This is a genomic window from Mesorhizobium australicum, assembly GCF_900177325.1.
Classification (GTDB): domain Bacteria; phylum Pseudomonadota; class Alphaproteobacteria; order Rhizobiales; family Rhizobiaceae; genus Mesorhizobium_A; species Mesorhizobium_A australicum_A.
Genome location: NZ_FXBL01000004.1, coordinates 4510733 through 4624375 on the forward strand (window position 1 = coordinate 4510733; position 113643 = coordinate 4624375).

The 113643-nt window shown below is 64.6% G+C and carries 110 protein-coding genes (2 of these 110 only partly in view); 38 read left to right on the forward strand and 72 right to left on the reverse strand.

Going from position 1 to position 113643, the window contains the following annotated elements; translation table 11 throughout:
* From B9Z03_RS24635 to B9Z03_RS24660, 6 genes are all read left to right on the forward strand, one after another.
* Window positions 1-991, forward strand: partial view of a long-chain-fatty-acid--CoA ligase gene (locus B9Z03_RS24635; RefSeq protein ID WP_085466646.1) — the 3' portion only. It extends 674 nt beyond the left edge of the window; only the last 991 of its 1665 coding nucleotides appear in the window; its start codon lies off the left edge, out of view; the stop codon is at window positions 989-991.
* Window positions 988-1455: a MaoC family dehydratase gene (locus tag B9Z03_RS24640; RefSeq protein ID WP_176247621.1), complete on the forward strand. Its 468-nt coding sequence runs from the start codon at window positions 988-990 to the stop codon at window positions 1453-1455. The genes B9Z03_RS24635 and B9Z03_RS24640 overlap by 4 nt, the downstream gene beginning before the upstream one ends.
* A 162-nt stretch (window positions 1456-1617) precedes the next feature.
* Window positions 1618-2373 carry an IclR family transcriptional regulator gene (locus B9Z03_RS24645; RefSeq protein WP_176247622.1) on the forward strand — a complete coding sequence of 252 codons (756 nt, stop codon included), beginning with the start codon at window positions 1618-1620 and terminating at the stop codon, window positions 2371-2373.
* Between the two features lie 108 nt (window positions 2374-2481).
* Window positions 2482-3819, forward strand: coding sequence for an enoyl-CoA hydratase-related protein (locus B9Z03_RS24650; protein ID WP_085466649.1), 1338 nt, complete (start codon window positions 2482-2484; stop codon window positions 3817-3819).
* Complete coding sequence (locus B9Z03_RS24655; RefSeq protein ID WP_085466650.1) at window positions 3816-5108, forward strand: class-III pyridoxal-phosphate-dependent aminotransferase; 1293 nt, start codon at window positions 3816-3818, stop codon at window positions 5106-5108. Before B9Z03_RS24650 ends, B9Z03_RS24655 begins: the two co-directional genes overlap by 4 nt.
* A 32-nt stretch (window positions 5109-5140) precedes the next feature.
* Entirely contained in the window at window positions 5141-5506 is a 366-nt protein-coding gene (locus B9Z03_RS24660; RefSeq protein ID WP_085466651.1) for a nuclear transport factor 2 family protein, read from the forward strand.
* Between the two features lie 134 nt (window positions 5507-5640).
* Here the strand turns inward: B9Z03_RS24660 and B9Z03_RS24665 are convergent, their stop codons facing one another.
* Window positions 5641-6042 carry a carboxymuconolactone decarboxylase family protein gene (locus tag B9Z03_RS24665; protein ID WP_085466652.1) on the reverse strand — a complete coding sequence of 134 codons (402 nt, stop codon included), beginning with the start codon at window positions 6040-6042 and terminating at the stop codon, window positions 5641-5643.
* A 129-nt stretch (window positions 6043-6171) separates the two neighbouring features.
* On the opposite strand from B9Z03_RS24665, the gene B9Z03_RS24670 reads away from it, so the two are divergent.
* Window positions 6172-6867 (forward strand): GntR family transcriptional regulator, encoded by a 696-nt coding sequence (locus B9Z03_RS24670; protein WP_085466653.1) that lies wholly within the window; start codon window positions 6172-6174, stop codon window positions 6865-6867.
* Window positions 6868-6906: 39 nt separating this feature from the next.
* Here B9Z03_RS24670 and B9Z03_RS24675 read toward each other — a convergent pair whose 3' ends face one another.
* The 4 genes from B9Z03_RS24675 to B9Z03_RS24690 form a co-directional block, all read right to left on the reverse strand.
* Entirely contained in the window at window positions 6907-7662 is a 756-nt protein-coding gene (locus B9Z03_RS24675) for an SDR family NAD(P)-dependent oxidoreductase (RefSeq protein WP_176247623.1), read from the reverse strand.
* Between the two features lie 19 nt (window positions 7663-7681).
* Complete coding sequence (locus tag B9Z03_RS24680; protein ID WP_176247624.1) at window positions 7682-8470, reverse strand: SDR family NAD(P)-dependent oxidoreductase; 789 nt, start codon at window positions 8468-8470, stop codon at window positions 7682-7684.
* A gap of 2 nt (window positions 8471-8472) precedes the next feature.
* Entirely contained in the window at window positions 8473-9657 is a 1185-nt protein-coding gene (locus B9Z03_RS24685; RefSeq protein ID WP_176247625.1) for a serine hydrolase domain-containing protein, read from the reverse strand.
* Window positions 9658-9721: 64 nt separating this feature from the next.
* The gene (locus B9Z03_RS24690; RefSeq protein WP_085466657.1) at window positions 9722-10543 is read right to left on the reverse strand and encodes an N-acyl homoserine lactonase family protein; all 822 of its coding nucleotides are present in this window, start codon (window positions 10541-10543) and stop codon (window positions 9722-9724) included.
* A 123-nt stretch (window positions 10544-10666) separates the two neighbouring features.
* Between B9Z03_RS24690 and B9Z03_RS24695 the strand changes: the two genes are divergently transcribed.
* The 5 genes from B9Z03_RS24695 to B9Z03_RS24715 all read left to right on the forward strand — a co-directional run bounded on the left by B9Z03_RS24695 (window position 10667) and on the right by B9Z03_RS24715 (window position 15219).
* Window positions 10667-11683: a TRAP transporter substrate-binding protein gene (locus B9Z03_RS24695; protein ID WP_085466658.1), complete on the forward strand. Its 1017-nt coding sequence runs from the start codon at window positions 10667-10669 to the stop codon at window positions 11681-11683.
* Between the two features lie 63 nt (window positions 11684-11746).
* A complete protein-coding gene (locus B9Z03_RS24700; RefSeq protein WP_176247626.1) occupies window positions 11747-12271 on the forward strand; it encodes a TRAP transporter small permease subunit in 525 nt (174 codons plus the stop codon).
* Window positions 12264-13577, forward strand: coding sequence for a TRAP transporter large permease (locus B9Z03_RS24705; protein WP_085466660.1), 1314 nt, complete (start codon window positions 12264-12266; stop codon window positions 13575-13577). Before B9Z03_RS24700 ends, B9Z03_RS24705 begins: the two co-directional genes overlap by 8 nt.
* 20 nt (window positions 13578-13597) lie before the next feature.
* Window positions 13598-14509 (forward strand): NAD(P)-dependent oxidoreductase, encoded by a 912-nt coding sequence (locus B9Z03_RS24710; protein ID WP_085466661.1) that lies wholly within the window; start codon window positions 13598-13600, stop codon window positions 14507-14509.
* Window positions 14506-15219 carry an SDR family oxidoreductase gene (locus tag B9Z03_RS24715; protein ID WP_085466662.1) on the forward strand — a complete coding sequence of 238 codons (714 nt, stop codon included), beginning with the start codon at window positions 14506-14508 and terminating at the stop codon, window positions 15217-15219. Before B9Z03_RS24710 ends, B9Z03_RS24715 begins: the two co-directional genes overlap by 4 nt.
* 56 nt (window positions 15220-15275) lie before the next feature.
* On the opposite strand, the gene B9Z03_RS24720 is transcribed toward B9Z03_RS24715, so the two are convergent.
* The 9 genes from B9Z03_RS24720 to B9Z03_RS24760 all read right to left on the reverse strand — a co-directional run bounded on the left by B9Z03_RS24720 (window position 15276) and on the right by B9Z03_RS24760 (window position 22876).
* Window positions 15276-16076: an enoyl-CoA hydratase-related protein gene (locus B9Z03_RS24720; protein WP_085466663.1), complete on the reverse strand. Its 801-nt coding sequence runs from the start codon at window positions 16074-16076 to the stop codon at window positions 15276-15278.
* A 1-nt stretch (window position 16077) separates the two neighbouring features.
* Complete coding sequence (gene hpaR / locus B9Z03_RS24725; RefSeq protein WP_085466664.1) at window positions 16078-16644, reverse strand: homoprotocatechuate degradation operon regulator HpaR; 567 nt, start codon at window positions 16642-16644, stop codon at window positions 16078-16080.
* A gap of 128 nt (window positions 16645-16772) precedes the next feature.
* Window positions 16773-17549, reverse strand: a complete 777-nt coding sequence (locus tag B9Z03_RS24730; RefSeq protein WP_139832384.1) for an ABC transporter permease — start codon at window positions 17547-17549, stop codon at window positions 16773-16775.
* Window positions 17539-18378 (reverse strand): ABC transporter ATP-binding protein, encoded by an 840-nt coding sequence (locus B9Z03_RS24735; RefSeq protein ID WP_085467858.1) that lies wholly within the window; start codon window positions 18376-18378, stop codon window positions 17539-17541. The genes B9Z03_RS24730 and B9Z03_RS24735 overlap by 11 nt, the downstream gene beginning before the upstream one ends.
* 13 nt (window positions 18379-18391) lie before the next feature.
* Entirely contained in the window at window positions 18392-19189 is a 798-nt protein-coding gene (locus tag B9Z03_RS24740) for an ABC transporter permease (RefSeq protein ID WP_085466666.1), read from the reverse strand.
* Window positions 19186-20223 (reverse strand): ABC transporter substrate-binding protein, encoded by a 1038-nt coding sequence (locus B9Z03_RS24745; protein ID WP_085466667.1) that lies wholly within the window; start codon window positions 20221-20223, stop codon window positions 19186-19188. Before B9Z03_RS24745 ends, B9Z03_RS24740 begins: the two co-directional genes overlap by 4 nt.
* Window positions 20224-20316: 93 nt before the next feature.
* Window positions 20317-21213 carry an NAD(P)-dependent oxidoreductase gene (locus B9Z03_RS24750; protein WP_085466668.1) on the reverse strand — a complete coding sequence of 299 codons (897 nt, stop codon included), beginning with the start codon at window positions 21211-21213 and terminating at the stop codon, window positions 20317-20319.
* A gap of 26 nt (window positions 21214-21239) precedes the next feature.
* Window positions 21240-21947, reverse strand: coding sequence for an arylmalonate decarboxylase (locus B9Z03_RS24755; protein WP_085466669.1), 708 nt, complete (start codon window positions 21945-21947; stop codon window positions 21240-21242).
* Window positions 21948-21961: 14 nt separating this feature from the next.
* Window positions 21962-22876 (reverse strand): LysR family transcriptional regulator, encoded by a 915-nt coding sequence (locus tag B9Z03_RS24760; protein ID WP_176247627.1) that lies wholly within the window; start codon window positions 22874-22876, stop codon window positions 21962-21964.
* A 96-nt stretch (window positions 22877-22972) separates the two neighbouring features.
* Here B9Z03_RS24760 and B9Z03_RS24765 point away from each other — a divergent pair, with 96 nt between their 5' ends.
* From B9Z03_RS24765 to B9Z03_RS24790, 6 genes are all read left to right on the forward strand, one after another.
* The gene (locus B9Z03_RS24765) at window positions 22973-24151 is read left to right on the forward strand and encodes a cytochrome P450 (protein ID WP_085466671.1); all 1179 of its coding nucleotides are present in this window, start codon (window positions 22973-22975) and stop codon (window positions 24149-24151) included.
* 8 nt (window positions 24152-24159) lie between these two features.
* Window positions 24160-24483, forward strand: a complete 324-nt coding sequence (locus tag B9Z03_RS24770) for a 2Fe-2S iron-sulfur cluster-binding protein (protein WP_085466672.1) — start codon at window positions 24160-24162, stop codon at window positions 24481-24483.
* 95 nt (window positions 24484-24578) lie between these two features.
* Window positions 24579-25025, forward strand: a complete 447-nt coding sequence (locus B9Z03_RS24775; protein ID WP_085466673.1) for a nuclear transport factor 2 family protein — start codon at window positions 24579-24581, stop codon at window positions 25023-25025.
* Window positions 25026-25115: 90 nt separating this feature from the next.
* Complete coding sequence (locus B9Z03_RS24780; RefSeq protein WP_085466674.1) at window positions 25116-26588, forward strand: aldehyde dehydrogenase; 1473 nt, start codon at window positions 25116-25118, stop codon at window positions 26586-26588.
* Between the two features lie 39 nt (window positions 26589-26627).
* The gene (locus B9Z03_RS24785; protein WP_085466675.1) at window positions 26628-27407 is read left to right on the forward strand and encodes an enoyl-CoA hydratase/isomerase family protein; all 780 of its coding nucleotides are present in this window, start codon (window positions 26628-26630) and stop codon (window positions 27405-27407) included.
* A gap of 48 nt (window positions 27408-27455) precedes the next feature.
* Window positions 27456-29084 (forward strand): GMC family oxidoreductase, encoded by a 1629-nt coding sequence (locus tag B9Z03_RS24790; protein WP_085466676.1) that lies wholly within the window; start codon window positions 27456-27458, stop codon window positions 29082-29084.
* Between the two features lie 27 nt (window positions 29085-29111).
* Here the strand turns inward: B9Z03_RS24790 and hpaI are convergent, their stop codons facing one another.
* The 12 genes from hpaI to B9Z03_RS24850 all read right to left on the reverse strand — a co-directional run bounded on the left by hpaI (window position 29112) and on the right by B9Z03_RS24850 (window position 42570).
* Complete coding sequence (gene hpaI, locus B9Z03_RS24795; protein WP_085466677.1) at window positions 29112-29918, reverse strand: 4-hydroxy-2-oxoheptanedioate aldolase; 807 nt, start codon at window positions 29916-29918, stop codon at window positions 29112-29114.
* Between the two features lie 7 nt (window positions 29919-29925).
* Window positions 29926-30729 (reverse strand): 2-oxo-hept-4-ene-1,7-dioate hydratase, encoded by an 804-nt coding sequence (gene hpaH / locus B9Z03_RS24800; RefSeq protein ID WP_085466678.1) that lies wholly within the window; start codon window positions 30727-30729, stop codon window positions 29926-29928.
* The gene (locus B9Z03_RS24805) at window positions 30726-31598 is read right to left on the reverse strand and encodes a fumarylacetoacetate hydrolase family protein (protein ID WP_085466679.1); all 873 of its coding nucleotides are present in this window, start codon (window positions 31596-31598) and stop codon (window positions 30726-30728) included. Before B9Z03_RS24805 ends, hpaH begins: the two co-directional genes overlap by 4 nt.
* 14 nt (window positions 31599-31612) lie before the next feature.
* Complete coding sequence (gene hpaD, locus B9Z03_RS24810; protein WP_085466680.1) at window positions 31613-32593, reverse strand: 3,4-dihydroxyphenylacetate 2,3-dioxygenase; 981 nt, start codon at window positions 32591-32593, stop codon at window positions 31613-31615.
* Between the two features lie 48 nt (window positions 32594-32641).
* The gene (gene hpaE, locus B9Z03_RS24815) at window positions 32642-34162 is read right to left on the reverse strand and encodes a 5-carboxymethyl-2-hydroxymuconate semialdehyde dehydrogenase (protein WP_085466681.1); all 1521 of its coding nucleotides are present in this window, start codon (window positions 34160-34162) and stop codon (window positions 32642-32644) included.
* Window positions 34159-34557 (reverse strand): 5-carboxymethyl-2-hydroxymuconate Delta-isomerase, encoded by a 399-nt coding sequence (locus B9Z03_RS24820; protein ID WP_085466682.1) that lies wholly within the window; start codon window positions 34555-34557, stop codon window positions 34159-34161. Before B9Z03_RS24820 ends, hpaE begins: the two co-directional genes overlap by 4 nt.
* A gap of 145 nt (window positions 34558-34702) precedes the next feature.
* Window positions 34703-36280 carry an ABC transporter substrate-binding protein gene (locus B9Z03_RS24825; RefSeq protein WP_085466683.1) on the reverse strand — a complete coding sequence of 526 codons (1578 nt, stop codon included), beginning with the start codon at window positions 36278-36280 and terminating at the stop codon, window positions 34703-34705.
* A 78-nt stretch (window positions 36281-36358) separates the two neighbouring features.
* Window positions 36359-37252: an ABC transporter permease gene (locus tag B9Z03_RS24830; protein WP_085466684.1), complete on the reverse strand. Its 894-nt coding sequence runs from the start codon at window positions 37250-37252 to the stop codon at window positions 36359-36361.
* A gap of 5 nt (window positions 37253-37257) precedes the next feature.
* Window positions 37258-38211, reverse strand: coding sequence for an ABC transporter permease (locus tag B9Z03_RS24835; protein ID WP_085466685.1), 954 nt, complete (start codon window positions 38209-38211; stop codon window positions 37258-37260).
* Between the two features lie 5 nt (window positions 38212-38216).
* Window positions 38217-40274: an ABC transporter ATP-binding protein gene (locus tag B9Z03_RS24840; protein WP_085466686.1), complete on the reverse strand. Its 2058-nt coding sequence runs from the start codon at window positions 40272-40274 to the stop codon at window positions 38217-38219.
* Between the two features lie 207 nt (window positions 40275-40481).
* Entirely contained in the window at window positions 40482-40994 is a 513-nt protein-coding gene (locus B9Z03_RS24845) for a flavin reductase (protein WP_085466687.1), read from the reverse strand.
* Window positions 40995-41004: 10 nt separating this feature from the next.
* Window positions 41005-42570: a 4-hydroxyphenylacetate 3-hydroxylase N-terminal domain-containing protein gene (locus tag B9Z03_RS24850; protein ID WP_085466688.1), complete on the reverse strand. Its 1566-nt coding sequence runs from the start codon at window positions 42568-42570 to the stop codon at window positions 41005-41007.
* 114 nt (window positions 42571-42684) lie between these two features.
* On the opposite strand from B9Z03_RS24850, the gene B9Z03_RS24855 reads away from it, so the two are divergent.
* The gene (locus tag B9Z03_RS24855) at window positions 42685-43593 is read left to right on the forward strand and encodes a helix-turn-helix domain-containing protein (RefSeq protein ID WP_085466689.1); all 909 of its coding nucleotides are present in this window, start codon (window positions 42685-42687) and stop codon (window positions 43591-43593) included.
* A gap of 15 nt (window positions 43594-43608) precedes the next feature.
* Here B9Z03_RS24855 and B9Z03_RS24860 read toward each other — a convergent pair whose 3' ends face one another.
* The 4 genes from B9Z03_RS24860 to B9Z03_RS24875 are packed head-to-tail and all read right to left on the reverse strand — an operon-like array spanning window position 43609 to window position 48432.
* The gene (locus B9Z03_RS24860) at window positions 43609-44070 is read right to left on the reverse strand and encodes a PaaI family thioesterase (protein WP_085466690.1); all 462 of its coding nucleotides are present in this window, start codon (window positions 44068-44070) and stop codon (window positions 43609-43611) included.
* The gene (locus B9Z03_RS24865; RefSeq protein WP_085466691.1) at window positions 44067-45083 is read right to left on the reverse strand and encodes a zinc-dependent alcohol dehydrogenase family protein; all 1017 of its coding nucleotides are present in this window, start codon (window positions 45081-45083) and stop codon (window positions 44067-44069) included. The genes B9Z03_RS24860 and B9Z03_RS24865 overlap by 4 nt, the downstream gene beginning before the upstream one ends.
* 29 nt (window positions 45084-45112) lie before the next feature.
* A complete protein-coding gene (locus tag B9Z03_RS24870) occupies window positions 45113-47215 on the reverse strand; it encodes a 3-hydroxyacyl-CoA dehydrogenase NAD-binding domain-containing protein (protein WP_176247628.1) in 2103 nt (700 codons plus the stop codon).
* Between the two features lie 2 nt (window positions 47216-47217).
* Window positions 47218-48432: an acetyl-CoA C-acetyltransferase gene (locus B9Z03_RS24875; protein WP_085466693.1), complete on the reverse strand. Its 1215-nt coding sequence runs from the start codon at window positions 48430-48432 to the stop codon at window positions 47218-47220.
* A 239-nt stretch (window positions 48433-48671) separates the two neighbouring features.
* On the opposite strand from B9Z03_RS24875, the gene B9Z03_RS24880 reads away from it, so the two are divergent.
* Window positions 48672-49172, forward strand: a complete 501-nt coding sequence (locus B9Z03_RS24880; RefSeq protein WP_085466694.1) for a DUF3237 family protein — start codon at window positions 48672-48674, stop codon at window positions 49170-49172.
* A 48-nt stretch (window positions 49173-49220) separates the two neighbouring features.
* Here the strand turns inward: B9Z03_RS24880 and B9Z03_RS24885 are convergent, their stop codons facing one another.
* Both B9Z03_RS24885 and B9Z03_RS24890 read right to left on the reverse strand, forming a co-directional pair.
* Window positions 49221-49694: a DUF3237 domain-containing protein gene (locus tag B9Z03_RS24885; RefSeq protein ID WP_085466695.1), complete on the reverse strand. Its 474-nt coding sequence runs from the start codon at window positions 49692-49694 to the stop codon at window positions 49221-49223.
* 45 nt (window positions 49695-49739) lie between these two features.
* Entirely contained in the window at window positions 49740-50177 is a 438-nt protein-coding gene (locus tag B9Z03_RS24890) for a DUF3237 domain-containing protein (RefSeq protein WP_176247629.1), read from the reverse strand.
* Window positions 50178-50325: 148 nt separating this feature from the next.
* Between B9Z03_RS24890 and B9Z03_RS24895 the strand changes: the two genes are divergently transcribed.
* The gene (locus tag B9Z03_RS24895) at window positions 50326-52188 is read left to right on the forward strand and encodes a feruloyl-CoA synthase (RefSeq protein WP_139832385.1); all 1863 of its coding nucleotides are present in this window, start codon (window positions 50326-50328) and stop codon (window positions 52186-52188) included.
* A 55-nt stretch (window positions 52189-52243) separates the two neighbouring features.
* On the opposite strand, the gene B9Z03_RS24900 is transcribed toward B9Z03_RS24895, so the two are convergent.
* The 20 genes from B9Z03_RS24900 to B9Z03_RS24995 all read right to left on the reverse strand — a co-directional run bounded on the left by B9Z03_RS24900 (window position 52244) and on the right by B9Z03_RS24995 (window position 74242).
* A complete protein-coding gene (locus B9Z03_RS24900; RefSeq protein WP_176247630.1) occupies window positions 52244-53785 on the reverse strand; it encodes a class I adenylate-forming enzyme family protein in 1542 nt (513 codons plus the stop codon).
* Window positions 53786-53828: 43 nt separating this feature from the next.
* The gene (locus B9Z03_RS24905) at window positions 53829-54596 is read right to left on the reverse strand and encodes an SDR family NAD(P)-dependent oxidoreductase (protein ID WP_085467859.1); all 768 of its coding nucleotides are present in this window, start codon (window positions 54594-54596) and stop codon (window positions 53829-53831) included.
* 16 nt (window positions 54597-54612) lie between these two features.
* Window positions 54613-55251 carry a nuclear transport factor 2 family protein gene (locus B9Z03_RS24910; protein WP_085466698.1) on the reverse strand — a complete coding sequence of 213 codons (639 nt, stop codon included), beginning with the start codon at window positions 55249-55251 and terminating at the stop codon, window positions 54613-54615.
* Between the two features lie 51 nt (window positions 55252-55302).
* Window positions 55303-56307, reverse strand: coding sequence for a TRAP transporter substrate-binding protein (locus B9Z03_RS24915; protein ID WP_085466699.1), 1005 nt, complete (start codon window positions 56305-56307; stop codon window positions 55303-55305).
* A 28-nt stretch (window positions 56308-56335) separates the two neighbouring features.
* The gene (locus B9Z03_RS24920; RefSeq protein ID WP_085466700.1) at window positions 56336-57940 is read right to left on the reverse strand and encodes a GMC family oxidoreductase; all 1605 of its coding nucleotides are present in this window, start codon (window positions 57938-57940) and stop codon (window positions 56336-56338) included.
* Window positions 57940-59430: an aldehyde dehydrogenase family protein gene (locus B9Z03_RS24925; protein WP_085466701.1), complete on the reverse strand. Its 1491-nt coding sequence runs from the start codon at window positions 59428-59430 to the stop codon at window positions 57940-57942. Before B9Z03_RS24925 ends, B9Z03_RS24920 begins: the two co-directional genes overlap by 1 nt.
* A complete protein-coding gene (locus B9Z03_RS24930) occupies window positions 59427-60368 on the reverse strand; it encodes an NAD(P)-dependent oxidoreductase (protein ID WP_085466702.1) in 942 nt (313 codons plus the stop codon). Before B9Z03_RS24930 ends, B9Z03_RS24925 begins: the two co-directional genes overlap by 4 nt.
* 8 nt (window positions 60369-60376) lie before the next feature.
* Window positions 60377-61678: a TRAP transporter large permease gene (locus B9Z03_RS24935; protein WP_085466703.1), complete on the reverse strand. Its 1302-nt coding sequence runs from the start codon at window positions 61676-61678 to the stop codon at window positions 60377-60379.
* Between the two features lie 11 nt (window positions 61679-61689).
* The gene (locus tag B9Z03_RS24940) at window positions 61690-62160 is read right to left on the reverse strand and encodes a TRAP transporter small permease (RefSeq protein WP_085466704.1); all 471 of its coding nucleotides are present in this window, start codon (window positions 62158-62160) and stop codon (window positions 61690-61692) included.
* A gap of 25 nt (window positions 62161-62185) precedes the next feature.
* The gene (locus tag B9Z03_RS24945) at window positions 62186-63193 is read right to left on the reverse strand and encodes a TRAP transporter substrate-binding protein (protein WP_176247631.1); all 1008 of its coding nucleotides are present in this window, start codon (window positions 63191-63193) and stop codon (window positions 62186-62188) included.
* Between the two features lie 498 nt (window positions 63194-63691).
* A complete protein-coding gene (locus tag B9Z03_RS24950) occupies window positions 63692-64387 on the reverse strand; it encodes an ABC transporter ATP-binding protein (RefSeq protein WP_085466706.1) in 696 nt (231 codons plus the stop codon).
* A complete protein-coding gene (locus B9Z03_RS24955) occupies window positions 64387-65145 on the reverse strand; it encodes an ABC transporter ATP-binding protein (RefSeq protein WP_085466707.1) in 759 nt (252 codons plus the stop codon). Before B9Z03_RS24955 ends, B9Z03_RS24950 begins: the two co-directional genes overlap by 1 nt.
* Window positions 65142-66434: a branched-chain amino acid ABC transporter permease gene (locus B9Z03_RS24960; RefSeq protein ID WP_139832386.1), complete on the reverse strand. Its 1293-nt coding sequence runs from the start codon at window positions 66432-66434 to the stop codon at window positions 65142-65144. The genes B9Z03_RS24955 and B9Z03_RS24960 overlap by 4 nt, the downstream gene beginning before the upstream one ends.
* Window positions 66431-67381 (reverse strand): branched-chain amino acid ABC transporter permease, encoded by a 951-nt coding sequence (locus tag B9Z03_RS24965; RefSeq protein ID WP_085466709.1) that lies wholly within the window; start codon window positions 67379-67381, stop codon window positions 66431-66433. The genes B9Z03_RS24960 and B9Z03_RS24965 overlap by 4 nt, the downstream gene beginning before the upstream one ends.
* 99 nt (window positions 67382-67480) lie before the next feature.
* On the reverse strand, window positions 67481-68728 hold the full coding sequence (locus B9Z03_RS24970; RefSeq protein WP_085466710.1) for a branched-chain amino acid ABC transporter substrate-binding protein: 1248 nt from the start codon (window positions 68726-68728) through the stop codon (window positions 67481-67483).
* Between the two features lie 434 nt (window positions 68729-69162).
* Window positions 69163-70089, reverse strand: a complete 927-nt coding sequence (locus B9Z03_RS24975; protein WP_244561839.1) for an SDR family NAD(P)-dependent oxidoreductase — start codon at window positions 70087-70089, stop codon at window positions 69163-69165.
* 60 nt (window positions 70090-70149) lie between these two features.
* Window positions 70150-70839, reverse strand: coding sequence for a TetR/AcrR family transcriptional regulator (locus tag B9Z03_RS24980; protein ID WP_244561840.1), 690 nt, complete (start codon window positions 70837-70839; stop codon window positions 70150-70152).
* Window positions 70840-70996: 157 nt separating this feature from the next.
* The gene (locus B9Z03_RS24985) at window positions 70997-72580 is read right to left on the reverse strand and encodes a carboxylesterase/lipase family protein (RefSeq protein WP_085466711.1); all 1584 of its coding nucleotides are present in this window, start codon (window positions 72578-72580) and stop codon (window positions 70997-70999) included.
* A 320-nt stretch (window positions 72581-72900) separates the two neighbouring features.
* On the reverse strand, window positions 72901-73446 hold the full coding sequence (locus B9Z03_RS24990; protein ID WP_085466712.1) for a VOC family protein: 546 nt from the start codon (window positions 73444-73446) through the stop codon (window positions 72901-72903).
* Window positions 73447-73453: 7 nt separating this feature from the next.
* The gene (locus tag B9Z03_RS24995; RefSeq protein WP_085466713.1) at window positions 73454-74242 is read right to left on the reverse strand and encodes an SDR family NAD(P)-dependent oxidoreductase; all 789 of its coding nucleotides are present in this window, start codon (window positions 74240-74242) and stop codon (window positions 73454-73456) included.
* A 229-nt stretch (window positions 74243-74471) separates the two neighbouring features.
* On the opposite strand from B9Z03_RS24995, the gene B9Z03_RS25000 reads away from it, so the two are divergent.
* On the forward strand, window positions 74472-75248 hold the full coding sequence (locus B9Z03_RS25000) for an alpha/beta fold hydrolase (protein ID WP_085466714.1): 777 nt from the start codon (window positions 74472-74474) through the stop codon (window positions 75246-75248).
* Window positions 75248-76417, forward strand: coding sequence for an LLM class flavin-dependent oxidoreductase (locus B9Z03_RS25005; protein ID WP_085466715.1), 1170 nt, complete (start codon window positions 75248-75250; stop codon window positions 76415-76417). The genes B9Z03_RS25000 and B9Z03_RS25005 overlap by 1 nt, the downstream gene beginning before the upstream one ends.
* Window positions 76418-76437: 20 nt before the next feature.
* Here the strand turns inward: B9Z03_RS25005 and B9Z03_RS25010 are convergent, their stop codons facing one another.
* The gene (locus B9Z03_RS25010; RefSeq protein ID WP_244561841.1) at window positions 76438-77157 is read right to left on the reverse strand and encodes a GntR family transcriptional regulator; all 720 of its coding nucleotides are present in this window, start codon (window positions 77155-77157) and stop codon (window positions 76438-76440) included.
* 172 nt (window positions 77158-77329) lie between these two features.
* Between B9Z03_RS25010 and B9Z03_RS25015 the strand changes: the two genes are divergently transcribed.
* From B9Z03_RS25015 to B9Z03_RS25040, 6 genes are all read left to right on the forward strand, one after another.
* Window positions 77330-78184: an SDR family NAD(P)-dependent oxidoreductase gene (locus B9Z03_RS25015; RefSeq protein ID WP_085466717.1), complete on the forward strand. Its 855-nt coding sequence runs from the start codon at window positions 77330-77332 to the stop codon at window positions 78182-78184.
* A gap of 13 nt (window positions 78185-78197) precedes the next feature.
* Window positions 78198-78851 carry an NADPH-dependent FMN reductase gene (locus tag B9Z03_RS25020; protein ID WP_085466718.1) on the forward strand — a complete coding sequence of 218 codons (654 nt, stop codon included), beginning with the start codon at window positions 78198-78200 and terminating at the stop codon, window positions 78849-78851.
* A gap of 84 nt (window positions 78852-78935) precedes the next feature.
* Window positions 78936-79904 carry a TAXI family TRAP transporter solute-binding subunit gene (locus B9Z03_RS25025; protein ID WP_085466719.1) on the forward strand — a complete coding sequence of 323 codons (969 nt, stop codon included), beginning with the start codon at window positions 78936-78938 and terminating at the stop codon, window positions 79902-79904.
* 51 nt (window positions 79905-79955) lie between these two features.
* Entirely contained in the window at window positions 79956-81911 is a 1956-nt protein-coding gene (locus tag B9Z03_RS25030; protein WP_085466720.1) for a TRAP transporter permease, read from the forward strand.
* 27 nt (window positions 81912-81938) lie between these two features.
* On the forward strand, window positions 81939-82979 hold the full coding sequence (gene gtdA, locus B9Z03_RS25035; protein ID WP_085466721.1) for a gentisate 1,2-dioxygenase: 1041 nt from the start codon (window positions 81939-81941) through the stop codon (window positions 82977-82979).
* A gap of 29 nt (window positions 82980-83008) precedes the next feature.
* Window positions 83009-83863, forward strand: coding sequence for a fumarylacetoacetate hydrolase family protein (locus B9Z03_RS25040; protein WP_085466722.1), 855 nt, complete (start codon window positions 83009-83011; stop codon window positions 83861-83863).
* A 48-nt stretch (window positions 83864-83911) separates the two neighbouring features.
* Here the strand turns inward: B9Z03_RS25040 and B9Z03_RS25045 are convergent, their stop codons facing one another.
* Entirely contained in the window at window positions 83912-84865 is a 954-nt protein-coding gene (locus B9Z03_RS25045; RefSeq protein ID WP_176247632.1) for a LysR family transcriptional regulator, read from the reverse strand.
* Between the two features lie 142 nt (window positions 84866-85007).
* Between B9Z03_RS25045 and B9Z03_RS25050 the strand changes: the two genes are divergently transcribed.
* The 5 genes from B9Z03_RS25050 (at window position 85008) to B9Z03_RS25070 (ending at window position 89811) form a co-directional block, all read left to right on the forward strand.
* Window positions 85008-85985: an ABC transporter permease gene (locus B9Z03_RS25050; RefSeq protein WP_176247633.1), complete on the forward strand. Its 978-nt coding sequence runs from the start codon at window positions 85008-85010 to the stop codon at window positions 85983-85985.
* Window positions 85982-86776 (forward strand): ABC transporter permease, encoded by a 795-nt coding sequence (locus B9Z03_RS25055; RefSeq protein ID WP_085466724.1) that lies wholly within the window; start codon window positions 85982-85984, stop codon window positions 86774-86776. Before B9Z03_RS25050 ends, B9Z03_RS25055 begins: the two co-directional genes overlap by 4 nt.
* 58 nt (window positions 86777-86834) lie before the next feature.
* Window positions 86835-87905 carry an extracellular solute-binding protein gene (locus B9Z03_RS25060; protein WP_085466725.1) on the forward strand — a complete coding sequence of 357 codons (1071 nt, stop codon included), beginning with the start codon at window positions 86835-86837 and terminating at the stop codon, window positions 87903-87905.
* 62 nt (window positions 87906-87967) lie between these two features.
* A complete protein-coding gene (locus B9Z03_RS25065; RefSeq protein WP_139832389.1) occupies window positions 87968-89086 on the forward strand; it encodes an ABC transporter ATP-binding protein in 1119 nt (372 codons plus the stop codon).
* On the forward strand, window positions 89083-89811 hold the full coding sequence (locus B9Z03_RS25070; RefSeq protein WP_085466726.1) for a maleate cis-trans isomerase family protein: 729 nt from the start codon (window positions 89083-89085) through the stop codon (window positions 89809-89811). The genes B9Z03_RS25065 and B9Z03_RS25070 overlap by 4 nt, the downstream gene beginning before the upstream one ends.
* A 162-nt stretch (window positions 89812-89973) precedes the next feature.
* On the opposite strand, the gene B9Z03_RS25075 is transcribed toward B9Z03_RS25070, so the two are convergent.
* The 7 genes from B9Z03_RS25075 to B9Z03_RS25105 are packed head-to-tail and all read right to left on the reverse strand — an operon-like array spanning window position 89974 to window position 99405.
* Window positions 89974-90756 carry an enoyl-CoA hydratase/isomerase family protein gene (locus B9Z03_RS25075; RefSeq protein ID WP_085466727.1) on the reverse strand — a complete coding sequence of 261 codons (783 nt, stop codon included), beginning with the start codon at window positions 90754-90756 and terminating at the stop codon, window positions 89974-89976.
* 1 nt (window position 90757) lies between these two features.
* Window positions 90758-92644: an AMP-binding protein gene (locus tag B9Z03_RS25080; protein WP_085466728.1), complete on the reverse strand. Its 1887-nt coding sequence runs from the start codon at window positions 92642-92644 to the stop codon at window positions 90758-90760.
* Window positions 92644-94140, reverse strand: a complete 1497-nt coding sequence (locus tag B9Z03_RS25085; protein WP_085466729.1) for a sugar ABC transporter ATP-binding protein — start codon at window positions 94138-94140, stop codon at window positions 92644-92646. The genes B9Z03_RS25080 and B9Z03_RS25085 overlap by 1 nt, the downstream gene beginning before the upstream one ends.
* Window positions 94137-95237 (reverse strand): SMP-30/gluconolactonase/LRE family protein, encoded by a 1101-nt coding sequence (locus tag B9Z03_RS25090; protein WP_085466730.1) that lies wholly within the window; start codon window positions 95235-95237, stop codon window positions 94137-94139. The genes B9Z03_RS25085 and B9Z03_RS25090 overlap by 4 nt, the downstream gene beginning before the upstream one ends.
* Entirely contained in the window at window positions 95234-97348 is a 2115-nt protein-coding gene (locus B9Z03_RS25095) for an ABC transporter permease (RefSeq protein WP_085466731.1), read from the reverse strand. The genes B9Z03_RS25090 and B9Z03_RS25095 overlap by 4 nt, the downstream gene beginning before the upstream one ends.
* Before the next feature lie 56 nt (window positions 97349-97404).
* Window positions 97405-98403 (reverse strand): sugar ABC transporter substrate-binding protein, encoded by a 999-nt coding sequence (locus tag B9Z03_RS25100; protein ID WP_085466732.1) that lies wholly within the window; start codon window positions 98401-98403, stop codon window positions 97405-97407.
* 27 nt (window positions 98404-98430) lie between these two features.
* Entirely contained in the window at window positions 98431-99405 is a 975-nt protein-coding gene (locus tag B9Z03_RS25105; RefSeq protein WP_085466733.1) for an ABC transporter permease, read from the reverse strand.
* Window positions 99406-99652: 247 nt separating this feature from the next.
* On the opposite strand from B9Z03_RS25105, the gene B9Z03_RS25110 reads away from it, so the two are divergent.
* The gene (locus B9Z03_RS25110; RefSeq protein ID WP_244561937.1) at window positions 99653-100582 is read left to right on the forward strand and encodes an AraC-like ligand-binding domain-containing protein; all 930 of its coding nucleotides are present in this window, start codon (window positions 99653-99655) and stop codon (window positions 100580-100582) included.
* 24 nt (window positions 100583-100606) lie between these two features.
* Here the strand turns inward: B9Z03_RS25110 and B9Z03_RS25115 are convergent, their stop codons facing one another.
* From B9Z03_RS25115 to B9Z03_RS25160, 10 genes are all read right to left on the reverse strand, one after another.
* Window positions 100607-101395: an enoyl-CoA hydratase/isomerase family protein gene (locus B9Z03_RS25115; protein WP_085466735.1), complete on the reverse strand. Its 789-nt coding sequence runs from the start codon at window positions 101393-101395 to the stop codon at window positions 100607-100609.
* Window positions 101396-101442: 47 nt separating this feature from the next.
* On the reverse strand, window positions 101443-102249 hold the full coding sequence (locus B9Z03_RS25120) for an SDR family NAD(P)-dependent oxidoreductase (RefSeq protein ID WP_085466736.1): 807 nt from the start codon (window positions 102247-102249) through the stop codon (window positions 101443-101445).
* On the reverse strand, window positions 102249-103058 hold the full coding sequence (locus tag B9Z03_RS25125) for an SDR family NAD(P)-dependent oxidoreductase (RefSeq protein WP_176247634.1): 810 nt from the start codon (window positions 103056-103058) through the stop codon (window positions 102249-102251). The genes B9Z03_RS25120 and B9Z03_RS25125 overlap by 1 nt, the downstream gene beginning before the upstream one ends.
* Before the next feature lie 10 nt (window positions 103059-103068).
* On the reverse strand, window positions 103069-103749 hold the full coding sequence (locus tag B9Z03_RS25130; RefSeq protein ID WP_210191385.1) for a nitroreductase: 681 nt from the start codon (window positions 103747-103749) through the stop codon (window positions 103069-103071).
* Complete coding sequence (locus B9Z03_RS25135; protein WP_085466739.1) at window positions 103749-104801, reverse strand: phosphotransferase family protein; 1053 nt, start codon at window positions 104799-104801, stop codon at window positions 103749-103751. Before B9Z03_RS25135 ends, B9Z03_RS25130 begins: the two co-directional genes overlap by 1 nt.
* Window positions 104798-106039 carry an acyl-CoA dehydrogenase family protein gene (locus B9Z03_RS25140; RefSeq protein WP_085466740.1) on the reverse strand — a complete coding sequence of 414 codons (1242 nt, stop codon included), beginning with the start codon at window positions 106037-106039 and terminating at the stop codon, window positions 104798-104800. The genes B9Z03_RS25135 and B9Z03_RS25140 overlap by 4 nt, the downstream gene beginning before the upstream one ends.
* A gap of 41 nt (window positions 106040-106080) precedes the next feature.
* Window positions 106081-107718, reverse strand: a complete 1638-nt coding sequence (locus B9Z03_RS25145) for an AMP-binding protein (RefSeq protein WP_176247635.1) — start codon at window positions 107716-107718, stop codon at window positions 106081-106083.
* Window positions 107719-107844: 126 nt separating this feature from the next.
* Window positions 107845-108900 (reverse strand): MDR family NADP-dependent oxidoreductase, encoded by a 1056-nt coding sequence (locus B9Z03_RS25150; RefSeq protein WP_085466742.1) that lies wholly within the window; start codon window positions 108898-108900, stop codon window positions 107845-107847.
* The gene (locus tag B9Z03_RS25155) at window positions 108888-109379 is read right to left on the reverse strand and encodes a VOC family protein (protein ID WP_210191386.1); all 492 of its coding nucleotides are present in this window, start codon (window positions 109377-109379) and stop codon (window positions 108888-108890) included. The genes B9Z03_RS25150 and B9Z03_RS25155 overlap by 13 nt, the downstream gene beginning before the upstream one ends.
* A complete protein-coding gene (locus B9Z03_RS25160) occupies window positions 109379-110167 on the reverse strand; it encodes an SDR family NAD(P)-dependent oxidoreductase (RefSeq protein WP_085466743.1) in 789 nt (262 codons plus the stop codon). The genes B9Z03_RS25155 and B9Z03_RS25160 overlap by 1 nt, the downstream gene beginning before the upstream one ends.
* Window positions 110168-110260: 93 nt before the next feature.
* Here B9Z03_RS25160 and B9Z03_RS25165 point away from each other — a divergent pair, with 93 nt between their 5' ends.
* Window positions 110261-110671, forward strand: a complete 411-nt coding sequence (locus tag B9Z03_RS25165; RefSeq protein WP_176247636.1) for a VOC family protein — start codon at window positions 110261-110263, stop codon at window positions 110669-110671.
* 50 nt (window positions 110672-110721) lie between these two features.
* On the opposite strand, the gene B9Z03_RS25170 is transcribed toward B9Z03_RS25165, so the two are convergent.
* Window positions 110722-112275 carry a long-chain-fatty-acid--CoA ligase gene (locus B9Z03_RS25170; RefSeq protein WP_085466745.1) on the reverse strand — a complete coding sequence of 518 codons (1554 nt, stop codon included), beginning with the start codon at window positions 112273-112275 and terminating at the stop codon, window positions 110722-110724.
* A 229-nt stretch (window positions 112276-112504) separates the two neighbouring features.
* On the opposite strand from B9Z03_RS25170, the gene B9Z03_RS25175 reads away from it, so the two are divergent.
* A complete protein-coding gene (locus B9Z03_RS25175; RefSeq protein ID WP_085466746.1) occupies window positions 112505-113623 on the forward strand; it encodes a CaiB/BaiF CoA transferase family protein in 1119 nt (372 codons plus the stop codon).
* Window positions 113620-113643, forward strand: partial view of an acyl-CoA dehydrogenase family protein gene (locus tag B9Z03_RS25180; protein ID WP_085466747.1) — the start only. 1122 nt of this gene lie beyond the right edge of the window; only the first 24 of its 1146 coding nucleotides appear in the window; it begins with the start codon at window positions 113620-113622; its stop codon lies beyond the right edge, outside the window. The genes B9Z03_RS25175 and B9Z03_RS25180 overlap by 4 nt, the downstream gene beginning before the upstream one ends.

The following is a 113643-nucleotide window of genomic DNA, read 5'->3' on the forward strand; positions in this document are numbered from 1 at the left end:
GAAGTTCACCGCCGTTGCGCAGGCGATATGGTACGGCTTCGACCATAACAGCGTCCTCACCGCCTTCATGCCGCTCTTCCACGTCGCCGGCATGCAGGCGTCGATGGGCGGCGGCCTCTATGCCGGTGCGACGCTGCTGTTGCTCACCCGATGGAACCGCGACCTCGTCGCGCCGCTGTTCATCGAACACGGCGTCACGTTCTGGTCGGCCGCGCCGACCATGATCGTCGACGTGATGGCCGGAGACCAGTTCGACGAACGCGCCTTCGAGAAGCTCACAGTGCTCACCGGCGGCGGCTCCTCGATGCCGACCGCGCTCGCCGAGCAACTGGAGAGGCGCTATGGGCTACGCTTCTGCGAGGGTTATGGCCTGTCCGAGACGATGTCGGCGACCCATATCAACCCGACCGCGCGCCCCAAGCCGCAATGCCTCGGCATTCCGATCTTCGACACCTATTCGCTGATCGTGAAGCCGGAGACGACCGAAGAACTGCCGAATGGCGAGGTCGGCGAGTTGCTGATCGCCGGTCCGCAGCTGATGCGCGGCTACTGGAATCATCCTGAAGCCGACCGCGACGCCTTCGTCACCATCGGTGGACGCCGCTACCTGCGCACCGGCGACATGGCCTACCGCGACGACGAGGGCTACTATTTCATCGTCGACCGGCTGAAACGCATGATCAACGTGTCGGGCTACAAGGTCTGGCCGGCGGAATGCGAGGCGCTGCTCTATCGCCATCCCGACGTGCAGGAATGCTGCGTCATCGCCGTCTCCGATCCCTATCGCGGTGAATCGGTGAAGGCGTTCGTCACCCTGCGGCCGCAGGCGCGCGGTCGGATCAGCGAGGACGACATCATCAGCTTCGCCCGCGGCGTCATGGCCGCCTACAAGGTGCCGCGCGCCGTCGCCTTCGTCGACCAGCTTCCGCGTTCCGGCAGCAACAAGATCGACTGGCGCAAGCTTCAGGAACAGGAGCAGGCAAGAGCGTGAGCGACATCGACAGCACGAGCCAGATCTGGCTGGAGGACTTCGTCCCCGGAACCGTCCTCACCTCGCCTTCCAGGCTCGTGACGATCGAAGACATCGACACCTGGGCGGCGCTCACCGGCGAACGGCATCCCGTCCACATGGACGACGCCTTCGCGCAGGCGGCCGGCTTTCGCGGACGCGTTGCGCACGGGCTTTTCAGCCTTGCCCTGGTCGAGGGGCTGAAGGCCGAAATCGGTGTGTTCGAGCGCAGCGTCATCGCCTCGCTCGGCTGGAACAATGTCAAGTTCTCCGCGCCGCTCTATCCCGGCGACAACGTGCATCTGCGGCTCACCCTTGTCTCGAAACGGTCGAGTTCGAAGCCCGGAAAAGGTATCGCCGAGGAGCGCGGAGTGCTCGTCAAGGAGGACGGAACCGAGGTCGTCAGCGGCGACCACATCGTCATTCTTCTGTCCCGGCCGGAATGATCGTTCCATTTGCGCGAAAGTCGGCGGACATTGACTTCTCTTTTCTCCACTCCTAATCAGACAGCGAGATTTCCGATTTCCGGAAGTTTATTTCCGTTCGAAATTCGGAAAATGCGCCGGATGCCCGGCGATCTCGCTGTCCTGAAAAGGAGTCGGCTGTTCATGTCGGATCAGGAAGATTCACCGCTCGGCCGCGCCCTGCGGATCATCGAGCTTCTGGCCGGGGCGCCCGAAGGCATGACACTCAGCGAGATCGCCGCCGCGACCGACCTCGTCATGACCACGGCGCATCGCCAGCTCGCCACCCTCACCGGCCTCGGTGTCGTGCGCAAGACCCGCGCCAAGACCTTCGTCGTCGGCGAGAGGATGGTCCGTGTCGCGGCCCGGTTGTCCGGCGGGGCGGATGTCGCCACGCTTGCCGAACCGGTGCTGCGCGAGCTCGCCGACAAGTTTGGCGAGACGGCATTCCTTGCTCGTCTGGACGGGACGCATGTGCAACTGCTCGCCACCGCGCTGCCCGATTCCAAGGGTCAGGCCTATGCCCAGCCCGGCCGCGACATGCCGCTTTACGCAGCTGCGTCCGGCAAGATCCTGCTGGCGCTACAGGACGAGGCGTTCATCAGCCAGTATCTGAAGCTGAAGCGCCACGCCTACACACCGAACACGAAGACGTCGGAGGAAGATATTCGCGCCGACATCGCGTTGGCGCGGGCGCGCCATATCGCCGTCTGCGACAACGAATTCGATCCCGGCATCCTCTCCTACGCCTGCGCCGTTCTCGATCCGCGCACCAACGAGCCCTATGCGATGGCCATCTTCGGCCTGGCCGAGCGCTTTGGAACCGTCAGTTCCGCCAATGTCGAGACGCAGCTCATCAATGCAGCGGAACGGTTGCGCCGCGGTTTGCAGGCGCATTGACCGCCGTCTCCAGTATTCTGTATTACGGAAAAAACTTGCAAAAAACAGAATATTCTGTTCTCTGCAATTGTCGTCCCCTGACGGCTTTTCCGATGCTGGAGATGCGGCGTGGCTGGTGCCGAATGGCCCCGAATTGGCAGGTTGGACGACCCGGAGCCGGTCGTTTCTCCCCTGTGGGGCCGCTATCTCTCGGCGCACTGGCTGGATGACTGTCTCCTCGTGACGCTCGACGACCCTTCGGGTCGCGCCAACAAGACCTCCGACCTGTTCAAGACCGAGTTCGACGCGCTGATGCATGCGCTCGAGACCGGCCTGGCGCCCGCCGGATTGCTGTTCCGGTCGGCCAAGCCGTCCTTCGGCGTCGGCGGCGACATCGGCCAGGTTCTTGGCTATGCGCAGCGCGGCATCGAAGCCAGCCTGGCCGATTCCGAGGCGATCAAATCGCTCTTCCGCCGCCTGGAAAGACTTCCCTGTCCTTCCGTCGCACTGCTGGAGGGCACGGCCGCCGGCGGCGGCTGGGAACTTGCGCTCGCCTGCAATGCGCGGTTCTGCATCGCGGGCGGCTCCATCAGGCTCGGGCTGCCGGAAGTCGAGTTCGGCCTCGTTCCCGGCGCCGGCGGCATGCTCAGGCTGCCGCATCTGGTCGGGCTGGAAAGCGCGGGCCGGCTGATCGCGGGCGCGGCCATGCTCTCACCAGAGGAGGCATTCGCCCACGGTCTCCTGACCGGACTGGCCGCCGACGGCGCGGCCCTGCTGAAGGCCGGGCTTGACTGGCTCGGACAGCGGCCTGATCAGCGCCGCCCATGGGACCGCGCCGGCTACGCCATCGTCCCCTCCCTGTCCTACGACGGCCCCGTCGCGGGCGCGCCCGGCGGGCAGGCCGCACCCCGCGCACTGTCGGCGCTGGCCACCATTGCAGAGGTGCCCTTCGACGAAGCTGGACGCATCGAGAGCCGCTGCTTCGCCGAATGCGCCACGTCGAACGAGGCCCGCGCGCTCGTCGGCCTCGGCTTCTACGACCGCAACCGGCTTCGCCATGCGACGGACGACGAGCGCGCCGCGCTGGCACGGGTCGGCCGGCGCCTGGGCTGCGTGAAAGAGCGGCTGACCCTGCCGTCGGCAACCGGCCCGGACGACGAAACACCTGACGAGGCGGAATACCTGGCCATCGCCCAAGCCGCCGAGGCGCTCCGTATCCTCGGCGAGGAGAGCGCCTTGCCGGCGGCGATCGTCAACGTCGCCTCCGTCGAGCAGGCGGGTTTTCCGCGCCGGACCGGCGGTGCGCTGCGCTTCATCGCCGGGATGGGCACGCAGGCTTTCCTGGCCCGCGCCGAAACGCTCGCGCGCCGCTTCGGCGCTCCGTTCCATATCGACATCGCCGCGGACGACGCCGCACGCCTGCTCTCGGACGCCGAGAGCCGAAATCATCAAGGGGAAACAGGATGAAACGACTTCTCAGCACCGGTCTCAACGCGGGCTCCGACACGGTTGTCGAGGTTGTCGGCGGCAAGGGCGCCTGGTTCGAACTGGCCGACGGGCGCAAGGTGCTGGACGGCTCGAACTCCGCCGGCGTGCTCGGCCACGCGCATCCCGAGATGGTCGAAACGATCCGGCGCGCCGCCGAGTATCCGGCGGTGAGCGAGGGCTGGTTCTTCCGCGAGCGCGAGAAGGCCGCCGAGGACCTGATCGACATCGCCTTCGCGGAGGAAAAGGATTGGGTCGGCGCGGTCCGTTTCGGCCTGTCCGGCAGCGAGATCAACGATCTGGCCCTGTCGCTCGCGCAGGCTGTCACCGGCCGCTCGGCGATCGCGACCCGCGAGCGCGCCTATCACGGCCTGACGGGGCTCGCGCGCGAGGTGACCGTGCAGCCGCAATGGCATGGCGGGCTGTCGAAGATGTCGGGCGGCGTCAGCCTGCCTGCCCGCTCCGCCGACACGCGCATCATCGCGGCTCCGACCGGCTCGCTGTGGGGCGAACGCGTTCGTGCCCTTGAGCCGGAAGGCCAGGCCGAGGTCGAGGCGAAGCTGGCGGGGACCGCGGCGGTCATCATCGACTACAGCCAGGGCGGCATCTATCACGACGCCGGCTGGCAGGACATGGTCGCCTCCGCCACACGCAACACGCAGACCCTGTGGATCGCCGACGAGGTCATCACCGGCGGCGGCCGCAGCGGCCGCTGGTTCGCGTTCCAGGGCGGCGAGAGCCGCCCTGACATCGTCACGATGGGCAAGTCGCTCGCCGGCGGCATCGCCCCGATCGGCGCCGTGATCCTGTCGAAGGAGATGGTCGAAAAACTCGACGGCGCCGCGTGGCAGGCCTACAGCACCTTCCGCGGCCATCCGATCGCGATGGCCGGCGTGCGCGCCTATCTTCGCGTCATCAAGCACGACGGGCTGATCGAGCGCGCCGCGGAACTCGCGGCGATAATCGCGCCGCGCCTCGTCGCGATCGCCGAGAGGCATCCGAGCGTCGCCAGGGTCGATGGCCGCGGCATGCACTGGACGATCGAGCTGCACGGCCCCCACTGGAAGGACTGGCGCGCCGATACGACGGCCGTTCCGGTCGCCTCGCGCGTCTCCGGCCGGGCCTTCGACAATGGCGTGGTGATTGGCACCAGCGGCGAGGAGACATCGCTGTTCCTGGCGCCGCCGCTGATCGTCTCGGATGCCGAGATGAACCAGATCCTCGACGTGCTCGACGATGCGCTGTCGGTCGCCGACGAAGCGCTCGCCTAAACCGAAATCACAATCTTCAAGGGAGAGATTCGATGAGCGAAGAAGACCAGATCCGCACCGTCCTCAAGGACTATTTCGACGGCCTCTATTTCGGCGACATGACGCGCTTCTCAAGCGCCTTCCATCCCGCCTGCCGCCTGTTCACCGTGGCTGACGGCACGGTGCAGACCATCGACTACGCGCCCTATATGGAGCGCTGCGCCGGACGCAAGCCGCCGGTCGAAAGCGGCGAACCGCAAGTGGCCGAGATCATCGAACTGACCGTCTCGACCTCCGACACCGCCCACGCACGCGTCCGCGACGCCTTTCCGCCGCGCACCTTCGTCAACGAACTCAGCCTGGCAAAATCCGAAGGCTCCTGGAAAATCGTCTCCAAGCTCTACCACGCCTTCGGTTGATCCCCTGGCCTGATCCGGCCCGTAAGATCTCGGCATGCTCAGGAGGAAGCTAGACGTTCTGGTTCTGGCCGCTCGGCCCGAACCAAAACGTCAGGCAGTCCGGATCATATCAATCGATCAGCACAGTGATCGGTTCAATCGTAAGCCTTCATTTCCGTCAGAACCTCGTTCGCAGCCTTGAAGGCATCGAGGCCGGCAGGGATGCCGCAATAGACGGTGGCGTGCAGGAGAACTTCCTTGATCTCCTCCACGCTCACGCCGTTGTTGATGGCGCCACGCACATGGAGTTTGACCTCGGCGGCGCGATTGAGCGCCGTGAGCATGGCGAGGTTCAGCATGCTGCGCGTTTTCAGATCGAGCGTGTCGCGACCCCAGGCATAGCCCCAGCACCACTCGGTCGTAATGTGCTGGAAGGCCATCATGAAATCGTTCGACGCATTGATCGACCGATCGACATATTCGGAGCCGAGAACCTGCCGGCGCAGGGCAAGCCCCTCGGTAAACAGGTCTCCGACCGTCTTGTCCTGCGTTGTCATTGGGATCCTCTTGTTCTTTGACATACAAAATTACAGTATGGCGAAATACGGATTCGCAGTGGATTTCCGGCGAAGATTCGCCGCCGGTTCGAGAGAGCGGTTTCGAGGCCGCCCCCAGGGAGCGCGTGAATGGCACTGACGACAATCGCGACCGACGGCATGTCGATGAAGGTCCAGACCCTGCCCGGCCTGCGGGAGCAGGTGGCCGAGCGGCTTCGCCTGGCGATCGCGACAGGAAAGTTCCCCGCCGGTGCGCGCCTCATCGAGCGTGAACTGTGCGAGATGATGGGCGTGTCGCGCACCTCGCTGCGCGAGGCGCTGCGCGAACTCCAGGCCGACGGCCTGATCACGCTGCAGCCGAACAAGGGGCTGAGCGTGAGCGTCGTCAGTGCGGAGACAGCGCGCTCGATCTACGAGGTCCGTGCGATGCTCGAAGGACTCGCGGCCCGCCTGTTTGCGCGCAATGCCAGCAAGGAACAGCTTGCGGACCTCAGGAACAGCGTCGACCTTCTCGCCGAGGTCTACGACAATTTCTCGTCCGAGGCCTTTATCGCCGCCAAGACCCGCTTTTACGACATCCTGCTCGAGGGCGCCGGCAATCCCGTTGCCGCCGACATGCTGCGTCGTATCCATACGAGGGTCTCGCAGTTGCGTGTCGTGTCGCTTTCGAGTTCGGAACGCGCCCAGCAATCCATTCGCGAACTGCGGGAATTCCTCGACGCCCTGGAGAAGAGGGACGAGGAGCGGGCATGGCAGGTGTGCGTGGCCCATGTCGAGGCGGCGGCGAAGGCCGCGCTGAAGACAATCGGCGCGGCGGCGTCCTGACACATCCGATCGCGCGGGGATCGCGGAACGCATCTCGGCCTACATCGACTTGACGGTGATGCCGCCGTCGGCGTGCAGCACTTCGCCGGTGATGAAACTGGCGTCAGGTCCGAGCAGGAAGGCGATCGCCTTGGCGATCTCGTCCTCCTCGCCGAGGCGGCCGAGCGGCGTTTGCGCCCGACGCTTGGCGTAGCCCGCCTCGTCGACGATCGCGCGCGCGCCCGGTGTAGGCACCGCACCGGGGGCGACGGCGTTGACGCGCACGCCCTTCGGGCCGAGCTCGACCGCGAGCTGACGGGTAAGCGCCACGATCGCGCCCTTCACCGACGTGTAGGACGATGTATTCGCCGTGCCGAGATCGGCCACCGGCGAAGCGAGGTTGACGACCGAAACCGGCTTGTCGCCGCGATGGGCGAGCAGCGCTTGCACGCCCCAGAACGCGCCCTTGATGCCGACTGCGAACATCCGGTCGAGCACGTCCTCCGTCACGTCCTCGACCGGTCCGTAGCGGATGAAGATCGCATCGTTGACGATGCCCGTCAGCGGGCCGAACGTCGCGGCCAGCGAGGCGGCCGCTTCGAACACTGCCTTGCGGTCGGATGCGTCGGCGACGATGGCCAGGGCCTTGCCACCGGCCGCCTTGATCGCCTCCGCGGTCTCATTGGCGAGATCGGCGGCGATGTCGAACACGCCGACCGCGGCCCCACGAGACGCCAGAAGCCGCGCCGTGGCGCCGCCGATACCGCGCCCTGCGCCTGTGACCAGAATGACCTGACCGCTCAGATTCTCGGACATCTTGTTCCTCCCCTTCCGATCAGGATTGTGCCGGGCCCGGCACGCCGCCGTAGAGACCCCAGAGCTGGGTTGCGAGCGTGCCGGCGTCGACCGGAAGCTCGATGCCGGTAATCGCGCCGGCATCGTCGGACAAAAGGAAGCCGATCGCGTTCGCCACCTGCTCGGGCTTCACGAGCCGCCCGAGCGCCGTCTGGCGGATCATGGTGTCGGGGTTGCGCTCGCCGCGCGCGTAGCTCGCCTCGACCGCCGGCGTGCGGGTGGGACCCGGGCAGACGCAGTTGACGCGCACGCCCTGGCGACCCCATGCGACTGCAAAGTTGCGCGTCATGTTGATGATGGCAGCCTTGGTAGGACCGTAGGCCTGCAGCGGGCTTGAATTGAAGGCGGTGATCGAGCCGACGGTGACGATAGAGCCGTTGCCGCGTTCCAGCATGCCGGCGCCGAAGGCGGTGAGCGTGCGGAACGTGCCGGTCAGATTGACGCGCAGGATCGCCTCCCACTCGGTGAAGTCCTGCGCCTGCGGCATATGCGGATTCTCGAGGTGGGCGGCGACGGCCGCAAGCGCCGAGCAGGGGCCGATCTCCTTCTCCACCCAGCGCGCGGCATCGGCGATCGAGCCGGCATCGGCGAGGTCGATCTCATGGGCGACCGCGCCATGACCGGCGGCGACCTCGCGGGCGAGATCCATGTTGCGGTCGAGCACGACGACACGCCAGCCGTCGCGCCGCATCCGGGCGACGCAAGCCTCGCCAATGCCGCCTGCGCCGCCCGTAATGGCCGCCACGCGTTCCTGGGAGGATGCGGCCATGGTCAAATCGCCTCGTAGAGAGCTTCGATGATGCGGCGCGCGCGTGGACCGTTGTCGCCGCGCGCATGCATCTTGTTGCATGCATAAGAGAAACCGATCTTCGCGTCGGGATCGCCCATGCCGATCGAGCCGCCGAAGCCATGATGGCCGAACGACCGCATGTTCGGACCCATCCAGACCGACACCGGAGTGTTGAGGAGAACGCCTCGAGCCTGATGGTAAGGGCGCTGCTGCATCTTCTCCGTCTGATTATGTTGCTCGACCAGCATGTCGTCGCGCGTCGCCGTCGACATCAACTTGACGCCGTCCAGTTCGCCACCGCGGGCGAAGGCTGCGTAAATGCGCGAGACGGCACGCGGGTTGCCGTGGCCGGACGCGCTGGTGATCTCGGCGCGCCGCCAGGCAGTGGAGTTGAGCGTCACGGGAAGAGGCTCATCAGGAAACTGGGTGAAGCCCTTCGCGACCAGCACGTCCGGATCGGTATCGCGCTTGGCGAGCAGTGTGCCCTCGACCGTCGGCATCAGCGTCGCGCAGCGCGCGAGGTCCGCGTCGGAGAGGTTGCCGTACTGATAGTCCGCACCGAGCGGGCCGGTCACCTCATCCTTGATGAACTGCGGAAACCGCTTGCCGGTCACACGCCGGACGATCTCGCCCAGCAGGTTGCCCTGGGTATGGATGTGGTAAGCGGCAACCGTTCCTGGCTCCCAGAGCGGCGCCTGCTTCTCCAAGGCACCGACGATGGCGTCGCAGTCGAACACTGCGCCCTTCCACATCGGATCGAGCACCACCGGCAAGCCGGCGGTGTGGTCGAGAACATGACGGACAAGGACACCTTCCTTGCCGTTCTGGGCGAATTCCGGCCAATAGTGGGCAACGGGCCTGTCGGGATCGACCAGGCCGCGGTCGATCAGGATGTTGAACGCCATCCCGGCGATACCCTTGGCGACCGACATCATGCAGACGATCGTGTCTTCTTCCCAGGGCTTGGAATAGTCGGCGTCGCGATAGCCCCCCCACAGATCGACGACCTTGCGGCCGTCGACATACACGGCCGTGGCGGCGCCAATCTCTTCCTCGACCGCAAAGTTCTCCGCGAACGCCTCCGCAACCTTGGCAAAAGCCTCGTCATAGGCGCCATGCAGCCGAAATTCATGGCCGCGCGCCGATACCGACTTCTCGAACTGCATGTTTCCTCCCGGAGCTTTCAGTCGAGCGGATATCAGTTTGTATGACAGTATGTCAACACTACAGTCAGTTTGACTTGGGATCGAGGTCGAGCCGTACGATGTCAGGAAAACCCGGGATGAGTTCCGGCCAGCGCTCCCTGACCTCGGGATCATGCCCGGCCACGAGCAGGCTTTCATCCCCGCCCGCCAGTTCCTCGCAGCGGATGAAACCGTCGAGCATCTGGTCAACATGGTGGACCAGCGGAAACGGCGCTCGACGCCTTCTGTTTTCGGTGAAATGGAAGGCATCGGACGCGAGCACCAGCGGACCGCGCGCCGTCGCCACCCGCACAACCTGAAGCCCGCCGGTGTGCCCGCCAACTCGATGCAGCGAGATGCCGGGGAACAGTTCGACGTCGCCGTCGTGGAAGCGGACACGCCCTGTGTGGACAAGCCCCACAGCCTCCAGAACATCCCTCAGATTGAATGGCGCGCGCAGACAGGCGTGGCACATGGGCCGCCCCGTTGCGTAGCGCATCTCCTCGTCCTGTAGATGGAAGGTCGCGGCCGGAAAGGCATCCAGCGATCCGGCGTGATCGTAATGAAGGTGGGTCAGTACGACGTGTTCCACGGCTGCGCTGTCCACCCCTGCCCGCGCCAGCAGCGCCGCGGGCTCGTGGATGAGTTCGCGTCTACGCTCGTTCGCGGCCGCCTGGCCGAAGCCGGTATCGACGACGACGAGTCGGCCGTGCCCACGAATCACCCAGACGTAGTAATCGAGCGGCATCGGTCCTTCGTGAAGATCCATGCCGGGCATGAAGTTCTCGGCGCGTGGGCGGTTTGGTGCGGTCCGCGCAAACCTCAGCGCCAACACCTCGTAAGTCGGTTTCACGCTCTCCTCCGTCATCTCAGCATCCTCGCTTGAATTATCATACCGTCATGTTGTATGACAGACTGCCATTGTGGCAAGCCGCCGCAACGGTAGTATCATTGCTGCGCATCGCGCGGCTCGATCCGTGGGAGGACTCCGATGAAATTTTCACGCCTGATGGCGCCCGCCGTCGCATTCTGCGCAATCGGCGCAAGTGCCGTCTTCGCGCAAGACTATCCTGAAATGACGCTTCGCTACTCATCCAACATTCCGGAGGTAGTGAACACGTCGAAGATCGACACCTACTTCTCGTCGGAGATCGAGAAGCGCAGCGGCGGCAAGATCAAGATCCAGCATTTCTGGGCCAACACGCTCGGCGGCGAATCGGAAATCGTCGACCTGGTCGGCTCCGGCGCGGTCGATCTCGGCCTGATCGTCACCGGCAACCAGTTCTCGCGCATGCCCTTTACGGCGGTGACCAACGCACTACCGTTGACCTATACGGATGGGCCGAAGTTGAACAAGCTCACCCATGACATCTTCACCACCAATGCGACGATCAAGGCGGAGCTGGACGCCGCCAACCTGCATCCGGTGCTCTACCGCTACCTGCCCGACTACCGCTTCTATTGCACGAAGCCGATCAAGTCGCTTGCCGAGATGCAGAACAAGAAAATCCGCTCCTATGGCTCGTTCGTTCCAATCATGTTCCAAGCCGTTGGCGCGATCCCGGTCAACGTCCAGCCGGTCGACATGATTCAGTCGATGCAGTCCGGCGCCATGGACTGCACCTACATGTTCAACTCGTCGGCCACCGCCTTCAAGGTCGATCAGGTCGCGAAATTCGGTACCGACCTGTCCTTCGGCGTCATCAGCGCCCACACGCTCTTCATCTCCAAAACCAAGTGGGAGGGCTGGCCGGAGAACGTGCGCAAGCTGTTCGAGGACGTCGCCGCGGATGCGGAGAAGTTCGGTAACGAGCTGATCGCGAGCGACGAGGCGAAGGCGGCCGAGAAACTTGCCGCGGCCGGTATGGAGATCGTCCACTTCGAAGATCCGGACGCACTCAAGGCAAAGGTTCCGGATATGCTCGACACCTGGACGAAAAAGATGGACGAGATGGGCAAGGGTGCCGAGGCGAAGGAACTCGCCGACTACATCCGCGCCAACCGCTAGTCGTTCTCAACGGGCCGTGGCGATTCCGGTCGCCGCGGCCTTTTCCTTAACCGGATGTCTCGGATGAAATCCCTTTTCGTTTGGATCGACGCGATGCTGCGTCGACTGTCGCTCATCGGCTTTATCGTCGCCTCGGCGCTGCTGCTGATCGTCGGTATCATGGGAGCGGCCGATGTCGTGTCGACCAACATTCTCATGAAACCGATACCCGGCATGGTCGAACTATCCGGCGCAATTCTCGGTGTGATTGTTTTTCTGGGTCTTGCTGAGGCTCAGGCGCGCGGCGCCAACATCATGATCGACGTGTCGACCCAGAAGATGGGCCCGCGCATGCTGCGGATCTCGACGATCTTCTCGCTCGGTCTCGGCGTGATCTTCATGGTGATGATGGCCTGGCTCACCACGCGCCTGGCGATCTCCGCCTGGACCTATCGCGAGGTGGCGCTCGGGGCACTCGCTTTCCCGATGACCCCGTTCAAGGCCGTCGCGGCCTTCGGAGCGTGGCTCGCAGCCGCAGAATTCCTCCGTCAGTTCGTGCGCACCATCTTCGTGGGCGTCCAGATCCGGGAAGTGAAACCCGATGTTTGATCCGCTCACACTCGGCATCCTCGCCATCGTTCTCATGCTCGTGTTGGCGCTGCTCGGTGCCCCGGTGGGCATCGCCATGGGTATCGTCGGCCTGGCTGGTCTCTGGATGACCGGCGGCTCGGCATTTGCGCTGAACACCATGATGAACCTGCCGTTCTCCATGGCCTCTGACTACGCGTTCATCGTCATCCCGATGTTCGTGCTGATGGGCGCGATCGCTTCGTCCTCAGGCATTACCCAGGAACTGTTCGGCTTCTCCAATCTGCTGCTGCGCTCGCGCAAGGGCGCGCTCTATCAGGCGACGATCCTGGCCTCCGCGGGCTTCGCGGCGATCTCGGGCTCGACGCTGGTCAACGCCGCGCTGTTCACCCGCATCGCGCTCGGTGAGATGATCAAGCTCGGCTACGACAAAGCCTTCGCCGCCGGCGCCATCGCCGCCGCCGGAACCATCGCCGCGCTCATCCCGCCGTCGATCGCCTTCATCATCTACGGACTGCTGACTGGCGAATCCGTCGCCGAGCTTTTGATTGCGGGCATCGTTCCCGGCATCCTGACGACAGTCGCCTACATGGTCGGCGTCTCTGTCATGGTTCGCGCGAAGCCGCATATCGCTCCGGACCCGCAGCCCAGAGCCTCGGCTGCGGAAATCGGCAAGAGCTTCCTGAACCTGTGGGCGACCTTCCTTCTGGCGGGCGTCGTCATCGGCGGCATCTATCTCGGCTTCACCACGCCATCGGGCGCGGCGGCGCTGGGCGCGATCGGCGCACTGGCGATCTCCCTGGCGCGTCGTCGCGTGACGGGCGAAAGCCTTGCAGACAACCTGCGCGCGGCCGCGGCGATCACGGCGGCCCTGTTCATGGTCATCATTGGCGGCCTCATCTACTCTCGCTTCTTCCTGGTGGCCGGCACGGTGACCGCGTCGACCGACCTCCTCAAGTCGTTCGAACTGTCGCCAATGATGTTCATGCTGCTTCTGGTCGTCATCTTCATCATCCTCGGCACGTTCATGGACGCCCTCGCGATGCAGGTGATGACCCTGCCCTTCGTCTATCCGCTGGTGCTTGCCCACGGCTTCGACGGCGTCTGGTTCGGCGTCATCATGGTCAAGCTGGTCGAGCTCGCGGTTCTGAGCCCGCCCGTAGGAATGAACCTATTCGCTGTCATCGGTGCCTCCGAAGGCAAGGTGAATCTGCACGACATCCATCGAGGCATCGTGCCGTTCCTCCTCATCGAGTTCACCGTGCTGGCCATCCTGATCGCATTCCCCGACCTGTCGCTCTGGCTGCCTCGCCAGATGTTCAACTGACCGTTTCGAAGGCTCACGCAATGACTGGCAACACCCGCATCGGTTTCATCGGCCTCGGCGCCATGGGCGAACCCATGGCTGCGCGGCTCACGGCCGCAGGCTTCGCGCTCTCCGTCAACGATGCCGATGCGGCGCGAACCTCTCGCGTGGCCGCGGCGAACGGCGCGACGGCGGCGGCCTCGCCGGCGGAACTGGCGGCGAACTCAGACATCCTCGTCACCATGCTTCCGTCGAGCGCGATCGTCTCGGCGGTGCTCGAAGGACCATCCGGAGCGCTTGCCGGGCTGGCGAAGGGTAGCCTGATCGTCGACATGTCGAGCGGTGTCCCGGAGATGACCCGCACTCTCGCGGAGGCGGCCGCGGCGAAGGGCGTCGCCATGATCGATGCGCCCGTCTCGGGCGGCGTGTCGCGTGCCAAGACCGGGGATCTGGCGATCATGGCCGGCGGCGACGCTGCTGCGATCGACCGCGCCGAGCCGGCGCTCAAGGCAATGGGAAGCTCGATCATCCGCACCGGCCCGATCGGCAGCGCGCATGCGATGAAGGCGCTGAACAACCTTGTCAGCGCGGGCGGCTTCCTGATCGGCATCGAAGCCCTGCTCATCGGCCAGCGCTTCGGACTAGACCCGGCACTGATGGTCGACGTGCTCAACGTCTCGACCGGCATGAACAATTCGACCCAGAAGAAGTTCAAGCAGTTCGTGCTGTCGCGCAAGTTCGACGCCGGCTTCGGCCTCGACTTGATGGTCAAGGATCTTGGCATTGCGCTCGGCGTGGCCAATGCGACCGCCACCCCTGCCCCTTTCTCCGGCCTTTGCCGTGACGTCTGGGCCGGCGCGCAGAAGTATCTCGGACCGGGGCAGGATCACACGGCGGTCGCGAAGTTCAGCGAGCTGATCGCCGGTTCGACGCTCGGCGAAGATGATCGATGACCGCGGCTCCGCTCGCGGGACAGACGGTCGCGGTGTTCGGCGGCTCGTCGGGCATCGGTCTCGCGACCGCCGAGGCCGCTCAAGCGCTCGGCGCCAAGGTGACGATCGCTTCGAGGACTGAAGCGCGACTGCGCGAGGCCGCATTGCGGATCGGCGGTGCGGAGATCGCCGCGCTGGACATCCGCGAAGCCGACGCGGTCCGCCGCTTCTTCGATGAGCGCGAACCTTTCCATCATGTCGTGGTATCGGCGGCGGAACTCGCGGTCGGCCCGCTGCGCAAGCGCAGCCTTGATGAAGAGCGCGCGGCATTCGACAGCAAGTTCTGGGGCGCGGCGAACGTGGCGCATGCGGCGCGCATCCGCGAAGATGGCAGCCTGACACTCGTTTCCGGCATGATCGGGGTGCGGCCGACGGGCGGCGCCACCATTCTCAGCGCCATCAACGCCGCGATCGACGCCCTGGCGAAGGCGCTGGCCACCGAGATGGCGCCCGTGAGAGTCAACTGCGTTTCTCCGGGCCGGATCGAGACGCCGTGGTGGGATTTCATGCCGGCGGACGAGCGCCAGGCGCTGTTCGACCGCACCGCTTCGAACCTTCCCCTCAAGCGGATCGGCCGCCCGCAGGAGATCGCGGCGCAAATCGTCCACCTGATGCAGAACGGTTTCATGACCGGCAGCGTCGTGCTGGTCGACGGCGGCGGCGCCCTGTAACGTTGGACGGGCGGGAGCAAGGCTCCGGAAGCCGATCGGCCTGTTAGAGCCGTCGACTATCTGTCGGGGAAGCGGGCCGCGCGCTTTTCCTTGAAGGCGAGCATCGCCTCCTGCACATGCTCCGTGGCCGCGAGGCTGGCCTGCGCATCGCGTTCGAGATCGAGTTGCTGATCGAAATCGTTGTCGAACGCCGCGTCGACAAGCCGGCGCGCCGCAAGCTGTGCCGTGTTCGGTCCGGCGGCCAGTTGTTCGGCAATACGGCGGGCTTCGGCGGCAAGCTCCTCGTCAGGGACGCATTTCCAGATCAGACCGAGCGCAGCGGCCCGTTCGCCATCCAGCACCTCGCCGGACAGCACCAGGCCGAGGGCCCGCGCACGGCCGAGATGGCGCGCGAGGTGCCAGGTCGAGCCGAGATCGGGCACCAGGGCGAGCTTCGGCGTGAAGGTCTGGACGAAACGCCCCGACTTCCCCGCCACGACGATGTCCGCCGCGAGCGCCAGGCCCGCGCCGCCGCCAGCCGCGACGCCATTGACCGCCGCGACCGTCGGGAACGGCGCGTTGCGGATCGCGCGAATCGTGCGGTTCATCAGCGTATCGAGCACCGCGGCGCAGGCGGCGGACCGTTCCTCCACCGGCAGGTGGGAACCCATCATCGGATCGGAAAGATCCGCGCCCGAGCAGAAGGCCCGACCCGAACCGGTGAGCACCATGGCGCGCACGCTCCGGTCCGCTGCCAGCGTGGCGATCGCATCGGTCAGTTCCTCGAATGTCTGGCGGCGAAGCGCGTTCAGCGTCTCCGGACGGTTGAGCGTGATGTGGGCAACCGGTCCGGCAATGCTGAGGTCGATGTCGGACATTCTACTCCTCGATTTCCTGCACCGGCTGGCGCCGGCGCGACTTCCCGAATGCGATGGCGGCGAGTTCCGGGCTGAGTTCCGCGCCGGTGTAGGTGATGGGAGGCAGCGCGTTCAACGTCTCCGTCAGTTCCTTGAGGAGCTGCTGCAGCAAATCCATGCGCTCCTTGCCGAAGGCGTTGTAGATCTCCCCGTAGATCCCTTCGGAATACGGTGCGACCGCATCGATCAGGGTGAGCCCCTGGGGACTGATCGAGATCAGCGCGCGGCGCATGTCGTCCGGGGCGGGACGCCGGATGATGTAGCCGCGCGATTCTATGTCCTTGAGGATACGCGACAGCGAAGGCGTCAGAAGGTAGGTGACCTTGGCCAGCGCCGTGACCTCGATCTCGTTGATGGAACTCAGGGCGCGCAGCACACGCCACTGCTGCTCGGTGATGTTGAAGAGATGAAGCGAAGTACGGAACCGCTGCATCACCGCTTCGCGTGCCAGAAGCAGCGACATCGGCAGCGATTTGGAGAAGCTTCTCAGCTTGACGTTGGCCGGTCGATCCCAGGTTTTCTTGTTCATTTACGTTCCCGTAGCTCCCGGCTCTTAGTACCAGGCGATCTGCACTGCACCGATGCCTGCGTGGATGCGGCAGGCTAGCATACTCGCTCCCTTAGGAAAGCGGCCGCCTGTATTGTTCGATGGCGACCTCAAAGCTTCGTCGGCTTCATTCGGTTCTCCAGCATGCCGAGGGGAACCATGATGACAGAACTCAGGACGAGGAGAACGACGACGGCCGCAAACACGCCGGCAGCGTTGAACTGGACTGCGGCATGTTCGATCAGGAAGCCAAGTCCCCGATTGGAGGAAAGCGCCTCGGACACCACCGTGGTGGTGAGCGCATAGCCTATGGAGGTTCTGAATCCGGTATAGATCCAGGGAAGGATGGCAGGCAGCCGCACCTTGCGCACGATCTCGCCTTCCGTGGCCCCCATCAGCCTCAGCCCGTCCATCGTGTCGCGGTCCACGTCGGCCATGCCGCCGAGCGTGGCGTAGAGGAGGAGGAAAAACACGACCGAGGCCACCAGCACGACCTTCGACAGGAGGCCGATGCCGAAGAGGATGACAAGCAGCGGCAGCAGCGCCACCTTGGGAAGGCCGTAGAGCGCCGCGATGAACGGTGACAACACCCGTTCGGCGCGCGGCGCAAGGCCCAGAATCAGCCCGCAGGCGATCCCAAGCGACGCGCCGAGCGCGTAGCCGAGAAAGAGCGTCAGCATGGTCGAGCCGATGTGGATCCAGACCGAACCGCTCGCGAACCAGTCGACGATGACCCTGGAGATGCTGAGCGGATCGCTGATGTAGAAGGCCGGGATCAGGGTGCCGGACGCCAAGTGCCACGCAACCAGCACGACCGCGAGAACGGCCGCCTGCTGACCGATCGTCGACAGCCGCATCTCCGTCGCGGAAACAGCCCTACTTGCCAAGACCGGTCTCCGTCCCGAGCGCGACCTCGTCCTTGAGCTCGTTCCAGAGATCTTCGTAGAGCTTTCCGAATTCCGGCCTGAAGCGCAGGTTCACCGGATCGCGCGGCCGCTCGAACGGAATCGTCCGCGTCGCTCTGATCCGACCAGGGCGCGAGGTGAACACCAGCACCCGGTCTGCCATGGCGATCGCTTCCTCCAGGTCGTGCGTGACCAGGATGACCGTCATGCGACGGCGCTCGACGAGGCGCAGCAGTTCCTGTTGCATGATCAGCCTGAGCTGAGCGTCGAGCGCTCCGAAAGGCTCGTCGAGAAGCAACGTTTCCGGCTCGTAGATCAGCATGCGTGCAAAGGCGGCACGCTTGCGCATGCCGCCGGACAGTTCCGAAGGGTAGTGACGTTCGAAGCCCTTGAGCCCGACCAGCTCGATGATCTCGCGCACACGGTCGACCTGTTCGGCCTTGGGAAGACGGCGGCAGGCGAGCTCGAAGGCGATGCCGACATTGTCCTCGACCGTGCGCCAGGGCAACAACGTGTCCTTCTGGGTCATGTAGCCGACCCGCACGTTAGGGCCGTTCACCGGCTTGCCGTCATAGGTGACAACGCCTTCGGTCGGCTTGAGAAGGCCGGCAACCATATTGAGCACCGTCGACTTGCCGCAGCCGCTTGGCCCGACGAGCGCCGTGAAGGATTGCGACGGCACCTCAATGTCGATGCCGTCGACGGCACGCACGCGCATGTCGCGCGAAGCGAATTCCACGACCACGTCCCTGAGGCTGATCTTGTCGGCCGGCTGGCGTCCGGCGGGCACAAGCCCGCGCGTATCAGTCATCGCATTCATCCGTTCACCTGTTGTCTGCCGGCACACGCCAACGCATCAGCCGCCGCTCCAGACGCGCCATGAGGTCGTTGACCAGCGCGCCGAGCACCATCATCAGAAGCAGGACCGTATAGACGCCGGTCATGTCGAACTGCTGCGCCGAGCGGGTGATCAGATGCCCCAGCCCCGCCTGCGAAAGCATCATCTCCCCGATCACCGCGGCGATGAAGGCATAGGGCAGCGCGTTCTTGAGCGCCGCCATGATCCAGCTCGTGCTGCCGGGCAGAACGACCTTCCTGAAGCGCTCCCAGCGCGTCGCACCCATCAGCGTCAGCGAATCGAGCAGGTCGTCATCCACCGCGCGCGCACCTGAAAACGTGTTGAAGAACAGGAGCAGGAAGGACACGAAGGCGACCAGCACGATCTTCGGCTGCATACCGAGGCCGAACCACATGATCAGCAGCGGCGTCATCGCGACGATCGGCAGCGAATTGAGCAGCACGATGAAGGGCCGGAACACCGCACCGGCACGAGGCGACCGGCCGACGACGAGGCCCACGGCAACCCCAAGCGGCACCCCGATGGCGAGCCCGGCGCCGATTTCGGCGAACGTGACGCCGATGTGCCGGGCGAGGTCGTTCGATGCCCACTCGGCCAGCCGCACCAGCATGGCGCTCGGACGGCTGGTCCAGCGATCGGAAACGAGCCGGCCCCACGCCTCCCATACGGCAAGAAGCGCGAGGGCAAGCGCTGCCCTCTGAAGCCAGAGCTCTCGCTCCTCGTTCCTGCGTCCGCCTCGGCGCGTGGGGGTCGTCGCCGTCATTTCAGCACTTCGGCCGCCGCCTTGTCGGCGAACTGGTTGTCGACGAACTGCTCGAAGGTCACGGTCACCGGCTTGTCGGAGGTGATCGATATCCAGTCGAGAAGCTTCTGGTACTCCTCCTTCGAGATGACGGGCGTGGCGGACGACTTGCCGCGATAGCGCGGCTCGAAGGCCTTGTAGATCGCCTCATCTGTGTCGGGGAAATACGATTTCAGCATCTCGCCCACCTTGTCCGGCTCCGCCGCCGTGAGCTTCATGGCCTCGGTCAGGGCATGAACGACCGATCCCACGACCTCGGGCTTCTCCTTGACCAGCGAGCCGGCGGCGATGATCGCCGTGTAGGGAACGCCTTCGAGCTCGGGGATGCCGCCCTTGAGCGGATCGACGATGATCGTGCCCACGCCGTCGGCCTCGGCCTTCTCCGGCCAGGGTGCGCCAAGCATGACGCCGTCGATCGCGCCCTGTTCGAAGGCCGCGAACATCGCCCCCGGATTGCCGAGCGGCTGGATCGTGATCGCCTCGTCCGGCTTGACGCCGCGCTTGACCAGCCAGCTGCGCAGCAGCACGTCGGTGGTGCTGCCGATGCCGGTGACGGCGATGGTCACGTTCTTGAGGCGCGACACGACGTCGTCGATCCCCATCCCGGCGGTGATGCCGGTCTTCTCCATGGCCGCCTTGGAAAGGACGAGCTGGATCGGATAGGCGTTGAAGAGACCGCTGACGGCCACGAGATCGGCGCCGTTCTCCCGGGCGCTGATCGACGGCTGCATGCCGACGACGGCAAAATCCGCGCTACGGCTGGCGACCGCCGCGATCTGGCGCGAGCCGGCGCCCACGTCGACCCACTGGATGGCGATGCCGTCCTTCTTGAACAGGCCCGCCGCCTCAGCGACATAGAAAGGATAGAAATGCAGCGCCGCGCCCGGTGTCGCCACCGTGATCGTCTGCTCTTCAGCCGCAGCCTGCCAGCCTCCCAGACCGAATGAAAACGTCAGGGCCGCGGCTATCGCGGCCATCTTCAATTTCACGAACATAAAGACCTTCCTCCCTAGACGGTCACGCGTCGAAGGTAGCTACTTAACCTGTTATTGATCTACCGGCAAGGCAACGGCGTAGCCAAACTTCGTTTACTCGGCGTCGCCCACTACAATCCCGCCGCCCCAGGCCTCGAACACCTTGATCGTGTTGCTGTAGTCGGCCTCCGGTCCGAGCTGGTCTGCGACGAGTGCGAAGAGATTGGCGACCGTCGAGCCGACGAAAGCTGGCATCTGGGTCGAGCGTGCCAGTTTGAGGAAGAGCTGGCTGTCCTTGACGCCGATCGAGAGCGGACCGCCATATTTGAACGTGCGCGGCAGGATCGCGGCTGGAAACTTGTCGACGGTCGCGGAGTTGCGGCCGGTGCTGGCATTGATCACGTCGATCATGGTGCGCGCATCGAGCCCCGCCTTGACACCGATCGAGACCGCTTCGCAGCTCGCGACGAAAGCCGTGATCGACAGCATGTTGTTGACCAGCTTCACGACCTGCGCCTGGCCGGGCACATCTCCAACCTCGAAGACATGCTCGGCAAGCAGGTTCAGTGTGTCCATCGCCGTTGCGCGGGTGTCCGGTCTCCCCGCAACGATGGCGGTCAGCGTTCCCTGGTGCGCGCGCTTCGGACCGCCGCTGATCGGCGCGTCGAGGAAGCCGATGCCGCTTGCGTGGAGCTTCCCGGCAATGTGCTCCATCGCCTCCTTGCCGAGGGTCGACATCTCGACATAGGTGCGCAGCGCCGATCCGCCCGCCGCACCGTCGGCGCCGAAGGCGGCCGCGAAGCTCGCCGCCTCGGACGGCAGGCAGGCTATCGCCAGGTTGGCGCGATCCGCCACGTCGCGGGCGCTCGTGGCCGGCTCGCCGCCGAGCGCCGTGAAGGCAGCCATCCGTTCAGCACTGATGTCGTAGCCGGTGACGCTCCTGCCAAGCCCGAGCAGCCGCGCGGCCATCCCGCCGCCCATGCCGCCCAACCCGATGATTCCAATCGTCAATTCACCCTCCGCTAAGGTTCGGCGTGTCAGGCGCCAGTTTCGTAGAGACGCCCCATGCCGGGCGAAATGGCGCTCGATCCGGCCAGCCTGACAGCTGCCCAGCTTCCGACCATCGCGCTGGATATGACTGGCTTTCCCAGTTCGCGCTCGAGCGCGGCCGCGACCGGAGTGGTGCGCATGCCGGCGCAGGACAGCACCACCGCCTCCGCATCGGGTGCGCCCGCCGCGACCCTCCGGGCAAGGTCCGCGATCGCCTCCGGCGCCACCGCCTCCACCTCCGGCAAGGCGGTGATGCCCAGGCCCGAGATCCGCTCGATCTCGAAGCCGCAGGCCTCGAAATAACGGCGAAACATTGCGTCGACCTCAGCGGTATAGGCAGTTGCCACGGCGATGCGCCGCGCGCGCAGCCGCTCGAGAGCCTGTATCATGGCGCTGGTCAGCGTCATGGCGGGGACCCCGGACGCTTCACGCATCGCCGCTTCCAGTTCGCCATTGAAGGCCGGCCCCTTGAAGAAGCTCAATGACGTGCCGAACAGGAGGATCGCCGAAACGCCGCGTGAGGCAAGCACGCGCGCGGTAGCCTCCACGCGACCGACGGCCTCGCCATAGCCTTCGGCCGTGAGCCCGCGCACGCCGAGCCCGGCGACCTCGAACGCGACATCTGGATACATCGCCGCCGCATCGGGCGGGACGATGCCGTCGAGCGGCGGCACGATGAGTCCCACCTTGACCACGTCATTCCCTCCCGTCATCCGTCGAGCCGCGCAGCAACCGCCTTCGCCGCCCTGACCACCAGGCCACGCAGCCAACGGTTGATCGGCGTCTGGTGCGCGCGACCGCTCCAGAACAGATGGACGTCGAAGCTGCGATCAAACGGCGCGGCGATACGCACGCAACTCTCAGCCATAGCCGGCGCGAGCGCGGAAGGAGCGGTCAGCACAAGATCGGTTCCTTCAATCAGCCTGTGGACCATCCCGAAACTCGGCAGCTCCAGCTTGGGTATAATATCTATGTTAAGTGATTTCAGCGTCTCGCGATAGAACGGTTTCCATCCTCCGTCATAATTAACCGTCACATGCTCCGCGCGCGCATATTCTTCCAGAGAGATGCCCTCCCGCGCGGCGCGGCTGTTCCGGTCGACGAAACATGCATAGCGCTCTGTGAACAGGACACGGGTGTAGAGGCCGGCCGTGTCCGCGAGCAGCGGCGAGATCAGAATGTCGCATTCGTCGGCGAGGAGCTGACGATGACCCTGCGTGTGCGACTGCATGATCGAAACGCGTAGGCCAGGCGCCTCGGCGCGCAGCGCCCGCATAAGCTGGGGCAGGATCACCGTCCGCTCGTAGAAATTGCAGGAGATCACCAATCGTCCACGTGTCGTAGCCGGATCGAAATGTTGCGGAGCGGCGAGGCGCGCGAAATCGCGAAGCAGGCGTTCCGCCTCGGTGACGATCTCCTCACATCGCTCCGTCGGCAGGATGCCCCGCCCTGCGCGAACGAAAAGCTCGTCGCCAAACGTCTCACGCAGCCGGCCGATCGTGTAGCTGACCGTGGACTGGTTGAGCCCCAACCGGTGCGCCGCCGCGGTCAACGATCCGGCCTTGTGCACGGTGATCAGCACGCGCAGCGCGCGCAGGTCTATGTTTCCATCGAATTCTTCCATAGATTGGATCGATACCATGCACTTGTTCGACAGATAAGCCCATGGTTCGTCCTCGCAAAAGGCAGCGCCAGGCGCGCCGCCGCGGAGGAGAGCCCGATGTCGACCGCCCCGAGCGTCGAGAACATTACCCTCGGCGATCTCTATGCCGACCCCTACCCGGCCTATCGGCGTCTGCGCATGGAGGCGCCCGTCGCATGGGTGCCGGCGGCGCGGATACATCTCGTGACCCGCTTCGACGACATCATTGCCATCGAGCGTGACGCCGGGACCTTTCCGGCGCTTGACCTGCGATCGCTTCAGATCAAGGCGATGGGGCATACGCTCATGCGCAAGGACGGCGAGGACCACAAGCGCGAGCGCGCCTTGCTTGAGCCGACCTTCCGGCCGGGCACGGTCAAGAATCACTGGGAGCCGATCTTCGCGCGGATCGCGGACGAGTTGATCGACGGCTTCGCCGAACGGGGCGAAGCCGACATCTTCGCAGAGTTCGCCGCTCCCCTGGCCTCGCGCTGCCTGATGGAGATCCTCGGGCTGACGAATGTCGACTGGCGCGATCTCATCGGCTGGTCGCAGAGCCTGATGGACGCTGTGGGCAACTATGGCGACGATCCCGACGTCTGGGCCAAGGGCCTGGCCGCCTCGCAGGCGATTGACGCCGCTCTCGACGAGCGCATCCCTCAGTTGAAGGCAAATCCCGATCCTTCGGTCGTCTCCGCCATGGCAAACGCCGCCGAGCCGCTGACGATCGACCAGATCAGGGCGAACGTGAAGGTGATCGTCGGCGGCGGGCTCAACGAGCCGCGCGACGCCACCTGCACGGCGCTTTACGGCCTGCTCCGTAATCCGGCCCAGTTGACCCAGGTGCTTGCCGACGACGGCCGCTGGAAAGACGTGTTCGAGGAGGCAGTGCGCTGGGTCGCGCCGATCGGCATGTATCCGCGCCGTGTCGCCAGAACGGTCGAACTCGGCGGCGCGATCCTGGAACCGGACGACCAGATCGGCCTCGTCGTGGCGTCGGCCTGCCATGACGAGACACGGTTTGAGGACGGTCATCTGTTCGACATCAACCGCAAGCGCGCTCCGCATCTCGCCTTCGGTTCCGGCCCCCACTTCTGCCTTGGAACCTGGGCGGCGCGAAAGCAGGTTGGGGACATCGCCGTGCCCAACATCCTGCGCCGCCTGCCCAACCTGCGGCTCGACCCGGACCGCGAGGCACGTCTTGGCGGCTGGGTCTTCCGCGGTCTCCTGAATCTTCCCGTGAAATGGGACGCCTGAGAAAAGCCATGCCGAAGATCACGATCGTGGACCATCATGGCAACGAGCACGCCATCGAGGCGCAATCCGGCGAATCTGTCATGCAACTTGCCATTGCAAACGGTATAGACGGCATCGTCGCCGAGTGCGGCGGCAACTGCGCCTGCGCCACCTGTCACGTCTATGTCGACGAGGCGTTCCTGGCCAGCCTTCCGCCGCCCCTCGATCACGAAGAGGACATGCTTGGCTTCACAGCGGCCGAACGCCGCCCGGGAAGCCGCCTTTCCTGCCAGATCGTCCTGTCCGACGCGACGGATGGGCTGATCGTCAGGATTCCCGACACGCAGGTATAATCGAAAAACACCTCTCAACGTCTATTGCAAGCCGGACGCGACCAATCTAATAACCTGTTAAATAATTCGTCGCGAGGGCAGCGGGAGGGCATACCTTGATCGACATCGGCGACCATTTTCGCGTTCGCAACCTGATCACCGACTATGTCTGGAAGCTCGACATGGCCGATATCGAAGGCGTGCTGGATCTTTTCCTTCCCGACGGGATCTTCGAGGACACCGCCGGCACGGTGTATCATGGTCGCGAGGAGATCGGCGGCTACTTCCGCATGCTGACCAACCTGCCCGCGTTCCGTGGCAGGCAGCACCACATCGACAACCTGCGCATCGAACCCGATGCAGGCGGCGGCTATTCGGTGCGATCCTACTGGACGGTCACGAAATGGCGGACCGCCGAAAACCACGTCAAGATGATCGAGAGCCTTGGCCATTCGCTCGACGTGCTGGTCCGGCATGGCGACGGCTTTCTCTTCGCCGAGCGCCGCGTTCATCACTGGCGCGACGCCGACTGCCCCTGGGTTCCCGACGGCACGGCCGTCTGACCGGCGCGGCGCCGGGGGCTCACCCGCCATTTTATCCAGGGACCAGGCTTTCGCCGTAGCAACGGCGCCCCGACCGAGGGAGGTAACCGCGTGCAGCACTATCAGATGTATATCGGAGGACGCTGGGTCGAAGGGTCGACCGGCGAACGCTTCGAAACGATTGACCCCTACACCGGAAAGCCATGGGCCACGATCGCGCGCGGCACCGAGGCGGATGCGGCCCTCGCCGTGGAGACGGCTCATGCGGCGATGCGCACCGGCCCATGGGCGACGATGTCGGCGAGCGCCCGCGGCGCCCTGCTCCGCCGCCTCGGCGACGCGATTACCGAAAACGCCAAATTCCTCGGCGAGGTGGAGACGCGCGACAACGGCAAGCTGATCGCGGAAATGGGACTGCAGGTCCGCTACCTGCCGCAATTCTGCTACTACTATGCCGGCCTCGCGGACAAGATCGAGGGCACGGTGCCGCCTGTCGAGCGCGCGGGCTATTTCAACTACACCCGCAACGAGCCGATCGGCGTCGCCGTCGCGATCACGCCCTGGAATTCGCCGCTGATGCTCGGCGTCAACAAGGTCGCAACGGCGCTGGCCGCCGGCTGCGCAGTGGTGGTGAAGCCGTCCGAGTTCACGTCCGCCTCGACACTGGAACTTGCGCGGCTGGTCGAGAAGGTGGGCTTTCCGCCGGGTGTCTTCAACGTCGTGTGCGGTTACGGCCAGGACGTCGGGGCAGCACTCGTGCGACACCCGAAGACCGCCAAAGTATCCTTCACCGGCAGCGAACATGGCGGCCGCACGGTCTACGAAGCTGCCGCGCGCGGCTTCAAGTCGGTGACGCTGGAACTCGGCGGTAAGTCGCCGAACATCGTCTTCGACGATGCCAATCTCGACGATGCCGTGAAGGGTGCGGTGTCGGGCATCTTCGCCGCGTCGGGCCAGACCTGCATTGCCGGCTCGCGCCTTCTGCTGCACGAGACCATCCACGACCAGTTCGTCGAGCGCCTGCTCGCCTATGCGAAGACGGCGCGCATCGGCAATCCGATGCTGGAGGACACACAAGTCGGCCCGGTGACGACGCCACCGCAGTACAAAAAAATCCTCGACTATATCGAAGTCGCGAAGTCGGAAGGCGCCGAGCTGGTTCTTGGCGGCGGGGCCTCAGATGTCGGGGAATGGTTTGTCCAGCCGACGATCTTCACCAATGTCGACAACCGCATGCGGATTGCGCAGGAGGAGGTGTTCGGCCCTGTCCTTTCGGTCATCAAGTTCCGGGACCAGGAGGAGGCGATCGCGATCGCCAACGACACGATGTATGGCCTGGCCGCCGGCGTGTGGACACAGAACATCCGTCGCATGTTCACCATGGCCAATGCGATCGAGGCGGGAACAGTGTGGGTCAACACCTATCGCGCCGCCAGCTACACGACGCCGTTCGGTGGATACAAGAACTCCGGGCTTGGCTACGAAAGCGGCGTGAACGCCATCCGCCAGTATCTCAAGACCAAGAGCGTGTGGATCAATTTCGATGCGGATGTCCCCAATCCGTTCGTCATGCGGCTGACCTGAGCGCGGTCTGTCGACGGCGGGACACTGCAAGGAGACAGCATGGGCACCGTTCATCACGAGATCGACGAAGGCGTTCTGGTTCTCACACTCGACAATCGGGGCACCAACAGCATCGACCTCGACATGGCGCACCAGCTCGCCTCGCTCATCGAGGCGCGTGCGCCGGATGTCGGAGCGATCTTGCTGACGGGCAAGGGCGACGGCGCCTTCTGCGCCGGCTCAGATCTTGGCGAACTGAAGCGGGCGCATGATGCCGGCAGTGGCCCGGCGGAACTTCTTGGTGCCGAGAACCGCGCCTTCGACCTGATCGCCTCGCTCGACATTCCCACCCTCGTCGCGATCAACGGCGTCGCTGTCGGCGGTGGGGTCGAACTCAGCGCCTGCTGCGACATAGTCTATGCGTCGGAAACCTCCAGTTTCTCGTTGCCGGAAATCCGTCTGGGCGTGTTCCCCGGCATCGGCGGGACGGTGAGGATCCCGCGCCGCATCGGCTACAGCCGCTCAATGGAGCTGATGCTGACCGGCCGCACCGTCAAGGCAGCGGAAGCGTTGCAGATCGGCCTCGCCCACCGGGTGATCGCGCCGGCCGACGTGCTTGCCGAGACGCTCAAGCTCGCCCGGCGCTTCGCCAAGGGACCGCCCCACGCCATCGCGACGCTGAAGGCCACCATGCGTCGGGGATGGGAGATGCCGGAGCGTGAGGCACTTGAGGATGCCTTGGCAGCCGCCGTTGCGCTCGGCGGATCGGCCGAGGTGACCGAAGGTCTGCGCGCCTTCTTCGCCAAGGAAGAGCCGCGCTTTCCCCGTCGTGGATCGTGACAGGACTAAGCCGGCGCTTTCCGAGGAAGGCCGGGAGAGGAAATTGACATGAACAGCGCAGGAAAGCGCTTCACCTACGTCATCGTCGGCGCCGGCTCCGCAGGCTGCGTCCTGGCGAATCGGCTGTCGGAGGATCCGGCCAACTCCGTATGCCTGATCGAGGCGGGCCCGACCGATCGGAGCCCTCTGATCCATGTGCCGCTCGGCGTGATGCGGCTGATCAACCATCCGCGGCTCAACTGGAACTTCACGACCACGCCGCAGAAGCACGCTGCCGACCGCAAGATCGCCGTTCCACGCGGCAAGACGCTCGGCGGGTCGAGCTCGATCAACGGAATGGTCTACACGCGCGGCCAGCCGAGTGACTACGACGACTGGGCGAGTCTCGGAAACCCGGGATGGTCGTTCCGCGAGGTGCTGCCCTATTTCAGGCGATCGGAGAACAATCGCGATTTCCGCGACTCGGTCTACCACGGCACCGAGGGCCCGGTTCAGGTCGGTTTCCTGGATCAGTACAACCCGTTGTCGGAAATATTCTTCCAGGCAGGCGAGGCGCTGCAGTACCGCCGCAACGAGGACTTCTGCGGCGAAACGCACGAAGGCTTCGGCCGTCGCCAGGCGTCGATCGCGCGCGGCCGACGCAGTTCCACGTCCACGGCCTATCTTGCGCCCGCCCGCCACCGCCCGAACCTCGAGATCCTGACCGGAGCCCTGGCCCGCCGTGTGGTCGTCGAGGATGGCCGCGCCACCGGCGTCGAGGTCGAAATCGGAAACGAGGTTCGGGTCGTAGGGGCGGATCGAGAGGTGATCCTGTCCGCTGGGGCGATCGGTTCGCCACACCTGCTGCTCCTCTCCGGCATCGGCGATGGCGATGAGTTGCGTGCGATGGGCATCGACGTAAAGCGCCACCTGCCGGGCGTCGGACGCAATCTGCAGGATCACATCGCTGCAGCTGTGCAGTATACGAGCCCGACCACCGTGCCATACGGCCTGTCCTGGAAGAGCCTGCCCTGGCTCGCCTGGAACGTTGTGTCCTATCCTTTCACCGGTCGCGGCCTGCTCGCCAACAATATACTTCATTCAGGTGCATTCATCCGCAGCCTGCCAGGCCTGGCGAGGCCGGATGTCCAGCTCATCCTTGTTCCCGCAATCAGGGACAAGAAGGGCCGCATGGGGCGCGGGTTCGGCTTCGGCATCCTGAGCGTCCTGCTGCGCCCGAAGAGCACCGGTCGCGTCTTCCTGCAAAGCGCCGATCCGAAGAGCGCGCCTGGTATCGACCCCGACTTCCTCGCTGAATCGGAAGATGTCGAGACGATCGTTCGCGGCCTCCGCATCGCGCGCCGCCTCGTCGAGACGGAACCTTTCGCTCCTTATCGCGGCGCCGAAATCGACCCCGGCCGCGAGGTCGAGAGCGCCGACGGCATGGCAGCCTATGTGCGTGAGAAATCACACACCGCCTATCATCCGGTCGGCACCTGCACGATGGGCCCGGGCAAGGAGGCGGTGGTGGATGCCGAGTTGAAAGTGCACGGCATAGCCGGCCTGCGCGTCGCCGATGCCTCGATCATGCCGACCCTGATTGGCGGCAACACCAACGGGCCTGCGATCATGGTCGGTGAGAAGGCCGCGGACATCATTCTCGGCAGGCCGCCGCTGCCAGCAGACGACCTGCCCTGAAATGAAGTGGTCGGTGGGAGCGGACAGTCAGTAGCCGCCGGATCGCGGGGTCGCGGCCACGTCGTCATCGCGGAACTGCTTGATAAGGGCATTGGTCGCCCCTACGAGCAGACCGACGTCGCTGCCGACCGCGACGAAGGTCGCGCCGATCTCGAGATAGCGCCGCGCAAGCGCCTGGTCCGAGGTCAGGATGCCGGCAGCTTTGCCGTGCGACAGGATGCGACGCAGCGCATCCTCCACCGCGGCCTGCACCTCCGGTGCACCCGGCCTGCCGAGAAAGCCCATGTCGGCCGCGAGGTCGGCTGGCCCGACGAACACGCCGTCGACGCCGTCCACCGACGCGATGGCGTCCAGCGCCTCAAGCCCGGCCCGGTTCTCGACCTGGACGAGAAGGCAGACCTCTCGATCCGCCGTCTGCAGATAGTCGCCGATCCGGTTGAAGGCAGAGGCGCGCGCGAGGGCCGCACCGACGCCGCGCACGCCGTTTGGCGGATAGCGAACCGCACGCACCAGTTCGCGAGCCTGCTCGGCCGTTTCGACCATGGGAACGAGGATCGTCTGGGCGCCCAGGTCCAGTACCTGCTTGATCAGCCAGGTCTCGCCAATCGGCACGCGCACCACCACCTGGCTCGACGACCCTCTCTGGATGGCCTGTATCTGCGCGAGCGTCGTCGGAATGCTGTTCGGTGCATGTTCGCCGTCGATCAGCAGCCAGTCGAAGCCGGCTCCGGCGCAGAGTTCGGCCGTATAGGCGTTCGCCAGACCGAGCCAGAGCCCGATCTGTGCGCGCCCATCCGCCAGGGCGCGCTTGAACCTGTTTTCGGGCGCGGGCATGTGAATCTCACTCGAAAGAAAGTGTCAGTTGGCCCAGGGGACCATAGTCCGCGCGGATGAAACAACCGGAGGGAGCCTCGATCGGACGGACGAAGGAACCGGACAGCACGATCTCGCCCGCCTCGATCCGGTCGCCATAGGTCGCGAGGCGATTGGCGAGCCACGCCATCGACAGAGCCGGATCATCGAGAACGCCGGCGCCGAGGCCGGTCTCCTCGACCTCTCCGTCTCGATAGACGATCGCGCCGGCCCAGCGCAGGTCGATGTCATCCGGCCGCCGTCGTTCGCCTCCAAGCACGATCCCGGCATTGGCCGCGTTGTCGGCGATGGTATCAAACACCGTCCGCGTCTTCCTGGTCTCCGGATCCACGCGCAGGATGCGTGTGTCGAGGATCTCCAGCGCCGGCTGGACGTAGTCGGTGGCGCGGATCACGTCCTGAGGCGTCACGCCTGGCCCAGCGAGCGGCGCCTTCATGACGAAAGCAAGCTCGGCCTCGATCCGCGGCTGGATGAACCTGCCCTTCGGCACGGTTCCGCCGTTCTTGAACAACATGTCATGGAAGAGCACACCGGAATCGGGAATGTCGATGTTGAGCGCACTCTGCATGGCCTTCGATGTCAGGCCGATCTTGCGTCCGACGATCCGGCGTCCGTCGCCCAGCTTGCGCTGCACCCAGGCGGACTGCACCGCATAGGCGTCGGCCATGTCCATGCCCGGATGCTGCAACGACAGAAGCCCGATCTGGACGCGCGTCCTCTCGGCCTGATCCAGGGCGTTGGCGGCGGCGGCGACGGCTTCCGGGGACATCATGCCGTCGCCTCGTCGACGACAGTGTTGCGCAACAGGCCGATGCCGTCCGCCTCGACCTCGACCACGTCGCCCGGTTTCAGCCATATCGGCGGATCGAAACGCGCACCGGCACCGGTCGGAGTGCCGGTCACGATGACGTCGCCCGGCACCAGGGTCGTGAAGGTCGAGATATAGGAGATGATATGCCGGAAGGAGAAGATCATCCGTCCCGTCCGGTCCTGCTGCCGCACCTCGCCGTTCACGCGCGTGGTCAGCGCTATGTCCGCGATCTGGCTTTCGTCCTGGAATGGCACGAGCCACGGCCCGATCGAGCCGGAGCGGTCGAAGTTCTTGCCCTGCGTGACATTGAACTTGGCATGGCGGACCCAGTCGCGCAGCGTGCCCTCATTGCAGAGCGAGAGCGCCGCGATGTGGTCCAGCGCGTCCGCCTCCGCGATGCGCCGACCGCCCTTGCCGATGACGATGGCGACCTCGCCTTCATAGTCGAGCTGCACCGACTCCGGGGGCCGCACGATCGGCTGGCCGTGCCCCACGAAAGATCGCGGAAATCGAATGAACAGCGACGCCTTGGCGGGCGCGGCCTGGCCGTCCTTGTACTCCTCGTTACGGTCGGGATAATTGACGCCGACGCAGATGATCTTCTCCGGCGCCGGAACGGGAATCTCGTAGGTGAACGCGCCATTCGGAAAATCGACGGCCGCACCCGCCCCTTCTTCCGCGATCAGATTGAGCGCGCCCGCCTCGATAACCTCTCTCAGCGTCGGCCATTCAGGATGCCTTGCAGAAAGCTCGACGACCCCGTCATTCCTGACGAGCCCATATCGGACCCGTCCGTCGGCACGAAAGGTAGCGAGCTTCGGGCGGGTCATTTCACCCCTTTCCGTCACGGCGCGACAATCGGCTGCGCACGCAGAGACGGTTCGCCGACCGCCACGTTCTGGAAGGCCGAGCCCTCCTCGAACCAGCTCTTCGGCGCCGGCGCGCCCCAGAGGGTCTGGCGCTGCGGATCCTTCAGATCCCATTTGATCGGCTCCAGATCCGGGTCCACCGTGAGATAGTCCGAGCAGTAGATCTCCACGCGATGGCCATCCGGGTCGCGGACATAAAGGAAGAACGCGTTCGAGATGCCGTGCCGCCCCGGGCCGCGCTCGATATTGGCGAGATAGCCGGTGGTCGACATCAGATCGAGCAGATCGATGATGTTCAGCGGCGTCGGCACCCAGAATGCGACATGATGCAGGCGCGGGCCGCGGCCGTTGGTGAACGCCATGTCGTGGACGCCGCCCTTGCGGTGCATCCAGGCCGCCCACAGCCGCTTGGTGTCGTCGTCCTCGGTGTATTCCGTCACCCGGAAGCCGATGTCGTTGTAGAAGGCCACAGACGCGTCGACATCGGTGGAAAAGCAGTTGAAGTGGTCGATCCTGAGCGGCTTCACGCCCTTGTAGAGCGAATATTTCTGATGGATCGGCGGCAGCCGTTCCATCGTTGCGTAGAACTCGAGCGGGATTCCCTGCGGGTCGTAGGTGCGCAGGGTGCGATCCTGCCACGGACGTTCGACCCATTCGGTCTTCTGGCCACGCGCCTTGAACCAGTCGCGCGCCTTGTCGAGATCCTCCTCGGCATAGACCTTGAACGACAGCGAGTTCGCCGACGGCTCGGATTGCCGACGCAGGACGACGCAGTGATGGTTGCGTTCCTCCATGCCGCGGAGCGTCAGCAGATCACTGTCCTCATGCGTGACCTGCAGGCCGATCGTGTCGGCCCAGAACGCCTTGCTTCGGGCGAGATCGGTCACACCCAGGTCGAGATGGCTGAGCCTGACGATGTTGAACGGCGGATAAAGATTGCACGCTGGCAACGGCATGTGTTCGTCCCTTCTCCTAGAGCTGCGTATCGGCTCTTGCCGATACGGTCAGCCGCCCAGCTTCGTGATCGAGTGGCGGCCTGTCGCGAGGGCGATATTCTTGGTTTCCATATAGAAATCGAACGACCAGTCGCCGCCGTCGCGGCCGATGCCCGAGTTCTTGACGCCGCCGAACGGCGTCGGGAGATGGCGCACGTTCTCGGAGTTCACCCAGATCATGCCGGCGTCCAGCCCGTCCGTGAAACGAAGGGCGCGCGTCAGGTCGGACGTCCAGAGATAGCCTGCAAGGCCGTACTGCACGTCATTCGAGAGTGCCAGCGCCTCGGCCTCGTCCTTGAACGGTATCGCCGTAAGTACCGGTCCGAAAATCTCCTCGCGGGCGATACGCATGTCGTTGCGCGCATTCGCGAAGAGAGTCGGCCGAACGTAACATCCCTTGCCGAACTCACCGTCGACGATCTTTTCGCCGCCGGTGACAATCGTCGCTCCCTCCTCGCGGGCGATGTCGAAGTAGGATACGACCTTCTTCTCATGCACGGGATGCACCAGCGGGCCGATCACCGTATTCGGGTCGAGCGGATGGCCGATCGGAATCCGCTTGGCCTTCTCCGCGACCATCTCGACGAACTTGTCATAGATGCTCTCCTCGACGAGCAGACGCGAGGACGAGGTGCAGCGTTCGCCGTTGAGCGAGTAGATCATGAACACGGCCGCATCCGCAGCGCGCTCGAGATCGGCGTCGGCAAAGACGATGACGGGGTTCTTGCCGCCGAGCTCGAAATGCACCCGCTTCAGGGTAGGCGCACCCTGCGCCATGATCATCGAACCGGTGCGGCTCTCGCCGACAAAGCCGATCGCCTTGATATCCGGATGCTCGGTCAGTGCCTTGCCGGCGGTCTCTCCGAGACCGTTGACGAGGTTCCAGACCCCCTTCGGCAACCCCGCCTCCTCGGCGATTTCGAGCAGCAGGCTCGCGGTCAGCGGCGAGAACTCGGCCGGCTTATGGACGATCGTGCAGCCGGCGGCCAGCGCCGGGGCGATCTTCCAGGTCGACAGCATGAACGGCGTATTCCACGGCGTGATGATGCCCACCGGCCCGATCGGAACACGCGTCGTGAAATTGAACTGACCGGGACCGCGCAGCGCCCGCCCATCCCTGGCCTCCGGCGCACGGTCGGCAAAGAAACGGAAATTCTCGGCGCCGCGGAGCGCAGCCTTCGACATGAACTTCAGCGCCTGGCCGGTGTCCATGCATTCGATGAACGCGATCTCTTCCGCACGCGCGACGATCGCATCGGCAACCCGATGGAGCAGCTTCTTGCGCGCATCCCCATCCATTGCCGCCCATGCAGGGAACGCCGCTTTGGCAGCCTTTGCAGCGCGATCTATGTCGGCAGCTTTGCCGTGCGCGACCTGCGCCAGCGGCTTCAGGTCAACCGGACTGATCGATTCGAAGGTGGAGCCGTCCACGGCGGGAACCGCATTGCCCCCGATATGATTTTGCACGCCCTGCTCGCGGAAACGTGCGAGCCAGGCCTCCGCTTTCCTGAGATTGTCTTGAAGGGTCATTCCGGGACTACTTTCTGGCGCAAACGTGCATGGATCGAGTTCTTCTTCCAGCTCAGGACCGGATCGATCTCCCGAACCTCGAGCGACAGAGCGAAATGCGGCTCGTCGAGAAGATGGCCGAGCAGCCGGGTCGCGGTCGCAAACAGCGCATCGCCGGCGGCTTTCTTGTCCGCCTCGCTGCGCCCCGCTCCGATCCGGAACTGCATGTCGACGAAGGCATTGGCCGGCAGCATGTCGGCGATGGCATAGGACCTGCAGGCGATCGCCCGGACACGGATGCCGCCGCGTTCGAAGAACGGAAACGCCGCGATCTGCTCGTCGAGCGCCCGGCAAAGACCGGCGATCTCAACCTTGCCGTCGAGATTGTCCGAATATTCGATCGTGAGATGTGGCATCGATGACCCAGGGAATGCGAAGGGCGATTGTTAACCTGTTAATCTGCAAATTGGGAAAGTCAAGACAACCAAAGGCTTATCCCGGCTTACGTCTTCCAGCCCGTGCGGCCGCCACAGGCAGCCGCACGGGCTGGATCTCGCTTCGCTACTTCTGCAGCCACACGGATTTCAGATCGAGCCCGACCGCATAGCTCGGCGGGACCTTCCAGCCGTTCACCTTCTTGTCGAACACCACCTCGCGATATGTACCGAATGTGGTGATCGCGTACTGAAGCTGAATGAAGCGATCGAGGAACTGACGCGCGATCTTCAACCGCTCGTTCTCGTCCAGCGTCTCGTCCTGCTTGCGAAACAACGCCACCAGTTCGTCGTCCTTCAGGCCCGAGAAATTGCCGTCGCCGCCGGGCACGAACTTCGCGAGCACATCGGTGAGGTCGTCCGTGGTCGGCGCGGAGAAATCCATCGACAGGTCGAAGTCTCCAGAGGCCATCCGCGCCGTCTGGTTCGCCACCGGCTGCTGGTCGAGCGTCACCGTGACGCCGATCTGGCGCCACTGATCGATCAGGAAGATGCCCATCGGCTCGTACGGCGCCTTGATGTTCGGTGCCAGGAGCGCGAGCTTCAAGTCGGAGGCGCCGGCATCCGCCAGCAGTTTCTTTGCCTCCTCGCGCTGTGCGGCGATGTCGGTGCCATAGCCCGGGATCTTTTCGATCTCGGCAGCCGACAGGGCTGCCGCATGCCCCTCGCGGAAGATCACGTTCTCGCCGTCCTGTGCGTAGACAGCCAAGGCCTTCAGTCCCGCCCGCCTGTCGATGGCGAGGTTGAGCGCCTGGCGCACTCGGACATCGTCTAGGGGCTTCCGGGTGGTGTTCACCTGGATCATGTTGACCGATGTCGACGGCGTGAGGTCGAACTTCACCGTGTCGCCGCGCGCGTCCTCGATGCGCTTCTTGTCGGGCGCGGTGATCAGGCGCATGTAGCCGTCCACCTGATCGCTGGCGATGGCATTGACGACGGCGGGGCTACCCATGATCGCGAAATCGATCCCGTCCAGATAGGGAAGACCCTTCTCGAAATAACCATCGAACTTCTTCGCGCGCCACGAGGCGCCCGGGACGAATTCCTCGAACACGAAGGGACCCGAGCCCATGATCGTCTTCGCCGGATAGGAGGGGTCTTCCTTCAGCTTCTTGGCCGAATAGATGCAGTTCCACGGCGCGGCAAGCGTGGCAAGGAAGCCCGCGGAAGGCTCGGACAGCAGGAAATCGATCTTGTCGGGCGCCGTCACCTCGATCGATTTCAACGCTCCAAACCGCCCCTTGCGGATTGACACCACACCTTCCGGTGGATTGGCGATCCGCTCGAACGTTGCCTTGATATCGTCGGCAGTGAGATCTGTGCCGTCATGGAACTTCACACCGCTGTTGAGCGTGAACGAGTAGCGCGTTCCGTCGTCCGAGACCGTCCACTCCTTCGCGAGGCCGGGCGAGATCTTCGGGAACGTGTCCGGCTGGAAGGACAGCAGCGTCGAGTAATGCGGCGCGATGTACTGCAACTGGGTGGACGACGTGAGCGCGCCGCAGTCGAAGGTGGCAGGCTCGCCGACGCCAGCCAGCCTGAGAACGCCGCCCGGCGTCGGTTCCTGCGCAAGCACGGTTCCAGAGGTCAGTCCGCAGACCACCGCGACGGCGGCTGCGGAACGAAGACCGCGATAGATTGTCATGTTAACTCCTCCCGAGGCCAGAATGACCTACCTTTATTAACACGTTAATTTTTAGAATCAAGTGACGCATGCGAGGCGTCACTGCTGGAACCGTGGATCGAGCCAATCCCGCAACCCGTCGCCGAAGAGATTGAACGCAATGACCGCGAGGCTGATCGCCGCGCCAGGAAAGATGATGAGCCATGGCGCGGTCTCGAAGAAGTCGGCGGCGTTGCCGGACAGCATCAGGCCCCAGCTCGGCGTCGGCTCGGCGATGCCGAGCCCGAGGAATGAAAGCGTCGATTCGAGAAGAATGGCCTGCGCGATATAGGACGACAGCATCACCAGATAGGGTGCGACGAGATTGGGCATCATGTGGCGGAAGACGATGCGGCCGTGCGAGTATCCCGCTGTGATCGCCGCGTCGACGAAGGGCTGCTTGCGGACGGAAAGCGCTGCCGCCCGCAGAACGCGCGACACCGGCGCAATCATCGGAATGGCGATCGCCAGGATCAGCGTGACGTCGACGCCGTAGATCGGGTGACGGCCGAGGATTGCAACGATCACCAGCGCTAGCACCACCAGCGGAAAGGCGAGCAGCAGCTCCAGCGCGCGTTGCAGGATCGCGTCGAAACGACCGCCGAAATAGGCGGAGAAGATCCCGATGATCGCGCCAAGCGAGCAGCCGAGCACTGCGGAGATGATACCGATGGTCAGCGCGGAACGCGCGCCATGGATCAGTCGAGACAGGATGTCCCGCCCGAAGGCGTCTGTGCCGAACCAATGGACGGCGTCCGGCGGCGTCAGGATGCTGCCATAGTCGACGTCGAGCGGATCGAACGGAGCGAGTTGCCGCGCGAAGATACTCGCGCCCAGGAAGAGCAAGATCAGCAGCAGGCTCGCGGCCGCGACGGGCTGTGAACTGCAGAACGACAGCAAAGCCTTCAGCGCGCAGCCTGATCCTGATCTCTGGGAAGCGATGACAGCGGACATGACACCTACCTGACGCGGATGCGCGGGTCGACCACTGCGTAAAGCAGGTCGACCAAGAGGTTGACGACGATGTAGATCGTGGCGAACAGCATCACCATGCCCTGGATCAGCGTGAAATCGTTTCGCGTCACCGCCTCGATGAACAGCTTGCCGAGCCCGTTGATGTTGAACACTTGCTCGGTGACGACCAGCCCGCCGATAAGAAAGGCGAACTCTAGCCCGACCACGGTGATCGCCGGCAAAAGGGCATTGCGAAGCGCATGCACCCACACGACCGTGCGCTCGCGCACGCCCTTCGCCCGCGCCGTCCGGATGTAGTCCTCGCCCAGCACATCCAGCAGCGACGAGCGCACCATGCGCGCAAGCACCGCCGAGAACCGCACGCCGACCACGAGCGAAGGCCAGATCAGTTGGGCCAGGTTCGCGAACGGATCGACATAGATCGGCACGTAGCGGATCGACGGCAGCCAGTGAAACGTCTTGAGCAGGAAGAGCAGCAGCAGCATTCCAACCCAGAAAGCCGGCAAGGCGAGGCCGGTCATCGTCACGAGGCGGATGACATAGTCTGTGGCGGTGCCTCGCTTCAGCGCCGACATCGTCCCGAGAGGTACGGCGATCACCAGCGCCAGCAGGGTCGCCATCACCGCGATCTGGAAGGTCGGGCCAAAACGGATGCCGATCTCCTGCGTTACCGGGCGCTCGGTCCACATCGAATTGCCGAAGTCGAGCGTCGCAAACCCCGTCATCCAGTCGCCGAACTGCACGAACAGCGGCTTGTCGAGGCCAAGCCGCTGGCGCTCGGCCTGGACGGTCTCCTCCGACACCGCACCGCCGTCCGACATCAGCTTCACACGCACGATATCCCCGGGCACCACGCGGAGAAGAAAGAAGGTCAGCACCGCGACCCCAAGCAGGGTGGGGATCGCCAACAGCACACGCTTGAAGATGTAGGCGAGCATGAGCGTTACACCTTGATGCAGGCTGCGAAATGCCCGGGCCGGATTTCGCGCAGGTCCGGAACCGTCTGGCGGCACTCAGGCCCTGCCTTCGGACAGCGAGTATGGAAGACGCACCCGGCCGGCACGTTGAGAGGGCTGGGCAGATCGCCCTTCACCGCCTTGAACACCTTCGCACGTTCCTTCACTGGATCGGGCGTCGGCGCCACCTCCATAAGCGTCGCCGTGTACGGGTGGACTGGCCGCGCATAGAGTTCGTCACGGTCCGCTATCTCCATGATGCGGCCCAGATACATCACCACCACGCGGGTCGAGATGTGACGCACGACGGCGAGGTCATGCGCGATGAAGAGATAGGTCAGGCCAAGGCTGCGCTGGAGATCTTCAAGCAGGTTGATGATCTGCCCCTGGATCGACACGTCGAGCGCCGATACCGCCTCGTCGCAGACGATGAAGGATGGCTCCAGGGCGAGAGCGCGCGCGATGCCCACGCGCTGGCGCTGGCCACCCGAGAGCTGGTGCGGATAACGCTCGGCGACCTCCGGGCGCAGCCCCACCTGCGACAGGAGTTCCGACAGGCGCGCCTCCCGCGCCGCCCGATCCGGGGCCAGACGGTAGACTTGCAATGGCTCGCGGATGATGTCGCCCACCGTCATGCGCGGGTTGAGAGAGCTGAAAGGATCCTGGAAGATCACCTGGATCTTCCGGCGCAATTCGGTCAGTTCGCGGCCGCTTGCGGCGTGGACGTCTTTCCTCTCGAAGGTGACAGTGCCCTCGCTGGGCTCCTCGAGACGGAGCAGCAGCCGGCCGACCGTCGACTTGCCGCAGCCGGATTCTCCGACAAGGCCCAGCGTCTCGCCCTTGTGGATGTCGATGCTGAAGTTCTGTACCGCTCGAACATGCGCGGTCGGACGGCCAAAGCCCGAGGCAACCGGAAAGGTCTTGGCGAGATTTCGGATCGAGATCAGCGTCTCACGCCCGGCCGCGTCGCGGACGTGCCCCTGCCCTCCTTCCGATGGCCAGCCGATCCGGCCCGCCGCAAGTTCCGCATGGCGGCGGCAGGCCGAAAGCGTCCCGACATCGGTCGTGGTAAGTTGCCCTGCCTCGGAGCATGCTTCCTCCCGCAACGGGCAACGCGGAGCGAACCGACACCCGGTCGGAAGCTGTGCAAGGTTTGGTGGCAGTCCCTCGATCGATTCAAGCCTGGCGCGGCGCGGTTCGTCGAGCCTCGGAACCGACCGAAGCAGTCCTTGCGTATAGACGTGGCGCGAACGGGTGAAGACGTTCATCGCATCGCCGACCTCGACGAGCTGGCCGGCATACATGACCGCGATCCGGTCGGCGTAGCGCGCCACGACCGCGAGATTGTGCGTGATCACGATCAGGGCCACGTTGAGCCGCCGGGCAAGGTCACGCATCAGGTCGAGGATTTGCACCTGGACGGTCACGTCGAGGGCCGTGGTCGGCTCGTCGGCGATGATCAGCTTGGGATTGCACGCCAGCGCGATCGCGATCATCACTCGCTGCCGCATTCCACCGGAGAACTGGTGCGGATACTGCTTCAGCCGGCGTCCCGCGTCGGGAATGCCGACCATGCCGAGCAATTCGATCGCGCGCGCGTCGGCCTCCGCGTCCGACAGGCCGAAATGGACCTTGAGGCTCTCGGTGATCTGGAATCCGATCGTCAGGATCGGATTGAGAGACGTCATCGGCTCCTGGAACACCATGCCGATGTCCTTGCCGCGCACCTGTCGCATCTCTTCCGGCGAAAGCTGCAGCAGGTCGCGTCCGTCGAATCTGACGCTACCGCTCGACACGAGCGCCGTCTGCGTCGGCAACAGGCGCATGATGGAGAGCGCGGTCACCGACTTGCCCGATCCCGACTCGCCGACGATCGCCAGGAATTCGCCGGCCGACACCTTGAGGCTCAAATCGTCGATGGCGCGCACCGAGCCGCGCGCCGAGCGGAACTCCACGGTCAGGTTGCGGATGTCGAGGAGCGGTTCGCATGGGTCAAGCCTGACCGGATCAGAGACCCCGGGCTGGAGCACGACGCCGGCGTTCATGATCCGCTACCACCAAGAGAACGGCGCCATGCAGCGGTGGCTTCGGGAAAAGAATAAGACAGCCTTGCCTCCCAACAAAAGCGTCGACGCCGGCGGGTTCTCCCGACCTTCCGGACATGCGCGCCCTGTGTAGCCGCCGCGGCGCCCGGAAGCAATAATAATAACACGTTAAATATAGAATCGGCAGGCCGGCAGCAGGAATCGATGTCAGCCTCCGAAGCTTCCCGTCTGGCTCGGCACGTGGACGAAATTTCGGTCGAAGTAGAGCAGCGCGTGACCGTCCTTGCGCGAACGGATATGCGTCACCTCGCCGATGAAGACGTGGTGCGTGCCCACCCGATGGGAATCGACCAGCCGGCAGTCGAACGAGACGATCGCGTCTGCGAGTGCAGGACTTCCGGACGGAAGTTCGACCCAATCGGCGGACGCATAGCGAGCCGCCATGTCGGGCTGCGCGCCCGCGAAGGACGAGGCCAGCCCCTTGTGCTCTCCCGTCAGCACGTTGACGCAGAAGCTGCGGTTCTCGAGGAACAGCTGCGCCTGAGTCGATCGGCTGTTCATGCACACCAGCAGCGTCGGCGGCTCGTCGGTGACGCTGCACATCGCAGTCGCCGTGAAGCCGCCCCGACCGGACGGGCCGCTGGTGGTGATCACGTTCACCGGCGCGCAGACGCGCGCCATTGCGTTGCGGAACTCGGTGCGGTTGACGACCTCGTCCATCGGTCTGGGCTCACTCGGCAGCGAGCGCGCTGTCGCCGGACGACCGGTCCAGCGGCGGCAGCCAGGTGTCTCCCGTCCAGCCGTTTTCGTCATAGTCGGCCATGCAGCGATCCACCAACGCCTCCATCTCCTTGAGGCGGCCGCCGCGCTCCGCGCCCTTGAGCACCTGGAGGCGAACCTCCTCGGGTGCGCCGGCATAGTTGAGCTCGTAAAGCGCATGGCGGCCGCCGAACTCGGTTCCGGTCGCGTCCCACAGCAGCTTCATGATCTTGATGCGCTCGATATGACCCATGTTGTCGGAGCCGCGCACATAGCGGGCGAGATACTTGTCGATCTCGGGATTGGCGAAATCCTTGGCCGAGGACGGCAGGTAGATCAGGCCCGACGCCACGGTCCTGCGCACGATGTCGATGACCTTCGGATAGGCCTCCGACATGAAGGTGCGATAGCAGAGCGCGGCCTCGAGATTTGGCAGCACGGCGCCGCCGGCCCACGGGATCGGATTGTAGGCCATCGCGTTGGAAAACGCCCAGAACTGATGCCTTATGGCGATCACCTCGCCAAGCAATGCCTGGTTGCCGCGGAACGCGTCGCCGCCGGTTGCCCGCAGCGCCTTGGCGAGCAGGCCTGCCAGGAAGTCGAGCTTCACGCCGAGTCGCGTGCAGCCCTGGAAGCAGTAGCCGTGCATGAAGCCCGACGCCGGGTGGAACGACAGGATCTTGCCGGCGTCGCGCAGGACGAGCACGTCCTCCCACGGGATGAACACGTTGTCGAGGACGAGGATCGCATCGTTCTCGTCGAAGCGGGACGACAGCGGGTAATCGAACGGATGGCCGACCGTGTTCGCGGTCTCCTCGTAGGAGACCCGGCAGAACATCTTGATGCCGGGAGCGTTCATCGGAACGATGAACATCACCGAAAGCGACGGGTCTTCCGTCACGGTCGCCGAACTCTGGGCGAGGAAGTTGTAGTGCGTCAGCGCGGAGGACGTTGCCACCACTTTCGCGCCCGTGACGTAGATGCCCGCGTCGGTTTCCTTGGTGATGTGCACGAAGACGTCCTTCACCGCTTCGGCCGGCTTGTGGCGATCGATCGGCGGATTGACGATCGCATGGTTCATGAACAGCACCGATTCCTGAGCGCGCTTGTGCCAGGCGAGCGCGTTCTCCTTGAACGGCCCGTACCAGTCGGCATTGGCGCCGAGCGTGTTCATCAGCGCCGCCTTGTAGTCGGCCGTTCGACCCATCCAGCCGTAGGACATCCGCGCCCACTCGGCGATGGCAGCCTGCTGCGCGACGAGGTCCTGGGAGGATTTGGCGACGCGGAAATATTTGTGCGTGTAGCCGCCTGAGCCGGTGTCGGTGGGCGACGTCAGGATCGGCTTGGTCTTCTCGTCGTGCAGCGCATCATACATGCGCGCCAGCGAGCGCACCGAGTTGCGCATGGCTGGATGCGCCGTCACATCTGCCACGCGCTCGCCGTTTATGTAGACCTCACGCCCGTCTCGCAGGCTCGCCATGTATTCGGCGCCGGTGAATGGACGCGTGGAATCCGCCCTGAAATCTTCCGATCGCATCTCTTTCCTCCCTGATGCCGTCCGCGAACATGTGTTCGAGCCGGATGAAAATACGAGGTCGTCACCTGGCCAGCCATGGACAAAACACCCTAACCGGTTGTACTTTTTCCTGTAATGAACACGTTAGGGACTGTTCCGACTTTTTTCGTCTACGGTGAGGCGCCAAGGCCTTTCGGGCTCGGCTTCGTGCATGCGGAGACCGTCATGGCGCGAAGAGACCTGCATTTCGGCCGTGTCGAACCGCATCTGCACGACCGCCTGGCCCAGATAACCTTCTGGACGAAGGGCCATGGCAGCTATCTTATCGAGGACGAGGTCTTGGATTTTTCCGCGCCGGCGGTGAGTTTCATGCCCAGTGGCGTGGTTCACGGCTTCACCGTCGCGGCGGACGAGACGGACGCCATCGTCATCTCCATCGCCGATGGTGCGCTGTCGTCCATCGCCGGCATGGTTTCGCTGCCGTTGTCTGCGCCGGTGATGATACGCGACGCCGCCGATCCGGCCCTTTGGGATCGCCTGTCGCGGACCATGCACCTCGTCCTGGACGAGTATGCACATGCGGCCGCGTCCGCCGAGACCGTCACGATGCCGCTAGTCGCAGCCGCGCTGGGACAGATCGCCGTCCTTGCGGCCGCGGTGCCCGCGCCAGCCGTTCCGCCGCAGCGACACCTTGCAAACCGGCTGCGTGAGCTCGTCGATGCGCATTTCAGGGACAACTGGCCGATCGCGACCTATGTCGACGCGCTGGGCACGACATCGCACCTGCTGGCAAAAGCCAGCCTCGCTTCCTTCGGCGTGCCGGTGAAGGAGCTTATCGCGGAACGGCGCCTGCTGGAGGCCAAGCGCCTGCTGCTGTTCACCGTGCGCTCGGTCGAGGATATTGCCTACGAGATCGGTATCCGCGACGCGGCCTATTTCTCCCGTGCCTTCCGCAAGCGCATGGGTCAGCCGCCGGGAGAATGGCGGCGGTCTCAGTCAGAGGTTCTGGGCAGCGCTCTCGCTCGGCCAGGCGCGAATGGTTGATATTCCGGTCTGCCGTCAGACGACCAGAAGGGTCGATGTAGCAGCGGCCACCGGGCGGTCGCCGGCCGAGAGTTCCGCGCCCGCGAACATCACCCGCCGTCCCTGCTTCGATATCCATCCGCGCGCCTCGTAGGTCGCGCCGGCGGCCGGCGCAAGAAACGAGATATTCATGTTCGCGGTGGTGATCGTCGTGCCCGCTTCTCCCGCGGCCAGCCCTGCGAAAGCCATGGCGAAGTCCAGCATCGCCGTTACAGCGCCTCCCTGGATGAAACCCGCGCCCTGCCGGAACAGGTCTTCCGGCGCGTAGCGTAGAAGGATTTCCTTGCGCGCCGCGTCGAAGCCGATGAGCTCGGCGCCGAGCGCCACCAGCAGCGGCGAGGTGTCGATACGGCCAGTTGGCCGGGAGCCCGCCGCGAAGGCACGGATCGCGTCGAGGTCGGGGTTGGAGACAGGGCCGGCCGGCGACTTCTGGTTCATCCGATCTCCACGCACACCTTGCCGACATGCTTGCCCGAGGCGAGGTATTCCAGGCCTTCACGCAACGTCTCCAGCGTAAAGACGCGCTGGTCGATAACCGGCTTGACGCCACTGCGCGAGATCGCGTCCACAAGGCGCTGCAACGAGGCGCGGCTTCCCGCGGTGACGCCCTCGATGCGCGTCTCCTGCATGGCGACGATCGGCACGTTGAGTTCGGCCTTGGCGCCGGTGACCACGCCAACCATCGCGATCGTGCCGCCGAGCGTCATGGCGCGCATGGTCTGTTTCAGTGTCTCGGCCCCACCGATCTCCACGGCAACGTCGATTCCGAGGCCACGCGTCGCCTTCTGCACCGACGCTCCCCACGCCTGGTCTTCCTTGTAGTTGAAGACGTGGCGGGCGCCGAGCGTCTTCAGCAGGTCCAGTTTCTCGGGGCTCGACGAGGTCGCATAGACCTCCGCACCGGCCATGACGGCAAACTGCAGAGCGAACAGCGACACGCCGCCGGTTCCCTGGGTCAGCACGCGGTGCCCGGGTCCTACCCCACCCTTCTCGATGACGGCGTTCCAGGCCGTCGCCGCCGCGCAGGGCAGGCTGGCGCCCTCGAGATAGCTCAGATTGTCGGGAAGCTTCACCAGTGCATCCTGGCGAAACACACGCTTCTCCGCCGCGACGCCGTCGAAACGGCCGCCGAGATCTGTCCCGACGCATTCCATGCGCAGAGGTCCCGCCTGCCAGTCCGGGAAGAAGCAGGAGATGACGCGGTCACCGACTTTCCACCCGCGCACTTTTTCGCCGACGGCTACGATCTCGCCGGCGCCGTCCGAAAGCGGGATCAGCTTTTCCTGCTTCTGCATGCTGCCATAGCCGCCCTTGACGGCAAGCAGGTCGCGATAGTTGAGCGAGGCCGCCTTCATCGCGACCAGCACCTCGCCGGGGCCGGGCGCGGGATCGGGCAATTCCACCAACGCAAGGTTCTCAAGGCCCATCTGGTCGACGCGTGCGGCTCTCATGGTCGTCTCCTCGTTCTTTGTTTGGGCAATCACAGGCTGTGGAAGGTGGTGCCGTCCCGCGCCATCCTGTCAAGCAGGGCCGGCACGGCGAAGCGTTCGCCGAAGCGTGTCTCCAGGTCCCGGCATTGCTCCACGAACGTCCGCGCGCCGATCGTGTCGATGCAGGCGAACGGCCCACCGAGATGGATCGGATAGCCCCATCCGGTTACAGCCGCCATGTCCGCCGTGAGCGGATCGGTCACGGTTCCGTCCTCCAGGGCGCGTACGGCCTCGAGCGATTGGGTGTGCAGCAATCTCCGGCGCACGATCTTCGGCTCGAGTCGTGTCGGAGGGAACAGATCTTTCAGCCCCGACCAGAGGACTGGCCCGTCGGGCGTGTAATCGTAGATGCCCTTGCCGGCGAGCTTGCCCTCGCGTCCAGCGGCGATCAATCGGTCGAGCGCTTCGATCGCGCGGGATCCCTTCATCGAGACAGGTGTCCCCTCGCCGCTCATCGAGGCCATGATGTCGCGCAGCAGCGGCAGCTTCGTCAGCTCCGCCAGCGTAGCTGGGCCGATGGCGAAGCCGATGTCCAGCATGACGTTGTCGATGATCTGCGGCGCCACCCCTTCCGCGACCAGTGTCATCGCCTCGCTGGAAAGGCTCGAGACGATGCGGCTTGTATAGAAGCCAAGGCCATCGTTGACGACGATCGGCGTCTTGCCGAGCAGCCTGGCGATGAACTGCGCCTCGCCCTTGGCCTTGGCCGACGTGTCTGCTCCGTGAACGATCTCCAGCAGCTTCATCGTCTCGACAGGTGCGAAGAAGTGCATGCCGATGATCCGGCTGCGATCCGCCAGCGGCTGAGCCAGGCGGGTCATCGGAATGGTCGACGTGTTGCTGGCGACGGTAACCCCCGGCCTGACCACAGACGCCACCTTGCCGAGCACATCGTGCTTCACATCAAGACGCTCGAATACCGCCTCGATGACGAAGTCCGCGTCTTTCAGGGCGGCGTAATCCGCGCCGGTTCCGACCCGCGCCAACAGCGCTTCGCGCGCCTCGGGCGACATCCGGCCCCGCTCGACCTGCCGGCCGGCGATCGCCGCGATGCGGTCGAAGCTCTCGCGCGCCTTGTCCTCCGAGACGTCGATGAGCCTCACGGAGAGACCGGCCCGCGCGGCCGAGAAGGCAATGCCGTTGCCCATCATGCCGCCGCCGACCACGCCGAGCGTCTTGATGGCGTCACCTGCGCTCGCGGGAGGATTGGGCCGCGCCGCGCGTGGACCATAGAAACCGGACCGGATACGATTCTTCGCCTCAGGTGACGCCGCGAGCTTGATGAACTGGCGCCTTTCGATCGCAATTGCCGGATCGATTGTGCGCTCCAGACCGTGATGCAACGCATGGAGGATGGCAAAGGCCGCCGCGTCGGTGCCGGCGGAGCGCTGCCGCGCCTTGGCCCAGGCACCGGCAAAGAACATGCGGCCCTTCTGCGAGTTCGGGTCGTCGCCCGGAAGCTGGTAGCCCTTCTGGTCCCAGGGCTGTCCCGCCTTCGGGTTGGTCTTGATCCAGCGGACGGCGGCCGCGATCAGGTCAGAAGCAGGGACGACCTCATCGACAAGCCCGGCAGACTGCGCCTCGGCGACGGCAAGCGTCTTGCCGCGCAGGATCAGATCGGCCGCGGCCGCGAGCCCGATCAGGCGCGGCAGTCTCTGCGTGCCGCCGCCACCGGGCATCAGCCCCAAGCCGGCTTCCGGCAGTCCGAACAGAGCATCCTTGCGATCGGCCGCGATGCGGCGGTGGCAGCCGAGCGCGAGTTCGTAGCCGCCGCCGAGTGCGGTGCCGTTGAGCGCCGCGACGACCGGCTTTCTTCCGGTCTCGAACCGTCTCAGCGCCGCCGTGAACGGGTCGACGATCGCGGTCACCTCATCAGGCGTCATCGCGGCGCGCAGTTCGTCGAGGTTGCCACCGACGGCGAAATCGTCCTTCGGCGACGTGATGACGATGCCCGTGACATCCGGATTGCCGAGCAATTCGTCCACGACGCGGCCGAATTCGAGGTTGAAGTCGCGCGACAGCGTGTTGACCGGGCCGGGCGTCGAAATATCGAGCCGGACGATCCCGTCTTCCAGCTTGGTGGTCGTGATCACGCTCAGGCTCCGAAACGTTCGATGTAGGTGGCGACGCCCATGCCGAGACCGACGCACAGCGTGACGATGCCGCTGCGCGCGCCGGTCCGTTCGAGTTCGTCGATCATGGTGTTGGTCAGCATGACACCCGTCGCGCCGATCGGATGGCCAAGCGCGATGGCGCCGCCGTTGACGTTTACTCGATCGTGCGAAACGCCGGTGCGCTCCATGAAATGCAGCACCACCGATGCGAAGGCCTCGTTCACCTCGAACAGATCGACGTCAGCCAACGTCTTGCCGGCGCGTTGAAGCGCTTTTTCCGTGGCGTCGGCAGGTGAGGCGAGCATCAGGCACGGGTCCATCGCCGTGGTGGCGAAGGTGCGGATCACCGCGCGCGGCGTCAGACCAAGCTTCTCGCCCGCCTCGCGCGTCCCGATCAGCATCGCGGCGGCGCCGTCGACGATGCCGGAGGAATTGCCGGCCGTGTGGATGTGCGCGACATTCAGCACCTCGGGATAGCGCTGGCGAACGACTGCGTCGTAGCCGCCCTTCTCGCCCATCGCCTTGAAAGCCGCCGGCAGCTTGCCGAGATCCTCTGCGCTGGTGCCCGAACGCATGTATTCGTCGCGGTCGAGCATCAGCGTCCCGTTGACATCCTTCACGGCGACGATCGAACGGTCGAAACGGCCCTCCTGCCAGGCTCGCGCGGCGCGCGCCTGCGATTCAGCGGCATAAGCATCCGCCTGCTCGCGGCTGTGACCGCACAACGTGCCCAGGAGGTCGGCGGCCATGCCGAGCGGCGTGAAATGCGCTTCATTGTTGAAGAACGCGTCGCTGCCATTGGGGCCGCCCGTCCCGGCGATCGGAATGATCGACATCATCTCGATGCCGCCTGCCACGATCAGATCCGCCTGTCCCGCCATGACGCGCCCGGCCGCAGCGTTCACTGCATCCAGCCCGGACGCGCAGAAGCGGCTGACCGTCACGCCGGGAATACTGTCCGGCATTCCGGCATGAAGCACCGAGGAGCGCGCGAGATTGGCGCCCTGGTCGTTGACACCGTCCCCGCATCCGAAGATGACGTCGTCGGGCGAGGCCGCAGCGAAGCCCGTGCGGCTGTCGAGTTCCTTGAGCACCGTCGCGCCGAGGTCGATCGGCGAAAGCGTATGTAGCGCGCCGTTCGGGCGGCCTTTGGCCCTTGGCGTCCGAACGGCGTCGAAAATATAGGCCTCGTGCACGACTTCTCCTCCGGGCGGCTGGCTCGGCGAGCTTATTTCACGCGTTAAGTGTGCAAGTCAATCCGTCGAGCCCGGTCACGCCGACGGAATGCATAGCGGCCCTATGGACCGAAAGAACTAAATGAGTTAAGCAATTTTCCTGTCCGACGCACGGCTCGCCGGGACCGGACGCTCCCGATCTTGCGGGCGGCGCAACATTGGGTTCGCCTCCCGCATTTTTTCAAAGAGGACAGAGCCGGATGTCGGACATCACATCGAATCCCTTGCCGATGAACCCGCCGCAGCTTGGACTGGAGTTCGCATTCCGGATCAGGCTGGAGCTGGGCATTCGCAAGAAGATAGGCAAGATCCCCAGCGGCGGCGTGCGCGGCTTCGTCTCGGCCGCCGGCGGCATCGTGGACGGACCTCGCCTCACCGGTCGCGTGGTTCCCAATTCCGGCGGCGACTGGGCTCTTTATCGCGAGGATCACACGGTGATGTTCCACGCGCACTACATGCTGGAAGCCGACGACGGCACAATGATCTACATGCGCAACAATGGCTACCGGTATGCACCGCCGGAGGTTGCCCGCCGCCAGGAGGCGCTGGAACCCGTGGACTTCTCCGAATACTACATGCGGCTGTCGCCGACGTTCGATACGCCGGTCGGCAAGCACGACTGGCTGACGCGCCACGTCATCGTCGGCTGCGGCGAGCGCCACGCCGAGTATTCCGTGTTCCACTACTATATCGTCAAATAGGACATGCGGGAGGTGCGCGGCCGCCTTGTCCGCGCTCCTCCTCAAGGATCAGAGCACCTTGTAGTAGGTGATCCGGTTGCCCTCCTCCATTCTCTCTCCCATGCCGATGAAGACGTGCCGCGACAGCCAGTCGTGCTTGCCGGGCGCGGTTTCGAAGGTGGGGGTGCACCGGAAGTAATATTCCGAAGGATCCACGAGATCGCCAGGCCGCAGCGCGTAGAGGCGCTCCATGACCTCCGGAGAGGCGTGGCGATAGCCGCGATTCTGCAGATAAATCAACGTCCCGTCCTCCTCCCGCATGTGATAGCGGGCATCGAAGCAGAAGACGCCGTCTGTGCGCACATGAGGCCATTCGCCGCCGCCGGGGATCACCTCGCCGCGTATGTTCGGCCCTTCGAAGTGGCCACTCTCCACCGCGACGCCCAGCCGGCTGCCGCCGACCGGCAGGTCGGGCACCTCGAGCCGCGGCCTCTTCAACCGCAACGTCACCTGCATGGCGAATTCGAGTTCGGGGGCCTTCATCAGTTCTGATCCATCCTGGAAGCGGGATACGTTGCGGCGGCAGACCTAGAGCACTTCGAAGACGTCGATACGCGCGCCCTCGCGGCTCAGCCGGCCGCTGCCTACGAACACGGAACGCGCCAGCCACTGGTGCGGGCCGACGGACGCGTCGAACTGCGGCGTGCAGCGATAGTACAGCGCCCCGACCGGCGGCAGTCCGGCGCGGAACGCACCGAGATCACCGCGAAGATAGCCGCGGCTGCGCATATAGATCTGCCCGCCATCGGTCGCACGGATCATGTAGCGGGCGTCGCTCTCTACGATTCCATCGGGGCGCAGCACCGGCCAGTCGCCGGCCTGGTCAGCCACCACCCCGTCGAGGCGCGGGCCGAACACCTTGCCGCCGCTCGCTCTCAGGAAGCCCTTTTCCCCCGCAACCGTCTCATGGAGGAGGCCGAGATCGAAATCGATCTCCAACGTGAAGGCCCATTCCAGCCCCGGCATCGCAGGAGTTTCCGGCACTGTCCCGATCGCCTCAGATTGCACGTTTGACCACCATCCAAAATTTATTAACTTGTTTCTTATCTTGCGTTGACACACAATGTCCAGCGCCTCGGCCCTGCTCCTGCACAGGCCGTTCGGGAGGAAAATCATGCCGAAGCCGCAATATGTCGCCCTCAACGTGCCCGCTCCGGCGGTCGACGTCGAGCGCCGCGGCGACGGCGTCCTGATGCTGCGCTCGCCGGACCCGTTGCGCGACTATCCCGACCGCCTTACGGACCGTCTGTTCGAGACGGCGGCGGCGTATCCGGAACGCGTGCTGATCGCACAGCGCATCGACGGCGGCGACTGGCGACGCGTCACCTATGGCGAGGCGGCGCGCTTCGTCCGCACGATCGCCGGGGCGCTGCGCCGACGCGGCCTCGGACCCGACCGGCCGATAGTCATCCTGTCGGGGAGCTCCATCGAGCATGGCCTTCTCACCTTCGCAGCACTTCATGCAGGCGTGCCCTATGCCTCCGTCACGCCGGCCTATTCGCTGCTCTCCACCGATTACGCCAAGCTGCGCCATGTCGTGAACCTGCTCACCCCCGGCCTGGTCTTCGTGCAGGACGCCGCCCCCTTTGCGAACTCCCTTGCCCAGGCCGTGCCGGCCGATGTCGAGATCGTCGCGGTGAAGGGAGATTTTCCGCACGGCGTGACCGGGTTCGACACGCTGCTCTCCGGCTCGATGGACGACGATGCGCAGGCCCCTCGCCCCGGTCCCGACGATCTGGCGAAGTTCCTGTTCACCTCCGGCTCGACCGGCATGCCCAAGGCCGTTGCCGTGACCCACCGCATGTGGTGCGCGAACCAGCAGATGTTCATCCAGGCCATGCCGTTCCTCGGCGAACAGCCGCCCGTCTTCGTCGACTGGCTGCCCTGGCATCACACCTCGGGAGGCAACCAGACCATCGGCATGACGCTCTATCTGGGCGGCACGCTCTACATCGACGACGGCAAGCCGACGCGCGAGGGCATGGCGGAGACGGTGCGCAACCTTCGCGACGTGACGCCGACGACGTGCTTCAGCGTGCCCAAGGGGTTCGCCGAACTGATGCCGCGTCTCGCTGCCGACCCCGAACTGGCGAGGCGGTTCTTCTCGTCGGTCGGCGTGTTCTTCTATTCCGGCGCAGCCTTGCCGCCGCCGCTGCTCGAACAGATGGACACCCTGTCGGAGCGTTCGATCGGCAAACGCGTCCCGGTGATGAGCGCCTATGGGGCCACGGAGACCTCGCCTTTCTCGTTGATCGCCAACTGGCCCTCCGAGCGTCCCGGGCTGGCCGGTCTGCCGATGCCGGGCGTGGACACCAAGCTGGTTCCCTTCGGCGACAAATACGAGGTGCGGGTGGCCGGTCCTCACGTCACGCCCGGATACTGGCGCCAGCCGGACCTCACCGCGAAACTGTTCGACGAGGAAGGCTATCTCTGCCTTGGCGATTCGGTGGACTTCCTCGACCCCGAACGGCCGGAGCGGGGCCTCGCCTTCTCGGGGCGCATCGCCGAGGATTTCAAGCTCACCAGCGGCACCTGGGTCAATGTCGGCCAGTTGCGCGACCGTTTCCTGAGCGCGAGCGGACTCGTCGTGCGCGACATCGTCGTCACCGGCGAGAACAGGGACGAGATCGGCGCACTGGTGTTCCTGTCGCCGCAGGAAGCCGCGGACATGGCCGGCGACGCCTCGCTGCCGCTCGCTTCGCTGGCGCGGCACCCCGCGATCCGTGCGCACATCCAGTCGGTGCTGGACACGCTGGCCGAACAATCGACCGGCTCGTCCACTTACATAGCCCGGGTGGCCATCTTGCCCGACGAGCCTTCTGCAGCGGCCGGAGAGGTCACCGACAAGGGGTCGATCGGCCAGCGTGCCACGCTCGCCAATCGCCGGGCGCTGGTTGATTCGCTGTATGATGCTCCGGCGAGCGTCGACGCCGTGGAAGCCGCCTCCCCGGCCCCGCGCCGCGCCCGCGCAGGCTAAATCTCACGGCAAGACGCAGCCCGCTCGCGGCGCTGGTGCCGCGAGGATTTCCGGCTCACCCCGCATGCGTGGCGCGCAGCGCTTTCTTGTCGATCTTGCCGGCACTGGTCAGCGGCAGGGATTCTCGCTGGATCACAACCGTCTTGGGGCACTTGTAGCTCGCGATCTCGCTCTTGCAGAACGCGATGATGTCAGCCTCGGAGCCGGCGGGCGCATCCTGTGCAAGCGCGACGACGGCATGAACCGCTTCGCCCCACAAGGGATGGGGCACGCCGATCACCGCGACTTGCGACACGCCCGGAAAGCGCGAGATGACGTTCTCGACCTCGGTCGAATAGATGTTCTCGCCGCCGGAGATGATCATGTCCTTGAGACGGTCGACGATGTAGACGAAGCCCTCGGCGTCCATATAGGCCGCGTCCTCCGTATGCATCCAGCCGTTCCGGATCGCCTTCGCGGTTGCCTCGGGCATATTCCAGTAGCCCAGCATAACCGTCGGACCCCGGCAGATCAGTTCGCCCACCTGGCCGGGAGGCAGGTCATTGCCGTCGGGATCGACAATCCTGATTTCCAGGTTGGGAACGGCCTTGCCGCAGGATTTGAGCCGTTCACCGCCAATGTCGGGCCGGCGCCACCGCATCGGCAGCATGGTGATGAGCGGCGAAAGCTCGGTCATGCCGTAGCCGTGCAGGAAGAGGATGTCGGGCCACAATGCCACCGCGCGCTTGAGCGTGCCCTCCGGCATAGGCGACGAGCCGAACTGGATCTGCACCAGCGACGAGACGTCGAACCCACCCTTCTCGGCCCGCGCGACCAGCATCTCGACCATCGTCGGGACGAGACAGATATGCGTGACCTTGTGCCGCTGGATGATCTCGAGACAGGACTCGACCGTGAAGCGCGGCAGGAAGACGTGCGTGCCGGCCGCCAGCGTCAGTCCGAAGGTCGACATGCCGTCCGCCAGATGCGACATGGGGCCGGCGTGGAGATAGACGCTTGCCTCGTCGTAACCGATGGTCTGCAGCGCGCTCATCGCGTCGGCGCACAGATTGTCGTGGCTGAGCATCACGCCCTTTGCCCGGCCTGTGCTGCCGCCCGTATATATGATCATGGCGAGGTCGTCGCCGCTGTGCCCGGCATCCTTCGCCGGCGCGGCCTCGGCCAGGATGCCCTCCAGCGAGGCAAGACCGGACGTTCCGTCGTCATCCATGACCACGACGTGCTCGATCGCGTCTTTCACCGGCCCCAGCTGGTCGTAAAGGGCGAGGTGTTCACGGTCGAGAAACATGATGCGGGCGCCCGAATCCTCCAGGCGGAAATCGATCTCCGCCGGCGCAAGACGCATGTTCATCGGCGTCGCAACGCCGCCGGCCCACCAGATGGCGTAATAGAGATGGAAGTATCGGTCGGAATTCATCGACAGGATCGCGACCCGTTCCCCTTCGGCCAGTCCCATGGCCTTCAGCGCCCCTGCCAGCCGCGTCACACGGTCCAGCACCTGCGACCAGCTATACGCCCGGTCCTCGCAGATGGTGGCTATCCCGTTCGGATTGATCTGGGCGGCCCTGCTCAGGCCCTGGCTGATGAACGATCTCAACGTCTTCCTCCGACTCTGCCTCTGTCCGCGTCGCGGACGATCCTCAGGTTGCGCCCGGTACGCCGCCATAGAGCGACCACAGCTGGGCCGCCATGATGCCGCCGTCGACCGGCAGTTCGACACCGGTGACGGCGCTTGCCTGGTCCGACATGAGGAAGGCGATCACGTTGGCGACCTCCTCCGGCAGCACCTGGCGGCCAAGCGCCGTGAAGCGCAGCCGTGCGACCGGATCGCGCTCGCCGCGGGCATAGCTGGCGGCGAGCGCAGGCGTGAGCGTCGGGCCAGGCGAAACGCAGTTGACCCGCACGCCGCTGCGCCCCCAAGCCACAGCCAGGCCGGCCGAGAAGCTGGCGATCGCTGCCTTGCTCGTGCCGTAGGCGAAGAGCGGCGACGAGTTCATCCCGACCATCGAGCCCAACGTGACGATGGACCCGCGCTTGCGCTCGACCATGCGCCGGCCGAATGCCGTGGCGGTCCAGTAGGTCCCGTCGATATTGGTCTGCAGGATCGCGCGCCACGCTTCGGGGTCCTGATCTTCGGGCGCGTGCGGGTTCTCGAAAATCGCGGCGGCGGCGATAAGACCGGAACAGGGCCCGACCTCGCGCTCGACGAAGTCGGCTGCCGCCTCGATGCTGTCGCGGCTGCCGACGTCTATGGCGTACGACAGGCAGCCGAGCCGGGCCGCGACCGTCGCGGCCGCCGCCGCGTCGCGATCGAGCAACACGACCGTCCACCCCATCTCGATCAGTCTTACCGCGCAGGCCTCGCCGATGCCGCCTGCCCCGCCCGTGATCGCAGCGATGTTCTGCATATACTCCTCCTCCATGTCAGCCCGCTTCGACCGCCATGTCCGTCACCGGATGACGGTAGTGAAAAGGCGGGACGAACTGGTCGGGGAACGTCTTGTAGTCATAGGTCGGCGGTGCATCCGGCGGAAAGGACGGGTCGAGCGCGCTGCTGGGCAGCCCCGCCTTGGCCCATCCCTGATCGAACGGCGTGTAGTAGGTCGGAAACCAGATGAGCGAAGCGATCATCCAGACCCCGTCAACCTTGCGATAGGCGCACTCGTAAGGCCCCTCGGCCCAAATCGCGCTCTTGCCGTGCTCCGCCACCTGGATGAAGGCACGCCAGCGTCCCTGAGCGGTGGTGCCGTCCTGCGATAGCGTGACGATGCCTTGCAACTGCATGTGGTTCATCAATTGTCCGGGCGCGAGGCCATCACGCTTGCGGCCGATGAGGTCACGCAGGAAGGGATAGATCCGCTCACGCCGGTAGACGCCACGGGCGGCGATCTCGATGGTACCGTCCGGCGCGAACAGGTCGGCAATGGCCTGCCAGAAGCCCTTGTCGAGATAATAGCCGTAGGCACGCTGCAGGCGTTTCACCGCCTCGATGTCCTCGCCCCGCTCAAGGCGGCGCTCGGCCTTGGCGAGACGAGCTTCCAGTGCAGAGATACGATCGTCCATGGTCCCTTCCTGCGGCCAGGCGGGCCGGCCCAAGCCGGCCCGCTCGCGCCATCACTTCGCCATTTCAGCCTTGAGTTCGTCGAGCAGCGTCTCCCCGTCGAGGCTCAGCCGCTTCATGCCCTCGAAGATGCGAGCGGCTTGCGGCTCTGCGGCCTTCTTCCACAGCGCGAGCTCTTCGTCGGTCGGCTTGTAGAGCGTATGGCCTTCGAGATTGGCGAACTTCTCGCGCCCGGCGCGTTCGAATTCCGCCCACGGCGTCGCCAGCTTCGCCGACCATTCCGGCGTGCAATGCGCGTCGACGGCCTTCTTCTGGTCGTCGGAGAGCCCGTCATAGAAGCTCTGGTTCATCACGAAGGCGTTCGGAGCGGTGTACATGCCGACGTCGAGGTGATAGGTCAGCTTCGATTCCGCCTTGGTGAGGAACACCGAGTTCCACGGAAAGGTGATGCCGTCCACCACGCCACGCTCGACCAGCTCGCGGATCTCGCCCATTGCCGCCTGGACGGTGCTGGCGCCCATGCCCGACAGATAGTTCGCCATCGTGCCATTGGCCGGGCGGATTTTGGTGCCGGCCATGTCCGCGGGAACCTTCGGCTGCTTGCCGCCCATGTGCAGGATGCCCGGGTCGTGCAGGATCACCATGCAGAGCTTGACGTCGCCCATCTCCTTGTCGGCATATCTCTGATACCAGCGGTGGAAATTTCCGCTGCCCTTGCCGACTTCCTCGAAAGTGAACGGTATCTCGGTCAGCGTGATGATCGGGAACCGGCCGGGCGTCAGGCCGGGAGGCGCCATCGCCATGTCGGCGATGCCGTCGCGGGCCATGTCGTACTGGTCCACTGCCTTGCCCAACTGCTCGGACGTATAAATCTCGACCTTGACCGAGCCGCCGGTCGCCTCCGTCAGCGACTTGCCCCATGCCTCCAGGGCCCCAACCATCGGATGGACAGCCGGCGGATAGAACGACAGCTTCAGCGTCTTGTCCTGCGCCAGGGCGGACCCGGTCACCAGGCTGGCCGTGGCGGCAAGTGCCAGGCTGAACAGTTTCAGTCTCATTTCAGTCTCCTCCTTCTTGTTCGGTTATTCACATGCGGCCCGCGATCAGGTCGCTTGCTTTTTCGGCGATCATGATGGCAGGCGCATTGGTGTTGCCGCCGACGATGGACGGCATGATCGACGCATCCGCGACGCTCAGGCCGGACACGCCGCGCACGCGAAGCTCGGGATCGACCACGGACGACGGATCGGCTCCCATCCGGCAGGTGCCGACGGGATGGAACGCTGTCGCGGCGGTGTGGCGCACGAAGTCGCCAAGATCGGCGTCGCTCCACTCCGGACCGGGAACGATCTCCGCCCGCCCGTATCGCGCCAGCGCCCGGCTGGCCGCCAGGCGTTTCGCGATGCGCAGCCCCCGGACGATGGTCGCGACATCCGCACTGTCCGAGAAAAGACCGAAGTCGATCAGCGGCTTGTCGTCCATGCGCGCTCCGGACAGCCGCACTGAGCCGGTCGACACCGGATGCAGCGCGACCACGCCGATCGAGAAGCCATGGCCGATGCCGAGCGTGCCGCCCGGCTTGCGCAGGGCCGGGCAGAAGACGAGTTGCACATCCGGCCGGTCGAGGTGCGGCAGGGTCCTCACATAGCCGGCGGCCTCGAAGATGTTGGACGCGAACATTCCCTCGCGGCGCAGGACATAGCGCGCCGCCTCGCCGGCGAGCTGCGGAAGCTTGGCCAGCGAAATGCCGTAGGAATCTCGGGTCGATCCCTCCCAGACGACCTGGGAAGATGGATGATCCGCGAGGTTCTGCCCGACATCCGGCCGATGGCGCACCACTGGTATCCCCAGGCGCAGGAGATCCTCGCCGGGGCCGATGCCCGACCGCATCAGGATCGCCGGCGACCCGAAGGCTCCCGCCGCCAGGACGACTTCGCGCCGGGCCCGTACCGTCCTTCGGATCCGACCGCACACCTGAACGCCGATCGCGCGGCCATCCTCGATTGTGACGTGCGATACGTCGGCGCCCGTCATGACCCGCAGATTGGGCCTCCGCCGCGCGGGGCGCAGAAAGGCTGTCGCAGTGGTAACCCTCGCACCGCGCAGGATGTTCACCTGGCGCAGGCCGAAACCGTCCTGTTCGGCCCCGTTGATGTCGTCGTTGCGGGCAAAGCCGAGTTCAACCGCGGCCTCGAGAAAAGCGCCGGCGAGCGGATTGGGCCGCTTCGCGGTCGCGACCGTGAAAGGTCCGCCCTTGGCGTGGAAGGGGCCGTCGAGATCGAGATTGTCCTCCGATCTGCGGAAGTAGGGCAGAACGTCGTCATAGCCCCAGCCGACATTTCCCGCCGCGCGCCAGTCGTCGTAGTCGCGCCGATGACCGCGCGTGTAGACCATGCCGTTGAGGCCGCCGCTGCCGCCGAGCATGCGCCCGCGCGGAACCGGGATTTCCCGGCCGCCGAGCCCGGGCTGCGGCGTCGAGGCGTAGCCCCAGCCGAGCTTCGGGTGATTGATCAAACCGACCATGCCGACGGGAACATGAATATAGGGGTGGCGGTCTTCCGGTCCCGACTCAAGCAGGCAGACAGAGTTCCGCGGGTTCTCCGACAACCGGTTCGCGAGCACGCAGCCCGCAGTGCCGCCACCGACGATGAGGAAATCGAATGTCTCGTCGGCAGCATCCCGCCCCCTCATTAGAGCGACACCAGCACCGATTTGATCTCGGTGTAGATCTCGACGCCTTCGCGGCCGTATTCGCGCCCCCAGCCCGACTGTTTGAAACCACCAGCCGGAAGACCCTGGTCGAGGCCGCCGCCGTTGATCTTGACCGTCCCCGCGCGGATACGCGAAGCGAGCTTGTGCGCGGCACTGAGATTGCTGGTGAAGACGTTGGCGGCGAGCCCGTAGCTCGTGTCGTTTGCCTCGGCGGCGAGCGCGTCGAGGGTCGCGTCGTCGAACGAAACGGCGCAGAGCACAGGCCCGAAGATTTCCTCGCGTCGCACCGCCATGTCACGGCGCGTGCCGCCCAGGATCGTCGGTTCGACGAAATAGCCCGGGCGGTCGACGGTCCTGCCGCCGACGATCGCCTCCGCGCCGTCCGAGAGGCCTGAACGAATGTAGCCGGCGACGCGATCCTGCTGCACATCCGACACCAGCGGGCCGATCTCGGTCGCAGGGTCGAGGCCCGCCCCAACCTTGAGAGCCCTCGCCCGTTCCGCGACGCCCTTGACGAGGTCGTCGAAGACGGATGCGTGGGCGAAGAGGCGCGAGCCGGCGGTGCAGACCTGCCCGGAGTTGAAGAAGATGCCGTTGGCGACGCCGGGAATGGCCTTGTCGAGATCGGCGTCGGGCATGACGATGACCGGCGACTTGCCGCCGAGCTCGAGCGTCAGCCGCTTCAGATTGTCTGCCGCCGCCCGCACGATGATCTTGCCCACCTCGGTCGAGCCGGTGAACGAGATCTTGTCGACGTCCCGATGGGCCGCGATCGCCGCGCCTGCGTCTTCGCCGAAGCCGGTCACGATGTTGACGACGCCGGCGGGAAAGCCCGCTTCCTCGATCAGCTCGCCAAGCCGCAGCGCCGTGAGAGGCGTCTGCTCCGCCGGCTTCAGGACCATGGTGCAGCCCGCCGCCAAGCTAGGCGCCAACTTGCCCACGGCCGATGCGATCGGGGCATTCCACGCCACGATGTGCCCGACCACCCCCACCGGCTCGCGCACGGTGTAGCCGAGCCACTCGCCCGGCAGCGACATCGGCGGCGTCTCGCCATTGATCTTCGTCGCCCAGCCGGCGTTGTAGCGTAGGCGTTCCGCGGCGAACGGCACGTCCATCCCCAGCGAGACACGCAACGGCTTGCCGTTGTCGAGCGTCTCCAGGACCGCCAGTTCCTCCCGGTGCAGATCCACCAGTTCGGCCAGACGCCACATCATCGCCGCGCGCTGCGCCGGGGTGATCTTCCGCCATGGGCCTTCGAAAGCCTTGCGCGCGGCCGCAACGGCGCGGTCGATGTCCGCTTCCGTTCCGCGCGGAACGGCGCACAGCACCGAACCGTCGGATGGATCGAGCGTGTCGAAGCTCCCACCATTCTCCGCCTCGACCCAGCGGCCGTCGATCATCATCTTCTTGGGCCGCGCGATCCACGCGCGGGCCTTGTCTATGGCGAGGGAGGTTACCTGCATATTCATGGCTGCTCTTCCGGTCGGCTGCTTGCGGACTGACGGCCCCAGAGGCTGTCGAGATACTGGTAGACACGCGTGAGATCGGTATCGCCCATCGCCTCCAGGGCATCCCCCAGTACACGGGCGAAGTGCCGCGGCGTGGTCTCTCCGAAGCCCACGGCCTCCGCGGTCTCGGCCGCGATCCGCGCATCCTTCGTCGCCAGCGCCAGGCTGAAATTGTGTGCAAACCGCTGGGACAGGATCTGTTGCGCCAGCACGATCTCGGTCGAGAGATTCTTCGCATAGGAGACGTTGAGGATCTCGACCATTGTCTCGGGCTTCAGCCCGAACCGCTGCCCTATCAGCAGCGCCTCGAAGTCGAGCAGCATCTGGCTCGTGCCGATATAGTTGACCAACGTCTTCATTGCGTGGCCGGAGCCCGAAGGGCCGGTGTGGAAGACGGTGCGGCCCATGCCGCGAAGGATCGCATCGGCACGACGCACGGCATCCTCCGTGCCGCCGGCCATCATCGTCAGCGTTCCGGCGCGCGTGCCGGGAACACCGCCTGAGACCGGCGAATCCACCATCGCGAAGCCGAGCTCCCGCAGTTCCACCGCCAGCGATTGGGTGTGGGATGGAGCGCACGACGAGCAATCGACTACCAGCATATCAGGCCGCGACACCGCGATCGGCCGCGCCCCATCGCCTTCGCCGAGCAGTGCTCGACGCACGAAATGCCCGTCGGGCAGCATCAACACAACCGCCGCCACATCGCTGAGCGCATCCGTGGGCGAGGTGGCTGCCGCCTGCCCGGTCGCCTGCTCGAACTCGCGCCTGCGCTCCTCGGAGAGGTCGTACGCCTTTACTGTGAACCCATTGCGGGCAAGCGTCGCAGCCATGCCGCTGCCCATGGCTCCGAGGCCGAGAAATCCCACCGGCCCCGGCGCCGCGATTATGTCGGTCATTGATCCTCTCAGTTCATTGAATTCGGAATCACCAGCGAGATCCACGGGAACAGGACCAGGATGATGAGCCGTAGGATGTCCGACGCGATGAAGGGCATCACGCCGCGATAGATCTGCCCTAACGACACGTCTTTCGAGATAGAATTGATGACGAACACGTTCATGCCCACCGGGGGCAGGATCAGCCCGAGCGTGACGACCATGACGATGATCACCCCGAACCAGATCGGGTCAAAACCAAGCGCCACGATCACCGGATAGATGATCGGCACGGTGAGCAGGATGATCGCCAGCTCGTCCATGAGCGCACCCATGATGAGATAGACGACCAGGATCAGTGCAAGGACGCCATAGGGGCCGACCGGCAGGTGCACGAGGAAATCGGTCAGCTTCTGGGTCGTCTGCGTCACGGTGAGGAAATAGCCGAACAGATAGGCGCCCATGGCGATCACGAAGATCGATGCGCTGGTCTGCAGCGCCTCCACGAGACATCGTAATATCCGCTTCGGCCCGAGCCGGCCGCGCAGGATGCCGATCACCATCGCACCGACTGCGCCCACGCTCGCCGCCTCCGTGACAGTGACGAAGCCGCCATACATCGCACCTACGACAACAGCGAAGAGAAGAAGCGTCGCCCAGATGTCCTTGAGAGAGTCGACACGTTCGCTCCAGGGACTGCGCGCACCCACTGGGCAAAGCTCTGGCCGGAAGTGGATCACGATCCGCGTGGTGGCGATGTACATGACGATGGCGAGAAAGCCCGGCAGGATGCCCGCCATGAACAGCTTCGAGACGTTCTGGTCCGTCAGGATGCCATAGAGGAGCATGACGACGGACGGCGGGATCATGATGCCCAGCGTTCCGCCCGCGGCGATCGCGCCGGCCGAGATTCCCGGATCGTAGCCCTGCTCGCGCATTTCCGGCAGCGCAACGGTCGTCATCGTCGCGGCGGTGGCAACCGATGAGCCGTTGATGGCGGCGAAGCCACCGCAGGCAAGAATGGTCGAGATGATGGATCCGCCCCTGAGATGCCCGAACCAGGCCTTGTTGGCGCGGAACAGTTCACGGCTCATGCCGCCGGCCGTCGCGAAGATGCCCATCAGCACGAACATGGGGATCACCGACAGCGTGTAGTCGGTGACCGTCCGGAAAGGAGAGTTCATAAGGAGATTGAGGCCTGGCCAGAAGCCGTTGACGCCCGCGAAGCCGATCACGCCGGCGATACCCATCGAAAAGCCGATCGGCACGCGCAGTGCCATAAGGGCGAACATGATGACGAAGCCGCCGATGGCGATGAACGTGTTGCTCATGAGAACTCTCGTCAGGCTGTGAGTGTGCCGCGAACCAGGCGATAAGCGCGCACGAAGGCGACGATCGACGCGAAAACGGCACCGGCTGCCGCTGCCGCGAGGAACAGCCACACCGAAAGTTGAAGCTCGTTTGTGACTTCGAAACTTGCCTTGCTGCGAATAACTTTCAGCGAGAGCATATAAGCCATCGTTCCCAGAAACAGGCCCGAGACCACCGCGGCGAAGACGTCGATGCGGAGCCGGTTCAACGCGTTCGCCGCATCCCAAAGGATATCGACATTGATGTGCCTGCCCGCATAGGTCGCGCTGGCAATGCCCCAGAAGATGGCTACGCCCTGCGCGTAGCCGGAAAGAGAGTAGGCATCCGGAACCTGCACTCCGAAAAGGTAGCGCAGAGATGCCTCGATAAAGGTCAGCGCGACGACGCACCCCAGAAGAAGGCCGGACACAACGTCGATGGCGGAGAGGAAACGTGAAAGCATGACATATGCCCGTCGCGCTGGAAGATCAGAAGCCGGCGCCGTATTCGGCGAGCTTTTTCTTCAGTTCGTCGAGCAACTTGTTGCCGTCGAGCTTGTAGCGTGACACCGCGGCTACCGCCTTCTCGCGGATGCTGTCACCGGCCGCAACCCACTGCTTCGTCTCTTCCTCGTTCGGCTTGTAGACGACATGGCCGGGATCAGCGATCAGATCCGCCTTGGCCTTGAGCTCGCGCTCAGCCCATGGCGTGGACAGCTTCTCCGACCATTCCGGCGTGCAGTGCGAGTCCACTGCTGCCTTCTGCGCGTCGGTCAGCCCTTCGTAGAACGGCTTGTTGAGGACAAAGCCCTGCGTGCCGACATAAATCGGCAAATCGACGTGGTACTTGAGGCTGTCCTTGGAGTTGATGACGGACAGGTCCCAAGGGAAGGTGATGCCATCGACCACGCCGCGCTCGACGAGCTCGCGCACCTCCGGAAGGGCCGCCTGGACCGTCGTTGCCCCCTGCCCCGTGACATAGGCCACAGAGGTGGCGCCGGCCACGCGGAGTTTCTTTCCATTCATGTCGGCAGGCACCTTCACCTGCTCCGACTTCATGTGCAGCGTCGCCGGATGGTGCATGCTCATGACGCAGAGCTTGACGTCGGGCATCTCCAGATCGGCGTAGTCGAGATACCATTCGTGCAGCGCGCGCACGCCCTTCGTGCTGTTGCTGAAGAGGAACGGCACCTCGTCGAGCAGGAAAATGGGGAACTGCCCGCTGTTGTAGGCCGGCGCGACCATTGTCATCTCTGCAATGCCGTCACGTGCCATGTCGTATTGATCAACGGCCTTGCCCAACTGCTCGGCCGGGAAAAGCGTGACCTTGATCGTGCCGCCGGACGCTTCGGCCAGCGACTTCCCCCAATCTTCGAAAGACTTGACCAGGATGTGGGTCGGCGGCACCCAGAACGAGACCCGTATCTCCTTTTCCTGGGCATAGGCACTCGTCATCGTCGCGGCGGCAAAAATGCCAGCCACCAAAGCGCTTCTCATGTGTAGAATCCTCCCGTTCGCGACGGCTGGGGCCATCACTGATTTAACATATTAAGTAATTTTCAGTCTGTCAAATTGGAAAGGCGGGAGCCGGCCCGATCGGGTTAGCTGGAACCGCTGAAACACAGCCTACAGATGACCCGGCTCCGCCCGACTTAAAGCGCGAACCGCCAGGACAGAACCATCTCGTTAACATGCTTTCTTTCGGGAAAAGCATCGCGCACCGCTGGCAGCGCGACCGGGGGTGTCAGTGCATTGCGGCGTGCAGAATCTTCTCAGCTGTCGCATCCGCGCGCGAGAACTCCACAACGATCGTGTCGCTCCTGGCGACCAGGATGCGATCCGACAGGTCGAGGATCTCGGGCAAATAGGAAGAGATCGGGAGCAGCGGCGGCGACCACGCGCCTCAGCATGTTCTTCCTGCCCATGCTGTGCCGAAGAACTGCCATCGCCCCTTCCGCGTGCGCTGCCCTCGCGCGCCTCATCGATCCAGCGGCGTCAAACTTCAAGCCAATCCCGCCGGATGGCTTCGTCCGCCAGAAGCTCCGCGGGTGTTCCCTCGAAGACGATCCTGCCGTGACCCATCACGTAAACGCGGTGCGAGATGCGCATTGCGATAACCAACCTCTGCTCCACAAGAAGGATCGAGATGCCACGCCGGGCAATCTCCTGAAGGAGTTCGCCGATGCGTTCGACCATTTGCGGCGCCAATCCTTCGGTCGGCTCGTCGACCATGATCAGGTCCGGGTCACCCATCAGCGTGCGGCAGATCGTCAGCATCTGCTGCTCGCCGCCCGAAAGGGCACCGCCGGGCGCATCCGCGCGGTCCTTGAGCTGGGGAAACAGCCGCCATGTCTCGTCGACGCTCCAGCGCCCACCCCTCTGTCCAGACTTGATGCCAAGGAGCAGGTTCTGCTCGACTGTCAGCGTCGGAAAAATCGCACGCTCCTCGGGCACGAAGCCGATGCCCAGATGCGCAATTTCATGCGGCTTGCGGCCGGCGATCGACTTGCCTCCGAAGATGATCTCGCCCCGCGGCTCCGGGTCGCCCATGATCGCCTTGAGCGTCGTGGAGCGACCGACACCGTTGCGACCGAGGATGCTGACGATCTCGTTCTCGCCGACGTCGAGGTCGACGCCCTGCAGGATATGGCTCTTGCCGTAGTAGGCATGGAGGTCGCGAACCTTGAGCATCAGGCGGCCTCCGTACCGAGATAGGCCTGCTGCACGGCAGCGTTGGCCTTGATGCGGGCGGGCGTGTCCGACGCGATGACCTCGCCATAGACGAGGACGGAGATCCGGTCGGCCAGGTCGAACACGACGTGCATGTCGTGCTCGATCATCAGCAGGGTGCGGTTCTCACTGACCTTGCGGATCAGTTTTACCACGCGCTCGGTCTCGGCATGGCTCATCCCGGCCGTCGGCTCGTCCAGCAGCAGCACGTCTGCGTTGCCGGCGATGGTGAGCCCGATCTCCAGCGCACGCTGCTCGCCATAGGTCAGCACTCCGGCCGGGGTGCGCCATCGGTCGAGCAGGTCGATCTCAGCGAGTATCTCCTCCGTGCGGCGGTTCGCATCCTTGAGCTTGTCGACGTCGCGCCAGAATGAATAGCGGTAGCCCAGGGCCCAGAGGGTGGCACATCGCACGTTCTCCCACACGCTCAGGCGAGGAAAGATGTTCGTCACCTGGAAGCTGCGCGAGAGGCCCCTGCGATTGATCACCTGGGGCGCGAGGCCGGCAATTTCTTCGCCGCGCAGACGGATCGAACCGGCGCTCGGCTGCAGATGGCCGCTGACGAGGTGGAACAATGTAGACTTGCCTGCTCCGTTGGGCCCGATGATTGCGTGCCGCTCGCCTTCGACCACGGAAAGATCGACACCGCGGATGATGTCCATCTGCCCGAAGCTTTTGCGCAAACCGGAGAGTTGAAGTGCGGGTGTGGCGGCGTTCATCGTGCCCTCCCCTCGGCGAGTGCCTCGTCGTAGGCGCCCCGGGCCAGTCGCGCCGCACGCAGATAGAGCCAGCCTCCGCCGATGGTCAGCGCGAGCCCGACGAGCCAAGGCCACGGCGAGGTGACGTCGAACGGGATCCCGTAGAGCGTCAGGTCAGGGCCGTAGGAGGCGCGGATGCTGAACTGGTGGCTCGTCTCCGCAAGGATGCTGAGCCCGATCACGGCGACAACGCCCGGTAACAGCGCAAGCAGATAGTATGGCACAACGCGATGGAGCGTCCGGTTGGCGAGCAGCGGCTGCTGCTGGGCCAGCAGTCCGGCCAGGCCTCCCGGGACGAACATCACCATGCCGATGAACAGAAGGCCGACATACAGCGGCCAGATCTGCGTGGCGTCGCTGAGCGCCAGTTGCAGCCAAGTGATCAGGATCGCTCCGATGATGGGACCGGCAAAATTTCCCATCCCGCCGATATAGGTCATCAGGATGACCGATCCGGATTCGACCGCCCCCATCTGCGATGCGTTGATGATCTCGAAATTGATCACCGACAGGCCGCCAGCGATACCTGCGAACAGGCCGGCCAGACTGAACGCGATGAAGCGCACCCGCTGCGTGTCATAGCCGATGAAGGCGGTGCGCTGCGGGTTGTCGCGCACGGCGTTGCAGATACGACCGAACGGCGTACGGGTGATGGCATACATCGCTGCGATCGACACGAAGCACCAGCCGGCGATCAGGTAGTAGACCTGGAACTGCGGTCCGAAGCTGTAGCCGAACAGGCTCATCACTTCGGTTCGGTCGGTGGTGATACCCTCCTCGCCGCCGAAGAAGCGGCGCAGGATGAGCGCGCTCGACACGACCAACTCGCCGATCCCGAGCGTGATCATCGCAAAGGCTGTGCCGGCACGTCTGGTGGCGACGGCGCCGAACAGTACGCCGAACACCAGTCCCCCCAGTCCGCCGATGACAGGGAACAGCGGCAGCGGGATCGGCCAATCACCGCCGCCCGCGACGTTAAGCAGGTGCACGGTGACATATCCGCCAAGGCCGAAGAACACTGCATGGCCGAACGACAGCAGGCCGGTCTGGCCAAGCAGCATGTTGTAGGACAGCGCGAAGATGATCATCGTGCCCATCAGGCACATCGTTGAGACCGCCAGCCGCGAACTGAACAGATAGGGCAGAAGCAGCAGTGCGACGGCCAGTGCGATCCAGACGGCGTAGCGCATCGACACGCCGGTCCGACCGGCGCGCATTCCGCCTTGGGAGAGGGTGATTTCTTCGCTCATGTGTCGCGCGTCCCCATGAGACCCTTTGGCCTGAAGATTAGGATCAGCACCAGGAGAAGATAGGGCAGGATCGGAGCGACCTGCGCGACCGTGACCCTCCAGATGTCGCTCAGCCAGTCAGCAAAGATCGCCGCCCTGCCTGTCGTGCCGAACACGTCGGCGAGAGAGATGTTGAAAGCGACGGCGAATGTCTGGACGAGCCCGATCAGCAGCGAGGCCGCCAGCGCCCCGCCCAGCGAGCCGAGCCCGCCAACGACAACCACGACGAACAGGATCGGGCCGAGCAGACCGGCCATGTTGGACTGGGTGACGAGGATCGGCCCGGCGATGACGCCGGCGACTGCGGCCAGCCCCACGCCAACTCCGAACACAAGCATGAAGATACGATCGACATTGTGCCCGAGCATTCCCACCATTCCCGGGTGGCTTAGCGCCGCCTGAACGATCAGACCGACGCGGGTGTAGCGCACTATCATCAGGAGACAGAGGAAGATCGCCACCGAGATCAGCAGGCCGAACAGCTTGAATGCCGGATAGTTGCTGGCGAACAGCGTGAAGGCCGAGAAATCGAGCGAGGGCGGCACCCGGTAGTCGGCCGGCAGCTTGCCCCAGATCATCTCAACCACTTCCTTGATCACGAAGGTCAGCCCGAACGTGAACAGAAGCTCGGCGACGTGACCGTGTCGATGGACGCGCCGCAGCCCGTAGCGCTCGACGGCCATGCCGATGACGCCGACGATCAGCGGCGCCACGACAAGGGCCGGCCAGAAGCCGAGCCTGCGGCTGATCTCGAAGCCGAAGAACGCACCGAGCATGTAGAAGCTGGCATGGGCGAGATTGAGCACGCCCATCATCGAGAAGATGACGGTGAGGCCGCTTGCCATCAGGAACAGCAGCGTGCCGTAGAGGACGCCGTTGAGCGCCGAGATGAGAATGATTTCGACCACGAGCCCGACCGTCCGCTGGTTTGCCGGCGCGAGACGGACGCCTCGCGCGTGAAAAAGCGGCGACGCCGGTGAACTCCGGCGCCGCCAGCGCGGTCAAACCTACGGACGCTTCATCTCGCAGGTCGTGGGAAGCAGCGTGGATTCGGTTGGTATCTCTGCCGCCATCTTCCAGCCCCAGCCGGTGTGCTCCTCGTCGAACTTCTGCCCGGCGTCGAGCGGTCCGAGCGTGGAAATGTAGAGCGGCTGGAAGAACTGATGGTCGTCCGCGCGAAGGAACCCCTCGGCGCCGGCCGCGAAGCTGTTGTGCTTCATGCCCTCGAGCTTCGGCACGAAGTCGCCCGGATCCTCGGACTTCGCCTCCGTCATTGCCTGGAAGACCATGTCCATCATGTTGAACATGCGCGGATAATAGACCGGAGCGTTGGCGAAGCGCTTCATCAGCGCGCCGGCCCGTTCTTCGGCCGGACCATAGCCCTGATTGTTGATGCCTTCGTTGATCTGGAAGACGCGATCGGCCAGGTTCGCCTGCTTGATCGCGGTGGGCCCGCCCGCGCCGCCGGCATAGAAGGTGTACCAGTCGACGTCGAGCCCGGCCTGGCCGGCGGCCTTGATCAGCAGCGCGAGATCCTGGCCCCAGTTGCCGGTAATGACCGTATCGGCGCCGGATGCCTTGATCTTGGCGACATACGGGGCGAAGTCGGTGATCTTGACCAGCGGGTGGAATTCGTCGCCGACGATCTCCACGTCGGGGCGCTTGGCCTGCAGCATGCTCTTGGCGGCGCCGGCGACGGCGTGTCCGAACGAGTAGTCCTGCGAGATCAGATAGACCTTCTTGACGTCCTTTTTGTCCTTGATGAAATTCGTCAGCGCTTCCATCTTGATGGCCGCGCTCGCGTCCCAGGTGAAGTGCCAGTAGCTGCACTTCTCGTTGGTCAGCACGGGGTCGATCGCTGCATAGTTCAGGTGAACGATGTTCGCACCCGGATTGCGGTCGTTGTATTTGGTGATGAAGTCCGACACGGCGACTGCCACCGAAGAGCCGTTGCCCTGAACGATGACCTTGATCCCTTCGTCGATCGCCTTCTGAACCTGCACCAGGCTGATTTGCGGATTGGTCTGGTTATCGTAGCCGACGATCTCGACCTTCTTTCCGTTGACGCCGCCCTTGGCGTTTATTTCATCGGTGATGAAGTTGAGCTGGTTCATGCCGATCTGGCCTATGCTCGCGCCGCCGCCCGACAGCGGATCGACATAGCCGATCTTGAGCGTGTCCTGCGCCAGCGCCGAGATCGCCGTAGCACCCAATAACGACAGCGCGAGCACTGTCGATCCGATCAGTCTTTTCATGGTCTTTCCTCCCTTGGAATATGCCGGCCAATCCGGCCTGCCGTCTCGCCGGATCCCTATGCGGGACGGCGCCTCCTCCTCGATACCCTGCGGTGCTTCCCGTCAGCCGGCCTCCTCGCCAACCAATCCGGAGACCGCCGGACCACCCTGCACTCCTGGTCTGGGCGTCCTTGCCTCCTTGCGACGTTCGGCCGAACCGCCTGGAGCCTCTGCTCCCGACAGCGTCTCCCCGACTACCTCGCCGCGTCCATTTTCCTCCATTCACTCACTAGATAATTAATTTTTTGGAAGCAAGCATTTCTTCGTTTTCAGGCTCCCGTGGTTGCCGATAGGTGTCCTGCCCCATCAGAATTGACAGTGTCCGCGGCTCATCCCTAAGTCGCCATGCACCGACGACGCGTTGCCGGGGTCCCTCAAGGCGTTCGAGCTATGTCTCAAGTCTGGGCGCCGGCCGTCTTCTCCTCCGCATCGCCGGGCCGGCTTGCGAGTTCGCGTTCCATCTGCATGAACCCATAGTCAGGCACGACCTCGCCCGTGCGATCGCTGATTGCAGCCCAGTTTGCGACGACCCGGCGCGGCGCGTCGGGGCCTGCGCCGATATAGGCACCCCGGGTCAACGTCACGTTGGAACGGGCGAAATGACCTGCCCCGGCGCAGAGGATCGCGCGTGTGGGCGCATCGTCTGCGACCAGCGCCAGCAGTCCGGGGCTGACCAGTTCCACCGAGAGGCGTTCGAACGCTTCCTTCGGCAGCAGGCCACCCGTCATGGCCGTGGCCGCCGTAGGCGCGAGGCAGTTGACCCTGATGCCGTATTTCTCGCCCTCAAGCGCCAGCGTCTGCATCAGGCCTACCAAGGCCATCTTTGCCGCGCTGTAATTCGCCTGACCGAAATTCCCGAACAGGCCGGACGACGACGTGGTCATCACGATCCGCCCGTGACGCTGCTCTCGCATGATGTCCCAGACGGCCTTCGTGCAGATCGCCGATCCCATGAGGTGCACATCCACCACCTCGCGGAACTCGGCCATCGTCATCTTGGCGAAGCTCTTGTCGCGCAGGATGCCGGCATTGTTGACGAGGATGTCGACACGGCCGAAAGCCGCGCTCGTCCGCGACACCATCTCGGCGATGCCCGTCTCGTCGGTCACCGAGGCAGCGAAGGGGATCGCTTGTCCGCCGGCGTCGGCGATCTCGCGGGCGACCTTGCCGGCCGCCTCCTCCGTCATGTCGTTGACGACGATCCTGGCGCCGAGCCGCGCCAGCATCAGCGCATGCGATCTACCCAGCCCTCCGCCCGCTCCGGTTACGATTGCGACCCGTCCGTTGAGGTTAGGCGCAGCTTCCCAATTCATGTTCGTCATTTAATTCACTCACCGAATAGCTAATCATATTCCCACAAGGGGTTTCGCCGACGCCGTCGATCAGGCCGGCGAAGCCCTCCGGCAGATCGCAAGGAAGCCAGCGGCCATGAAAGTCGACATGCGCTGCTTCACGGCCGCGAAATCCTCCGATCGGCAGAGACCGCCGGAGAGCTTGTCGATGCGACCCGTGCGCGCCAGCGTCAGCATCAGCGCGCCCGTCACGAAGTGGTAGCCCCAGAAGATGTCCTCGTCCGCGCAGCCGGGCAGCGCGCGCTTCAGGATGCTGATGAGCCGAAGCACGACCGGGTCGAAATGCTCATCCATCATCGCAGCACCCCACTCGGGCGTGTTGGCGACCTGGGAGGCAAGCGCGGCATAGTTCTTCCAGCCCTCGCCGCCCTCGATGTAGAGATCGAGATCCGTATCGAGGAAGGCACGCAGCGCGCCCTCCACCGTCGGATTGTCGCCCGCCGCCCTTTCATACTCCTCCAGCATGCCCATCCGCCGCTCGCTGGTGACGACGGCGCGACGCGCAAACACCCGGTCGAACAGAGCCTTCTTGTCGTCGAAGTAGTAATTGATGAGAGTGTGATGGACGCCGATGTGCTTCGCGACGTCCTTCAGCGTAACGCCGTAAAGACCATGCCGGGAGAACAAAAGTTCGGCCGCGTCGAGGATCTGTTCGATCATCTCCGCGCGTTGTTCGGCCTTGGTGGAGGCCTTGCGGCGAACCGGTCTTATGTCGCTCAAGCGGATACCCTCTTCATCGCCGTGGACTCGACCGACGTCGGACACATGATCGCCCGGACTGCCCGCACGCGCTTAGCCCCGTCCGTATTGCGAGCGAAGATGCAATTTGTCCACCTTGCCCGTGGCGGAGGTTGGCATTTTGGACAAGCGCACGACCTCATCGGGCATCCGCGTCCGGAAGTGGCGCCGCCACTCCGACATTCCAGTTCCACGGCACGTCGCCGGCATTGCGCCGCTGGCGCACGACGTCATCGGCGAGCGCGAACATGCCGGGCATAAGGTCAACTTCGACCCGCGGCGCATCTGCGAAATACATATGCCGGCCGGTAATCGTGTGATCCGGCCAGGCCGGCCAGTCTTCCGATATCGGCGCGGCGGCGTTGGCAAAGGAAATCCAGTAGTCACCCATAGCGCGCGAGAGCGCGGCTTCGGCCTTCGTCGCGGGTACGGCTGGCCAGAGCGGTGGCGTGTGGTCTGCAGTGCCGAAGAGGTAGGGCAGTTCGCACCCGTGAAAGGCATCCAGCCCCGCTTCGCTCGCTGCCGGATAGCTGTGGCCGAACAGATAGACGAAGGCCGGAGCGCCTATACCCTTCTGCGCTTCTGCGAGCTTTAATGCGGTCCACCCGTAAAGAGCGTCACGAGTGCACGCGAGGGCGCTCTCCCGAAGATTTCCGGAGCCGTAGAGTGCAAGGAAGCGCTCGGCGAGACCGCCATATCGCCGACGGATCTCGTCCTCGTACTCCTTTCCGGTCTGTGGCAGCGTCGGAATGAGGAACGGCAACGAGCGTATTTCACCGCCGTTGAAGCCCGCGATCAGCGGCACCCTCGCCTGGTCTCCACGCTCGAAGACGTCGACCAGTTGGGCCGGCAGGAGGTGTCCGTCGATCGTGCCAAGCGGCATGAAACCTGCACGCAGCGCGGCGTCGACGAGATCCTCCGCATCGAGCGCTCGCAAGGCGCTGACATTCCGCGCTCCAAGGCTTTCGGCGAGCCGCTCGCCCGCCACCTCGGCCGGCACATGTCCGTGGCAACGCTCGCGGAGAGCGGGCATGGAAATCATGTAGGCGCTTTGCGCGATTGCTTTGGCGAACAGGCCGCGTGCAGCCGGAGATGCCAGCAGGTAAAGCACGCTCAGTGCTCCGGCGGATTCACCCGCCACTGTCACGTTGGCCGGATCGCCGCCCACGGCCGCGATGTTGTCCCTGACCCATGCCAGCGCCGCGATCTGGTCGAGCAGGCCGTAGTTGCCGGAGACACCGTCGGGAGATTCGGCGCCCAGTTCCGGATGCGCGAGGTAACCGAAGACACCCAGGCGGTAGTTGATCGAAACGACCACCGCACCTCGGCGCGCCAGAGCCGCCCCGTCATACAGCGGATCGCTCCCGGCACCCCAGATGAAGGAGCCCCCGTGAATCCAGACCAGTACCGGCAAGTCTCGCGCTCCTTCCGGCACCCAGATATCGAGATACAGGCAGTCCTCGCTGGTGGCCGCCAGCGGACGATCGTAGATGCTGCCGTAACGCCGGGACGGCTGGACGCAGGCAGGACCGGAAACGATCGCATCGCGAACCCCGGGCCAGGGCACAACAGGTTCAGGGCGCCGCCAGCGTCGCTGGCCGACGGGGGGCATGGCATATGGAATGCCCTTGTAGACGCGCAGTCCGTCAACCGTTGCACCCAAGGCGTCGCCACATGTAAATTGTGCAACAGGCCTCCCGCGCGTTGCCCCGTCGACCGCCATTCGCATCGAATGCCCTGTCAGAGTCTTCCTCCCTCCGAACATCTCGCGCCCTGGCCGGCTTCAGCTGGGACGCACTCCCTGGCAGTCGCCCTCCCGACGACAGGGCAGCATCAATGGCCGCAGGACACGGACTAGTCAATACTCACTATCACGTGTGTTAATGATTCGATGTGGCCGGCGTGGCCCGGACGGCACGATGCAGAGAGCCGGTGATTGATGGCCGAAGCTTATCCGGCAATCAACTCTTCAAAGGCGTACTTCTTCGAACCAACGATTCGGTCAAATCGCGGTTCAACCGGCTGCGACGGGTTTCAAGACAGTTAGATCGGGGCTCTGATGCGAACCGGATCCCGCCCATCCCAGCCGCGCGCGGCATCGCGAAAACCGTCGAACATGGCGCGCGTCGCGGGACGGAATTCGATCGCCTCGATCATTGCAGGGAGCGCGCCGTGTGTGTCGAAATAGCCGACGCGAGCACCGTGAACGACTTCGGCCTCATAGACGAGTGTGAAGCCTGCTCTCGCGTAGTGGGCAACCGACGCCTCATAGTCTTCGGCGGCCACGCCGAAATGATGCAGGCCGTATCCGTTGCGTTCGGCCACTTCTCGGTAGACCGATGGAGAATCGTCCAGTTGCTGGATGATCTCGAACTGCATGTCGCCCGCATAGCCCATGGCGATGGCAAGCGCGGTGGTCGCAGGCTGACCGCGATAGACCTGGCGAGGGAAAACGCCACGTTCCCGAAGGAACCAAGGACCGACCCCCAAAGTACGGGCCATCTCCCGCATGGAGGCGTGGATATCCTTCGTGATGAAGGCGGTCTGGATCAGCCGGCCCGCGGCCGGATCGATGACAAAGTTTTCCATGATCGCCTCACTTTGCCATGATGCCGCCGTCGACGGGGATCGTCACGCCGGTCATGAAGCTTGATGCGGGCGAAGCGAGGAGGAGGGCGAGACCCTTGATCTCCTCCGGATCGGCTATGCGCCCGAGCGGCACCATGGCGGCGAACTGGGCCGCTACCTCGGGCTGCCGGATGCGACCGCTTGCGATGTTCGTCCTGAACGGGCCGGGCGCGATGCCGTTGACCATCACGTCGTAGGCGGCGAGCTCCATGGCCGACTGGCGGACAAGGTTCACGACGGCCGATTTCGTTGCTGTATAAGCATAACCGCACATGACGTCCGACCTCAGGCCGGCGACGGAGGCAATGGCGATGATCCGTCCACTCCTCTGCACCTTCATGTGTTTGGCCGCCGACTGGATGGTGGCGAAGACTCCCGTCAGGTTGATCTGCAGGACGCGGTCCCACTGGTCGTCGTTCACGGCGTTGATCTGGCCGGCTTCCGTGAGATAGCCGGGGCCGGCCGTCACGCCGGCATTCGCCACCATCGCGTCCAGCCGGCCGTGGCGGGCGACGAGATCGTCCGTCCTTCGCCTTATCGCTTCCCGGTCCGAAACGTCGAGCAGCACGGCCTCGGCCCGCCCGCCGGCGGCCGAGAGCCGCCCGACGGCGCGGTTCAGACCTTCCCGATCGACGTCGGCAAGCGCGACATGCGCGCCGGCTTCCGCCAGCACCTCGGAGATCGCCAGGCCGAGCCCGCTTGCGGCACCCGTGACCATGGCGACTTTGCCGACCATCGAAAACCGCGAACCATTCATGTGAAATCCTCCCATTCTCAGTTTGGTATGCCAAATTCATTTTCAGCCAGTTGGCAAGCGAAATCGTTTCGATAAAAATAATACAATAAAACCATATATTTAAGCGCATATTGAATGTGGTAATGGCTTTGGTCTGGTATGAGGTTGTTGACTGAATTGTATTTTTCCGGTGTAGATCGACCCAACAGCCGATCCAAGCGGCGAGCGTGATGACAGGGAGGTCGGCGCGATGGCGCATACGGAATCAATCGAAACGGTGGCGGGGTGCGGCATCCGCGTGATGCGCAAGGGAAAGGGCGAGCCGCTGCTCTTCCTTCACGGTGCGTCTGGCGCCGCCCGCTGGCTGCCGTTCATGGAAATGCTGTCCGAACGCTACGACGTCATCGTCCCCGAGCATCCCGGGTTCGGCGGCTCGGAGACCCCGGAATGGCTCGATACGGTGGGCGACCTCGCCTATTTCTATCTCGACGTGATCGATCATCTCGGGCTTGACGGCGTGCACTTGGTCGGCACGTCGATTGGCGGATGGATCGCCGCCGAACTCGCCACCCGTTCCTGCGAGAAGATCAAGACGCTGACGCTGGTGGCCCCCGCGGGCATCCATGTGAAGGGCCTCAGGAAGGGCGACATGTTCATGTGGTCGCCGGAAGAGCTGTCCCAGAACCTGTTCCACAATCAGGAAATCGCCAGCGCGATGCCCCAGCCGGCCAACGACGCGGAACTGATGGTCGTGCTGAAGAACCGGCTGATGACGGCGAAGCTCGGCTGGCAGCCGCGCTTCTACAATCCGCATCTGCGCAAGTGGCTGCACCGGGTCGACGTGCCGACGCTGATCGTCTGGGGCGACGACGACAAACTCATCCCGGCCGGATACGGACCGGCCTATCGTGACCTGATCCCGAACTCCGAACTCGAGATCATCCCCCAGTGCGGACACCTGCCGCATGTCGAGAAGGCGCAGGAATTCACGTCCAGGGTCGTCACCTTCATCCAGGGAGCCGCGTGATGAAATTCTACATGATGCATCTGATGCCGTACGCGGATCTCGATCTCGACTACGATAAGACCTACAATTCCGCCTGGATCACGCTTCCGAACAGCTATTACGACCCGAAGAAGGGCGCGAAGCTCTACAACCGCTATCTCGACGAACTCGAATATGCCGACCAGCTCGGCTTCGACGGCGTCTGCGTCAACGAGCATCATCAGAACGCCTACGGGCTGATGCCTCAGCCCGGTGTGATGGCCGGCGCGCTCGCGCGGCGCACCAAGAAGGTGAAGATCGCGATCCTCGGCCGCGCGCTGCCGCTTCTCAACAATCCGGTCACAGTCGCGGAGGAGTTCGCGATGGTGGACAACATCACCGAGGGCCGCTTCATTGCCGGCTTCGTACGCGGCATCGGTGCCGAATACCATGCCTGGAGTTCCAATCCGGCGGATTCTCATGATCGTTTCCACGAGGCGCACGACCTGATCCTGCGTGCGTGGACTGAAACCGGACCCTTCGCCTTCGAAGGCAAGCACTACCAGTTCGAATACGTCAACCTGTGGCCGCGCCCCTATCAGACACCGCGCCCGCCGATCTGGATCCCTTCGCAGGGGTCGAGCGAGACCATCGAGTGGGCCTCCCATCCCGACCGCCGCTATACCTATCTCCAGACATTCACGCCGGTCTCGATGCTGGCCAAGTACATGCAGATGTACAAGGAGATGGCGCGGGCGCACGGCTATGAGGCGACCGAGGATCAGCTTGGCTGGTCAGTGCCCGTCTATGTCGGCGAAACCGACGAGATCGCCCGTCGCGAGGCAAAGCCTCACATCGAGAACTTCCTGAACAAGTTCCTTCGCATGCCGAAGGAGATGCTTCTGCCGCCCGGCTATCTCTCGCTCAAGTCCATGCTTGGCGTGATGCAGGCGAAGTCGGCCATCGGTGGTCAACAGACGATCGACTCCGTGATGGAGAAGGGCATGTTCATCTGCGGCAGCCCCGAGACCGTCCGCCAGAAGCTCGCCGACTATCAGGGTCAGATCGGCTTCGGCCACCTCCTGTCGCTGCTTCAGTTCGGAACCCTGCCGGCCGAACTGACGCGCAAGAGCATGGAGCTCTATGCCACAGAGGTCATGCCTTACCTGCGCGCAAGCACGGCCGCCAAGGTCACGGAAGCGGCGGAGTGACGCCTGCGGAGCTGACGGTGTCAGCTCTCCGGGTCAGGCTTCGGGTCGTTGAGGATCGAGAACAGATGGCCGCTCATCGCCGCTTCCGCCCAGTCAGGGTTGCGCGTCTTCAGGGCGGCGATGATCTCGTTGTGCTGCCGATGCGTCCGCTTTGTTCGCTCCTCGACAGGTTCGCTGTAGTGGTTGAAAATCGATGCGGGAAGCTCAAGCGACGAGGCCAGAATCTTCTCGAGCCGCGGGCTGTCGGCTGCGCGCGCGATCGTCGCGTGAAACTCGTTGTTCAGGTCGTCGAAGCGGGCGAGATGCTTGTGCCACCCGAGATCGGCGAAGACGAGTTCCATCTCGGCTTCGACCGCTTCCAAATGAGCGATCTGCGCGGCGGTGATCCTCAGCGCGGCGCGGCGGGCGCCATGGCCTTCCAGCTTGGCGCGCAGACGGAATACCTCCGCCACGTCGGACATCGAGAAACTGGCCACCTGGCCGCGTCGATAGCGTTCGAGCACCACGAGGCCTTCGTTTCCAAGGCGGCTCAGCGCTTCTCGCACAGGGGTGCGGCTGACGCCGATGCGTTCGGCAAGCTTTGCTTCCTGCAGGGTTTCTCCCGAACGAAGGTCGCCCGAAACAATCGCCGCGCGAATATAGCGATACGCGCTCTCCACCGCGCCGTTCGCATCGGGGAGGTCTCTCGGAGAAGAATTTCCGCGGGTCTTGCTATCCATCAGTCTGGCCGTGCCTACCAATCGGGTTCAGAGCAATCGCATAGGGGGCGGGCACCTGCAAGACAACCAGTTTGGTATACGAAAAGCCCATCAATTGCGCATATTGTCGCATAATCTGTTGATCTCACGATATTTTTGTATACGATAGTTCAATCATCTGAACGCGGCCGAGGAGACCCGGGAGGGGAGCGAGATGAAAATTGAGCCGGGAATGGCCGCATTGGTGACAGGGGCCGGATCAGGGATTGGGCGCGGCATCGCGCTCGCCCTCGCGCGTCGCGGCGTAGATGTCGGCGTCTGCGACATTCGGCAGGCAGATGCCGAGGCCACCGTTGCACTCGTCGAGGCAGCGGGCGGGAGGGCCGTGGCGGTCCAGGCGGATGTCTCCGTCCGCGGATCGGTCGAAGAGGCTACCGACATGGTGGAGGCGAATTTCGGGCCGATCTCGATCCTGTGCAACAATGCCGGGATCGCCATGCACGGTGTTCCCCTTCACGAAATCTCCCAGGCCGACTGGGACTGGGTGATCGGCGTCAATGTCTACGGCGTGATCCATGGCATGAACGTGGTCGTCCCGCGCATGCTGGCATCCGGCAAGCCGGCGCATGTCGTCAACACGGCATCGATCGGCGGCTTCCAGGTCAATCCGAACTTCCTGACCGGCGCTTACTCGATGACGAAGTATGCGGTGGTCGCCCTCAGCGAAGGGATGCAGAACGAACTCGCCGGCACCAACGTCGGTGTCTCCGTCCTTGCACCGGCCGCCGTCGACACAGGCATACACCTGTCGGAAAGAAGCCGTCCCGATCGCCTCGGCGGCGCATATGTGCGACCCGAGAACCATTTCATGGGCGACCTCATCAAGAACAGCGCAAAGCCCGAGGATATCGGTGAACGGGTCGCGGCCGCCATCGAGGGGGACGAGTTCTACATCTTCACCCACCCCGAAACCCAGCATTGGCTCGAAGCGCGTCATGAACGAATCCGCGCCGGCTTCGACGCGGCGCGTACGCGATTGGCCGAGTCGATGGCCGAGGCGGCGGAATAGCGGGGCGGCGGACATGTCAGATCAAACCAAAGTCCTCAGCACGTCTCGCGGGTTCGCCGGCTCCCGGCCCCATATCGTCGGCATCGGCGGGACGACGCGGATCGGCTCGTCGTCTGAGACGGCGCTGCGCTACGCTCTCGCCGCAGCCGAGCGGCGCGGCGCTTCGACTGAACTGATCGCCGGGCCTCTGCTCGACCTTCCGATGTATGACCCGTCGGACGATCATCGCAGCCCGTCGGGGCGGCGGCTTGTACAGTCGCTCCGGCGCGCCGACGGCGTGATCATCTCGACTCCGAGCTACCACGGCGCGCTGTCTGGCGTGATCAAGAACGCACTCGACTATGTCGAGGACATGCGTGCCGACGGTAGGCCCTATCTCGACGGCCGCGGCGTGGGTGTGATCGTCACCGCGTTCGGAGCCCAGGCGCTCGGTACCACGCTTGTGGGTGTCCGCTCGATCGTCCATGCGCTTCGCGGCTGGCCGACTCCGTTCGCCGCAGCGCTGAATTCCCAGAACAAGCCGTTCGAAAACGGCATGCCGGCGAACCGCGAGGTCGAGTTTCAACTGGAGACAGTGGCCACGCAGGTCGTCCGCTTTGCCGCCATTCAACATGCGATGGCAGAAGAGACGCTGCAGCTTCCCAGGATTACAGCCGCCAGCGGCTGACGGAACGCACGAATTACCGGCGTCGGGAGGAGAACTGACACCGGCGAAACTAGCCCGGAGAAGCCGGGCCAAAGGAGGAAAGCCATGAAACTGTTCTCGAAAGCCGCTCTGGCGGGCGTCGTCACGCTCGCCTCCCTCTGGACGACAGCCGTCCAAGCCCAGACGGTCAGCATCTCAACCCTGCCACCCGGCTCGATCAACAACGTCCAGACCCAGGCGATCGCGAAGGTCGTGCAGGAGAAGGCCGGCATCCAGATGCGTGTCATCACCTTCAACTCTCCGGCCGCGAGCATGGGCGCCGTCCAGGCCGGCGAGGCGGCTTTCACGTTCATGTCCAACGACGAGGTCGGTATCGCCGTGCGCGGCAAGGACGAACACGCAGGCAAGCCGCTCGACAAGCTCGAGCTGGCGGCCACGGTTTTCCCGTTCAAGGTTGGAGTTCTCGTGCGCGACGACTCCGAGATCAAGACCGTCGCCGACCTGAAGGGCAAGCGCTTCCCGACCGGCTGGCAGGGTTTCCCGCAGGGCATCGCGCTCTCGAATGCGATCCTCGCCACAGCGGGGCTGTCTCTGAACGACGTGGACGGCGTGCCGACCGCCAATCTCCTGCGCGCCGCCGACGACTTCAAGGCGGGACGTCTGGACGCGACGGTTTTCGCCGTCGGCGCTCCGAAGATGGCCGAGATAGACGCCGCGGTGAAGATCCGCTTCCTCAACCTCGACGGCTCCGACCAGGCGAAGGCCGCGATGGCCTCGGTTCGTCCGGAATACACCGTGGCGCCCCAGGCGCCGCTTCCGCATCTCAACGGCGTCATCGGCGAGACCAACCTGATGCAGTACGCCATGACCGTCGCTGCAAGCTCCGACGTGGACGAGGAGACGGTCTACAAGGTCGTGAAGGCGCTTCACGAGAACAAGGACGCCCTTGTGGCAGCCCATCCTTCCTTCAACGCCATGAACCCGGACAACATCTCGGTTCCCCAGCCCGACGTGAAATATCACCCCGGCGCAATCCGCTACTACAAGGAAATCGGGATCTGGAAGGGCGAGTGATCGCCACTCTCGCCTGATCGAGCCCCCAAGATGGATCCGGGACACGGCCAAATGAGCGCAAACACAGAAGTGGAACTGACGGCGCCGTCGCACGGTCCCGTGAGCTACGCCACCGCCGTGCTTGGATCCATCATCGCCCTCGCGGGCATAGCCTGGGGGGCGGACCTGTACCGCCAGGTCGGCATGAATTTCCTCGCCGAGCAATTCCTCGCCCTGATCCTCGGCCTGGCCATGTCGATCGTTTTCCTGATCAGGCCGCTTCGCGCCGAGGTGGGCATCAGGACGTCGGCGCCATGGTACGATTGGTGTCTCGCCGCCATATCCCTCGGAATCGGCACCTACATGGCGTGGAACTATCCGCGCATGCTCGGCGAGTTCTTCAACTCGCCTCCCGACGTCCTCATTGTTTCCTGGTTGCTCTTCGTCCTCGTGATGGAGGCGCTGCGCCGTGCGTCGGGATGGCCTCTCGTCATCACCGTCATGTGCTTCTTCTTCTATGCGCTCATCGGTCACCGAGTCGGTGGGGCATTGCAGACCCGCGAGGTGGAGGCCACCAGCATGGTCGTCTATCTCGCGCTCGATACGAGCGGTCTGTTCGGCCTCGTCCTCCTCATAGGCGTGACGGTGGTCATTCCGTTCGTCTTCTTCGGCCAGCTTCTGTCCTCGTCAGGCGGGGCCAGCTTCTTCAACGATGTGTCGCTCGTCATCATGGGCCGCTATCGTGGCGGTGCTGCCAAGATATCGATCCTGGCGTCGTCGCTGTTCGGCTCGATCAACGGCATCGTCGTGTCGAATATCCTGGCGACCGGCGTCGTCACCATCCCGATGATGAAGAAGTCGGGCTTCAAGCCGGAACATGCGGCCGCGATCGAGGCAAGCGCTTCGAACGGCGGCCAACTCATGCCGCCGGTCATGGGAGCGGTGGCATTCCTCATGGCCGACTTCCTGCAGATCAGCTACGCGGAGGTGGCGGTGGCCGCCCTCGTGCCGTCCGTCCTCTACTACTTCGCCCTTTTCATCCAGGCGGACCTGGAGGCCGCGAAGGGTAACATCCTGCGCGTTCCCGCCAGCGAAATTCCTCGCATCGTCGGCGTGCTCATGAAGGGGTGGCTGTTCCTGCTGCCGTTCGTGGTGCTGATCTACGCCTTGTTCTGGCAGAATCGCGAGCCGGAAAACGCCGCCATCTTCGCTTGCGTGGCCGTCATGGTGATCGGCTTCGCCTTCGGTTACGGGACGCATCGCCTGACGCCCCGGGAGGTGTGGAACTGCGTCGTGCGCACCGGCGTGTCCTCCGCCGACATCATCATGATCTCGGCCGCGGCCGGGTTCATAATGGGCATCCTTCAGCTCACCGGGCTGAGCTTCGCGCTGACGCTCTATCTTGTCGATCTCGGAGCGGGGAACGTCTACCTCCTGCTGGTCATCGCAGCCGTGCTCTGCATCGTGCTTGGCATGGGCATGCCGACGCTCGGCGTTTACGTGCTTCTCGCGGTCCTGATCGTGCCGGCACTGGTGGAGACGGGCATCCCGCCCTTGGCCGCACATATGTTCATCATCTACCTCGGAATGATGTCCTTCGTGACACCGCCGGTGGCCATCGCCGCGTTCTTCGCGGCAAACCTGGCAAAGGCTGATCCGTTCAAGACCGGCTGGGCGGCAATGCGCTTTTCCTGGACGGCCTACATCGTGCCCTTCCTGTTCGTCTTCTCGCCCAGCCTGCTGCTGCAGAGCAGCTCGTGGACCGAGACGGCGGTGTCCATTTCGACCGCGGTCGTCGGGGTGTCGTTCGTCTCCGCCGGCATGATTGGATATGCGTTCGCGCGGCTGTCGGTCCCGATGCGCATCGCTTTCGTCGTCGGTGGCGGCATGCTGATGATCCCGCTCGAGATGGCGTCATGGGCGGCCTACCTCAACGTGGCCGGGTTCGTGATCTGCGCCGCCGCTCTCGTCGTCGACTATATCGGCCGCAAGACCACGCAGCGCCCGCGCGAAATCGCCGCCGAGTAGCAATTCCGGAACGTGAAAGGACAAGACATGAGCGTCCCCTCATCGAGCCCCGAGCAGCGCAAGGCCTTCTACGATCGGCTCGAGCCGCAGAACCTCGCGCCCCTGTGGGAAAAGCTGAAGGGGCTGCTGCCCGACGAGCCTAAGTCGAAGGCCGCGCCGCACCGCTGGCGCTACTCGGATGTGCGGCCGCTCGTGATGGAGTCGGGCAAGCTGCTGACGGCGCAGGAGGCCGAGCGGCGCGTTCTGGTGCTCGAAAACCCCGCTCTTCCCGGCATGTCGCGCGCGACCTCGACCATGTACGCCGGCATCCAGCTCATCATGCCGGGCGAGACGGCGCCCGCCCACCGCCACACGCCGTCTGCGCTACGGTTCATGCTGGAGGGCGAAGGCGCCTTCACGGCCGTCGGCGGCGAACGGACGACGATGAAGCGGGGCGACTTCATCATCACGCCGTCCTGGGCCTTCCACGATCATGGCAACGAGGGCACCGAGCCCTGCGCCTGGCTGGACGGTCTCGACCTGCCGCTTGTCGCGTTCTTCGAGGCCGGATTCAACGAACACTACAACGACGAGCGTCAGTCCATCGTGCGGCCGGAGGGAGACGCACTGGCGCGGTTCGGCTCCAACATGCTGCCGCTCAACGCGACCAGCCGCTACGGCATGACGACACCGATCTTCAACTATCCCTACGAGCGGACGCGCGCAGCTCTGGTGGCAGCCGCCAACGGCGACGGTCCGGATTCGCACGAGGCGGTGACGCTGCGCTACTCCAACCCCATCGATGGCGGGTGGGCCATGCCCACGATGGCCGCGTGGATGACTTTCGTGCCCAAGGGCTTCGAAACGAAGCCGATCCGCTCGACCGACGGCATCGTCATGGCCCTCGGCGAGGGCGCGGTTGTGACCCGCATCGGCGACAAGACCTTCGACATGGCCGAGAAAGATATTGCTGTCGCCCCGGGCTGGACCTGGCGCAGCTTCAAGGCTCAGCAGGACAGCTTCATCTTCTGCTTCTCCGACCGCGTGGCGCAGGAGAAGCTCGGTTTGTGGCGCGAACAGCGCTCCTGAATCAGCCAGATCACCGAGGAAAGTTCAACATGCGTATCTGCCGCTATGACGACAATCGTCTGGGCGTCGTCGTCGACGGGCTTGTCCACGATGTCACCCCGGTCCTCGACGACCTGCCGCCGCTGAAATGGCCGTTTCCGCGCGGGGATCATTTCTTCAACAATGCAGATCGACTTCTGCCGCGCATGGAAGCGCTGGCGAAGACGGTGCCCGGCAGACCGGTTTCGGCGGTAAAGCTGCTCTCGCCGGTCGCCAACCCGGGCAAGATCGTCGCCGCGCCGGTCAACTACAAGCTGCACCTCGACGAATCCCGCGCCGACACCCAGATCAACTTCGGCACGCAGGTGAAGACGATCGACGACTACGGCGTCTTCCTCAAGGCTCCGAGTTCGATGATCGGCGCGGGAGAAGCCGTAGTCGCCGACTGGCCGGACCGGCGCATCGACCACGAGATCGAACTCGCCTTCGTCATCGGCAAAAAGGGGTTCCGCATCCGCGAGGAGGACGCACTCTCTCACGTCGCCGGCTACATGATCGGCCTGGACATGACGATTCGCGGCACCGAGGATCGCTCCTTCCGCAAGTCACTGGACACATTCACGGTGTTCGGCCCGCATATGGTCACCGCTGACGAAATCGGCGATCCGGGCAATCTCGACTTCGAGATCAAGGTCAATGGGGAAACCCGCCAGAAGTCCAACACGAATCTTCTGATCTGGAACGTCCAGAAGCTGATCGCCTACGCATCCAAGGCCTACACGCTCTATCCGGGTGACGTGTTCATGACCGGCACGCCGGAAGGCGTGGCACCGGTCGTGCCAGGCGACCTCATGCATGCGAGGATCGACGGGATCGGAGAGATGACCGTTGCGGTCGGCGGCTGAGAATGGCTGCCAGCCTCGGTCAAAGCCCGGCAAATATCTTGGCGCTGTTTACCCACCACTCTTTTCGACCGTGCGTCCGGCAGAGCGCGCCTTGTCCAGGCAGTCCCGGATACAATCGGTGAGAACCTCCGCAACAATGCGGCCGATACGCGACAGCGGTTTGCGAGCGTCGATGGCGACGCTGACGGTCTGAGGCTCCGCTCCCTTGTCGCGCACCGGCAGGAACACCAGCGATCCTTCGGCCAGTTCGGGTGCCGCGTCGAGTTCCGACGTAAAGGCGATGTAGCGGCCGCTTCTGGCGAGCGTCTTGACGAGCTGCAGCGAGTTGGTGACCAGCGTCTTCCCGGTGTCGGAGAAGAGCCAACCGTAGCGGGCATCCAGATAGCGGCGGATCGGGAGTGCCTTGCTTTGCAGGGCGATGGGATAGGCGACGGCTTCCTGGAGACTGATCGTCCCTGCGCCCGACAACTGGTGGTCCGGCGCCGTCACGCAGCCGAAGGGCAGGTCCGCTCCCCAAAGGATATGCACATCGCGTCGCGGTGACAGGTTGAACGCGGCGACGAGGTCGGCATTTCCGGAAAGAAGCTCCGTCAACGCATCGTCCGGGCTTGCGACCTCCACTTCCAGCGAGATTCGCGGATGTTCGCTCGCCAGCCGCGAGATGAACTGCGGGAGGAACCCGTTGACGTGGCTGTCCATGGCGACAACACGGACATGGCCCTGGCTGATGCCCTGCAACTGCCGGACCTCGGTCGCCGTGCGCCGCTCATCCGCGCGCCAGCGCCGGGCCAGGGTGACCAGCGCGTCCCCGGCCGCGGTGAGCCGCATACCGCGCGGAACCCGCTCGAACAGGGCGACCTCGAGATCCTGTTCGAGCAGCAATATCTGCCGGTCTATTGCCGACGCCGCGACGTTGAGCTCCTTCGCCGCCCGCTGGATAGAGCCGGAGCGGGCAACCTGATCGACGTAGCGCAACGAGGCGGGAACGAGCGAGCCGCGCATGCAAGGTTTCCATTCTAAAATTTCGAATTCATTGTTGCCCAAGCTGCGCTGGACGGCAATGCACTTTTCCCGGATCATTCCCTCCAAGGTCAAAAGGCCATCGTCCGCAATCGCATCTGGGATTCGGACAAGGGGAACTCGGATGAACGGTCTGGACAGCGTAAAGCCGGTCGCTGGCATCAGCCGTTCCGTCACCGGCTCGCGGCCGACGGACGGGAGGGAGATCGCCGGCGATTTCGCGAGGCATCTCTACCGGCTGACCGGCAGTCGCCTGGCCGGCTATCTGCTGGTCGCGCCGACGGTGCTCTTCCTTGCGATCTGGTTCCTGTGGCCGGTGCTTTCGATGGTGGCTCTCAGCGTCTCATCGCGCAACGTCGACGGCGCGATGGTCGACGGTTTCACGCTGGAGAACTATCTCCGGCTGTTTTCGACCGATCTCTATTTCCGTATCCTGCTGCGCACGATCCGCATCGCGGTGATGACCAGTCTGATCGCCGCGATCCTCGCCTATCCGCTAGCAATCGCGATCGCGCGCGGTGGCCCCTCGCTCGCCAGGCTGGTGACGATCACGATCCTGGCGCCGCTGCTGGTCAACGTTGTGGTGCGCTCCTACGGATGGCAGGCAATCCTCAACAAGACCGGCGCGCTCGCCTGGGTGCTGAAGCTCTTCGGCATAGAGAACCCGCCGATGCTGCTCTATACCGAATGGGCGGTGCTGATCGCCTGTGTGCACGTCTACCTGCCGTTCATGGTGATGCCGCTCGCCACCGCCATCGGCCGCATCGATCGCACGGTCGAGGAAGCAGCCCGCGTCGCCGGCGCACCGCGCCTGGCGGTCTTCCTCCGCATCGTATTCCCGCTCAGCCTGCCGGGACTGGCGGTCGGCGTGTCGCTCGTCTTCTCGCTGAGCGCGGCCGCCTATGTCACGCCTCAGATCCTGGGCGGCAACTTCTCGCCGCTCTTGGGCACGCTGATCGAGCAGCAGATTCTGACCCTCAACGACTGGCCGTTCGGCGCGGCGATCTCGACCCTGCTCATCGCCATGGTCCTGGCGATGAACCTCGTCTTCCTCAGACTGGCAAACCGGCGCTTCGCGCGCTGGACGGCAGGCGCGCGATGAACGAAGAACTCGGCCCCTTCATCAAGATCGTCGTCGCGATCATCCTGGCGCTCGTCATCGCGCCGCTGGTCGTCCCGATCCTGATGTCGATCTCCGACACGCCCTTTATCGTCTTCCCGCCGCAGGGTTTTACGCTGCATTGGTACGGCGAGGTGTTGGCCAATCCCGAAGCGCGGAGCAGTTTCCTGTTCTCGCTCAGGCTCGCCGCCGTGGTCACGCTCATCGCGCTCGTCCTGGGCGTGCCCTGCGCTGCGGGACTGACGCGCTACCGCGTTCCCGGACAGGAGGCGGTGCTGGGGCTGATCCTATCGCCGTTGATCGTGCCGCTGATCGTCATCGGCGTGGCGCTGCTCCAGCTCTTCTCCATGCTGGGGTCACGGGCAACCTTCATGCAGCTCGTCATCGGCCACACGGTGGTCTGCCTGCCTTATGTCATTCGCGCGGTCTCGGCGAGCTTCGTGCTGATCAACCGCAATCTCGAGGACGCGGCCGCGGTGCTCGGCGCGCCGCCGCATGTCGTGGCCACGCGGGTCATCTGGCCGCAGGTGCGGCCCGGCATCCTTGCCGGCGCGGTGTTCTCCTTCATTGTGTCCTTCGACGACTACCCGATCTCGATGTGGCTGGCCGACGGCAACAATTTCCCGATCCCTCTCTATCTCTTCACGGTGATCGAGCGCTCTTTCGACCCGTCGATCGCGGCGATCGCGTCGCTGATGATCTTCTTCGCCCTTCTTCTCGTGCTCGTCATCGAGAAGGTCTTCGGCATCAGCCTGGCGAGGCTCGCCACCTGAAGCCGGCCGCGTCCCGTCCATCCTCCCCGAATATGTCCCCAGGAAAAGGAGCAGTTCAATGACACGAATGAACAGAAGAACCTTCGGCAAGCTCGCGCTCGGCACCGCCGCGCTCGCCGCACCCATGGGCTTCGTACGAAACGGCTGGGCTGCCGGCAAGGAACTCAACATCGGCATCTGGGGCGGCTCGCAGGGCGAGTTCGTCAAGAAAGAGATCATCCCCGCCTTCCAGAGCGACTTCGACTGCACTGTCGTCGCCGAGGAGGGCTTCACCCTTGCCAATGTCGGCAAGATGCGCGCGACGAAGGACAACCCGAAATTCTCGGTGATGTTCATCGATGACGTAGCGATACCGATCTGCAAGCAGGAAGGGCTGATCGCTGAATTGCCCAAGGCCGACATGCCGGCGCTGGAAAAGCTCTATCCGCGCTTCGGCTTCGACGGATGGGGCACGGCGCTTGCCATCTCGGTGGCGAGCCTGTTCCACAACACGAACGTGACCCCGCCGGAAACCTATGCCGAGCTGTGGGATCCGAAATATGCCGGCAAGCTGAAGCTGGTCAGCCCCAAGAACACGCCCTCGGTGTTTTTCCTGATCGTCGCCTCGGCGGTAAAGAGCGGCAAGCCGCTGGCCGAGGCGCAATACGAGATCGACGACGCCTTCGACAAGGTGGCCGAACTGAAGCCCAACATCATGAACCTGTTCGACAACGGGCCGCAGGCCGCGAACGAGGTCGCACAGGGGCAGGCCGACATCGGGCTGCTGGAGCTGTCGAAATACATCTATCCCTACACCGCCAAGGGCGCGCCGGTGACGATGAGTTTCCCCAAGGAAGGCAGCTTCGCCGGCAACAACTGCCAGGTGCTTGTCAAGGGTGGGCCGAACCAGGACCTCGCCGTCGCCTTCATGAACCGGATGCTGGAACCGGCGGTACAGAAGGCGTTCTCCGAATACGCGCTGACCGCCCCGCCGGTCTCCGGCATCGAGTTCTCGGAGGAGACGCTGAAATACATCGCCTATCCCGTCGAGGAGATGGACAGCCGCGGCCTGTTTACGCCGGACTGGGAATTCATCAACGCGAAGCGTTCCGGGTGGACCGAAAAGCTGAACGGCATCTTCGCCGTCTGATCGCTCCGCCGAAAGGCTGCCAGCCTCCGGCCGGCAGCTTCGCATCAAAGAGGGAAAGCGCCATGTCCGCACGATCCGCACCAGAATACCGCCGCGCCGAGGTCCGGCTCACAGGACTGTGCCGCAGCTACGGCGACAATCACGTCGTCCGCGACGTCGATCTGACCGCCTCCGGCGGTGAGATTCTCGCTCTGCTCGGCCCGTCCGGATGCGGCAAGACCACGACGCTGCGGATGATCGCGGGCCTCGTCGAGCCGACATCCGGCGACATCACGATCGACGGCAAGCCCATTACCGGCCTGCCGGTGCACAGGCGCAATCTCGGCATGCTGTTCCAGAACTATGCGCTGTTCCCTCATCTCACGGTCCTGGAGAATGTCGCCTTCGGCTTGCAGATGCGCGGAATTCCAAAGCGGGAGATCGCCGACAAGGCGAAGGAGGCGCTGCACCTCGTGAGGCTCGCCGGCTTCGAGGACCGCATGCCCGCGGCCCTTTCCGGGGGCCAGCAGCAGCGCGTCGCGATGGCGCGCGCTATCGTCTACCGTCCGCGCGTGCTTTTGCTCGACGAGCCCTTCGGTGCGCTCGACAGGAAGCTGCGCGAGGAAATGCAGATAGAGCTGCGCCAGCTCTGCAACGACCTCGGTCTGACCACCATCCTCGTCACCCACGACCAGGAGGAGGCCCTGGTTCTTGCCGACCAGATCGCGGTGATGCGCGACGGGCGTATCGAACAGGCGGCGGCGGCGCGCTCGGTCTATGAGCGGCCGTCCTCGCCTTTCGTGGCCGGCTTCATCGGCACTTCGAATTTTCTCCCGGCGACCGTCGTCAGCCAGAGCGGCGATCGCACGCAGCTCGAAGGCGAAAGCAACCGCACCTTCCAAAGCACCGTCGCACCGTCGATGGCGGCGGGCAGCCGGGCGATCATGGCCATCCGGCCCGAAAGCGTGACGCTCGCACCCGGCAATCCCGCTGACACCGGCACGGCCAACACGGTTTGCGGCGTCGTGCTGAGGACGGTGTTCAAGGGCCAGACCCTGTCCGTGTGGATCGGTTTGCCCTTGGGGATGGAGTTCGCCGCCTCGCTGCCGATCGAAGCGACCGGCGCCGTCAATCCGCAGCCCGGCGAGACGTGGACTGCCTCCTGGTCGCCGGAGCGCACGCTGGTGATGCGCGAACAATGAACTGGGAATCGACGATCGCAGCCAGCCCCGCCATCGGCTTCATCGTGCCCTCGTCCAACCGCATCGTCGAGCGTGCGACACGGAGGATCCTCGAACGCGTGCCCCGCATGGACGCCTGCTTCGCACGGGTTCCCTATGACGGACACCCGGCCGACGGCTACGACACTGCTTCCTTCGAGACCTGCGCCGCGATGCTGGCGGAAGCGCGTGTCGATGTGATCTGCTGGAACGCGACACGGGGTGCGCTGCTCGGTTTCGAGCCGGACAGACGGCTTTGCGATCTCTTGGAACACCGCACCGGAATTCCCGTCACCACGACCGCGCTGGCCACGCTCGACCTGCTGACGTCAAGGAAGTTGACCCGCATCGGGCTCATTGCCCAGGGAAACCCCAAGGAGGGCCAAAGGCTGGTCGGTAATCTCGCCCGAAGAGGTATCCATGTTGCGGCGGCGCACCATCTCGGAATCTCGGATAATTTCGAGGCGTCCCGCGTCTCGAAGGATCAGATCGCCTATCTGACCGAAAAGCTGGCCGCGAACGGTACTCTGGATGCCGTGCTGATCTGGAGCACCAATCTGCCGGGCTTCGCGCTGGCGGCGGAAATGGAAGGCAGGATCGGCATCCCCGTGCTCGATTCCACGACGATCGGTGTCCTGGCTGCGCTTGAGGTCGCCGGCGTCGACGTCGAAAGTGCCGAAACGTTGGACAACACTCGGCCTGCTTGAAAGCCGCGAGAGCTATTTTGCGGAGGATGGAATAACCGCGGATCCAATGGAGACGTCACGCTGACGGTGAGCTCCGCTTAACGCGAGTTGCGTCCACTCGACTTGACGCCGCAGACACTTGCGAGCCGCGACGTGGAGCGGACGAATGAGGCCACAGCAGAATCAAAAGTCTGGCGCCTTCCTTACGCCAAAGGAACGCAATCCCTCCGCGAGGTCTGGATGCGAGACGTGATGTGACCACTTCTCAAGCTCCATCCGTAACCGGTCCTGCCGCGTCCGATCGCCGGACTGCGTTCGACCGAGACTCTTGATTGCGCGGATTGCTTCGGGGCTGTTCCGGCAAATCTCCAGGGCAAGCTCCCGGGCGCGATCCATCAGGCGATCCTTTGGCACCACTTCGTTCACCAGGCCCCAGGCCGCAAGGATCTCTGCATTGATCGTCGATGCGGTGTAGAACAATTGGGCAGCCCTGGACGGCGACAGCCGTTCCCGGAGACGCACCGTCGCGCCGCCGGCTGGCACGATCCCGTAACGGACATGACCGTCGCCGATTAGGGCACCTTCGCAGGCAAGGATCATGTCGCAGCAGAGCAGCAGTTCCAGCCCCCCGGCGATAGCCGTGCCGTTCGCGGCCGCGATCACCGGAACCGGTATGTCCTCGACCCGTTGCAGAATGTCCTGATTATAGCGCAGGATGTCGACAAGCTTCGTGCCGCTTGCGCTGAGCGCCTCCTCGAACTCTTTGAGATCGCCGCCTGCCGAAAAGGCCCGGCCCGCGCCGGTGATGATCACCACCCTCAGCCCCGACAACCGTTCGATCTCGTCAAGCCGCCTCTCGAGTGAACGCATCATCCGGCCCGACATCGCATTGAGACTGTCTGGGCGGTTGAGCGTGAGGGTGGCGATCCCGTCCTCATAAGCAAGGTTTACAGAACTGTCCTCCATGTCATCCCTCCGCCGCCCGGATGGAGTAAGTCTGCGGCAGAGGCTTCAGCGCTGCTTCGAGCGCTGCCAGTCCGGCCGTGTCCGCGCCGGCGACCGCCACATCCACCACCGTCCGCTTCTGCTCGTCGAGACCGACCTTAACTGTCACCGCCGTTGCCGGCCCGCACGCCGCCTCCGCCTCCAGCCTGACCTTCTCCCGGATCGCCAGGTCGCGCAGCGCCGGCTTGAAGATCTTGCCCACGGCCGTCACTGGCAGCGCATCGATCACCAGCACGCTTCGCGGACGCGCCGGAGGCTCGTTGACCGCCGCTTCCAGATAATCCCGCAATGCTTTGGAATCGATCAGCACGCCCGGCGCCGGCACGACGAACAGAGCCGGCACTTCGCCAGCATACTGGTCCGGCATTCCAACCGCGGCGCTGATCTGGACACCCGGAAAGCGGTTGGCGGCATCCTCGATCGCGGCCGGATCGATGTTGTGGCCGCTGCGCACGATCAGGTCTTTCTCGCGCCCCGTCAGCACCAGCCTCTCGTCTGCGGTGAGGTATCCGATATCGCCCGTCGTGAGCCACCCGTCGGCCGCCAGCGTGCCGGTGTTGTGGACGGGATCGACATAGCCGGGAAAGACTTGTCGTCCTTTCACCTGTACCAGCCCGCTTTCCTCCGGCCCGCACAGGATGTCTTCGCGACCGATCCGCACGACACGCGTCTGCGAATAGGGCGCACGGAAGCCGACATTGCCCGGAACCGGCGTCCCCCGCCCCGGATTGAAAGCGATCGCCGCCGACGTCTCCGTCATGCCGTACGTCTCGTAGAGGCGGATGCCGGTCGTCGCCTCGAAGCGCGCGCCGACCGCGGCAGGCAGGACGGCGCCACCGGTCACCGCCATCCGCACGCTCGATACGTCGGAGCCCTCGACCCAGCTGTCGGTGATCGCCGCGATCGAAGTCGGCACTCCGCCGATGACGGTCGCACGGAACGCTTCCACCAGCGACCAGTAGCGCTCCACGGTCTGCGGCATGCGCATCCCATAGGGCGATGGCACCACCACATGCCCGCCCGCGGCGAGCACCGACAGGCCTACCGTCATCGTCCCGCCGACGTGGAAGAACGGAAATCCATTGAACACCGTGTCGTTCTCGTCGTAGCCGAACACCTGTCCGAAGCCGAAGGCAGCGTGAATCTGGTTGCCGTGGGTAAGTTGAACCAGCTTCGGGCGACCAGTCGTGCCGCCGGTGTGGAACAACGCGCAGACCGTGTCGCGATCTTGCGGCGGCGCGAAGTCGAGCCCATCGGCGCGGTGTCTGGCCAGGGCCTGGTCGACCGCGCAGTGGCGCGGCGGGAGCGCTCCGCTTGCCCCGATCACCACCACGTCTGTCAGCGTCGGCACGTCGTCCAGCATGCCCTTCGCCTTGGCCCAGCACGTCTCATCGAGATCGCGCGCCGGGACGATGAGGATGGTCGCCTCCTCCGCATTCAGGAGGTCGACGATCGCCTCGCGGCTGAGCAGATAGTTGATCGAACTCGCGACTCCCGCCACCTGCGCGCCAAGCAGCAGCGCCGGGAGGTCGGGCAATGTCGGGGAGAGGAACGCGGCCACGCCGCGCCCGGGTGCGAGACCGAGCGCACGGAAGAGATTGGCCGCCCGCGTCACCTCGCCGAGCAGTTCCCGGTGCGTGAGCGTGACGCCCACATCGGCCGCGTCTGGCGTATTGAGCACTGTCAGCGCCTTGCGGTGGCCGACATTTTGCGCCGTCGCAAGCAGGAGATCGTAAAGGCTCCGCGCCGTGACCAGCTCGTCGTAGGGCCTCGCCTCGATCGCCTTGATGTCCTCGATCGTCCGCACGTCGAGAACTGGCCGCGTCGTCTTGAGAGGCCGCTGCTGCATCAGTGGACCGCCGCATACATGATCGTCTCCTCGTCCGCCTTGTGCCCGTCGAACTCCTCGACGATCCGGCCCTGCCGGCACACAAGGATGCGGTCCGAAAGCTGCAGAACCTCCGGCAGGTAGGAGGAGATCACCACCACCGCGATGCCGTCGTCGGCGAGCCGGTTGATGAGCTGATGGATCTCGGCGATCGCGCCGACGTCGACGCCGCGCGTCGGCTCGTCGAAGATGATCAGCCGCGGCTTCTGCACCAGCGCCTTCGCTACGACGATCTTCTGCTGGTTGCCGCCCGACAGCTCGATCACCTTGGCGTCGGCATTGATCGCTTTGACGTTGAGCGCCGTGATCCATTCCTGCGCGATCGTGCGCATTTCGGCCATCGAGACCGTCGCGGACTTGGTCCGCCCCCCGGCAATCGCACCGAGATGGATGTTCTCGGCGATCGACATCGTCTCGAAGAAGCCTTCGACCTTGCGATCCTCGGTGACGTAGATGATGCCGTCGCGCACGGCCGGCCGGGGCACGCGGTATCGCACCGGCCGACCGTCGAGCCTGACCTGGCCGCCGTGGAAAAGGTCGCGCTTCAGCACGCCGGCCACCACCTTCGCCGTCTCGGTGCGGCCGGATCCGATCAGCCCGAACACGCCGGTGATTTGCCCCGCGAAGACCGAGAAGGACGTGTTGCGCACCATGCTGCCCATCGACAGGTTCTGGACGCTCAGCACCTTGTCGCCCGCGACGCGGACGCTGCGCCCTGCCTGCGAGCCGTAGAGCTCGTTGCTGAGCGTGCGGCCGACCATCGCGCGCACGATCTTCTCGCGGTCGAAGGCCGAGGCAGCATCGGTGACGACGTGTTCGCCGTCGCGCATCACTGTGATCCGGTCGGCGATCGCCAGCGCCTCCTCCAGCGCGTGGCTGATGAAGATGATCGACACGCCGCGCTGCTTGAGCCGTTCCACCAGCGAGAAGAACTGGTGCTTCTCCTCAGGCGTCAGCGTCGCCGTCGGCTCGTCGAAGATGATCACCTGCGCATTGTGATGCACCGCGCGGGCGATCTCGACCATCTGCTTCTGCCCGGCCCCGAGCGCGGAGACCATGGCCGTTGGATCGACATGGAAGTTGAGCGATTGCAGGAACTGCTGGCCGGCGATGTAGATGCCGCGCAGGCGATGGAACTGTTTCGCATCCGTCAGATAGATATTCTGGGCCACCGTCAGCGACGGCACGAGGCTCGTCTCCTGGTAGACCATCGCGATGCCCCGGCCGAGCGCCTCCGAAGGCGAATTCAGTTCCGCCTTCGCTCCGTCGATCCATATCTCTCCGGCGGTCGGCTCCACCACGCCCGCGATCATCTTCGTCAGCGTCGACTTGCCGGCCCCGTTTTCGCCCAGCAGCGCATGAACCTCGCCGCGATGCAGCGTGAACGACACGTCCTTGACCGCCGGCACGCCGCGATATTCCTTGGTCGCGTTCCGGACCTCGACGATCGGTGTCATGCCGCGCCTCCCGCAGCGCCGGGTTGGGCAGGGGGCGAGAAGCGCACCACGACGCCGTCGCCCTGCGCCGCCGCGAACACCATGCCCTCATGCTCGACGATGCTCGTGACACCGTGGGTGTTTCCATCCGCACGGCTCTGCAGGCTCAGGCGCGGGCGGAACGCCGAATCGAGCCCGACGCACATGCCAAAGGACATGGTCGGCGCCCAGGGCTTCAACAGGCCGAGGTGCTTCACGCCCCCGCCCTGCAGGGGCTCGTAGTAGCTGCGCCCCGATTTGAGTTTCGGCGCCACCCAGTATTCCAGCGGTACTTCAGCCATCATGCGCTTGCGATAGGCCGGTTCGCGCAGCACGAATTCGACGAGCTGGCTGCGCGGCGCGAACATCGCCAGCCACCAGCCGCCGACCGCGGGCGACAGCCGGCCGGGATATCCTGGAAGATCGATCTGGATCGGTTCAGGGTGCCCGCCGCCCTCCGTGCTGATGCGCATCAGACGATGTTTCCAGGCCTCCGAAACGATGAGCGACCGGCCGTCGAGAGCCAGCCCCGCCGGCCATGCGAGCCCGCCCGCGATCCGCCTGCTTTCGCTGGTCGCAAGGTCGATCCGCCACACGCTGCCCGACGCGTTTCGCTCGAGCAGGTCCTTCTGCCAGTCACGGACGGTGTTGGTCGCGGACCCGTTGGCGACGAACAGCGCGCCGTCGCCGAATGCCATCGCGGTGATGCAGCGGACCGCCGCATCCGGGCGATAGCGCCGCCCGTCGAACGCACCGCCCTCGGTCGCGATCTCGCCATCCTCCTTCGCCAACGCCAGTGCGTCCGGTCCCACCGCGGCTATGCAGGCGATGGCACCGCCATGCTTCCCGTGAGGTGACCAGCGCCCCTCCGGCCCCAGCGCCTGCACGGTGTTGCCGGCCGAGGCGACCAGGGTGCCGTTCACCACCGCCAGGCAGTCCACATCCGCCAGCGGCGAACGCCAGTCCGCCTCGTCCAGCGCACGGTTGGGCCGCATCGCGCCATCCAGCGGTGGGACGGTGACGGCAGCGTCGCCGCGCCCGAACAGGTTGTCGATTGCGCGAGAAAGCGAGCCGATCATGTCCGCCTCCAATATGAGTCGATGCCGCTCCAGGTCGGGTCCATCCCGTCGAGCTTCAGCCGGCCGACGCGATTGTTCAGGATACCGCCTATGTAGAGGTGCCCCTTGTGCTCGCGCATCGAGGTGATCATCGGGTGGTTCTCGCCGCCGAAGTCCCAAAGTGTCTCGATGATGCGGCCCGTCTCGTCGAAACGGACCACGCAGCCCGTGTTGATGTTCGGATAGAGCCATTCGTCCGGCGCGATGCGCCGCGCCATCCGCCGCCGGAAGCCCGGCATCTTCAGCGCGAGGTCGAGCGAGGGCGTGCGGACACCCACCAGCGCCAGCCAGTAGGTGCCGTCGGAAGCCCGGTTGATGTTGTCCGGATAGCCGGGCAGATCGCCGATGACCACCTCGACCGTGCCCTTCTTCGGCCCGTCGAACCAGTAGCGGCTGACCCGGCAGGCCCAGGTCTCGGCGAACAGGAACGACTGCCCGTCATGCATCATGCAGATGCCGTTCGGGAACAGGAGGTTCTTGATGACGGTGCGCGTCGTCCCCGTGTTCGGGTCGTAGCAGATGATGCGGCCGTTGCCGCGCGATTCGAGGCAGTCCACCGGCCATTCGTGCATCTCGTAGCGGACCGTCGCCTCGCTGAAGAACACACGGCCGTCCGGCGCGATGTCGAGGTCGTCGGCGAGCCGCAGCCGGGAATCGTCGATCACCGAGAGCCAGGAGCGATTGGTCTCGTCCGTCAGCTTCCTGATCGAGCGGTCACGGCCGATGGAATAGAGGCCCATGCCTCCGATGCAGACGAGCAGCGCCCCGTCCTTCGCGAAGGCCATGCCCAACGGGCGGCCGCCCACATGCACGAACACTTCCTGCCGCGTGTAGTCGGGCGCGAAGAACCGCACGATGTCGCCCGTCCGGTTGCCGACATAAATGTGGTCGTCCTCGTCGAGGATGACGTCCTCCGGCCCGTCGATCTGGCCGAGCCCGATCGCCTCCACCGGCCGCAGCCTGTCGTTCAGCGCATAGGGGGAGGAGCCGGAGGTCGCCGGCGCCTCTGGCAATTCCGAATAGGTTGGCGAGACATAGACCTTGGACAGGAACTTGTGCCGGTTCTTCAGCCAGCGCACGTCGATCGCCACCGCCGCGAGCAGCACCATGCCGAGCAGCAGCGAGCTTCCCCCGCGGGTCACGCCGATCCGCACCAGCCCGTTGACCATGATCATGACGATGATGGCGCCGATGATCGCCTTCGCCGCCGATCCCCTGCCGCCACCGAGGCTGTTGCCGCCGAGCACCGCGGCGGTCAGCGCGGCGATTTCGAGCCCCACCCCCGTATCCGCGCCTGCGCCGCCAAGCCGCGATGCGAAGAGCACGCCCGAGAGTGCAGCCAAGGTGCCCGACACGACATAGGTCAGGCAGATCACGCGCCGCACGGGGATGCCGACATTGTGGGCGGAGCGTCGCGATCCGCCGACGGCCAGAACATGCCAGCCGACCCGGCTGCGGCTCAGCACCAGGTGCGCCACGAGCGCGAGTACCAGTGCCGTCGCGACGCTGAACGGCACGCCGAGCACGTCACCTTCGCCGAAATAGTACCAGAGATCGGAATCGACGAAGCCGGCCGCGATTGCCACCGAATATTTGAGCAGCATCATGTCGACGATGGCGCGCACGATGATCAACGTCACCAGCGTCGTGAGAAATGCGCGCAGCCGCAGGTAACCCACCAGCACGCCGTTGACGAGACCGACGAGTGCGCCGCAGGCGAGTGTCGCCCCGATCACCGCCGGCACCGGCCAACCCGCCACCGTGATCAGCGTCAGCGCCACGATGTTGCCGAGCGCGAAGGTCGAGCCGACGCTGAGGTCGATGCCGCCCGCCACCATGACGATCATCAGCGCGAGCGCGATCAGGGTGAACTCGCCCCATTGCCGCATCAGGCTCGATATGCCGGCCGCCGAGAAAAAGTCGGGGATGAGCCAGCCGAACACGGCCGCCACCACGATCAGGATCAGGACCGGGATCGCGTTGTCGACCCAGCGTTTCGTGAGGATCTCGCCAAGGAGATGATCGGGCACGAGGCGATAGCGCCAGCGTACGATCTGGTCGGATACGGCCATGTTTGTTTGCCTGGTTCAGGAGGGAAGCGGGCGGCCATCGCCGCCCGCGCTATGCGTCAGCCCTTGGTGGGCATGTCCCAGCACGACGCCGCCGTCATGTTGTCCTTGCGCAGGAAGTTGAGCGGCGTGAAGAGCGTCGTCTTGGTGGTGCCGGCGGGCTGCTTCAGCTGCAGCAGCTGCTTGATCATGGTCGCCATGTCGCGCGCCTGGCCGGGCACGAAATACACCACCGATTCGGAATAGGTGCCGTTGGCGAGGCCGTCGCAGACCATCCGGTTTCCGCCACCCTGCGTCAGCAGGTAGACATTCTTGCCGGACTCCTTGATCGCCGCCGCCGTGCCGACGTCCATCACGTCCCAGAATCCGGTGATGGCGCACAGATCCGGATGCTGCTGGATCACGGTCGCTGCGATGTTCTTGGCCTTGGTCGCGTCCCAGTCCGCCGCCTGGTTGGAAACGAGCTGGATCTCGGGATGCTTCGACAGGACGTTGTTGATGCCCTGCATCTGGTAGATCGAGGCCGCCGCCGTCAGCACGCCCTGAGTGATCGCAACCTTGCCAGAACCGCCCTTGGCCGGCGAGCAGACCTCGACCAGCCGTTCGCCGATCTGCTGACCCATGCCGACATAGTCCGCGCCGACGAACACGTCGGTCGAGTAGCTCGAACGCATGTTCACCTGCACCACGTAGATGCCGGCCTCTTCGGCCTTCTTCAGAAGGCGCGCGTAGGACTGAACATCGGGATTATGCACCACGATGACGTCCGGTTTCTCGGCGATCAGGGTTGTGATCGCCTGCGCGCCGGCATCCGTCGACCAGTTCGGATCGCGGATGTCGAAGGTCACGCCCAGCGGTTCCAGCGCCTCCTTCAGGCCGGCTGCCCAGCCTTCCGTCAGGTCGAAGCCCATCGCCACGGGAACGTAGGCGACCTTCTTGCCGACGAAGGACTCGTAGTACGGCGCGCGGGTCGGGTCGTCGATACCCTCCTGTGCATGAATGGTCCCGCCGCACAGCGCGAGCACCGCGGCGAGTGCTGCTGTCTTGATCAGTCGCATGGTCTTCCTCCCATTGTTGACTTGGCTCTAGATGTCGCCCTGCTGAGCGGTCTGCTCGTCGCGGGGGTTCAGGATCGTGTCGATGACGATGGCCGTGAGCAGGATCGCGCCCTTGATCACGTTCTGGACGGTGTATTGGATGTCCATGATCGTCATGCCGTTGAGCAGCACGCCGATCAGCAGCGTGCCGACGATGACGTTGCGGATGCCGCCCTTGCCGCCGGACAGGCCGATGCCGCCGAGCACCACGACCAGGATCACGTCGTAGACATAGGTCGAGATTGCCACGCGCGTATTCATCGAGGCCACGGAGGCCGCCGTGATGATGCCGGCGAGATAGCCGATCAGCGAGGACAGCACGTATTGCATCACGACTGTCGGCCGGGTGGGCACGCCCGTGATGCGCGCGGCCAGCATGTTGTCGCCGACCGCGCGAAGATAGCGGCCGGACTTGGAAAACCTCAGAAAGGCGTGGCCCGCCAGGCATACGCCCGCGAAGAGGTAGATGGGCACCGGAACGCCAAGCACGGTCCCCTGACCGAGCCACAGCAGAGGCCCGCCGGCCGGGGGCATGTAGACGACGTCGAGATCGAACAGGAAATAGCGGCCGAACCCGTAGACCAGCGTGCCCATGGCGAGCGTCGCGAAGATCGCGGGGATCTCGACATAGGCGACGAACCAGCCATTCAACGCGCCGATCAAGAGGCTGAAGGCGAGCCCGATCGCGATCGCCTGGGGCAGCGGCATCCCGCCCGCGATCATGCTCAGTGTCCAGGCGACCGAGATCGCCATCAGTGCGACGAGAGACAGGTCGATGCCGCGGCCAATGACCACGAGGCCCATCGCCACGCCGAGAATGCCGAGGATCGAAACGCTGCGCACCAGGTTGAGCACGTTGTTCGCGGTCAGGAAGCCGGGCAAGGCCACGGCGAATCCGACGCAGAGAAGCAGCGCCAGGCCGAAGACGATCTGCTCCTGGCTCAGCCGGCCGAACACCTGCATATCCGCTCCTCCCAAAGACGGCGCCGACGATCGGATCCGTCGGACGGGGCAAAGCTAGCGACGCTCCGAAACGGCTTCTTTCACCTCCGCGCAAAGCTTTTCTCTGAGAGCGCAGACACTGCCAGACCGCTGGACGCCGTCTCTCGCGAGGGATAAGCTTCCTTGATTGGCTGGGACTGTCGCGGCTCGGGAGGAGCTGTCATCGCCCAGTGGGCTTCGTTCACGGGTGGAGGGGCCCTTGGACCTGATGTTCGACACGCAGAGCCTGCCGCAGGCGCAGCGCTATACCGCGTGGCGTGATGCTATCTGCGACGTTTACGTCAATGTCGACGTGGCCGCGACCAGGCCGGAGGACTACCGTGGCTTCATACGCGAGGCCCGGTTCGGAGAGGTCGTCATGACCGACATTCTTCTCTCCGAGCAGCGCATTCGCCGAAATCGCCAGCACATCGCCCGCCTCGACAAGGACTGCTACTATCTCCAGCTGGTCCACAGCGGCAACTTCAGCGTCATCCAGCGGGGTTCGACGCTGCGGTCGAATGCCGCCCGAGGTGCCATCTTCTGCGCCAGCGAACTCTACGAATTGCAGTGCCACGGCGAAGCCCGCTCCTTCTATCTCGAGCTTCCTCGCGACGACTTCGCCAGCCGTTTTGATAAGGACAAGGTACCCGTCTCGGCCCTTATCAACACCACCCAGGGCCTCGGCCGTATTGCGACCGAATTCTGCGCCTCGCTCGCGACGGAAGGCTCGAAACTCGGAGAGGGGATCCGCGCCGGCCTTGGCGACCGGCTGATGGACATGCTCGCGCTGACGCTGCAGTCGGGCCCGGACGACTCGCCCTTAGCCGACGGCTCCGTCAGGAGGGCACGGCTCCTCTCGGTCCAGAATTGGATCGAAGCCCATATAGGCGAGCACGACCTGACACTTGAGCGCATCGCCGTCGCCAACGGTGTTTCGCTGCGCCATCTCCATATGCTCTTCGAAGGAAGCGAGATGACCGCATCGGAATGGATCTGGAGCCGCCGTCTGCAACTTGCCTATGACCGCCTGGCGCGAGGCGACCGCCGAACCATCACCGCCGTCGCCTACGATCTCGGGTTCAACAGTTCCGCGCACTTCTCGACCTTGTTCAGGCGCAAATACGGTATCTCGCCGCGCGACCTCCTGCACAGGTAGCGAACGCCCAGGCCGAAACGGCCTTCAACGTCCGCCGAAGCGAGGCCGGCGCTTCTCGACCAGGGCGGTGATACCGTCCCAGGCGTCTTCGGTGGTGATGAGGCGGCCGATTGCCGCGGCCTCGGCAGCGAGTTGCTCCGTGAGGCTGTTGTGCATGCTGCCGTCGATCAGCCGCCGCGTCTCGCCATAACCGAGGGTCGGACCTGTTGCGAGTCGCTTGGCCACAGCCTCCGCGGTCGAAGCCAGTTCGGCGGCCGGAACCACGCGGTTGACCAGCCCGTTGGCGCGGGCCGTTTCGGCATCCCAGACCTCGCCGAGCAGGAAGAACTCCTTGGCGAGTCTTGCTCCGACACGACGCGTCAGGAAGAACGAGGCTCCACTGTCGGGGCAAAGGCCAATGGTCGAGAATGCCGAGGCAAAGGTCGCGTCCGGCGCCGCGTAGACGAGGTCGCAGCCGGACACCAGCCCGACCGTGCCGCCCGCCGTCGTCGCGTGGACGCTGGCGACGACCGGCGCGTCGCCCCTGGCAAAGAGCTCGATGCCGTAACAGAGATCCTTCAGCATCCTCGTGACGGACGGAGGCAGGGCATTGCGATCCCGCGCGAGAAGCTTCAGGTCGCCGCCGACGCTGAAATACCTGCCCTCCGCGTCGAGAAGCACGGCCCTGACATCCGGATTCCGGTAGCAACACTCGGCGGCATGCCTGAACTCGGCGGCGAATGCCTCATCGATCGGATTGCCGCGTTCCGGCTGGCACATGGTGAGCCGTGCAAGCCCGTCGTCGATCACAAGCCTTATCGCACGCGTTCCCATGACCCCCTCCACATTTACCACGGCGTCTCAGCGGACGGCCGATTTCGTCAGCTCGGATGCAGGACGGCTCCGCCGCACACCGAAATGACCTGTCCCGTCACGTAGCCGGAAAGATCGGTGGCCAGGAATTCCAGCACGTTGGCGAGGTCTTCCGTGCTGCCAAAGCGCTTCAGCGCGATGGCTTCGAGTTGCCGGGGCGTGCCCACGCCCATGGACGGGTCGAGCCGCTTCAGGCGCTCGGTCTCGACGATGCCCGGCGCAATCGCGTTGGCGCGGATTCCATAGGAGCCGAGTTCGGCGGCAAGCGTGCGCGTGAGGTAGGCGACACCCGCCTTCGCCGCGCCATAGACGGCGAGATTGCCGCCCTCCAGCAGCGAAATGCCGGTCTGGGACGAGATGTTGACGATGACGCCGCTGCGCTGAGCCTTCATCGTCGGCGCCACTGCCGCACAGCACAATTGCGCGGATTTCAGGTTCACATCGATGAGATAGTCGAATGCCTCCGGCGTCGTCTCCGTCGCCAGCGTGCCGCTGCCGCGCGCGACCGCGACGCCGGCATTGTTGACGAGGATGTCGATCCGACCAAAGGCGGCGAGCGTCTCCGCGACAAGGCGCTTCACGGCTTCCGGCTCGCGCAGGTCGCCCTCCACACCGATCGAGCGCACGCCCAAGGCCTCTGCCTCGGCCATCACGCTCTCGGCGGTCAGTTCCTCGCCGATACGGGCAGCGCCCTTGAGGTTGACGTCGGCGATGACGATGTCGGCGCCGAGTTTCGCAAGCCTCAGCGCATAGGCGCGGCCGAGGCCGCGCGCCGCGCCGGTGACGATGGCAACCTTGCCCGAAAGCGCGGCCATCAGTTCGGCGCCAGAACCGCGCCGCCATCGGCGCAGATGACCTGCCCCGTCACATACTGCGAGAGGTCGGTGGCGAGGAATTCCAGCACGCCGGCGCAGTCCTCGACGGTGCCCAACCGGCGCAGGGGCAGGCTGTCCGCCTGCGAATTGGTGCCGATGCCGCGCGCGGCAGCCTGGGCCGCGACACGGGCCGTCATGATGATGCCAGGCGCGATGGCGTTGACCCTGATTCCGTGCGGGCCGAGTTCGGACGCGAGGTTGCGGGTGAGCATGGCGACGGCCGCCTTGGCCGCGCCGTATACCGCCAGAAGCCCGCCCGGCAGGATGGAGACGCCGGTCTGGGACGTGACGTTGACGATCACGCCCGACCGCTGCTCCTGCATGATCGGCGCGGCCGCCTGGCAGCACAGCAGCGTCGAGCGCAAGTTGGCGTCCATGAGAAGATCATAGTCCGCCTGGCTCGTCTGCGTCGCCAGAGGGCCGCTGTCGCGTGCGATCGCGCCGCCGGCATTGTTGACGAGGATGTCGACGCGCCCGAAAGCCCGCATCGTTTCGGCGAAGATCCGCTCGACGTCCTGCGGCTTCGACAGATCCGCCTGGACACCGATCGAACGGCGACCCATCGCCTCGATCTCGGCAGGGACGCTGTCGGCGGACAGCGTTTCGTTCCAGTCGCGCGCGCCGTCCAGGTTGAGGTCGGCGACGACCACATCGGCGCCCAGCCCCGCCAGCCGAAGCGCATAGGCGCGACCGAGGCCGCGCGCTCCCCCCGTCACGATTGCGACCTTGCCTTTCAGCGGCTCGTGCATGGGAAAATCCTCACCGATGGAAGACGACGGCCTCGCCCAACGGCGCGCGGCCGACACGGGTTGTGTTGGCGGGGGCGGAGGCGTCCTCGTAGCCGAAGGAGATGCCGTAGAGTATCCGGTGCGTCTCATCGAGGCCGAGATGGTCGCGGATGATCGACGGGTAGAGGCCGAGCGCGCCCTGCGCGCAGCTCGATATGCCCCGCGATGTGAGCGCCAGCATCAACGTCTGCGCATATATGCCGAGATCGACGGCCTCGCGCTCCTCGAATTCGCCAAACATGAAGACGAAGACGGCGTGCGGCGCGTCGAAGAACTGGAGATTGCGGCGATAGGCCCAGTCACGGCCCGGACGATCGTGGCGCTCGATGCCCATCGCGCCGTAGAGCTGCACGGCGGCGTCGATCTGGCGCTCGCGGTAGACGCCGAGAAACTTGCGATCGGCGGTAAAGTCGGGGTCCGGCGCCAAGCCGGAACTCGCGGCCTCGACCATCCTGCGGCCAAGCGCCTTCAGGCTCTCGCCGGATACGACGTGCGAGATCCAGGGCTGAACGTTGCAGTTCGACGGCGACCGCTGTGCGAGTTCGAACACCTCGCGGATCGTCTCCTCGGGAACCTCGCGCGGCAGAAACGCCCGTACCGAACGGCGTCCGGCTATGGCTTCGTCCAGCGTCATGACTGCTCCGTCCGCCATCAAAGTCCACTTCTCTCTGCGATCTGCATGCCGCGCCGGGCATAGGCCCGCGCAAGGAAACGCCCGACGCGCGCCGAATCCGGCAGAGTGCTGTTGCCCAGCTCGCCGCGAACCGCGACGCCGGCGCTGCCGACCGCACCGCGAAACATCGCAAAGACGCGATGGAAGTCCGTCAGCCGTTCGGTGCTGCCCGCATGGCCGTAGTAGGTCTGGAGGTAAGCTTCCTCGGCCGGGATGCCGAGCGCGCTGAGATCCTCGCCGGCAATGCCGCCATTCTCGTCTGGCGCCATGTGCCAGGCCTGCGTGTTGAACGCCACGTCGACGAGCGGGTGGCCGAGCGTCGACAGTTCCCAGTCGAGCACGCCGATCACGCGCTGCTCGGTCGGATGAAACATCATGTTGCCGATGCGGAAATCGCCATGGCATAGCGATAGCAACTGGCTGCCGGGGATGCGCTTTTCCAGCCAGGCGATCATGCGGTCGAGGTCTGGGTTGTCGCCGTCGTCCTTGCGGTACTGCAGCCAGAGCTGCGACCAGCGGCTGATCTGGCGCTCGAAATAGTTGCCGGGCCGGCCGTAGTCGGCCAGCCCGAGGGCCTGGAAGTCCAGACGATGGATCTTCGCCATCGTCTCGCACATCGAGGCATAGGCTTGCGCGCGCTCCTGCGGCGTCAGTCCGGGCATGGCATAGGCAATGTGGACACGGCCCTCCAGCCATTCCATCAGATAGAAGGGCGTGCCAAGGAGGTCCGGATCGGTGTGGTAGTGATAGGCTTCGGGCACCGGAACGTCCGACGCCGCCAAGGCCTTCAGGATGCGAAACTCGCGATCGATCGCATGCGCCGACTTGGCCAGTTGCATCCGCGGCTGCTTGCGCAGCACCGCCCGCCATCCGTCGGCCGCGACGAAATAGGTCGGGTTCGACATGCCGCCCTCGGTTGCGCGGATCGACAGCGAGGCGATCTTGCGCCCAAGATAGTCCGTCAGGAAACGCCGCAACACCTCGGTGTCGAAGTCGAGCGTTTGAGGCGCCGCAGCAAGCGAAGTGTTCACTGCTCGCGTCCGCTGAACTTGAAAAGCGTGTGCGCGATGCGGCGCTTCTGCACCTCCTCGGAGCCCTCGGTGATCCTGTAGCGGCGATGGTGGCGATAGATGTGCTCGAACGGCATGTGGCGCGAATAGCCGAGCCCGCCATGAACCTGCATCGCAAAGTCGGCGGCGCGGCACACCAGATCGTTGGCCTTGTAGTTGCAGATCGAGACCTCGTTGGAGAACTGGGCCGGATCCTGCCGGTCCATCTTCCAGGCCGTGCGGAAGATGTAGTTGCGGATCATCTCACAGTCGGCATGCAACTCCGCCAAGGGGAACTGGATCGCCTGGCGCGTGGCCAGCGGCTCGCCGAAGATGACGCGCTCCCTGGCGTATTTGACAGCTTGCTCGATACAGAACCTCGCGGCGCCGGCGCTCGCCGCGGACTGGCGGATGCGGTTCTCGTGGATGAACATCATCGCGATCTTCAGACCCTCGCCCTCCTTGTGGAGGATGGCCGAATTCGGCACGCGCACATCCTTCAACTCCACCTCCGAATGGTCGGTGGGCATATTGAAGGTCCAGTGGTTCATCACGATCGTATGGCCGGGCGTGCTGGTCGGCACGATGAAGGCGGTGATGCCCTTCGCCTCGCCGTCCTTGCCGCTGGTGCGGGCGAAGACGAGATTGGCCTCGGCGCGGCCGACCTGCGAATTCCAGCGTTTGCGCCCGTTGATGATCCAGTGGTCGCCATCGCGCACGGCGCGTGTCTCCAGCCAGGTCGCGTCGGAGCCGTGGTTGGGCTCGGTCAGCGCAAAGCTCAGATGGCGTTTGCCGGTGATGATACCGTCGATATAGACCTTCTGCTCCTCGGTGCCGTAGCGGGCGATCGCCGGCACGATGGGGAAGTTGCCGACGATCGAGGACTCGTCCTGCAGGTCGTTGTGCAGACCGAGCCCCTTGGCGGCCAGATGTTCGCGGATGGCCGCATTCATGAGGTTACCGGCCCCTTGCCCGCCGCAGCTCTCGGGCAGACAGTAACGAAGATGTCCGGCCTGGTCGGCGAGTTCCTCCATCTGGGAGATTAGGGCGCGCCATTCGTCGGAAGGCCGGCCATCCTCTTCCCAATTGGTGCGCGCATATTCACGGCGATGGTCGAAGAACTTGATGTTCTCCTTCTCCAGCGGCTTGATCTCGGCCTCAATGAAGGCGTCGAGCTCGGCGAGCTTGTCGACGATGGTTTGAGGGAGGTCGAAATCCATGGTGATGCCTTTGAATGCGAGACGAACGGGAGGTGGCCAAGTCAGTCGATGGCGTGCTTGGTCGCCTTGTCCTTGAGCACGAACTTCTGGATCTTGCCGGTCGCGGTGCGCGGCATCGCCTCAATCACCTCGACGGCCTCCGGCCAGTACTGCTTGGCGGCGCCGCTCTGGCCCATCCACTCGCGTAGTTCGTCCATCGAGAAGGACTGGCCCTGCTTCACGACCACGAAGGCGCAGCCGCGCTCGCCCATGCGCTTGTCGGGATAGCCCACGATCGCCGCATCGGTGATGCTCGGGTGACGGTAGAGGATCGATTCGATCTCCGCGACCGGCACGTTCTCGCCACCGCGGATGATGATGTCCTTGGTGCGGCCGTCGATGCGGATGTAGCCATCGGCATCTACGTAGGCGAGGTCGCCGGTGTCGAACCAGCCTTCGGAACCGCGGCCGTCGAGACCCGGCTTCCGGTAGTAGCCGATGAACTGCTGGGCGCCGCGGAAATACAACCGGCCGGTCTTGCCGGTCGGCATGGGCTGCAGATTCTCGTCGGCGATCAGCACCTCGACGCCGTCGACGGGGCGGCCGTCGCTGGATACTGACTTGTCGGCCGCGCGCTCCGGCTCGGTCAGCGAGCCGCCGAGGCTTTCGGTCATGCCCCAGCAAGACGAGACGTTGAGCCCCATCAGCTTGCGCGCATTCTCGATAATGACCGGCGGGATCGGCGCGCCGGCACAGAGGAAGGTTCTCAACGGTGGCTTCGGCGCGCCTTCGCCGACGAGGCGGACGATATCGGCCAGGAACGGCGTTGCGGCGGCCATATGGGTCGCGCCCTCGCGTGCCATGATCTCGACGCCGGCCTTGGGCTCCCATACGTCCGGGAAGACGACCGTGTTGCCATGGTAGAGCGCCTGGACCATCACGGCTGCATAGCCCGTCATATGACCGAACGGGGTCGAGCCGAAGTGAATCACGTCGGAGGTGTGGCCAAGGCGCGAGCCCAGCGCCTTGGCACAGGCCACGAGCGTGTTGAAAGAGTGCATGACGCCCTTCGGCTCGCCCGTGGTGCCGGACGTATACATCAGCACCGCCATCTCGTCGGGCGCGGGAGGCGTGCCCTCGGCGGAGGAAACCGGCGCGGCGGCAGACTTCATGATGAGCTTGTCGAAGGAGCGCTCGCCTTCGCCGTCGACCACGATGATGTGCTCGAGCTTGGGCAGTTCCGGCTTCAGTCCGTCGAGCATCTTCTCGAAATCATGACCGCGGAACACCTTGGGAATGATGATCGCCTTGGTGTCGGCAAAGCCGAGCATGAAGCGAAGCTCGCGCTCGCGGAAAATGTGCATGAGGGGATTGGCGACGGCCCCGACGCGCGCCAGCGCATAGGCCGAGACGACGAACTCCCACCAGTTGGGGACCATCAGGCCGACGACGTCGCCCTTGCTGATGCCGAGCGCGCGGAACGAGCCCGCCGCCTTGGCCACGGCATCGCTGAGTTCCCTGTAGGTCATCACCTTGTTCGGGGCATCGAAGCCCTTGTCCATCCGATAGGCGACGACGGCCTTCTTGTCGGGATAGGAGGCGACCGCCGCATCGAGAAGATTGTCGAGCGTCTTGTCCTGCCACCAGCCCTGCGCACGCATCGCCTTCGCGTGAGCCGCATAGTCGAACTGTCCAGCCATGCCTGCCTCCTCCCTGAAGCCAGCCGAGGTCCGTTTCCTCTCCGGACCATCAAGCATATTGTAATCTAGATTACGATACAAAACCACATCAAACTTGTCCTCGTCAAGCGCGCTCGACGCAACGCACTACGCCTGTGCGCCTTGGCCTTCCGAAATCCGGACGTTGAGCTTGCCGATCTTGCCCGCGCCGCCGCCGGCAAGCGCCTGCGGCAATCGATCGAATCCGTCGAGTTCCGTCGAAGGTGCTATCAGCCGACGATCGCGGAGAAGCTCCGCAAACCGCGCCTCCGCCTCGAGCCGGTGGCAGTAGTGATCGAACACCAGAAGGAAACGGGGCTTGAGAGCCTCTGCGTGGCAATGTGCTCGCAGTTCCTCCGACATGAAGGAATCGTGCCGTTCGGCGGGAACGCCCGGGCGCGCGTCGGCATAGGCGGACAGGTTGCCGAAATGATACCAGCGGGCGCCTCGGCGCATCAGCGGCAAGGTGGCGCGGCTGACATCCCCGCCGACCGCATCGGAATAGACCTGAACGCCGGACGGGCAAGCTGTCCGAAGCGCCTGGGCCATATCAGGCGCGAGATAGTCGACCGCGGCGTCAAGACCCAGCTCGTCGGTGAGCCAGGCGCATTTCTCCGGCCCGCCGCCGATGCCGACCACCCGACACCCCTTCAGCTTCAGCAGTTGAGCGATGATCGATCCGCAGGCGCCCGTTGCGCCCGCCACCACGGCCGTCTCGCCTGCCTGCGCGCGCAGCACTTCCTCCACCCCGAACCATGCGGTCATCCCGGTGATGCCGAGAACCCCGAGCAGATCCTGCTCCGTGTGCCCTTCGCTGCAGCGATGCCAATATTCGTGCCGGTCGTAGGAATTGATGACGGCATAGTCCTGCCAGCCGAAATCGCCGTGCCAGAGATCGCCCACGCGGAACCTCGGATCCGTGCTATCGACGACCTCGCCGATCCCGAAACCGGCCATGACGTCGCCCGGCGCGAGCTGCGGGCGATAGGCCTGCAGAGCGAAGTAGAGGCGGTTCGCCGGATCGATCGACACCAGCCGCACGCGGACCAGTGCCTGCCCCTGGCGCAACTGCGGCACCGGCGCATCGCGCCGTTCGAAGTTCGAGACGGAAAGCGGTCCCTCGAGCGGACGCGCATAGATCCAGCGGCGGTTCAGGGTCGCCATGACGGCATACCTTTCTGCTCACAGAACTGAATGAGATTGCCGTCCTGGTCGTAGAACAGGAACGACTTGCCGGTGACGGCCCACGGCCAGACATAATCCGTCTGGGTCTGGTAGCCGGCGGCGCGGATCCTTTCGAACCAGCCGTCGATATCCTCTACCTGGAAGCCCAGCTCGTGGATGCCGGTATGGCCATACCGGAGATTTTCAGGCGGCGTCCGTTCGATCTTCGGCACGAGCGGGCACTGGAGCTCGATCATCGCCCCGTCCGCCGAGGTGAGCAGTGCCATTTCGGAGCGCGCGCCCTCGACGCCGAAGATATCGTCCAGTGTCTCGGCCGGCATCCGCGTGCCCGGCTGGTCCTTGCGGCCGTCCGGAATGAAGGCACGGTGGGTCAAGGTGAAGCCGAGCACGTCGACCCACAGCCGCAGCGCCTCGTCGATGTCCGCGACAAAGACGCCCATGTGATGGAAGCGCATCATCAGTAGACGAACTTTCCGGCGGGATGGGTCGCCGAGATGCCGCCGTCGACCGGGATGAGCTGGCCATCGACATACGCCGCATCGTCCGAGGCGAGGAACGCGACCACGCCCGCCATGTCGTCCACATGACCTGGCCGCTGCATCGGCGTCAGCATGCCGAGGCGGTCCTCCTTTCCCGACTTGCGCGCCCAGTCGAACATCGGCTGGGTCAGGCCCGTCTCGGTGAGCCCAGGCAGGATGGCGTTGACGCGCACCTTCCTGCCGGCGAAGGCGCAGGCGGCGGTCATGGTCAGGTGGTTCACGCCGGCCTTCGCCGCGCCATAGGCCTCGGTGCCGCCTCGTGCGCGCAGCGAACCCGTCGATGAATTGAGGATGATCGAGCCGCCGCCATGCCCGGCCATGTATCCGCCCGCGAGCTTGCACGCGACAAAGGCAGTGACGACATTGTCCCGGAACATGCCTTCCCACTGCTCGGCCGTCTGCTCCAGGAACGGTCTCACGGAATCGGTGTTGCCCGCATTGGCAAAGAAGATCTCAAGCCCGCCAAGTTCAGCCACGCATCGCTCGATCGCAGCGGCGATTCCGGCTTCATCGCCAGCGTCGGCGATATGATGCAGGCACGTCCCGCCATTTTCTGCCACCAACGCCGCCGTCTCCTTCAGCGGCTCCTCGCGGCGGCCGACGACCATGACACTGGCGCCCTCCTGCGCAAGCCGCAGCGCGCTGGCGCGGCCGATGCCGCTGCCGCCACCGGTGATGATCGCGCGACGTCCCTCCAGACGACCCATGGCGCTCCTCCCTTCGCGTTTCAGGTGTCAGTCATTGTAAAGTACGCAAGATGAAAGTAAACTAGCTATCATATTTTCAGGAGGAGAAACGCAGTGACCGGACAACTCGACCATATTGGCATCTTCGTCGAGAGCCTGGAGAAGGCCATACCGTTTTACCAGACCGTTATCGGGCAAGGAGCACCGGTCATCAAGGAGGTGCCAGAGCTCGGGCTGCGCCTCGCCTTCTTCCACAGGCAGGGCGGCCTGCCCGTCGAGCTGGTGGAGGCTTCCGGCAAGAGCGAGATGAGGCACGGCGATGTCGTCGTCGCGCTGGAGGTAGACGACCTGGAAGCCGAAATCGCGCGGCTGAAGGCGGCGGGAATCAAGGCCTATCACCAGAAACCGACCAAAAACCTGCCGCTCCATCGCGGCTGGATCACCAAGGGCGACGGGCACGGCACGATCGTCGAACTGTGCCCGAAAGGCGAAGTGGAACGCTTCGTGCTGGGAGGCGCGCGCTAGTCGCGCCTCGGTGGCCGGCCGCCCAACCGTACGTGCGGCGATGCCTGCGGCTAGATCTTCTTCGTCCGGCCGGCCCAGAACGGCTCGCGCAGCACGTTCTTCTGCACCTTGCCGGCTGGGCCGACCGGCAGCGGCTCGTCGCGGAAGGTGATGGCCTTCGGGCACTTGTAGCCGCCGATATGTTTACGGCAATGGGCGATCAGCTCCGCCTGGGTCGCGGTCTGTCCTGACTTGAGCACGACGATGCCGTGCACCGCCTCGCCCCACTCTTGCGACGGCACGCCGATGACAGCGGCCTGCATGACCGCAGGGTGGCTATACAGCGCACGCTCCACCTCAATGGAGAAGACATTCTCGCCGCCGGTGACGATCATGTCCTTCACGCGGTCGGCGACGTAGAGATAGCCATCCTCGTCCATGTAGCCGGCATCTCCGGAAAACATCCAGCCGTCGCGCAGCACCACGGCCGTCTGCTCCGCTTTTCCCAGATATTCCTTCATCAGGTAGTCCGACCGCATCGCGATCTCGCCGAGCTGGCCCCGCGGGAGATCGTTGCCGGCCGGATCGACGATGCGGATCTCGACCCCTGGCGACGGCTGGCCGCAAGCGCCGATGCGGTGCGCCTTCGGCCCGTCGAAGATATGGTCGCGCCAGCGCAGCATGGTGGCGAAGCCGCCGGTCTCGGTCATGCCGTAGATCTGGTAGAAGCGCCAACCCGGCAGCTTGCGCGACGCCTCAGCCATCAATTCGCGCGGCATCGGTGAGCCGCCATAGACGAGCGTGCGCAGGCTCGACAGGTCATAGCGGTCGAAGTCGGGATGGTTCAGCATCATGGTGATCATCGTCGGCACCATGACCGCATTCGTCACGCGGTGTTCCGAGATCGCCCGCATCATCGCGACGGGCTCGAACTTCGGCAGCACGACATGCGTGCCGCCGCTGAGCGTGATGTAGAGCGCAGCGTTCGCGGCGGAGAAGTGGAAGAAGCCGCCGACATAGGCAAAGCTCAGGTCTTCGATATCCGGCAGCATGGCGAGATAGGCAATGCTCGCCTGTGCCAGCGCCTGATGCGTGAAGGCGACGCCTTTGGGATCGCCCGTGGTGCCGCCGGTGTAGAACACGGCATAGAGATCCTCGCCCGCGCGTCCGGCATCCTCCACCGGTTCGGTCGCGGTGATAAGCTCCTCGTAGGACAGCATGCCGTCGGGTATGTCGCCCTCGCCCATGTAGATAACCGCCTTCAGCGGGAAGTCCCTTGCGAGGTCGACTGCCTGTTCGACGAAGTCCGTCCCGACAAACAGCATCGTCGCGCCGCAATCTCTCAGGGCATAGGCATTCTCGGCTTTTGACCAGCGGACGTTCATGGGCGCGAAACAGCCACCAGCATGGGGAATAGCATAGAAGAGCTCGACGTACCGGTCGGAGTTCATCGACAGGACGGCGACGAACTCTCCGGCAGCAAGGCCCAGCTTGCGCAGCGCACCCGCCATCCGCGCATTGCGTTCGGCAAACTCCACCCAACTGCGGCTACGCCCCTCGTAGATCGTCGCGGTCCCTTGGGGATTGAGCGTTTTCGCCTGACGGACGAACTGTGTGATCTGCATGGGTCCTCCTCCCCGCGCAGCAAAGCGCGCTGCAGCGATTGCCTCAATGATTTAGATCGCGACGTATTATCATATTGCATATAGTAAATTAGCATATCAATATGCATTTGATCCCCCTGCAATCCGTCGGGCTTCGAATGATCAAGGGGCTTTGTGACAGGTCGACCCAACGGGAGAGAGACGCCTGTCATTCGCCGGGCAGCGATGGACGAATTAAGTGGAGAATGCCGTGGCCGGGCCGCTGACCGGAATCAAGATCGTAGAACTGGCGGGGCAAGGACCCGCGCCGTTCGCATGCGCCCTCTTCGCGGACTTCGGCGCCGACGTCGTGCTGATCGACCGGCCACCAGCCTCGGGATGGAAACTCGACGTCCCGCGCAAATACGACTTCTACATGCGCAACAAGCGCTCCGTTGCCCTCGACCTGAAGTCTGCCAAGGGCATGGCCACGGCCAAGGCGATGATCGCAAAGGCCGACGTGCTGGTCGAAGGCTACAGGCCCGGCGTCGTCGAGCGGCTGGGTCTCGGCCCCGACGTGTGCCTCGATCTCAACCCGCGCCTCGTCTACGGCCGGATGACCGGTTGGGGCCAGGACGGGCCGATGGCGCAGGAAGCCGGACACGACATCAACTATCTCGCCCTTACCGGGGCGCTGCACGCATTGGGTCAGGCGGGATCTCCGCCTCCGCCGCCGCTCAACCTCGTCGCTGATCTCGGTGGCGGCGGGATGTTCCTTGTTGCCGGCATCCTGATGGCGCTTCACGCCGCCAGGGATGCGGGCAAGGGCCAAGTGGTCGACTGCGCAATGCTCGACGGCGTCGCGCAGCTGATGTCCGCCTTCCAGGCCTTCCGCCAGCAGGGCACCTGGACCGACAGGCGCCAGGACAATATCGTCGACGGCGGCGCACCGTACTACGGCACCTATGAGACCAGTGACGGCCACTGGGTTGCAGTGGGCGCGCTCGAGCCGCAGTTCTATGCCGCGCTCGTCTCCTGCCTGGGCCTCGACCGGGCGCAACTTCCCGATCGCAGCGACCGCCGCAACTGGCCGGCGATGCGGAAGCAGTTCGCTGAGATATTCGCGAGGAAGACGCGAGCCGAATGGATCGAGGTCATGCGCGGCAAGGACGCGTGCTTCTCGCCCGTCCTGTCGATCGACGAGACATGGAACGAACCTCAGATGGTTGCGCGTCAGACCTTCGTCGACATGGCGGGCCTGAAATATCCGGCGCCGGCGCCGCGCCTCTCGCTGACGCCGGGCGAACTGCGCCGTCCCGCGCCGGAGCCGGGCGCCGACACTGAGACCGTGCTCGCGGACTGGGGCATCAAGAACGGGGTTGCCGCGTGATCTTCACCGAGGACCAGTTC

Bases quoted from the DNA above. Each gene is read 5' to 3' on its own strand.
- B9Z03_RS24645 (WP_176247622.1), top strand. From the start codon at position 1,618: ATGTCGGATCAGGAAGATTCACCGCTCGGCCGCGCCCTGCGGATCATC.
- B9Z03_RS24655 (WP_085466650.1), top strand. From the start codon at position 3,816: ATGAAACGACTTCTCAGCACCGGTCTCAACGCGGGCTCCGACACGGTT.
- B9Z03_RS24660 (WP_085466651.1), top strand. From the start codon at position 5,141: ATGAGCGAAGAAGACCAGATCCGCACCGTCCTCAAGGACTATTTCGAC.
- B9Z03_RS24665 (WP_085466652.1), bottom strand. From the start codon at position 6,042: ATGACAACGCAGGACAAGACGGTCGGAGACCTGTTTACCGAGGGGCTT.
- B9Z03_RS24670 (WP_085466653.1), top strand. From the start codon at position 6,172: ATGGCACTGACGACAATCGCGACCGACGGCATGTCGATGAAGGTCCAG.
- B9Z03_RS24675 (WP_176247623.1), bottom strand. From the start codon at position 7,662: ATGTCCGAGAATCTGAGCGGTCAGGTCATTCTGGTCACAGGCGCAGGG.
- B9Z03_RS24680 (WP_176247624.1), bottom strand. From the start codon at position 8,470: ATGGCCGCATCCTCCCAGGAACGCGTGGCGGCCATTACGGGCGGCGCA.
- B9Z03_RS24685 (WP_176247625.1), bottom strand. From the start codon at position 9,657: ATGCAGTTCGAGAAGTCGGTATCGGCGCGCGGCCATGAATTTCGGCTG.
- B9Z03_RS24690 (WP_085466657.1), bottom strand. From the start codon at position 10,543: ATGACGGAGGAGAGCGTGAAACCGACTTACGAGGTGTTGGCGCTGAGG.
- B9Z03_RS24695 (WP_085466658.1), top strand. From the start codon at position 10,667: ATGAAATTTTCACGCCTGATGGCGCCCGCCGTCGCATTCTGCGCAATC.
- B9Z03_RS24700 (WP_176247626.1), top strand. From the start codon at position 11,747: ATGAAATCCCTTTTCGTTTGGATCGACGCGATGCTGCGTCGACTGTCG.
- B9Z03_RS24705 (WP_085466660.1), top strand. From the start codon at position 12,264: ATGTTTGATCCGCTCACACTCGGCATCCTCGCCATCGTTCTCATGCTC.
- B9Z03_RS24710 (WP_085466661.1), top strand. From the start codon at position 13,598: ATGACTGGCAACACCCGCATCGGTTTCATCGGCCTCGGCGCCATGGGC.
- B9Z03_RS24715 (WP_085466662.1), top strand. From the start codon at position 14,506: ATGACCGCGGCTCCGCTCGCGGGACAGACGGTCGCGGTGTTCGGCGGC.
- B9Z03_RS24720 (WP_085466663.1), bottom strand. From the start codon at position 16,076: ATGTCCGACATCGACCTCAGCATTGCCGGACCGGTTGCCCACATCACG.
- hpaR (WP_085466664.1), bottom strand. From the start codon at position 16,644: ATGAACAAGAAAACCTGGGATCGACCGGCCAACGTCAAGCTGAGAAGC.
- B9Z03_RS24735 (WP_085467858.1), bottom strand. From the start codon at position 18,378: ATGACTGATACGCGCGGGCTTGTGCCCGCCGGACGCCAGCCGGCCGAC.
- B9Z03_RS24740 (WP_085466666.1), bottom strand. From the start codon at position 19,189: ATGACGGCGACGACCCCCACGCGCCGAGGCGGACGCAGGAACGAGGAG.
- B9Z03_RS24745 (WP_085466667.1), bottom strand. From the start codon at position 20,223: ATGTTCGTGAAATTGAAGATGGCCGCGATAGCCGCGGCCCTGACGTTT.
- B9Z03_RS24760 (WP_176247627.1), bottom strand. From the start codon at position 22,876: ATGGAAGAATTCGATGGAAACATAGACCTGCGCGCGCTGCGCGTGCTG.
- B9Z03_RS24765 (WP_085466671.1), top strand. From the start codon at position 22,973: ATGTCGACCGCCCCGAGCGTCGAGAACATTACCCTCGGCGATCTCTAT.
- B9Z03_RS24770 (WP_085466672.1), top strand. From the start codon at position 24,160: ATGCCGAAGATCACGATCGTGGACCATCATGGCAACGAGCACGCCATC.
- B9Z03_RS24785 (WP_085466675.1), top strand. From the start codon at position 26,628: ATGGGCACCGTTCATCACGAGATCGACGAAGGCGTTCTGGTTCTCACA.
- B9Z03_RS24790 (WP_085466676.1), top strand. From the start codon at position 27,456: ATGAACAGCGCAGGAAAGCGCTTCACCTACGTCATCGTCGGCGCCGGC.
- hpaI (WP_085466677.1), bottom strand. From the start codon at position 29,918: ATGCCCGCGCCCGAAAACAGGTTCAAGCGCGCCCTGGCGGATGGGCGC.
- hpaH (WP_085466678.1), bottom strand. From the start codon at position 30,729: ATGATGTCCCCGGAAGCCGTCGCCGCCGCCGCCAACGCCCTGGATCAG.
- B9Z03_RS24805 (WP_085466679.1), bottom strand. From the start codon at position 31,598: ATGACCCGCCCGAAGCTCGCTACCTTTCGTGCCGACGGACGGGTCCGA.
- hpaD (WP_085466680.1), bottom strand. From the start codon at position 32,593: ATGCCGTTGCCAGCGTGCAATCTTTATCCGCCGTTCAACATCGTCAGG.
- hpaE (WP_085466681.1), bottom strand. From the start codon at position 34,162: ATGACCCTTCAAGACAATCTCAGGAAAGCGGAGGCCTGGCTCGCACGT.
- B9Z03_RS24820 (WP_085466682.1), bottom strand. From the start codon at position 34,557: ATGCCACATCTCACGATCGAATATTCGGACAATCTCGACGGCAAGGTT.
- B9Z03_RS24825 (WP_085466683.1), bottom strand. From the start codon at position 36,280: ATGACAATCTATCGCGGTCTTCGTTCCGCAGCCGCCGTCGCGGTGGTC.
- B9Z03_RS24830 (WP_085466684.1), bottom strand. From the start codon at position 37,252: ATGTCCGCTGTCATCGCTTCCCAGAGATCAGGATCAGGCTGCGCGCTG.
- B9Z03_RS24835 (WP_085466685.1), bottom strand. From the start codon at position 38,211: ATGCTCGCCTACATCTTCAAGCGTGTGCTGTTGGCGATCCCCACCCTG.
- B9Z03_RS24840 (WP_085466686.1), bottom strand. From the start codon at position 40,274: ATGAACGCCGGCGTCGTGCTCCAGCCCGGGGTCTCTGATCCGGTCAGG.
- B9Z03_RS24845 (WP_085466687.1), bottom strand. From the start codon at position 40,994: ATGGACGAGGTCGTCAACCGCACCGAGTTCCGCAACGCAATGGCGCGC.
- B9Z03_RS24850 (WP_085466688.1), bottom strand. From the start codon at position 42,570: ATGCGATCGGAAGATTTCAGGGCGGATTCCACGCGTCCATTCACCGGC.
- B9Z03_RS24855 (WP_085466689.1), top strand. From the start codon at position 42,685: ATGAACACGTTAGGGACTGTTCCGACTTTTTTCGTCTACGGTGAGGCG.
- B9Z03_RS24860 (WP_085466690.1), bottom strand. From the start codon at position 44,070: ATGAACCAGAAGTCGCCGGCCGGCCCTGTCTCCAACCCCGACCTCGAC.
- B9Z03_RS24865 (WP_085466691.1), bottom strand. From the start codon at position 45,083: ATGAGAGCCGCACGCGTCGACCAGATGGGCCTTGAGAACCTTGCGTTG.
- B9Z03_RS24880 (WP_085466694.1), top strand. From the start codon at position 48,672: ATGTCGGACATCACATCGAATCCCTTGCCGATGAACCCGCCGCAGCTT.
- B9Z03_RS24885 (WP_085466695.1), bottom strand. From the start codon at position 49,694: ATGAAGGCCCCCGAACTCGAATTCGCCATGCAGGTGACGTTGCGGTTG.
- B9Z03_RS24890 (WP_176247629.1), bottom strand. From the start codon at position 50,177: ATGCCGGGGCTGGAATGGGCCTTCACGTTGGAGATCGATTTCGATCTC.
- B9Z03_RS24895 (WP_139832385.1), top strand. From the start codon at position 50,326: ATGCCGAAGCCGCAATATGTCGCCCTCAACGTGCCCGCTCCGGCGGTC.
- B9Z03_RS24905 (WP_085467859.1), bottom strand. From the start codon at position 54,596: ATGCAGAACATCGCTGCGATCACGGGCGGGGCAGGCGGCATCGGCGAG.
- B9Z03_RS24910 (WP_085466698.1), bottom strand. From the start codon at position 55,251: ATGGACGATCGTATCTCTGCACTGGAAGCTCGTCTCGCCAAGGCCGAG.
- B9Z03_RS24915 (WP_085466699.1), bottom strand. From the start codon at position 56,307: ATGAGACTGAAACTGTTCAGCCTGGCACTTGCCGCCACGGCCAGCCTG.
- B9Z03_RS24920 (WP_085466700.1), bottom strand. From the start codon at position 57,940: ATGAGGGGGCGGGATGCTGCCGACGAGACATTCGATTTCCTCATCGTC.
- B9Z03_RS24925 (WP_085466701.1), bottom strand. From the start codon at position 59,430: ATGAATATGCAGGTAACCTCCCTCGCCATAGACAAGGCCCGCGCGTGG.
- B9Z03_RS24930 (WP_085466702.1), bottom strand. From the start codon at position 60,368: ATGACCGACATAATCGCGGCGCCGGGGCCGGTGGGATTTCTCGGCCTC.
- B9Z03_RS24935 (WP_085466703.1), bottom strand. From the start codon at position 61,678: ATGAGCAACACGTTCATCGCCATCGGCGGCTTCGTCATCATGTTCGCC.
- B9Z03_RS24940 (WP_085466704.1), bottom strand. From the start codon at position 62,160: ATGCTTTCACGTTTCCTCTCCGCCATCGACGTTGTGTCCGGCCTTCTT.
- B9Z03_RS24945 (WP_176247631.1), bottom strand. From the start codon at position 63,193: ATGAGAAGCGCTTTGGTGGCTGGCATTTTTGCCGCCGCGACGATGACG.
- B9Z03_RS24950 (WP_085466706.1), bottom strand. From the start codon at position 64,387: ATGCTCAAGGTTCGCGACCTCCATGCCTACTACGGCAAGAGCCATATC.
- B9Z03_RS24955 (WP_085466707.1), bottom strand. From the start codon at position 65,145: ATGAACGCCGCCACACCCGCACTTCAACTCTCCGGTTTGCGCAAAAGC.
- B9Z03_RS24960 (WP_139832386.1), bottom strand. From the start codon at position 66,434: ATGAGCGAAGAAATCACCCTCTCCCAAGGCGGAATGCGCGCCGGTCGG.
- B9Z03_RS24970 (WP_085466710.1), bottom strand. From the start codon at position 68,728: ATGAAAAGACTGATCGGATCGACAGTGCTCGCGCTGTCGTTATTGGGT.
- B9Z03_RS24975 (WP_244561839.1), bottom strand. From the start codon at position 70,089: ATGACGAACATGAATTGGGAAGCTGCGCCTAACCTCAACGGACGGGTC.
- B9Z03_RS24985 (WP_085466711.1), bottom strand. From the start codon at position 72,580: ATGGCGGTCGACGGGGCAACGCGCGGGAGGCCTGTTGCACAATTTACA.
- B9Z03_RS24990 (WP_085466712.1), bottom strand. From the start codon at position 73,446: ATGGAAAACTTTGTCATCGATCCGGCCGCGGGCCGGCTGATCCAGACC.
- B9Z03_RS24995 (WP_085466713.1), bottom strand. From the start codon at position 74,242: ATGAATGGTTCGCGGTTTTCGATGGTCGGCAAAGTCGCCATGGTCACG.
- B9Z03_RS25000 (WP_085466714.1), top strand. From the start codon at position 74,472: ATGGCGCATACGGAATCAATCGAAACGGTGGCGGGGTGCGGCATCCGC.
- B9Z03_RS25005 (WP_085466715.1), top strand. From the start codon at position 75,248: ATGAAATTCTACATGATGCATCTGATGCCGTACGCGGATCTCGATCTC.
- B9Z03_RS25015 (WP_085466717.1), top strand. From the start codon at position 77,330: ATGAAAATTGAGCCGGGAATGGCCGCATTGGTGACAGGGGCCGGATCA.
- B9Z03_RS25020 (WP_085466718.1), top strand. From the start codon at position 78,198: ATGTCAGATCAAACCAAAGTCCTCAGCACGTCTCGCGGGTTCGCCGGC.
- B9Z03_RS25025 (WP_085466719.1), top strand. From the start codon at position 78,936: ATGAAACTGTTCTCGAAAGCCGCTCTGGCGGGCGTCGTCACGCTCGCC.
- B9Z03_RS25030 (WP_085466720.1), top strand. From the start codon at position 79,956: ATGAGCGCAAACACAGAAGTGGAACTGACGGCGCCGTCGCACGGTCCC.
- gtdA (WP_085466721.1), top strand. From the start codon at position 81,939: ATGAGCGTCCCCTCATCGAGCCCCGAGCAGCGCAAGGCCTTCTACGAT.
- B9Z03_RS25040 (WP_085466722.1), top strand. From the start codon at position 83,009: ATGCGTATCTGCCGCTATGACGACAATCGTCTGGGCGTCGTCGTCGAC.
- B9Z03_RS25045 (WP_176247632.1), bottom strand. From the start codon at position 84,865: ATGCGCGGCTCGCTCGTTCCCGCCTCGTTGCGCTACGTCGATCAGGTT.
- B9Z03_RS25050 (WP_176247633.1), top strand. From the start codon at position 85,008: ATGAACGGTCTGGACAGCGTAAAGCCGGTCGCTGGCATCAGCCGTTCC.
- B9Z03_RS25055 (WP_085466724.1), top strand. From the start codon at position 85,982: ATGAACGAAGAACTCGGCCCCTTCATCAAGATCGTCGTCGCGATCATC.
- B9Z03_RS25060 (WP_085466725.1), top strand. From the start codon at position 86,835: ATGACACGAATGAACAGAAGAACCTTCGGCAAGCTCGCGCTCGGCACC.
- B9Z03_RS25065 (WP_139832389.1), top strand. From the start codon at position 87,968: ATGTCCGCACGATCCGCACCAGAATACCGCCGCGCCGAGGTCCGGCTC.
- B9Z03_RS25070 (WP_085466726.1), top strand. From the start codon at position 89,083: ATGAACTGGGAATCGACGATCGCAGCCAGCCCCGCCATCGGCTTCATC.
- B9Z03_RS25075 (WP_085466727.1), bottom strand. From the start codon at position 90,756: ATGGAGGACAGTTCTGTAAACCTTGCTTATGAGGACGGGATCGCCACC.
- B9Z03_RS25080 (WP_085466728.1), bottom strand. From the start codon at position 92,644: ATGCAGCAGCGGCCTCTCAAGACGACGCGGCCAGTTCTCGACGTGCGG.
- B9Z03_RS25085 (WP_085466729.1), bottom strand. From the start codon at position 94,140: ATGACACCGATCGTCGAGGTCCGGAACGCGACCAAGGAATATCGCGGC.
- B9Z03_RS25090 (WP_085466730.1), bottom strand. From the start codon at position 95,237: ATGATCGGCTCGCTTTCTCGCGCAATCGACAACCTGTTCGGGCGCGGC.
- B9Z03_RS25095 (WP_085466731.1), bottom strand. From the start codon at position 97,348: ATGGCCGTATCCGACCAGATCGTACGCTGGCGCTATCGCCTCGTGCCC.
- B9Z03_RS25100 (WP_085466732.1), bottom strand. From the start codon at position 98,403: ATGCGACTGATCAAGACAGCAGCACTCGCCGCGGTGCTCGCGCTGTGC.
- B9Z03_RS25105 (WP_085466733.1), bottom strand. From the start codon at position 99,405: ATGCAGGTGTTCGGCCGGCTGAGCCAGGAGCAGATCGTCTTCGGCCTG.
- B9Z03_RS25110 (WP_244561937.1), top strand. From the start codon at position 99,653: ATGTTCGACACGCAGAGCCTGCCGCAGGCGCAGCGCTATACCGCGTGG.
- B9Z03_RS25115 (WP_085466735.1), bottom strand. From the start codon at position 101,395: ATGGGAACGCGTGCGATAAGGCTTGTGATCGACGACGGGCTTGCACGG.
- B9Z03_RS25120 (WP_085466736.1), bottom strand. From the start codon at position 102,249: ATGGCCGCGCTTTCGGGCAAGGTTGCCATCGTCACCGGCGCGGCGCGC.
- B9Z03_RS25125 (WP_176247634.1), bottom strand. From the start codon at position 103,058: ATGCACGAGCCGCTGAAAGGCAAGGTCGCAATCGTGACGGGGGGAGCG.
- B9Z03_RS25130 (WP_210191385.1), bottom strand. From the start codon at position 103,749: ATGGCGGACGGAGCAGTCATGACGCTGGACGAAGCCATAGCCGGACGC.
- B9Z03_RS25140 (WP_085466740.1), bottom strand. From the start codon at position 106,039: ATGGATTTCGACCTCCCTCAAACCATCGTCGACAAGCTCGCCGAGCTC.
- B9Z03_RS25145 (WP_176247635.1), bottom strand. From the start codon at position 107,718: ATGGCTGGACAGTTCGACTATGCGGCTCACGCGAAGGCGATGCGTGCG.
- B9Z03_RS25150 (WP_085466742.1), bottom strand. From the start codon at position 108,900: ATGGCGACCCTGAACCGCCGCTGGATCTATGCGCGTCCGCTCGAGGGA.
- B9Z03_RS25155 (WP_210191386.1), bottom strand. From the start codon at position 109,379: ATGATGCGCTTCCATCACATGGGCGTCTTTGTCGCGGACATCGACGAG.
- B9Z03_RS25160 (WP_085466743.1), bottom strand. From the start codon at position 110,167: ATGGGTCGTCTGGAGGGACGTCGCGCGATCATCACCGGTGGCGGCAGC.
- B9Z03_RS25170 (WP_085466745.1), bottom strand. From the start codon at position 112,275: ATGCAGATCACACAGTTCGTCCGTCAGGCGAAAACGCTCAATCCCCAA.